The following is a 114,563-nucleotide window of genomic DNA, read 5'->3' on the forward strand; positions in this document are numbered from 1 at the left end:
GGCTTGTTCTTCGGCGCGAACATCGCGATCTTCTTCACCGCCATCACGCGCACCAGCATCGCGCATGCCGAGTTCATCACCACCCTGACACCACTCGTACTGCTGCCGGCCGGAGCGATCTTCTTCGGCGAGCGGCCGAATTGGTCCGCCTTGAAATTCGGCCTGATCTCCGTTGTCGGCATCATTCTCGTCCTTGCGTTCGGACCTGACGGCGGCGAAGCCACACTTGGCGGCGACTTGCTCATGGTCGTGGTCATCGGCACCTGGACCGGTTACATGCTGACCTCGAAGCGCGCTCGCAGTCAGGGCGTCGACGTCCTCGACTTCATGGCGTGCATGATGCCCCTGGGGCTGATCACCGCCGGGCCAATCGCCGGATCGATTGCCGGAGGCGGACTCTTCTCACTCTCCGCACGAGGCTGGTTCGTCGTTGCGCTGCTCACCTTCGTCACGGGGATGCTGGCGCACGGCCTGATCATCTTCGCTCAACGCCACCTCCCAGTGGCGACGATCAGCATCATGCAATCTGGCCAGCCGGCCCTGTCGGTCTTCTGGGGATTCCTGATCCTCGGCGAGTCAGTCCGCGCTCCGCAGATCGCGGGGATGGCGCTCGTCGTGGTCGGCCTGTCATTGTTCAGTTGGACAAGTCAGCGTCCAGTCCCGACGACTCCAGCCACGTAGCGCTTGGCGCCGCAGCGTGCGAGGATGCGCCGATGCGAATTCTCGTGACGAATGATGACGGCATCGACGCCCCCGGGCTCCATGCCCTGGCAAATGCAATGTGTGACCTCAACGGGGGACACGAGATCGTCGTTGCAGCCCCCGACACCGAGTACTCCGGAGCCGGAGCAGCGCTCGGCGCACTCCATCTGATCACCCCGGTCATTCGCCGGGTCGATCTCCCGAACGTCGGCACCGATGACACCTGGTCGGTCAGCGGCGCACCGGCACTCTGTGTGATGTTCGCTCGGCTCGGCGCCTTCGGCGGCCCGTTTGATCTGGTGATTTCCGGAGTGAACCCAGGCGCCAACGTCGGGCGGGCCGTGTACCACTCGGGCACCGTCGGCGCGGCGCTCACTGCCCGCAACGGCAAGATTTCGGGCGTCGCCTTCAGCCAGGCGGTCACCGGCTACGGCGTGGAGGGCCAGGCATGGGACGACGCCGTGCGCGGCATGTCGTTCGAGGCGTCAGCCGACGTCGCTCGCGCCTACGTCCAAGCCTTCGTCGACGACATGCCGACCGAGCCGGTTGTCGTCAACATCAACGTGCCAGATCGACCAATCGGCGAGATTCTCGGCTGGCGACACACCGTCGTCGGGGTGCTGCCACCAAGGACAGTCACCGACGCAAAGCTCGAACCCGTCGAGGGCGATGAGGGCGCATTCCGGGTCGTGATGGACTGGGGCGAGAAGGTCAACGTGTTGCCGGAGGACACCGACGGTGGCGCCGTCGAGGCCGGCTACGTGTCGGTGAGCAATCTCACTCGCCTGGTTCACGAGGACCGCACAGACGTTGCTTCTGCCGAGGCTGCACTCTCGGCGCTGCTCCCGCACGCGCCGAGCTGACACCGTCACATTGGATCGCTGATCGTCGCCATGTACGTTGCGAGCCGTGAGTTCGGCAATCGCGGCGGTCAGCGAGTACCTCGGGGCGTTCACTCGCAACGACCCGGATGCGATCGCGGCCTACGTCTCCGACGGCTTTCGCAACGAGCACCTCAGCGAGTTGGGTTCAAGCTGTGTCGGCCGGGTCGAATATCGCCGGCGCCTCCCCCACTTCCTCGCCGCATTCGCCGATCGCCGCTACTCAATCGTCGATGTGATCGAGCAGCGCCGTGATTCGTGCACCGAGGTGGCGGTTCGGTACCGCTTCGAGGCGAAGTACGAAGACAAGCAGATCGAGATTCCCGGCGTCATGTGGTTCAGCGTCCGCGATGACCTGATCACCAAACGGATCGACACGTGGGACTCGCTCACCTTCTTGAAGCAGACCGGCCAACACGACTGAGCGCTGGCCCAGGGTCAGGGATCAGGGATCAGGGGACGAACAGCTCGGTGTCCGGATGGAACTGGGACCAGGCGAACCAGAACGCTTCGTGGGCCGCACGCTCGTCCCCGGTGACTACATCGACAGCACGGAGCCCGTCCCCAACTGATTCCAGGCGCACGCCGCCGAGTTTGACGACACCGCCGGCGGCGATAATCGCGCTGGCCTGGCCCGACGGAAACGCAATAGGCGTGCCATCGTCGGCGATAACGCCGACAACGAGTTCTTGCACGTCAAGCCGAGCATCAGCATCGCCGATCGCGAAGATCGGACCGTTGTCGTCGCGACCACCGAGCGGGTCGAGTTCGTACGACCGGCCAATGCCCCCATCCTCGGCGATGATCCGCGTGTTGGGGTGCGCTGTCTTCCACTCGCCCCAGGTCGAGCGGACGACCGTCGATTCTTCGAGCACGATCCCGGCGTCCTGAAGCGGACCCGACACGGCGGCACCCGTAAACGTGTCGAAGACCGACTGCGTCACGAGGTCGTACATCACTTTGTTGGAACGACTCAAGAGCCCTGTCGTGCGGAGTACAGGCTGCTCGGCGGCGCCGGAGTTGTCGGTGTAGTACGCCTGGGCCGAGCCGCACAGGGTGCAGTACGGCAGCCCGAAGCGCCTGCCGCCGAGGGTGAAGTTGAACATCTCGTGGATCTCGGCGATGTTCTTCGGGAACGCCAATGCTTCGTCACCCTCAACCAGCCCAAACACAATTCGGTCGTCCGGATACCAGGTGCCACCAGCTGCATCGGTGGTGACCGGATCGTCAAGGGACGGGATGCATCCACGAGGACGACAACGCTCAGGGTCACCAAGTTCACGGTCGTCGATGTAGACGCCACCCCAGCTCACGTGCCGCCAGTCGAGGTCAGCGTCCTCATCACTGAAGAACGGTTCCCACGCCGGTTCAAGCAGTGTGAACAGCTCACTCTTGTCCTGCTGATACTCCGGATAATCAGGCGTGTCCCATGCAATCAGGTGATTCCTGAGACTCCGGAATGGACTCGACTCACTTTCCGGATCATCCGCAATCGAGACACCACTGAGCTGTTCGAAGGCATCGACGATGACGACACCGTCGTCACCGGGGAAAAAATACAGCACGTCCGACAGGTACCAGCCGTAACGGATATCTCCGGTGTCACCGAGCGCCCGAACCGCCGCAATATCGAGTTCAGCCGCGCCGAGCCACAGCTTGACCGTCGCGACGGCATCGAGGGCGTCCGTCGCACTCTGCGCCTCCGCATCGAGGGCTGATGGTGCCGGCGGGTAACGGAACCGCGGTCGCGGGGTGGCTGGTTCGCTGTCATCGACGGCCACGGCGGTGGACGGCGAGGACGCTGTCCCACTGCCGTCTGCGGAGTTGCACGCTGCGAGCAGCAGCGCGCCAGCCACCACCGTTGCAAGCCGAGACCGAATCAAGCACGAAGCCATGACCTGAGGGTAGGAACATCAGCCTTGACGAAGGCGAACATCCACCGGAACAAGTCCGAAACTCGTCGCCCGACATCGACAATGCGGCTGGGACTTGGCAGGCTGTGTCCATGGCTGAGAACACCGAGACACCCGAACTCCCCGACATGCTGCCGACCGAAGCCGAGCTGCGCGAACGCCTCACCGCCGAACAGTTCCAGGTCACCCAGCATGCGGGCACTGAGCGTCCGTTCACCGGCAAGTACTGGGAGACGACTCGCGACGGCGTGTACCACTGCGTCGTGTGCGATGTGGCGCTGTTCTCCTCCGACACCAAGTTCGACGCCGGCTGCGGTTGGCCCAGCTTCTACGCCCCGCTCGAAGGTGAGAACATCGAGAACCGCGTCGACAACTCACACGGGATGACGCGGACCGAGACCGTGTGCGCCCGCTGCGGTGCCCACCTTGGCCACGTGTTCCCCGACGGCCCTGCGCCGACTGGCGATCGATTCTGCATGAACTCCGCGTCGCTCAACCTCAAGACCACCGACGACTGATTTCGTGGGGCGCAGCGCAGTTCGATTCGAGACACAGCGATCGGCTGACTAGCGTCGGCCCCGTGATCATCGACTGGGGCGAAGGCGAACGACGATTGACCGACACGGTGAGCGTGCTGGTCGGAGAAGCCAACGGTGCGTATCCATCAGGTAACACTCTGCTGGTGCGTGGCGCGGGCGAGTCCGTGGTCATCGATCCGTCGGTCACCGTGGTCGAACGCGGTGGCGCACCGGTCGAGGTCGATGCCGTCATCAACTCCCACAGCCACGAGGACCACATGGCCGGCAACGGTCTGTTCGCCGACGCTGCGCTGCACATTCACGATGCCGACATCATCGGCGCACAGAGCATCGACGGGCTGATGGAGGTCTACGGACTCACGGGCGAACCGCGTGCCGCGTTCGAGCAGACAATCCTCGACGAATTCCACTACACGGCGCGGCCCGACGCCCAAGGTTTCGCCGATGGCCACGTGTTCGATCTCGGTGGCGGCGTCACCGTGGACGCAGTGCACCTGCCCGGACACACCCGCGGCCACAGCGGTTTCCGGATGGACGGGGTGTTCTTCCTCTCCGACATCGACCTCACTGGATTCGGTCCGTACTACGGCGACGTGTGGAGCGACCTTGAAGACTTCGAGGCCAGTCTGACCAAGGTCCGCGACGAGGAAGCCGACTACTACGTGACGTTTCACCACAAGGGCATCATCGAAGGTCGCGACACCTTCGTCGAGATGATCGACGCGTTCACTGCGGTGATCGGACGTCGCCATCAAGCGATGCTCGACTTCCTCGCTGAGCCGAGGTCCATCGACGACATGCGCGCACACCGGTTCATCTACCGACCACACGTGGAACATTCCTTCGCCGACTCAGTCGAGGAGCGCAGCGCCACGATGCACGTCGACCGCATGCTGCACCGCGGCGAAGCCGTCGAAGTCGAGCCCGGCCGATACCAAGCGAGCTGAGCAATGCACGAATTCACAACACTGACCGCCGAGGTCACGGACCGCATCGGCCGGTTGACCCTGACCCAGCCCGACAAGCTCAACCCGCTGGGAACGGTGCCCCTCGCAGAGATCGCTCAGGCCGCCGCATGGTTCGACACCACCGACGCCGTCGTGGTCGTCGTCACCGGGCAGGGCCGCGCGTTCTCGTCGGGGTTCGATCTCCGTGAGTTCGCTGGGTCTGGCCCCGACGGTGTCTCAGCACGAGAGCAGGCCGATCTCGGTCGGCTCATGGCCGAGGCCATGGATCGCATGTCGGCCCTGAGCATCGCCGCGATCAAAGGTCCGTGCATCGGCGGCGGAGTTGTGCTCGCCGGCGTCTGCGACCTGCGCATCGCGGCCGACGATACGCACTTCGCGATTCCCGAAGTCGATCTCGGGATCCCACTGGCGTGGGGCGGCATCCCGCGCCTCGTCCGGGAGATCGGCCCAGCGATGACCCGCGAACTCGTGCTGACGTGCCGACCCTTCGACGCCGAGGAAGCACGGTCGATCGGCTTCGTCAATCGGGTGGTTCCTCGCGCCGACTTAGACACTGCCGTCAATGAACTCGCCACGTCGATCGCCAACAAGGCACCGTCAGTCGTCCGCGCGACCAAACGGCAGGTCAACGTCGCATTGGAAAACGTCGCGACCACGGTGGGGGCTTGGAGCGACGCTGACCTCCTCGGAGCAGCCATGGCCGACCCCGAGGCACGCGAGGCCGCCCGCCGCTATCTCTCCAGCAAGTCGCGGGCCACGTGATCCCACAGCCGTGTGGTCAGTGCCAGGGATTCAACGTCGATGCGTTCGTTGTTGCCGTGGAAGCGTGACCCGAACTCACTGGCATCGAGTGTTGGACTGAAGAGGCCAGCACCGTAGGACACCGCTCCGAGCTCTCGGTAGATCCGCGAGTCGGTGAAACCGACGACCAGCTGCGGCGTGAGGCGCGCGGTCGGAAACGGAATGTTGACCGCGCGCTGCAAAGAATCCCAGAGCGGCGTGTCAGTTCTGCTGATCGACGCTGCATCGTTCATCAGCGGCTCGACCTCGACATGGTCGGCGAGGTCGCCCAATGCGGAGCGGAGATGGGCTGCAACGTCTGCCTCGTCCTCACCGGGAAGCGTGCGGATGTCAACCTCGACCACCACCGTGTCCGGCACGGTGTTGGTTTTCATCACACCACCATCGACCAGGTTCGGCGAAAACGTGGTGTGAGTACAGGCATGCAGGTACGACGCGACGGCGGGCCCCGGCATCTCGTCGAGGAATTCGTCAATCGCTGCCTCATCGAGCAGGGATCGTTCCCAGTCCGGAGGCAGGTTCAGGGTCGAAACCCGCTCACGCCACAACTCGGTGAACTTCGGCTTGGCCCGATAGTCGGCCAACCGCTGCACCACACCAGCAGCCTTGACCAGGGCGTTGTCACCGCGAAATGGGCGCGATCCATGACCGGGTGTCCCGCGGACGGTCAACCGTCGCCAGGCAACTCCCTTTTCTGCGACGTTGATGCCGACGTGCGGAGCATCAGCCGGACCAGAGTGGATGCCACCGTTCTCGGTCAGTACGTAGTCGGCGTACATCGCATCGCGCTGATGATCAGCCATCCACCTGGCACCGTGGACACTCCCTGCTTCTTCGTCTGCGACACCGAAGTAGATGAGGTCGCCCTTCGGCTTGAAACGCCCTGCGGCCGCATCGCGCGCGAGACGGCGGAAAGCGACCGCCATCGACGATGTCAGGTTCAGCATGTCAACCGCACCGCGACCCCACACTTCACCATCGATCAACTCGCCACCGAACGGGTCGCGATCCCACCCGTCGGCGTTGACCGGAACGACGTCAGTGTGGCCCATCAAACAGAGGCTCTTGGCTCCAGGATCTGAGCCTTGGATCCGCCCGACGATCGAGACACGGCCTGGCGTCGGCTCGAAGCGCTCGACCTCGACGCCAGCACCCTCGATCAGCGTCTGCAGCACGTCGGCATTGCGGACTTCTTCGCCTGATTCCGGCGTGCCGTCGTTGACGCAGGCATTGCGGATCAGTGTCTGCAACAGGTCCACGGTCTCGCCGGTCAGGTCATCCAGTTCGCGTTCGTCCATGACCGAGTGTCGCAGGTCGAGTCACCCGCCGAGGCCGTCGAGGGACCGCGCGAGCTTCGTCGGACTCGGCTGGCCTTTCGCGCCAAGCGGCTGCGCGAACACGCTCACGCGGAGCTCTTCGAGCTGCCACGCCACAGCCGCCACTTCCGAGGTCACCTCACTTGCCGGCAAACGATCGAGCAACGCCGCGTAGCGCGCCTCGAGCGGAGCGACCTCGGCGATCCGACGACGGTCGCGTTCAACACCGCCGGCGAGGTTGTCGAGCCGGTGATCGATCGAGCGGACATACCGCTCGATCTCAGGGAGTTGGCGGAGCCCGGTGTGGAAGACGAAGCCGGGGCGGACGAGCCGGCCGAGGTGCAGGTTGGCATCGTCAACCGATGGTTGCAGCGCTGCGGCCCGCAACGACGCGAGCTTGGCGTGCACCGAGCCGGTGGCCGCGACCGCAGCCGTGGCCTGGACGAGGGCATCTCGCGCCAATGTCGGAACGTCTCGTGCGACCTGCGCGCGCAACGCTTCGAACTCGACCTCGCTCCAGGGGAGCGTTCCCCCGCGTGCCAGATGATCTTCGAGCAGATGGTCAACAGCCGCCGCAATGCAGTCGTCGGCGAGCGCAGCGACCGACACGTCGGCCGCACCGAGCGCGAGCTTGCCCGCGTTGGTCAGCAGTCGTTCGACCACCTTGCGACTCGGCGCTGCAGTGAGCAGAAGGAGGCGGCGTACCCCACCGCGCATGGCCCGCCGCTGCACATCGGCGCTCGTGACGACCCGCAGCGCAACGCTGTCACCGATATCGAGCAACGTCGGATAGCCCACGACGTCGAGCGCACGATCGTCGGACTGAACCGTGCGTGGGAGGTCGCCGATGTCCCACGCCACTATCCCCCGACGTTCCTCGATCGGCGCCGCAGCAGCAATCGATTCGCGTGCCTCGCCGACGCGGCGTGCTTTGATCGCAGCCAAATCGGTGCCGACGTCGCGGACCTCCCCGTGCTCATCGGTGACAACGAAGTTCATTCGGAGAAAGTTGTCGAGGAACTCGGTGTTGAACATCGACGGGTCGATCCGGATCCCGGACGCCCGAGTGAGCCCGACTGCGACTGCATGAACGAGCGGCATCGACCCTGGCTCAAAGTCTGCGACTCGCTCAACGGTGGCATCGATTGTCTCAGCCATCGGCGTCAGCTCGCGACGGATGTGTTTCGGAACGGAGCGCACCAGCATTGCGATGACCTCGCGGCGGTGTCCAGCGATCTGCCAGTCGAATCCGGTCGGCTCGATCTGGTTGAGTGCGCTGAGCGGAATGTGCACGGTGACACCGTCGAGCGGTTCGCCTGGTGCGTACCGGTAGGTCAGCGGCAGCTCGATGTCGCCTTGCCGCCACACCTCGGGAAAGTCGGCAAGCCGGATTCCTACACCGTGTTCGCGATCGGCAAGGAGCTCTTCGGTGAGATCGAGGAGTCGACCGTTGCGCTGGCGCTCCTCCTTCCACCATCGATCGAACCGACGGGTGTCAGTGACGTCGGCATCGAGACGTTCGTCGAAGAAAGCGAAGAGCATTGCGTCGTCGACAAGTTCTGTTCGGCGGACGCGAGCCGCCATGGCGCCGATGCCTTCGAGGAATTCCTGGTTCCGGGTGACGAACTTCTGCTGCGTGTGCCATTCCCCCTCGACCAGTGCCTTGGTGATGAACCAGGCCCGCGCTGCATCGATGTCGATCTTGTCGTAGCCCACCTTGCGATCAGACACGATGGGCAGACCGAACAGGGTGACCTGCTCGGTGATGACCGCCCGCCCCGCCTTGGCATCCCAGCGCGGGTCGCTGTGCGATTTCTTCACCAGGTGCGCAGCGGCTTGCTCGATCCATTCAGGTTCGATCGCGGCAACGCGCCGTGCATACAGGCGGTTGGTCTCCACGAGCTCCGCTGCCATCACCCAGTCGGGCTGCTTGCGACCGATGACCGACCCGCGGGCGATGACAAACCGGGCGTCTCGTGCACCGCGGTAGTCACGCGTCTCACGCTCGCGCATGCCCACCTGCGACAGGAGGCCAGCGAGCAGTGAGCGGTGCACGTGGTCGGGGTGGGTCTTGTCCACTTCAGGGGTCCGGTGGGGACGAATCTTCAACTCGCCAGCGACGCGCCGGAGTTGGCTGTACAGGTCCATCCATTCGCGAACGCGCAAGTAGTTGAGGTACTCCTTGCGGCACATGCGGCGGAACTGGTTGCCGGAGAGCTCGCGCTGCTGGTTCCTCAGGTAATCCCACAGTTCAACGAGGGAGAGCAGATCAGACCCGTCCACCTTGAATCGGTTGTGGAACTCATTGGCCTGCTCAATCTTCTCCTGCGGACGCTCGCGCGGGTCTTGAATCGAGAGCGCGGATGCGATCACCAGCACCTCTCGGACGCATCCGAACTCGTCCGCTTCAAGCACCATTCGACCGAGCCGAGGGTCGACTGGCAGCTTGGCGAGGTCGCGGCCGATGCGGGTGAGGTGCCGCTCGGGGTCGTCGCGATCCGCCGGTTCGATTGCCGCCAACTCGTCGAGCAGGGCATAGCCGTCGCGAATCATCGACCGTTCGGGTGGCTCGACGAACGGGAACATCCCCACATCGCCCAGCCCAATGGCGGTCATCTGCAAAATCACCGACGCCAAGTTCGTACGAAGAATCTCGGGATCGGTGAACTCCGGCCGTTCGACAAACTCATCCTCTGCGTACAACCGGATGGCGACACCGGGGGCCACACGTCCGCAACGACCCGACCGCTGGTTGGCCGAGGCCTGCGACACCGGTTCAATCGGCAGGCGTTGGACCTTGAGTCGCTTGCTGTATCGCGAGATACGCGCCGTGCCGGCGTCGACGACGTAGCGCACACCCGGCACGGTGAGCGACGTCTCGGCGACATTTGTCGACAGCACGATGCGACGACGCTTCGACGTCTTGAACACTCGTTGCTGCTCCACCGAGGACAGTCGGGCGTAGAGCGGAAGTATGTCGGTGGCTCGCCATGCGGCGGTGTCAATCTGGCGCATGGCCCCGGCGATGTCATGAATCTCGCGTTCTCCTGACAGGAACACGAGCACGTCGCCGTCGCCCAGCACGCTCAACTCGTCGACGGCGTCGATCACTGCCTGCACTTGGTCGCGCCGGTCGTCGGGATCGTCTTCGTTGTCCGGCCCGTACGGCCGATAGCGCACTTCAACCGGGAAGGTTCGACCTGTCACCGCGACGATTGGCGCCGGTACCGGGTCACCATTCGGGTCGTCCGCTGGTGGTGCGGAGAAATGCGCTGCGAACCGTTCGGTGTCGATCGTGGCGGAGGTGACGATCACGTGGAGGTCCGGGCGCTTCGGCAGGAGTTGCTTGAGGTAGCCCAGGATGAAGTCGATGTTGAGGCTGCGTTCGTGGGCCTCGTCGATGATCAGCGTGTCGTAGCGCCGCAGCATGCGATCACGCTGGATCTCGGCGAGCAGAATTCCATCGGTCATCACCTTGACCAGCGTGCGATTGCTCACCTTGTCGGTGAAGCGAACCGTGTACCCGACATCGTCACCGAGCGATGACCCGAGTTCCTCGGCGACCCGCTCAGCAATCGAGCGAGCAGCCACACGGCGCGGCTGGGTGTGACCGATCAGTCCGCTGACGCCACGACCGGCCTCCAGACACAATTTGGGAATCTGTGTGCTCTTGCCCGACCCGGTTTCGCCGGCGACGATCATCACCTGGTTGGAACGAATCAAGTCGAGGAGTTCGTCGTGTCGTTCGGTGATCGGCAATGAGTCCGGGTATGTCAGGCGCCCTTCGGCGAGCAGCGCAGCAGACGCCTCGGCGCGCGCGCCCGCATCGGGTCTCGATCGCTTGGAGCGAGGGGACGCGTTCGAACCGGCCATGGCCACCAGAGCTTGGCAGCGGGACGCACTGATTCCTGTCCCCCGACCTCAAACCCGAGCACACATTGTCGGCCTCTCTCTCGAACACACCCAGCTCCTAGGGTGCCAGCGGTGATGTATCGGACGCGAGTGATGGCGGTGTACGTCCTCGCCGTGTTCATGACCGTCATGGACGGCACGATGGTCAACGTTGCTCTCCCGACGCTCGCCGATGAGTTCGGTGTCGCATCAACGGACATCGAGTGGGTCGCCGTTGGCTATCTCCTCAGCCTTGCAGCTGTGATCCCCGTCGCCGGTTGGCTCGGCGACCGTTTCGGATCGAAACGGGTCTTTGTCACGGCGTTGATCGTGTTCGTGCTGGTGTCGATGGCCTGCGGCGCCGCGCAGACACTCGACCAGCTCGTGGTCCTTCGTGTCTTGCAAGGCATGGGTGGTGGTCTCTTGACTCCAGTGGGAAGTGCGATGTTGTTCCGTGCGTACCCGATGGCCGATCGGGCCAAAGCGGCCATCGGTGTGCTGAGTGTGGTGGTCATTGCCCCTGCCGTCGGTCCAGTCATCGGCGGCGTGCTGGTCGACCAGACGTCATGGAGGTGGATTTTCTTCATCAACGGTCCGATGGGTGCGGTGGCCATCGTGTTGGCGCTGTGGTGGCTCCGCGCGGATGACGGGCCAGAAACCAACGAGGCAGGACGGTTCGATGCGCCGGGCTTCGTCCTGTCAGCAGTGGCGGTGAGCGTTCTCATTTACACCCTGACGATCGGCCCCGAGCAGGGGTGGACTTCGCCCCGTGTGATCGGGTTCGCCATCGTCGGCATCTCTGCTGCCGTCGCCTTGGTCATCGTGGAGCTCAGGCGACGCGATCCCATGCTCAAGCTCCGGCTGCTTCGCGATCGGCACTTCCGCACCATCAACATCGCCGCACCGTTCGTCTACGCAGGGTTCTTCGGGTGGATCATCGTGCTGCCGCTCTACATGCAGACGCTGCGGGGCTTCTCTGCGACGACCAGTGGGCTCGTCCAAGCACCCCAAGCTGTCGGCGTCTTTCTCGTCTCGAATCTGCTCGGCAGGCGGCTCTACCGGGTGATCGGGCCGCGCCGCTTGATGATCGTCGGCTCACTCGTCCATGCCGGATTCACTGCCTCTTTCGCGCTGGCGACGTTGACAACACCGGTTGCGATGCTCGGTGCACTGTCCTTCGGCCGCGGCGCATCGGTCGGCATGGTCTTCGTATCGATCCAGACAGCGGTCTATGCGACAACGTCACTCGCCGACACCGGCCGCGCCACGTCGGTGTTCAACACCGTCCGCCAGATCGCGTATACGAGTGGCGTGGCGGTTGCCGTCACGGTGATCGCTGCCCGTCTGACCACGGTGGGCGGCGACAACGCGCCAGCAGTTGACCGGCTGAGCGCCTACCAGTGGGGATTCCTGACCTGCGGTCTCCTGATCGTGCCCGCGGCGATCGGCAGCTGGTTCGTGCGTGATGACGATGTCGCCGCGACTCGCGGCCTCGAACCATCTAGTTGATGTCGGCCCACGCTGGCGCGAAGGGTGCCTCGCCGGTGTCGACGTAGCGCGTGTGCCCGACGATCGCCGAGCCGTCGACGCGGAAGATCCGGTACCCGATCGGATCGCGAATGATCTGCACCGGACCCTCGGGAGCCAGTTCAAGGGCAACGTGCACGGCCGTTGAAATGCCGACCTCAGCCGACACACCAGCGACCATCGAACTCATGGGGCGGTGCATGTGGCCGCACAGGATGCGGTCGACGGGAGCCTCCGCGATGACGGCGAGGAATCGATCGAGACCGACGAAACCTGAGGCATCCATCCACTCGATTCCGGTGACGAACGGCGGGTGATGCATCGCAAGCAGCGTTGGACCCGCGTGCGATATCGACAGCGCAGCGCGCAGCCACGCCTCGCGGTCCGGGTCGAACGCTGCGCCGGGCGCTCCCGGCACGGTCGTGTCGAGACCGATGATTCGGACACCGTCAAGCTCAACGACCCAGCTCAAGTGATCGCCTTCCTGCTGCGCAGCAGGCCACGGATGATCGGGAAAGCAACGCCGAAGCCCTGCTCGTGTGTCGTGGTTTCCCGGGATTGGCAGGATCGGCACGTTCAGCGGCGCCAGCACCTCGGCAAGCTTGTCGTACTCTGCATCAGTCCCCCACTGGGTGAGGTCGCCGGTGGCGAGGACCGCGGCAACTGACGGTGCCTCCTGGCCAATCGCAGCGACAGCAATCGCAGCTCGAGCGTTGTTGTCGACGTACAACACTTCGTCGGTGCCATCGGCAACGACGTGCGTGTCCGAGAGTTGCGCGAGGAGGACCGGCATGTGGCCGGTCAACATAGTCCATGGCCAATACGATCGGTGGATGGACCCGGCGCTTCCACCACTGATCTCCTCTCGGTTGCTGGCCGACCAGCTGAAAATCGGTGCCGCTGACGCGCCGGTCATTGTCCATGTCGGAACGACGATGGTCGGCACCGACCCCCACGCGAGCTACCTCGATCGGCGCCTGCCCTCAGCCAGGTTCGCGTCGCTGGACGACGACCTCGCCGACCCACCAGCACCCGGTGTCGGCCGCCATCCGTTGCCGTCAGCAGCAGCGTTTTCGGCAGTGCTCGGTCGCCTCGGCATTGCACTGGGGACGCCAGTCGTCGCTTACGACGACCGCAACGGGGCCTTTGCCGCTCGACTGGTGTGGATGCTGCGGATTATCGGTCAACCGGCCGCGCTCCTCGATGGCGGTCTCGACATCTGGTCCGGCCCGTTCGAGTCCGGCCCCGTCGAGCCGCACGAACCTGTGCATGACCGACCCGCAGTGCCATGGCCCGCCGAAGCCATCGCTGACGCTGATGATGTCGCGGTCCACATCGAGCACGGCGGTGTGGTCATCGACTCGCGCGAACCCCTGCGATATGCAGGCAAAGTCGAACCGATCGATGCTGTCGCTGGACACATTCCCGGCGCGATCAACATGCCGTTCACGGACAACCTTGCAGACGGGCAGTGGCTGGGTGCACCCCAATTGGCCGAGCGATTCGCCCGCCTCGACATGGATCCGCAGGCAATCGTCTACTGCGGCTCGGGCGTCACGGCCTGCCACAACGCACTGGCGGTCGAGTCCGCAGGCCGACCGCTCCCGCGCGTCTTCGTCGGCTCCTGGTCGGGCTGGTCAAGCGACCCCCGACGACCAGTAGCCACCGGCGTGACATCGGGCTGACAGCAGAGCTCCTCAAGAAATTTCTCGCCCCAGGGCTACAAATTCCTCAAGCTCGGACGGAATCGCGCCGATAGGCCGCTTATGGCTCTGCTTCGCCCACCGCTCCACGAGTTCGACCGGCTCGCGCAACCACTCAACGCATCGGAATCGGCGACCGCACGGGCCCTGGCACAACTTGACGACGACTGGACTGTGTACGTCCAGCCCAAGCTGGAGCTCGACCAACCCGATTTCATCGCCGTGCATGAGCTCCTCGGTGTCTGCATCATCGAAGTGTGCGATTGGAGCCCCGAGAGCCGTCAGCCCCAACACGACGACTCACGATTCATCGCTGCTCGCACGCGATCGGTGGTATTCGACCAGTTCGTTGCCCAACCGGGTGTTGCGACCCCGGAGACCGGTGTCGTCCGCGCTGTCGTCGTTCTCCCTCGTTGCACGCAGGAGCAAGCAGTTCAAAGGCTCGGCGCATCCACAGCACACGGCGATGAACGAAGCGTCGAGGTCTGGGGTGCTGACGGCCTGCGCGATCAACTCAACCGACTTGTACGCGGCACCGGCTGCGCTCACCCTGACCCCCAGTCCATCGAACGTCTGCATGCACAGGTCGTCGTCAACCAGCAAGGCGGTGTCGTCTCCAGTGTCCGCAGCGCTGCGGACACTGGCGCATCCTGTGCGATCGCCGCTCACGCCGCACATCTCGCAGCACAGGGCAACAGGGTGCTGGTGCTGTCGCTCGACGGCCCCGTCGCCAACCGTCTCCGATCGCTCATTGTCGATCGCTGTGCCGAGCACGACACCAACCCGATCCACGTCACGTGCGCCAGCTTTCATTCATTGACCACCCGCCTCGCCCAGAACGCCGAGCGTCTCGGCAGCGAGCCCCCCGTGTCAAACCAAGCGCTCGAGGAGAGCACCGAGAGTATGTCCAGCGCCTGGACATTGGAGCGCTATGACGCCGTACTCGTCGACGAAGGGCAGAACATCGAAGCAGGGTGGTGGGATCTCCTGCGCGACCATCTGCTCACTCCAGACGGCGAAATGTTCCTGGTCGCTGACCCCACTCCGAACCCCGATCACCACACAGGCGCCGCATCACCAGGATCGCTGCGGATGTCGCAGACCGTCGGGCGCGCCAGCGACCACAGCCAGGCCCAAGCGACCGGTCACCTGGTCAACAGCACGTCGACAACAGCAACCGACACGATGCAGGCGCCTTCCGTACGGGCTGTCGAGATGGAACCCGGCGATACCTCCGAGCTGCCCGGTGCCATCGCTCTCCCCCTGTCGCCTTCGACGCCGCTGATTGCACCGACTCCCCACGTACCGATGACGTCGATTGCCCCACCTCCGGTCGACTGAACGCTGCGCTTCCGGCGAGACTGCACAGATGTCCCACAAAGTTGGAATCATCGGCCTCGGCACCGTTGGGGCGCGATTCGTCGAACAGTTCAATCACCACGCCGATTTCGAACTCGTCGCTGCCTGGGACCCTGACGCTGCGGCCTGTGCCGCGCACGCTGCCGATGTCACGATCGTCGCCGACGCGGCTGGCGTGATCAGCGCTGCCGACGCCGTCTATATCGCCGTACCGCCGCTCTTTCACGGTGCCTATGTCGAGCAGTGCGTCGCTGCACGTGTCGCGATCTTCTGTGAGAAGCCCCTTGGCATCGACGTCCAAGAGAGCCGTCGGCTGGTTGACCTGGTCGAGTCGAGCGGGCTCCCAGCAGGGGTCAACTTTGTGTTCAGCGCCGCACCATCGGCGGTCGAACTGCAACGTCGAGTTGCGGGCGGCGAGATCGGTCAGATCGTGCGAGGTGACCTTCGACTGCACTTCGCTGAGTGGCCGCGTGCCTGGCACGCCAAGGCGCAGTGGCTGCGCCTGCGCGATCAGGGCGGCTGGATCCGCGAGGTCGCATCACACTTCGTCTTTGTCGCCCAACGCGTGCTCGGCCCGCTGTCCATCGACGCGGCAATGGTGACTCATCCGGACGGCCCAACCGGGACGTTGTGTGAGACGGATGCACTGGCGCGCATGTCCGGTTCCGATGCTCCGCTCGTCATGATCGGCACCAGCGAGGGCATTGGCCCTGACGTGAACGACCTCACCGTCCGTGGCACGGCTGGATCCCTCCGGATCTGGGACTGGTATCGCCTGCAACACACCACGGGAGGCGAGTGGACCGACGTCGTCGGCACAGATCGCGCCCAGCTCGGTGCCGATGCGTACGCGGCACAGCTCGATGAGCTGTCGAAGTTGCTTGACGGCACACCCTCAAGCATCGCCACGTTTGCCGAGTCGTTGGCAGTCCAAGAGCTGGTAGAGGCAATGCTGAGCGGCGTGAGCTGAGTTCCTTTGGGGTCGGGACCAGGTGGAACTGAGGACAGCAACGTTGGCCGGATCGACCTAGCCTCGGCTCCATGACTGACCTGTTGTCTGCGCCGCTGCTCGACACATCGCCCATCGCTGAGCGGCTGACGGCAGCACTCCCGACGGATGTCGACTACGCCTCCGCGCGATTGTTTGACGAACGCTCGGAGCATCTCACTGTCCGCCAGAACAACCTTGAGCCGATCTTCAACGCGTTCGACACCGGGGTGATGATCTCGATCTGGAACGGGGGCGGTCTCGGCTACGCGGCGACCGCTGACCTGTCCGCAACAGGCCTCGATCGGGCGGTCGAACGAGCACGATATTGGGCCGGCGTCACCGCCGGGCACTTGGTCGCCAACCGCGATGAGGAGACCGGAGCCATCGCCCCGCCGCCACATCATCCGATCGGCTCCTACGAATCGCCCGTCGACGTGAGCTGGGACTCGATGCCGCTTGAAGACCGGCTCGAACTCTTGCATCAGCAATCGCGCTTGCTCGGTATCGACGACCGCATCGTCGACTGGTCAGCACGACTCACGCGACGAAGCGTCGACACGCTGCTGGTCACTTCGAGCAGCGACGGCCAACGGGGCGAAGTCGAGCAGCGGTTTCAGTTCGTGTATCCCGGCATGCGCGCCACAGCCAATGAGGGCATCAACACCCAGACCCGCACCTTTGGCGCCAACGCGTTCTGCGGCCAAGGTGGTGCTGAGGTGCTCGGCCGGTTCGGCTTCGGCGATGGCGCTTCGCGGGTGGCCAACGAGGCCCTCGAGCTCCTCACGGCTCCCAATTGCCCCTCGGGAGTCATGGACGTCCTCCTTGCTCCCGATCAGATGATCTTGCAGATTCACGAGTCGATCGGCCACCCGCTGGAACTCGACCGGATCCTCGGCGACGAGCGCAACTACGCCGGCACCAGCTTCGTCACGCCGGACATGTTCGGCAGCTTCCGCTACGGCTCGGACCTCCTCAACGTCACTTTCGACCCAACTGTGCCGGGTCAGCTCGCCAGCTACGGCTTTGACGACGACGGCTCCCCGGCGACCAAGCAATTCCTGATCAAGGACGGCATTCTGCAGCGCGGGCTCGGCGGCGCGGTGAGTCAGCAGCGCAGTGGACTCGAGGGCGTGTCGAACTCTCGAGCCGCCAGTTGGAACCGCCCACCGATTGACCGCATGGCCAACCTCAACGTCGAGCCCGGTGATGCGACGGTCGACGAGCTCATCGCCTCGGTCGAAGACGGCGTGTACATGCACACCAACAACTCGTGGTCGATCGATGACAGCCGCAACAAGTTCCAGTTCAACTGCGAGTACGGACAGAAGATCGAGAACGGCGAAATCGTCGGCACCGTTCGCAACCCCGGCTACCGGGGCATCAGCCGGAACTTCTGGACCAACCTCTCCGGCGTGGCCGACAGCAACAGCTTCACCGTGATGGGTACGCCGAACTGCGGCAAGGGCGAGCTGAACCAGATGATCGGCACCGGCCACGCATCTCCCACCTGCAAGTTCTCCAACATCGAGGTCTTCGGAGGTGAGTCATGAGCAGTAGCCCCGAACGCCAGGCGTACTTTGACGAGCTCATCACATCAGCGACCTCCACGCTGCACAGCGATGAGGTACTCCTCGCCAACCTCGCTGGCGAAGCCACCGACTTCATCCGGCTCAACAACAACGAGGTCCGGCAGGCCGGTTCGGTCGATCAGCAGAAGCTCAGTGTCGATCTCATTGCAGGCCAACGCCACGTCGGCGGCACGATCAACCTCACCGGCGACACAGCGATGGATAACGCCAGAGTTGGCGCGCTCCTCGGCCAACTCCGCGCACAACGTCGTCTCGTCCCTGACGATCCGTACCTGCTGTACAACACCGATCCGACGTCGACCGACAACGTCAAGACTGGCGAGATCCCCAGCCCGGAGACGGCGCTCGCTGACATCCGCGCTGCGGGACAGGGCAAGGATCTTGTCGGCATCTACGCCTCGGGCGACACATTCCACGGTTTTGCCAACTCGCTTGGCCAGCGCAACTGGTTCCAGTCATCGACGTTCAATCTCGACTGGTGCTTCTACCTGCAAGCCGACAAAGCCGCCAAGAACCTGTACGCCGGCTTCGATTGGAACGACAATGCGTTTGCCCGCAAGGTCGACTGGTCCAGTCAGCAGCTGACAGCGCTCGCGCGCGAACCCAAAGTGCTCGGCCCCGGCGATTACCGCACCTACCTCGCACCGCGAGCGATGGAAGAGGTGATGTCGCTGCTGTCGTACTACGGCGCGTTCGGCCGTCGAGCACACGAGACCAAGCAGACGCCATTCCTCCGGATGCTGGCTGGTGACGCGCACCTGTCGCCGCAGATCACCATCAGCGAGAACACCGCTGGCGGCGTGGCACCAAACTTTCAATCATCTGGTTTCATTCGTCCCGACGAAGTGCCGTTGATCGTCGACGGCAAGCTCACCGACACGCTCGTCTCACCGCGGTCAGCCCAGGAGTACGGAGTGCCGACCAACGGAGCCCACGGCGGGGAGTATCCCGAGTCGATGGCGATCGCGCCGGGTTCCATCCCAGCTGACGGCGTCGCCGAAGCACTCGACACCGGCCTCTTCGTCGGCAACCTCTGGTACACCAACTTCAGTGACATGTCGGCGTGCCGCACGACCGGCATGACCCGGTTCGCCACGTTCTGGATGGACAGCGGCGAGATCGTCGCTCCGGTCAGCGTGCTGCGCTTCGACGATACGGCCTTCAACATGCTCGGTGATCACCTCGAAGGCCTCACCGACGACGCGGAAGTACTGCTCGACCCAAGCACGTACCTCGAACGGAGCACCGCCAGCGCCCGGCTTCCAGGCGCCCTGCTCCGCGAGATGCGCTTCGTGCTCTGACCGTGGCGTCAGTCCCCGGGCGATGAGCTGCCCGGAACGGGCGGCGGGTCGTTGACCACAGCAGCCGGATCGGGCGGCGGCATCTTTCCCCCGGCCTCATCCAATCGGACCTGGGCCTTGCTGAGTAGGCCGTTGGCGGAGCTGACGAGCCCGGCCATTGCCCTGGCCGCCTTGGCCTGCGTTTCGGCACGCCGCGCTTCGGCCTCTTCCTGTGACATCTCGGGCGCCGCGTCGGGATGGGCCCCGTGATGCGTCGCGCTGCTGCCCGCTGAATATTTACGCGCCGCTTCCTCGGCCTTCTTCGACATGTTCGCAGTCTTGCCACCGGACGCCTTATCAACCTGCTCAGTGGCCTTGCCCACCATGTCGCCAACCTTGTGCCGGTTCTTCTCAAGCAGTTCTTTGGCCATCCGCAAGTTGCGTCCGCTGAAGAGTCCCATGAACCTGAGATTAGCGAGCCGTGCTATCAACGCGAGATGAAAAACATCGCTGACGAGACCCAATGGCTCGACGCCACGGCACAAGCCGCTCTGGTAGCAGCTGGAGAGTTGTCATCGCGCGAGTTGGTCGACGCCGCAATCGAGCGCATCGATCGTACTGACGGGGCCATCAACGCGGTTGTGTTGCACTGGTACGACCGGGCACGCGAGCAAGCCGACGCGATCGATGCCACGGGCGCTGGGACTGCTCCCGCCGGCCGTGGCAGCGGAGACCGGCCACCGTTCCTCGGTGTGCCATTCCTGTTGAAAGATCTCTGGGCTCCCGAAGCCGGGATGCCGATGACCAACGGCAACGCAGCGCTTGCCGCGAATCCACCACGTGCAGTACACGACATGACCTTGGTCAAACGGTTCCGCGACGCGGGCCTGATCAACCTTGGCCGGACCAACAGCCCCGAACTCGGCAGCCTGCCGGTCACCGAACCGATTGCGCACGGCCCGACGCGCAACCCGTGGGACACCGATCGCACGCCCGGAGGATCGAGCGGAGGCGCGGCCGCTGCGGTGGCGGCGGGCATGGTGCCGATGGCCCATGCCAGCGACGGGGGCGGATCGATCAGGATCCCCGCGTCGTGCAGCGGCTTGGTCGGGCTCAAGCCATCGCAGGGCCGCATCACACTGGAGCCAGACCGCGACGAATCTGGCCTCAGCGTCAACCTCGTCGTCAGTCGCTCGGTGCGCGACACTGCCCGCATTCTCGATGCGGTCCACGGTCCCGGAGTGGGCGACACCGTCATCGCCGCTCCCCCAGCCCGGCCGTACGAAGATGAGCTTGGCCATGACCCCGGGCGCCTCCGCATCGGGATGCTTGACCGAGACCCGCAGGGCAATGCGCTCCACAACGACTGCGTACTTGCGGTCCGCTCTGCGGCAACGATGCTCGAAGGCCTCGGCCATGACGTTGCACCCGGTCACCCTGAGGTACTCGAAGACCAGTCCTTCACGCCCCGCTTCATGGCGATGTGGGCGACCAACATGGCGCTGGGCATCAAGAAGATGGAGTCGTGGATCGGCCGCGAGATGACCGCCGACGATGTCGAACCCGTCAACTGGGCTCAGGCTGAGTGGGCGAAGAGCGTCTCTGGTGTCGAGTACGGCGAGGCGTTGGGAGCCGTCGTCGAATACCGCAGGGCGATGCAGTCGTGGTGGACGCGAGGTTGGGACCTGCTGCTGACACCGACGCTCAGCGAGCCGCCAGTCAGGATCGGCGAACACGACGCTCTCGAAGGCGATCCGATGGCAGGGATGAAACGCGCTGCCCGATTCGTCGGCTTCACGCCGCCATTCAATGCCAGCGGGCAGCCCGCGATCAGCCTGCCGCTGCACTGGAACGACACTGGCCTACCGATCGGGGTTCAACTCGTCGCCGCCTACGGTCGCGAGGATCTGCTGCTTGCAGTTGCGAGCCAACTCGAAGCAGCACACCCGTGGGCGCAGCGACGCCCAGTCCTGGCCTGATCAGCCGTGGGGCGCAGCCTTGGCGGCTGTGCCGACGATCTGATGCCGGACCCACAGCGCGCCCCGCCCGCGGTCGACAGCATCAACCTCAACGGCGTCGAACGGCCCACCACGAATAGAGGCCTCGGTGTCACGAGTGATCTCACAGCCATTGAACATCCACCGGTGCGGCCGAAAGAGCACCCGTTGCACGCGTCGGTTCGCGGTTCGAGCAGGCGACGCAACATGCTCAATGAAGAAGTAGACCCCGCCGGGTTTGAGAATCCGATGCGCCTCGCGCAGGACCTGTGCCGGATCATCGACGCCGCACAGCAGCAGTGTGCCGACGACTCCGTCAGCCGACTCATCGGCGAGGTCGAGTGCGGCACCGTCCAGCTGCCGGATCTCCAGATCGACGTCGTACTCAGCTGCTGCAGACTGCAGCGGAGCGTGCATCACCGGGTTCGGCTCGATGGCGATGACCTTCGTGCCGGCTGCGTAGTAGCGCATGTTGACGCCGGTGCCGGGGCCCAACTCGACAACGGTGCCCTGCATCGCTCCGATGACGGCGGACTTACGCTCACCCCACGCCGCGTGGCTGTCGTCGGCGCCGGCTTCGAGCAATCGCGCCTCGAACCGTGATCGCCGCTTCTGTTTCGTCAGGTCCGGCACACGACGCACCGTATCGAACAGGCAGGTCTGCTCAGGTCAGTAGAGGGCGGCCACGACGGCGCCGGACGGCGTTGCGCAGCGGCGTGCGCACCGACTCCAGCCCGAGATAGAAGGCCGGGAAGCACAGGAGCACGAACACCGTCGAGCTGACGAGGCCGCCCATCAAAGTGAAGCCGAGTGACTCCCAGAACGGATCGCTCAATGCGAGCGGCAGCAGACCGACAACTGTCGTGATCGTCGTGGTGATCAACGGTCGGAAGCGAGAGGTGACGGCGTGCTGAATCGCCTCGCCGGCCGATGCACCAGCGCGTCGTTGCTGATTCGCGGAATCGACCAACAGGATCGTGTTGTTGACCGCCACGCCAATCAGCGCGATGAACCCCACCCCGGAGAGAAACGATTGCGGATTGTCGGTGAGCTTCAGGGCGCCGAACACTCCGAGGAAGCTGAGGGGGATCGCCATGAAGATCAGCAGCGCCTGCGCGACCGATCGGAACTGGATCGCGATCAGCAGGAGCATCAGTCCGAGGGCAATAATGCCGGCGACGATCAGTCCAGCGAAGTCGTCCTGATTGTCCGACTCCAACCCGAAGTCGAACGTCACGGCCTCGGCCGAGAGACCTCTCGATTCGATCTCGGCTGGGGGGAAGTCCTCCTCGACGAGCAACTGCGTGTCGTTCAAGATGCCGGAAATGCCCTGGTCTTCGTCGTACTGCGCGCGGACCTCGATGATCTGTTGCCCGTCGACCCGAGCGATTTCTCCATCGGTCGACACGATCGCATCGGTCACCGTGACCGTGCCGCCGCCAGACTCAAACTGCCGCCCCTGCAGACTGTCGCGGATGTCCTCGGCGAGTTGTTGCCCCGCGGCGATCGATGCGGCATCGCTCACCTCGATTTGGGTCGCGAACGGATACTCCAGCAGTGGCGGCCCGTTCTCAGTCTGTCCGGCTGTGAGGCGGAGACCGGGATAGGCCGAAACGATCGTCTCGAAGTCGGCCTCGATCCGATCCACGAACGTTGGCGCCTTGGTCGACCGCGAACCGATCGGCGTCAGGTCGATGAAGGTCTCCGTCACGCGCTCGTTCCCGCGAACATATTGCGAACGAGCGAGCTCCTCACCGAGGACCGAGAGGATGACCACGTCGACCTCGTCAGAAATGTCTTGTGCCTCTTCGATGGTCGTTCCCGAAGGGAACTCCGCTGAGATCGCCAACCCGGAGGCGTCCTTGCCGGCCGGGAAGATTGAAAACGGCAGCGAACCCGCAATCATTCCGCCGGCCATGATGGCGACGAGCGCAACGCTGGCCATGCCCAAGCCAGTGAATCGACCCTTCCAACCGTTCCTCCAGGGATATGCAGCGAGTCGACCAGCAGCACGCGCCACAGCCTTTTCGCCACGCACAATCGGGTTGTTACTCGGGCCGCCCTTGAGCAGGAACACTCGGGCGACCGCGGGGATGAACACGATCGAAAAGATGAACGACAAGATCAGCGTGATGATCACGGTTGCCGGGATGGAGCGGATGAACTCGCCAAGAATTCCGCCGACAAAGAGCATCGGCGAGAACACGACAACGGTGGTGAGCGTGCCGGCCAACGACGCCGACCCGACCCGTTCGAGCGCCGTGCGCACGACGCCGAGCCGGCGACCATCTTCCTGTGGACTCGGGTCGTCGCGGCTGGAGTCGATCGATTCGGAGATGACAATCGCGTCATCAACCAGGAGCCCAAGGGTCAAGATGAGACCGAACAGGGTGATCGTGTTGAGGGAGTAACCGAACACCCAGAGTCCGATCAATGCCCCCATCATCACGAGGGCCATGAAGCCGGTGGTCATCACGGCGACCCGCCAGCCGATGAGCAACAGGCTCACGAGGGCAACGGCGAACAGGCCGGTCAGCAGGTTGGTTGTGAGTGACGACAACTGCTGACGGACGCTGGTGGCGAAGTCGGCAGTGATTGCCGCCGAGAATCCATCGTCGAGCGGCGACTCGGCGCTGGCCAGCCGGCTCTCGATCAGATCAGAAAATTCGAGGACGTCGAGGTCCGAGGACTCGCTCCGGATCAGGCCGATCGCGATGGCGTCGTCGTAGCCCGAGCTGTCGAGTGCGACGCGCGTGAATCGGGTGAGGCGGGTTTCGGTTGCACCCGAGACCGGATCGATCGATTCCGTTTCGAGTTCGCGCACTGCAGCGACGCCAACATCGCCCTCCGCAACGAGGTAGACGCTGAGCTGCTCGGCCTGTTCCTGCAACTCCGCCGGGGTCGCGTTCGGCGGACCGACGATCGACACCAAGCTGTCGTATTGGCCGACCAACTTGGCGGCATTGATCGGGTTGTACAGGATCTCGGCGCCGTCGGGCACCTCAAGACCGAGCGCAACGAGGCGCGCCGTGCCAACGTCAGAGCTGATGTCAGACTCGAACTCGACGACCACGGAGTAGGTGCTGGGCAATGCAATCGACTCGGTCGAGACGACTCCTTCGACCTCGCTGAACGCAGCTTCGAGGGGAACGATGACCTCCTGGTCAACCACTTCGGCGTCATCGACGAAGTACGTGCCGCTGACGACGGAGATCGGCGTGTTGATCGGCGGGAAACCTTCTCGATCAAGGCCGAACCCAAACGCAGAAACACCAGCGATCAGCACAACGATCATCACCGCAAAAGTCGCTTGCCATCGGCGAGCGGCACCAGCAGCGATGGAGGCAATCACCGACCGGCGAGGCGCCGAGCGCTCGCCAGCGTCGGTTGATTCATCGGTGGTTGCCTCAGCGCGCATCCCCCGATTGTCAACGGCTGTTCAGCCAACCACAACGAGCCTCCAGTCACACACCAGCGAAAGAGACCGGCAGCGTGCGTCAGGTGCAGTCAGCAGGTCAGAGGGTGACGGGCAGATATTCGAGACCACGCAAGTTGATGCGACCGTTCCACTCGACGTCCCCTGACACTGCAGCGTCGGGGAAGCGCCGTAAGAACGTGCCGATCGCAATCGATGCTTCGAGCTTCGCCAGCGACGCACCCAGGCAATAGTGGGCACCGCTGCCAAATGACAGGTGCTGACCGGCACCATCGCGGCGCACATCAAGTTCTTCCGCGGTGGGGCCCCACTTCTTCGGGTCGTGATTGGACGACGCCAATCCGGCAAGGACGAACATGCCCTTGGGGATGGTCGTGCCCTGGAAGTCGATGTCGTCGAGGGTGATACGACGCGAGAACTGCACCGGGCTGACGAATCGCAGCATCTCGTCGACCGCTGTTGCGTCGAGTTCAGGATCGCCACGCCAGATTGCGGCCTGCTCAGGATGACGGAGCAGTTCATAGATGCCGGTGCCAATGAGGTTCACGGTGGTTTCGTGGCCGGCGATGAACAGCAGGTTGACCTGATCGCGCAGCTCGGCCGGCGTCAGGCGGTCACCGCCTTCCTCAGCAGCGATCAATGCAGTGAGCAGGTCGTCGCCTGGGTTTTCGCGCTTCCAGCGAATCACCTCGTCGATGTGTGCGTTCATCGCATCGGAGGCGGCCCTGATCTCGGCGTACGAATCGAGGGCCAACATTGGATCGAGCGACTTGACGATGGTCCCCGACCAGGCGGCAATCTGGTCCTTGTCGCTCTCGGGCATCCCCAACATCTCCGAGATCACATCGAACGGCAACGGGAATGCCAGCTGCTTGACGATGTCACCGGTGCCCGCAGCTGCCAGCTCGTTGAGCGCGGCGTCGACCAGTTCCTGAATGCGGGGCCGCAGTGCTTGGATCGCCGCCGGAGTGAACGCCTTGCTCACCAAGCGGCGAAGCCGGGTGTGATCGGGCGGATCGGTGTTGAGCATCGATGAATCTTGTTCGAGTTCCCCTCCTGCCGCTTCGAGGATCTCGGCATATCGCTCCTCGTCACGGACTTCGATCTTGGCGTCCATGACACTCATCGATGGGTCTCGCAGCAGGCGAAAGACGTCGTCGTGATCGAACAGCACCCACACATCCATCATCGACAAGTGGACGGGTTGACCATCTCGCATCTCCGCGAAGTGCGGATACGGATTCTCCATGTATCCCGCCTCGAGCGGGTTGAACATCGGAGTCTCAGTGAGTGGCGTCATATGACGACCCTAAACGAGTCCTGAGCGGTTTTTACATAGCTGCCATTGCGTACGCCACGCCGTCTCGACCACGACAATTTGCGAACTCTGTGGCTGCGGCAGTGCAGGATGGGACACATGCACGACCCGATGCTTGAGGCGCTCCGCTCGCTGACCGGCCGACCCGACGCCGACTTCCGCCCCGATCAGCGGGCCGCGATCGAGGCGCTTGTCGAACGACGCGATCGGGTGCTGGTGGTACAGCGGACGGGCTGGGGCAAGAGTGCGGTCTATTTCCTCGCCACCCACCTGCTTCGGCAGCAGCAGTTCGGACCCACCTTGCTGATCTCACCGTTGCTCGCGCTGATGCGCAACCAGATTGATGCCGCCGAGCGCCTCGGATTGCGCTGCATGACGGTGAACTCGTCCTCGGCAACCACGGTCGACGAGCTCAGCGCCCGACTCGAAGCAGATGACGTCGACCTCGTGCTGGTCTCGCCGGAACGTCTTGCGAACCCGGACTTCGCCGGCAAGGCGATGCCGATCCTCGGTCGCCGTCCGGGCCTCGTGGTCATCGATGAAGTGCACTGCATCTCCGACTGGGGCCATGACTTCCGGCCCGATTACCGCCGCATCGGCCGACTGATCGCGAACTTCGGCGACGGCAACGTGCCGGTCCTCGGCTGCACTGCCACCGCAAACAGTCGAGTCGTCGAAGACGTCGCCCAACAGCTCGGCGCGTCAATCACCACGTATCGCGGCCAGCTTGGCCGCGATGGCCTCGCACTCAGCGCTGTGCGCCTCCCGCGTCAAGCCGAGCGACTTGCTTGGCTCGCAGAGCACCTCGCTGAGCTCCCCGGCTCCGGGATCATCTACTGCCTCACGATCCGCGACGTCGAGAACGTAACGAGCTGGCTCAGGCGACAAGGCCACGACGTGGCGGGTTACACCGGCGCCACGATCAGCGACGACCGCGAGGAAATGGAGCGCCGGCTGCAGGCCAACGACCTCAAGGCGTTGGTCGCCACGTCGGCACTCGGGATGGGGTACGACAAGCCAGACCTCGGCTTCGTCGTGCATTTCCAGATGCCCGGTTCGCCAGTCGCGTACTACCAACAAGTTGGACGGGCAGGCCGTGCGCTTGAGCACAGCCAGGCGCTGCTGCTCTGCGGCAAAGAGGACGTCAACATCCAGGACTACTTCATCGACGCAGCCTTCCCCGACCCCCAAGACGTCGATGCGGTGCTCGCCATCCTCGACGAAGCAGCGGGCCCGGTGTCTCTTCGCGACATCGCGACGAATGTCGACGTGAAGTGGACACAAATCGAGCTCGTCCTGAAACAGCTCGACGTCGAAGGTGTTGTGCGCCGCGTGAAGGGCCAGTCCTACGAACGAACGCTCACACCCTGGATCTATCCCCACGAACGCGTTGCCGGCGTCACCGACGCTCGCCGATGGGAACAGCAGTTGATGTTCGACTACGCCGACACCTCGGGTTGCCGTATGCGTTTCCTCACCGACCTGCTCGACGATGACATGGCAGGCGGCTGCGGCATCTGCGACAACTGTCGTGGCGAGATGCTGCAGCCAAGTACCTCCTCGACGCTGATCGCCGACGCCGAGGCCTTCTTGCGCAACCGTCCGCTGATGATCGAGCCGCGCAAGCAGAGCATCCCCATCAGCGAGCGCAACCAGCAGGGTCGGACCCTGGCGCACTGGGGCGACAGCGGCTGGGGGCCGATGGTGCAGCAAGGTCGACGCGATGGGCACTTCGCCGACGAGTTAGTCGACGCGATGGCCGAGATGATCACCGAGTGGGCGCCGTCCCCGGCGCCCGAGTGGGTGGCAGCTGTGCCGTCAGATCGGACCACGTCGCTGGTCCCGGGCTTCGCCGCGCGTGTCGCTGCCCGGCTCGGGCTCGTCTTTGTTCCACTGCTTGAGCGCGCCGCGGAGCGCCCGCCGCAGGTTGAGATGCAGAACAGTCCCCATCAGTCGGCAAATGTGGTCGGCGCCTTCACGCTCGGCGAACCGCCGATGCCCGGCCCAGTGCTCTTGATCGACGATCTCGTCGACTCCGGTTGGACACTCACCGAAACAGGGCGGCTGCTGTCTCGCAGCGGCAGCGGTCCGGTCTACCCTCTGGTCCTGGCGATCAGCACCGGCCGCCGCACCTGATCAATCCGCTCCGATGACTGCTTCCAACGCCGAACAGACCGATACCGCTCGTGCGGCGTTACTCCTGAGCAACCGGCTCACGCGTCTCGACGTTGCGCCACTCAAGGCACGGGAGTTCTGGTCGCTGGTCGATCGAACCGATGGGCTCGGCATCGACCTCGGCAAGCTGCTCAGCGAACCATCGCTGTGCGACTCAGTCGCTACCGACGATGTTCCGGCTGACCGGCTCCGCTCGCTGCTCGACGCCATGCGGGCATTCGCGTTCGAAGTCGAGCGCCTCGACGAGGCAGGTGTGCACTTACTCGCCGCGCTCGACACCAGGTTCCCACCGATGCTGCGCGACCGCATGGGCCACGGTTGTCCGCCGCATCTGTTCGCGGCGGGTGCCGTCGATGGGCTTGGGTTGCCTGCTCTCTCGATCGTCGGTCACGCTGATGGCGGCGACTGGGCACATGACGTGGCGCGGCGCGCCGTTGCTGCCGCGGTCGTTGCCGGTTGGTCGATCGCCACTCCCGACTCCAGCGATGCCTCGGATCTCGCTGCAACGACCATTGACGAGGCGCTGGCGTGCGACGCGGCCCTGGTCGCCCTCGCTGCGGCGGGCATCAACCAGGTCGCGCGCGAGCCCGCCCTTCGCAGGCTGGTCCAGAGCAATGCGATGTGTCTTGCGAGCCCGTTTGCACCCGACGCATCGGCAAGCGGAGCGACGGTTCGAGCACGAAACTCGATGTTGCACGCACTCGGCTCGTTGACGCTCGTCGTGTCGTGCGCGGATGGCACGGGCCCGACGTGGGCAGCCGCCCGTGAGGCAGTCGAACGCGAGCCTGGGTCAGTCGTCACCGTGGTCGATGCCCAGGCGCCAGCGGGAAATATGGCACTGGCCGACTTGGGTGCTCAACGGCTTGACACCATCGACGACCTGCACGGGTTGCTGGTCTGAGCCGAGACAGCATCGGGGTCAGACCATCAGGGCTTCGATGCCGCCATCTTCGCCCGAGCGTTGGCGGTGACGAGCAGGTAGACGCCGGCGACGACGAGTACGCCGCCGACCAGCTCGGCCGTTCCGAGCCGCTCGTCGCGTATCAACCATCCGAAGAACACTCCTGAGATCGGGATGAGGTATGCGGTTGCGGCAGCCTGTGTTGCCGCAGCACGCTTCACGATCGTGGCCATCAGCGCGAACGTGACCGCGTTCGCGGGAATGGCGGCATAGGCCAGCGGCACGAAGAGCCCCATCGACCAGTCGGTGTCATCGACCCCTTCGACGATCAAGGCAATTGGGATCAGCACCGCCGCCGACATCGGCAGTTGCACCGCAACGATCATCACCGGCGAGACGTCACTGAAGTCCCGCCACTGCATAAACACCGTTCCGAACGCCCAGGCCAGCGCTGACACCGCAAGTGCAACAATGCCGACCGCAGTGGTCTCTCCACTGAGTGACGGCCAGGCGAGAACCGCCGTCCCAAAGAACCCCACGACCAAACCAAGCCCTCCAAGGCGCGTCGGTCGCGTCCCCATCAACAGCAGTACCAGCAGCGCCGTGAACAACGGCATCGTGCTGCTGAGCAGCGACGCCACCCCGGCTGACACACGACTCACACCGAAGACAAGCAGACCACTCGAGATCGTCGTGATGGCCAAGCTGACGACGAAAATCTTGCCGAGCATCGCTCGGTCGGTCGGGATCCGTTCGCCACGAACCAACGTGACGAAACCCAGCAGGAATGTCCCGCCCACAACCGTGCGCAAGCCAGCGAGGAGGAGCGGCGTCGTGTGGTCGAGCGCAAATTTCAGGGCCGTAAAGTTCGCACCGATCAGCAGTGCGACGAGGACGACCAACGCAAGCGTGACCCGCGGGTTGGGTGTTGGTGCGGTCAACGACTGCCTCCTTTCTCGCAACACATGACCGCCCCGAGGATCAGGCAGCCATGACCTTCGAAGCGAAGCCAGCCATTTTGTCCGCGGCCTCACCGGGAGCACCGATGAACATGAAGGCGGGGATCACGAGTCGATGGATCCCCCACGCCGCGGCTTCCTCGACGGCTGCAGCCGGGTCCTCGCCAAAGATGCCGGGGTGCACACCGGTCATGTCGAGCGCCTCGGGGTCACGGCCAGAGTCGGCAGCAGCCTGTCGAGCAATGTCCATCAGCTCGGCCATGTTGCCCTTCGCAGGGAAGAAGCCATCCCCCATTCGGCCGGCACGCTTGGCCGCAGCCTCGCTGTGACCTCCGATGTGAATCGGGACCGAGCCGTTTGGCGGCTTGGGATTCGATGACAGATTCTCGAAGTTGATGAACTCACCGTCGTAGGAGGCCCCATCGGTCTTCCAGAGTTCGCGCATGACGTCCGCGTACTCCTCGGTACGACGAGTGCGGCCTTCCCACGGAATGTCGAGCGCCTCGAACTCTTCACGCAACCATCCGATGCCGATGCCGAGCATCAGACGTCCACCCGACATCGAGTCGAGAGTCGCGACTTCCTTGGCGTACATCACCGGGTGCCGCTCGGGGAGGAGCGAGATGCCCGTCGCCAGCTTCAGCGTCGTCGTGTGGGCAGCGGCGTAGGCCAGCCAGATCAGCGGGTCCGGAATCGGACTGTCGCCCGAGCCAGGCATCTTGCCATTCGGCGCATAGGGATACGTCGACTCGTACCCCTCGGGGTAGACGATGTGCTCGACGGTCCAGAGGGATTCAAATCCCGCGCCCTCAGCCGCTTTCGCGAGCTCGATCGCGCCAGCACCCGAGGTGAACGTCATGGTGTTGGCAAAGGCAATTCCGAACTTCATCCTCGCATCTTGCTCGACAATGTCGTCGCCACGTGCATCGGCACGACTCAACTTCAGGTCAGCCAGCGGCGAGAGCGCTGTCGAGACGCGCGAGCAACACATCGACCTCGTTGAGACCGTCGGTCAGCTGTGCGTGCACTCTCCCGAGCGCCACTCTGATGTCATCGAGGTCGTCGGGAGCGATCGGTTGGTCACCGTGCCCGATGATCAGCCACGAGAGGCTGACTCCCAGGATGCCGGCCAACGCTGTCAACCGATTGCTGCGCGGCGACGCGACGCCGCGCTCCCATTTCTCCATTGTCGACACCTTGACGCCCAACTGGTTCGCGATGTCGGTCTGTGTGCGGCCCGCTGCGGTCCGAGCGTCAGCGATTCGCGCTCCGAGGTCGCTCGCGGAGTCTTCGATTCCTCGAGGCTGTGCTTCGGGATCGCCATCGAGGAAGCGATGGAGCGAGTTGGTTGTGTGCTGATCAGTCATTCGTACGTCCAGTTGGTGCGGGCTGTCGACCATACGCAGCGATCCACACGCTGACAACAGAGAACGGACCTGGACCGCCAGCCCGCCTCCTCGTGTTTGGTGTCATCATCGGCGCTCAGCCTGTCGGTACGCCCGATCATCTCTGTGACCGTGCGCGTTCATGATGTCCTTCAGATCAATCGAAGGAGATCGACATGTTGGTGCTGGTGGCAACAAACGAACTGCAAGGAACCGTCGACGGTGACTATGCGTGCACCGTCGAGGGCGAATTGGTGACGCCAGTCGTTGCGGAGTGCGCATCACCCGCTCGATGCGGTTGCAACATGGGCTTTCCCGGCCTCGCGAGCTCACGGGCCGTCACCACCGCCCAGGTGGTCGACCTCCCCCACATTTCCGAAGAGCAGATGCGCGAGGTCGTCGAGGATTCGCTCGAGCGTGACGGCTGGTTTGATCTCGCTGGCGAAGCCTGCCAGCGCGAGCTCGTCGACGAGCACCTCGAGTGCATTGCGGCCGTCTGTGCAGCATTTCCCATCGGGACCGTCGTCGGTCGAAATGGCACTGAGGTGTTCAGTCGTTCACCTGGCCTGCCCGATCTCCGGGCGGCGTGAGTCGCAGTCACGAGTTGTCCGGCCTGGCTGACACACTGCCTCCGTGGACGGCTACCAACTGACGATCGTGCTCGTTGCAGTGGTGATCGGCTCCGTGTCGAAGGCGGTGACGGGCATGGGACTTCCTGTCATCGTCATTCCCGTCGCAGCGCTGTTCGTCGACATCGAAGACGCCGTCGTGATCATCGCGCTCCCCAACCTGCTGGCGAACGGCGTGCTCGCCATTCGGGAACGGGCCCATTTGCCCGACACTCGCAATCTGGGCGCGCTCGCCATCAGTGGTGTCATCGGCGCCGTGTTCGGCACGCTGCTGTTCGTCAACGTGCCGGACGAACCAATCGTGGTCGCGTTGATCGTCGCCATCGCCGTCTACATCACGATGTTCTTTCTCAAACCCGACCTGCGGACGTCGATGGAGCAGTCGCATCGTTGGTCGCCAGCCGTTGGTGCCCTCGCCGGGACGTTCCAAGGGGCGATCGGAATCAGCGGACCCATCGTCGGGTCCTGGATTCACAGCTTTCGACTCTCGCGCGGCGCACACATTTTGTCCGTCACGACGTTGTTCTTCTTCTCGGGGTTCGCGCAGTTCGGCGTCCTTGCGGCCAACGGCGAACTGTCGGGTCGAGTCGTTGCCACGCTGCTCGCGTGCATCCCCGTCTTGGCCACGATCCCAGTTGGCACCCGGCTACGCGATCGGGTCTCAGGCCGCGGCTTCGATCTCGCCATCATCGCGATGCTCGCAATGTCGTCGATTGCGCTGTGTGTTCGGACGTTCCTTTAGCTACTGTTGGGAGGACACAAACGGGGAGCTCACGGATCGGTGGGCTGAGAGGGTGACACGCTGTCATCGACCCGAGAACCTGATCCGGGTAATGCCGGCGGAGGAATCGAGTGCACGAACACATCGTTGTCATCAGTGGGTCGGCACCGCTCGCACCCCATGTCATCAACACACTCCCTGACGAGGCCATCATCCTGGCCGTCGACGGCGGACTTGACCATGCGCTTGCTGCCGGACTCGCGCCGTCGAGTCTGATCGGAGACCTCGACTCGGTGAGCCCTGCTGGACTGGCATGGGCTGAAGCGAACGCGACGATTTCGCGCCACTCGGCGGACAAGGACCAGACCGACACTGAACTGGCGCTCGCCTCTGCAGCCGAGATGCATCCCGCACGGATCACGCTCGTCGGCGGGGGGAATCGCCTTGATCACAGCATCACAGCGATTGGCGCCCTCGGACATCGCGGGCTGATGCCGATTCCACGAGTCGACGGATGGTGGAACGGCGAACATCTTGACGTGCTCCACGGCCCCGGCGAACTCCAGCTCACCCTCCCCCCTGTCTCGACGTTGTCGCTCGTTGCGCTCCATGGTCCCTGCGCGGGTGTCTCGGTCAGCGGCACGAGGTGGGCACTCGACAGTGTCGACCTTGCCCCGCTGGTCGGCTGGGGTGTGAGCAACGAGGTCGGCTCAGGTGGCGTCGTTTCCATTCACATCTCCGCCGGCGTCCTGACGATCTTCAACGCCCCGACTCCAACTCCTCCAACTCCCCCCGCCGAACCCCCGTACCCAACGGAGAACCACTCATGACCATGAAAACGCCAGCGTGTGCCATCTTCGCCGTGGGGTTGCTTGCAACCGCCTGTTCCAGCGATGACGCCCCGACGGCTGAACCCGCCGCGATCACGTTGGTCACGTATGACTCATTTCCAGATGCCGAGACGTCGATGAACGAGGCACTCGAAGCGTTCAGCACCGAGACGGGCATCGCCGTCGAGATTCTCGTCGCCGGCGATACCGGCACGATGCTGTCCAAGGCGGCGCTCACCGTCGGCAATCCGGAGGGAGACGTGATGTGGGGAATCGACAACACCTTCCTGTCGCGGGCACTGAACGAGGGCATCTTCGAACCTGCAGCGACGCCGGTCGGAGCCAAGCTCCCTGCCGCGTTCACCCAACTCTCGCCTGATGGACTGGCCGTACCTGTCGACTTCGGCGATGTGTGCATCAACTACGACCTGGCCTGGTTCGCGGACGCCGGCATCGAACCGCCGACGTCGCTGACCGATTTGATCGACCCGACGTACTCCGACCTGCTCGCCGTGCAGAATCCGGCGACGTCTTCCCCTGGCCTCGCCTTCCTGCTCGCCACCATCGACGAGTTCGGTGACGACGGCTGGCAGGGCTATTGGACTGCGCTGCGCGAGAACGGCGTGCAGGTACTCGATGGCTGGACGGAGTCGTACTACGGCAGCTTCACCGGCGCAGGAGGCAGCGATCGACCCCTCGTTGTCTCGTACGGATCGAGCCCGCCGGCCGAAGTGATCTTCGCCGAGCCCGCTCGCAATGACGCACCTACCGCCGTGGTCGAGTCGACATGTTTCCGTCAGATCGAGTTCGCTGGCGTGCTCGCTGGCACAGAACATCCTGACGAAGCCGCACAACTGCTCGACTTCCTGGTTGGAGACACGTTCCAAGCCGAGCTCGCTCTCAACCTGTTCGTGTACCCGAGCAACCCGGCAGTCGAGCTCCCCCAGGAGTTCATCGACTTCGCTGTTGTCCCCGAATCGTCCCGTTCGGTCGAGTCCGAGCGCATCGACGCGAACCGCAGCGACTGGATCGACACCTGGACCAGCCTCGTGCTGGGCTGATCGCAATCCATGACCGTGCTGCCGCGTCGGGTGATCGCGGCCCTGGCCATTCCGCCAGCGGTCGGGTTGGCCGTGTTCTATGTCTGGCCCTTGCTGGCCTTGTTGTCGCGAGCCATCGATGCTGGCGCGGTCCGCGCGACCCTGGGACGGTCGGCCACGTGGGAAGTTGCGTGGTTCACGCTGTGGCAGGCAGTCATCTCGACGCTGATCACCATCGTTGTCGGCCTCGCTCCGGCGTACATCGTGGCCCGATTCGACTTTCGCGGCCGGCAACTCTTGCTCGGATTGCTCACGGCGCTCTTCGTCCTGCCCACCGTGGTCATGGGAGCTGCATTCCTGGCGCTCCTTCCCGATGGCATCAATCGGAGTGTTACGGCGGTCATCGCTGCCCACGTCGTGTTCAACCTCGCCGTCGTTGTGCGCACCGTTGGCCCGTTCTGGGAGCAACTGCCCACGGACATGGAAGGAGCCGCCGCGTCCCTGGGCGCGTCGCCCTGGCGCGTGTTCACCATGATCACGCTGCCGCTGATCCGACCAGCGCTCGTCGCTGCTGCGTCGATCGTGTTCGTCTTTACGTTTACCTCGTTCGGAGTGGTACGAGTGATCGGAGCCGCCGGAACCCGCACGCTTGAAGTCGAGGTGTGGCGACAGGCAATCCAGCTGGGCGATATCGGAACCGCAGCGGTGTTGTCCGTCCTCCAACTGGTGGTGCTCGCCGCGGTGATGGTGTGGGCGTCACGGGCCCAGCGACGTCATTCCCGACCGCTCGGCCTGGAACCGAATGCCCGGCGAATTCCGCGGCGTGGGAGTGAGCGGCGTCGAGTTGCACTGATCGGCATCACGTCGTTCGCTGTGTGCGGGGCACCCTTGGTCGCACTCGCTGCCCAGTCGTTCTCAACGCCGTCGGGTTGGTCGACCGCGGCGTGGACACAGCTCGGTCGCACCGAGGTGCGGCCCGGCATCCGTCTCGGGATCGACCCGCTCGATGCCGTGCGCAATTCGGTGGAGAACGCGCTGTGGGCGACGCTGTTCGCGGTCGTCATTGGCGCACTCGCCAGCTTGGCGATCGCCGCAGCTCGCAATGCCGGCCGCATTCTCGACGTGGGAATGATGCTTCCGGTCGGCACATCTGCGGTCACGATCGGATTCGGCATGTTGATCACGTTCGATCAGGCGCCCTATGACTGGCGCGCTGAATGGTGGCTCGTCCCGGTCGGCCATGCGCTCGTCGCTGTGCCGTTTGTCGTTCGCACGACCGTCGGCGTGCTGCGATCAGTCGACCCTGAATTACGTGCTGCCGCAGCAACACTTGGAGCCTCCCCGACACGTGCCTGGCGAGCCGTGGTGGTGCCGTTCCTGTGGCGCCCGCTGAAGGTCAGTGCCGCACTGGCTGCTGCGATCTCGTTGGGCGAGTTCGGTGCCACCAGTTTCCTGTCGAGGTCAGGCGGCGAGACCGTACCGATCGCCATCGAACAACTGCTCGGGCGAACTGGTTCACTGCTCCAAGCCCAAGGATATGCGCTGGCCACAATCTTGGCGACCGTGACCATCGCCCTCGTCGTTGTGGTCGACCGCAGCCATGAACTGCGCACCCTCGTACGCCCCACCGCCAATCGACCAGACTGAGTGGTGATGGCTCATCTCTCCGTTGACAACGTCGACCTCTCATTCGACAAGGTGCCGGTCCTGACCCGGGCCACGATGGCCGTCGATCAGGGCGAGGTGGTGGCCGTGCTCGGCCCATCAGGGAGCGGCAAGAGCACCCTTCTGCGGGTCATCGCTGGGGTCGCGGCGCCCGACGCCGGAACCGTGACCCTCAGCGGCCACGACATCACCCATGTGCCCACTCACCAGCGCGGTGTCGGCATGGTCTTTCAGGACAATCAGTTGTTCCCCCACCTGACCGTGGGCGAGAACGTCGCGTTCGGACTCAAGATGGCCGGAACACCTTCAGTCGTTCGCCGCTCGACTGCAGACGACTGGCTCGCACGCGTCGGTCTTGCCGGGTTTGGCTCGCGCGACGTCAGCGCACTGTCGGGCGGCGAGGCGAAGCGAGTTGCGCTGGCGCGGACACTTGCGGTCGAACCCAGCGTCGTGCTCCTCGATGAACCCTTGACCGGGCTCGATCGCGAACTCCACGACCGGCTCGCCCACGACGTCGCAGCTCTTCTCGCCGATCTGGCAATCACCGCAATCCTCGTCACCCACGATCCCGATGAAGCGGCGACCATCGCCGTCCGCTCGCTCCACATGGATGACATCAATGGATGACGCGACCCTGATCGAACTGTCAGCTCAGGAGACTCACGATCTTCGTCGACGTGTACTCCGAGCCGGCACACCTTCGACGGTCGTCGAATGGCAGGGCGACGACCTCGACACCACCGCCCACCTCGGCGTGTTGGAAACGAAGACGGTCGTCGCAATCTCGACGTGGCTGACATCGCCATCACCGGATCTCGATCGACACCATGCCGGCATCCAATTACGCGGCATGGCGACCGACCCGGCCGCACGGGGGCACGGCTACGGCTCACTGCTCCTCCTCGCCGGTATTGACCGGGCTCGCAGGTCAGGTGCAGACCACGTCTGGGCCAATGCTCGGACTGCAGTACTCGACTTCTACGTCGCCCACGGATTCGAGGTCAGAGGCGGCGAATTCGAAAACGTTGAAACAGCGATCCCCCATCGGCGCATTCTGCTGTGTCTTCCACCGGCAGCCGACACCAACCCACTGGAGGGATGACGGCGCTCGAACGACGGTGCGCCCAACACGGGAGGCGCCATGTCACATCACTCTGCGCACGCGTTGCGGCAACGCGCGCGCCACCTCCGCCAGCTGGCCACCGAGATCGAACGCTCACCCGTGCTGTCACTCCATCTGCATGCTGGCGAAGCGACCTGGCGGGGCACCCATCCGCAGTTCTGCCTCAACCTTCTGCGGACACGGCAGGCACGGCTCCGCAACGACGTCGATGATCTGCGATGGCATGCCGATCTGCTCGAGCAGCGCGCCGCCGAAGCGGAACACCTCGCGGTGCTCCACGCAGGTCACGTGCGTTGACGGTCCCCGTCGGCTATCGCCTTGACCGCATCGAGGCACTCGATTGGCAGACGCGTCACACCATCGCTGACCTCCGCCGTCTGCGGGCCAGCGACCCCGCGGCGGCCAGCGCGATGCAGTCGATCTTTTCCACCGTGCGGGCCCTCGAGGACCACTGGATGCCCCTCATCGCTGCCATCCGAGCGACTGACATTATGGTCACTTGGACTCGTTCGGCGCTCGATACATCCGAATGGCGCACCTGCTCTGTGCGCTCGGACCGTTTCGTTCTGATGAGCGACGATGAGCTCATCGTCGAGCTCTTCGCGTTTGAGCAGCGCTGGGCAGCTACCACCGGCTGGTACGACGAGGCCGACGTTGGATACGGCGAACTCGTCACGTATGCCCCACTGATGCACGCGGTCGAGGCGCGAGTGGCCGACAACGCAGACTTCCGAGCGACGCTCCTCGCCACGGCAGGCGACACCGACGCACTGCTGCTCTTCCTGGCTCGTGGAGTGTTCCCGACTGGCCTGGTCGCCAAAGTCGCACGGGCTGTCGTCGGCCGGCCCGACATCGTGGGCCCAGCGGGCCTGCGCCGAGCGGTGCTCACTGATGCACTGCTTCGGCGCGTTGCCGACGATCCAGATGCTTCGCTCGACATGCTTCTCGATGTCGACGTGGCGCGCCAGATCCTTGCGTTCGACAACGGTCTCGACATCTGGGTCAATCGACCGGCGACACCCGGAGTTGCCGCACTCGTCCACGCCGGGTTAACGGAACCCCATCGCCGTTCCGACGGGTTCACGGCGTTCAGCTGGTTCATTGAGCAGGCCAACAATGCACCCATCGACCGCAGTGGGTTCGCACCCGGTGTCGCGAGCGGACTGGCGGTTGCCATGCAGCACTACGTCCCCATGTTCATCCACTCGATCGACGGCTCCGACAGCGAGGAACTGTTGACCAAATCGGGCATCCACGCCGATCGGAACGGAGATGGGGTCGACGACGCGCTCGCCAGCTACGAAGCAATGACCGACCTCTTCGGCGCACTGCTGCACAATGCTGAGGCTGTCTCGCTGCTCGGCATCTTGCTGGCTGCCACTGCCGACGACGTCGCCGCCGAACGCGCGACCTTGTCCGAGGCGTCGCATCTCGCCGGCCTCTTGCGCGACGCTGGGCACAACGAGGACCTGGAGGCTGCTCTCGTTGCCGCAGCACGCACTGCGCGGCAAGGTCAGATCATCGGCGTCCTGGCGTCGGCGACCAAGGTGGCGACCGGTGTCGGTGGAGCCGCCAGGGCAGTGTTCGACGTCTCGACCAAGTACGTCGCCGATCTGCTGAATGCGACGGACGGCAGTGGCGAACGAGCGGACGCAACATTCGACCCGGGGTCGGTCACGCGCCATCTGGTCCAGATGGCGTTGATCCGACGGCTGGCGAAAGACAGCAGCCATCGCCGAAACCGCGGGATTACCTCGCCAGCCGACGCGTGGAGCGACGTGTCCAGACGGCTCGACGAACTCGACCGACTCACCGTCAGCGGTGCGCACTCCACTGAACTGCAAACCGCGCGACAACGCATCTTCAACCGCGTCCGTCAGCTGGGTGGCGGTTCGGTCATCGACTCACTCGACGAGCACGGCACACTCGCCGGCCTTCCCAACCGCGACGTGCGGGGCGACTGAGCTGAACAGGCTGTGAAGTCGGGGACAACATGGTTCCGTTCGGCATCTTCCGTGGCAACCTGTCGACCATGAGCGACACGAACAACGAGCAACTCGGCATGGTCGGGTTGGGCCGAATGGGTGCCAACATGGTGCGCCGATTGATGGGCGACGGACACCACTGTGTCGTCTACGACCTCAACGAGGCACCGATTGCCGAACTTGAAGGCGAGGGCGCGGTCGGTGCCCGGTCGCTCCAGGAACTCGTCGATGGTCTTGAGACCCCGCGCAAGATCTGGATCATGGTGCCTGCAGCCTTCGTCGGTGACACGCTCGAACAGTTGATGCCACTGCTCGACGCCGACGACACCGTGATCGACGGCGGCAACTCCTGGTATCGGCTCGACGTCGACCGTGAGAAGCAGTACTCCGCGCTGGGTATCCACTACGTGGACGTCGGGACCAGCGGTGGCGTGCATGGTCTCGAACGCGGCTACTGCCTGATGATCGGCGGTGATGACACCGCTGTCGCCCGATTGGAACCGATCTTCAATTCACTTGCGCCTGGTCTCGGCAGCATCGACCGCACACCTGGACGCACGGGCGACCCCGCACCCGAAGAGCGCGGCTGGCTGCACTGCGGTCCGTGCGGCGCGGGCCACTTCGTCAAGATGGTCCACAACGGCATTGAGTACGGGATGATGGCCGCGTACGGCGAAGGGCTCAACGTGCTCGCCAACGCCAACATCGGCAGCGAAGATCACGCACAAGACGCCGAGACCGCTCCGCTCGACGCGGCCGAGTACTACCAGTACGACATCGACCTGGCGAAGGTCACTGAGGTCTGGCGGCGCGGTTCGGTCGTGACCTCCTGGCTGCTCGACCTCACCGCCGAGGCATACGCACGCGACCCGCAACTCGACGGGTACAGCGGCCACGTCAGCGATTCCGGCGAAGGCCGGTGGACCATCAATGCCGCCATCGACGAGGGCGTCCCGGTGCCGGTCCTGTCAGCGTCGCTGTTCCAAAGATTCTCGTCGCGAGGCCGCGACAGCATGGCCAACAAGGTGCTCTCAGCAATGCGGGCCGGATTCGGCGGGCACAAAGAACAGCAGGACTCAAGCCGATGACCGACACACCCGGATTCACACACGTCGACACCGCACAGATCAACGCGAATCAACCGACCGCCGATGCGCTGGTGCTCTTCGGAGCCACCGGCGATCTCGCAAAGCGCAAGCTCTTCCCCTCGCTGTATCGACTGGAGGCATCGGGCAGTCTGAATGTGCCCGTCATCGGCGTTGCGCGGAGCAACTGGAGCGACAGCGACTTCCGGTCCCATGCCCGCGATTCGATCGAGCAGCACATCGACAACCCTGTCCCGGGCGTGATCGACTCGCTGTGCGCACGCCTCGACCTCGTCCAGGGCGACTACGCCGATGAGTCCACATGGAACGATCTGACCTCAACCCTGGACAAGCACGATTCGTGTGTCGCCGTCTATTACATGGCAATTCCGCCGTCGTTGTTTCCGATGGTTGCTGAGAAGCTGGCATCAGTCGACCTGCATCATCGCGGGCGCATCGTCGTCGAAAAACCGTTCGGCCGCGACTACGACTCGGCCGTCGAACTCAACGCGACGCTGCACTCGATCTTTCCCGAAGACCGAATCTTCCGCATCGACCACTACCTGGGCAAAGAGGCCGTCGAAGATCTCCTCGTGTTCCGCTTCGCCAACACGCTGCTCGAGCCGATCTGGAACCGGCACTACGTGCGCAGCGTGCAGGTCACGATGTCGGAAGAGATCGACATCGAGGGGCGGGGCGCGTTCTACGACTCGGTGGGCGCGATCCGCGACGTCCTCCAGAACCACCTGCTGCAGGTCATCGCTCTCCTGGCGATGGAACCGCCGGCGGGTGCCGACGCGGGCTTCCTCCAGGATGAAAAGGCCAAGGTCATCGCGGCGATGAGACCCATGGACACCTCCGCGATGGTCCGGGGCCAATACGTCGGCTACCGCGACGAGCCCGGCGTCGCCGAGGGATCCGAGGTTGAGACATTCATCGCTGCGCGCCTCGAGATCGACTCGTGGCGTTGGGCAGGCGTGCCCTGGTATGTCCGCGTCGGCAAAGCACTCGAACAGTCCGCCACTGAAGCAGTCATCGAATTGCACTCGCCGCCTCGGATGCTCTTCGACGAGTCCGGCGGCCCGCCGCCCGGTCGCAATCTGATTCGGCTCCGGCTCGGCAAGCGTGACGGCGTCACCTTTGCGCTCCAAGCCAAGACGCCCGGACCGGACATGGACAGCGAAGAAATCGATGTCGACGTCGACTTTGCAGCTGCGCTCGGCGAGCGACAGGACGCCTACGAGCGATTGATCGGCGATGCACTGCACGGATCGCTGCGCCGTTTCGCCCGACAGGACGTCGTCGAGGGCACGTGGCGCGTCGTGCAACCGGCCCTGGATGACGGCGGCCCGATCCAGCCGTATTTCCGCGGCTCGTGGGGCCCGACCGAAGCCGGCTCCATCCTCGTCAACAACGACACCTGGTACCCCGTCTCGCCTGCCTGACTCCCGCCGGATGGACGAGCAGGGTCGACATGTCGGTACTCTCATGACATCAGGTGAGAAATGAGATGTGGATCCCGATCACCTTGGCGGCCGCCACGTTCCAAATCTTGCGCACGTCACGCCAGCACCGGTTGCGATCGATCCTGTCAGTCAATGCTGCCGGTTTCGTTCGCTATGCCTACGGCTTCCCGTTGGCGATGCTCGCGACGGTCGTCACGTTCGGCGCCTTCCGCGCCGACTTTCCGACAATTCCCGCACGATTCTGGCTGATCATCGCTGGCGGAGGCATCGCCCAGATCATCGGCACGATTGCGCTGCTCCGATCATTCGACTTGCGCGATTTCGCGATCGGCACGGTTTATTCGAAGACTGAGATCGTCATCGTGGCGGTGGCCTCGGCAGTACTTCTTGGCGAGTCGCTCCGACCTGCCGGATGGATCGCTGCCTTCGTGTGCATGGTGGGCGTGGCCTGGCTGGCAGCACGAGGTGACCTCCGCTCCGCCTTGCACAGTTCGCTCGATCCCGCCGCGTGGATGGGTATTGCTGCCGCCGCTGGGTTCGCGCTCGCCGCGATCGGCATTCGCGCTGCGTCGACGTCGCTGGGCGACGCCACAGCATGGAGCAGGGCCATCCTCACACTCACGGTGATGCTCGGCATCCAGACCGTGCTCAACGGGGCACAGCTCGCGGTGATCGACAAGCCCGCGATGGTGGCTGTCGCACACCATTGGCGCGCCGCACTCCCTGTGGGCATCCTCAGCATCTGCGGATCAACCGGCTGGGCGGTCGCCGTCACGCTCACCTCCGCAACCAAGGTGCGGACGTTCGGGCAGGTCGAACTCCTGATGGCGTTTGCGATTTCTGCGCTGTGGCTGCACGAACGTCACAAACCCAAGGAGTACGCCGCGAGCGCGTTGGTGCTGATCGGCGTGGTCGGCGTCGTTGCGCTGGGCTGACAGCCTCGCCGGCACGCGATGGATGCTGAGGTTCATGTCGAGGTTGAATGTTGCCTCTGCCACGGAATCCGCACCGGGAACTGCCAGAATGCGCTCGTGAGCCGATCGAAGACCACATCGATCAAACGTCCGGTCCTGCCCTCTTCCAAGGAAGGGTCATCGCGCCTGGGCGACATCACTCGATCGATTCCGGTTGACAAACGTCTCTCGCGCCGACCCAAGGTCGCGCTCTTCGCTGGCATCGCTGCGCTCGCCGTCATCGGCACGATGGCCGCTGCCGTCTTCGTCTTGCCGATCAGCACGTGGCGCGAACAAGACGACGATCTCGAGCAGCGCCAGACGCAGCTCGATGCACTTGTCAGTGTCAACGGCCAGCTCGCAGCCGAGGTCGATCGCCTGCAAACCGACGACGGCATCCGCGAGGCTGCCCGCGAGGAAATCGGCTACATGCAGACCGGCGAGCAGCGCCGCTCGGTACTCCCCACACCACCGCTCCCCGCTGATCTCCCCGACGGCTGGCCCTACAACGTGGTCACCGAGATCTTTGCTGCGCGCACGGCTGGGCCCGCACCCGCCGTCACCGACTAGGTTCAGTGCATTAGGACATCCACATCGGAGGTCCGCAATCCACGACAGGGGTATCACGTGGCTGGTGGCAGCATTCTTGGTAATCGCGTTCAGCGCAAAGAAGATCCGAAGTTCCTCACAGCGGGCGGTGAATACGCCGACGACCTGAAGGACCCTCGCCTCGACGGAGCCGCCCAGGTGGTGTACGTCCGCTCAGCGGTTGCGCACGGCACGATCGAGGCAATCGACATCGCCGGCGCACTCGACATGCCCGGCGTCATTGCGGTGCACACCGCCGAATCACTCGGCCTCGAGCCGATCGCGTCGCCCTTCAACCCTGCCGCAGCACGCACACTGCTTGCCAGCGACAAAGTGCGGTACGTGGGCGAGCCAGTCGCCGCCGTCGTGGCCGAGACCTGGCAGCAAGCCGCCGACGCAGCCGAGATGGTGTTCGTCGACGTCGAGTTCCTGCCGACGCACATCGACCTCGAAGCCGCGCTCGCTTCGGACTCGTTGATCTACGAAGCCGCTGGAAGCAACGCCGTCTTCGACACGACGGCGCTCGGCATGCCCGAGAACACCGATGCGGACGAGTACTTCGCCGATTGCGAGGTCACGGTCACCGGCCGTTTCATGAACCAGCGGGTTGCACCGTGCCCACTCGAAGTTCGTGCCTCTGCTGCCATGTGGGACGAGGGTCGTCTCGTCCAGTGGATCTCGAGCCAGGGTGCACAGGGCGCCAAGGCCGCCTTCATCGCAGCCAACGGCGGAGATGCCGATGCCGTTCACCTGATCACCCCTGACGTCGGTGGCGGCTTCGGCGCGAAGATCGACTCCTATCCCGAAGAACTTCTCCTCGGGCCCATCGCCAAGCTGCTCGGCCGACCAGTGCGCTGGCGTGAAACACGCAGCGAGTCGATGATGAATCTCGGCCACGGTCGCGGTCAACTGCAGTACATCACGATCGGCGGCACCCGAGAGGGCAAAGTCACCCACTACCAACTCCGTGCGATTCAAGACGCAGGCGCCTTCGTTGGTATGGGCACGATCCTCGCGCCGTTCTTCACCCGACCCATGGCGTCTGGCGTGTACGACATCCCCAACATCGAATGCCGCACCACGTCGGTCGTCACGAACACCACACCGACCACCGCATACCGCGGCGCTGGTCGCCCTGAGGCAACAGCGGCGATCGAGCGAGCGATGGACATGTTCGCCCTCGAGATCGGCAAAGATCCAGCCGAGGTTCGCCGCATGAACCTGATCGCAAAGTTCATGGAGCCGCACACCACCTCCATTGGACAGACCTACGACGTCGGCGACTTCGAAGGGGCCCTCGACAAGGCCCTCGACACCGCCGGGTACGCGGATCTGCGGGCAGAACAGCAGGCCCGCCGCGAGTCAGGCGATGCCAAGCAACTCGGTATCGGCGTCAGCGTGTACGTCGAGATCACGGGCGGTGTTGATCCCAAGCAGGAGGCAGCCAAGCTCGAAGTTCACGACGACGGAACCGCCACGGTCTACACGGGCACCTCTCCCCACGGTCAGGGCCACGAAACGGTGTGGGCGATGCTCGCCCACGACGAAACCGGGATCCCGATGGACAAGATCACCCTCGTCTGGGGCGACACCGACCTCGTCCCCAGCGGTGGCGGCACCATGGGCTCGCGTTCGCTGCAACAGGGCGGTGCGGCCGTCCACCAGGGCGCCATCGAACTGGTCGAGAAGGCCCAGGAACTCGCGGCCCAACTCCTCGAGGCCGACGTCGCAGACATCGTGCTCGACAAAGACAACGGCGCATTCCACGTCGCGGGAACGCCAGCGGTGGCAAAGAGCTGGGCTGAGCTCGCTGTCGCATCGAGACAACAGGGCAACGAGCTCACCATCGACACGCTGTTCGTCGCAGACATGGCAACGTTCCCATTCGGGGCGCACATCGCTGTTGTCGAAGTCGACACCGACACTGGACAGGTCAAGCACCTCCGCCAGGTGGCCTGCGACGATGCCGGTCGTGTCATCAACCCGCTGCTGCTCGACGGCCAGATCCATGGCGGCATCGCTCAAGGCACGGCACAGGCACTCCTCGAAGAGGTCCGCTACGACGAAGACGGCAACCCGATCACCTCCAACCTCGCCGACTACGGCATGATCAGCTCAGCTGAGCTGCCGAGCTTCGAAGTCGTCCACATGGAGACACCGACCTTCGTGAACCCGCTGGGCGCAAAGGGCATCGGCGAGTCAGGCACCATCGGCTCGACACCCGCAGTCCAGTCCGCGGTCGTCGACGCCGTCAGCCATCTCGGCGTCAAGCACATCGACATGCCCGCCACTGCCGAGCGCGTGTGGCAAGCCATTCAGGCCGCCCACTGAGAGCCAGGAGCACACCATGACCGACACACATCAACGCGCCTCGTTCACATCGTTCGAGGAATCAACCGCAGAGGATTGGGCGATCATCGCCCCGCAGCTCAGCGTGACGCAGAGCATGGTCGCTGACCGTGTCATCGACTTGATGCGCGCGCTCGAGTTCGACCACGGCGGGTTTCCCGTCAACCGTCTTGAGCACAGCCTGCAGACAGCGACACGTGCCGAGAAGGACGGACAGGACGACGAGTACGTGCTGTGTGCGCTGATTCACGACATCGGCGACACGCTGAGCCCGTACGCCCACCCCGACATCGCGGCGGGCATCGTCAAGCCGTTCGTGTCCGAGGCCAATCACTTCATGGTCAAGCACCACGGTGAATTCCAGGGCTACTACTTCTGGCACTACCTCGGCATGGACAAAGAGGCTCGCGAGGTACACCGCGACAACCCGTTCTTCGATCACACCGAAGAGTTTTGCGCGAAGTACGACCAGAAGGCATTCGACGCCGACTACGTCAGCAACCCGCTCGAGCATTACGAGCCGCTGATCCGTGAGATCTTGCGCGGCGCCGACTCTGCCAGCTGATCTGGCTGCGGGCACTGCATAGACTTGACCCGCCGATTCGCCCGGCGACGACTCGGGCCTGGAGAGACAACGGGTGCGACGGCGTGAACGCACTACGGTCGGCGCCGTGAACTCCACCATCGTGCGGCTGCGACTGGCGTTGGGCATGGTTGCCACGGTGTTCGTGGTCGGCATGCTCGGCTACTGGTCGTTCGGCCTGTCGCCGCTCGACGCCGCCTATCAAACGATCACCACGGTCACGACGGTCGGCTTCCGCGAGCTCGCGGTGTTCGGGACCGCCGAGAAGTGGTTCACCATGGTGCTGATCGTCCTCGGCGTGTCGACCGTGCTGTACACCTTTACCCTCGCCGTGCAAGTAGTCGTCGAGGGACAACTCCGAGAATTCGTCGGGAGGCGACGCATGGATCGCGAACTGAGCAAGATCAGTGGCCACACGGTCGTCTGCGGATGGGGTCGCGTCGGCCGGGCTGTCGCCGCTGACCTCGAGCGCTCCGGCCACCCGGTGGTGGTCGTCGATATCGACATCGATCGGGTCGCAGATGTCCTCCACCCCGTTGTGGTTGGTGACGCCACCCTCGATTCCACGCTCAGAGCAGCGGGGCTCGAGCGGGCCAGTTCTCTGATTGCGGCGCTCGAAGGCGACGCCGAGAACCTGTTCGTCACGCTGTCGGGTCGTTCGATCAATCCGAACCTGTTCATCGTGGCCCGCGCACGCCAGGACGAAAGCGTGCCGAAATTGGCCAATGCCGGCGCCGATCGAGTCGTCAACCCCCAGGAGCTTGGTGCGGCGAGGATGGCCTCATTTGTCGCTCGCCCACACGTCGCTGAGTTCATCGACGTGGTCATGCATGAACGTTCACTCGAGTTCCGAATGCAGGAATTCGATGTGCCACCGGAGTCGGTGCTGGCCGGCAGGACACTGAAAGACGCCAACCTCCGCGAGGCGAGCGGGGCGCTCGTGCTCGCACTGCGTTCACCCGACGGCGTCTTCACGACCAACCCGACCGGCGACACACACATCCAGCCACATCACATCATCATCGCGGTCGGTACTGCCGATGACCTGCACCGACTCGGCGAGCTCACCCGACGCCGCAGCTCATGAGCCGCACTCACGTCCTCGTCGACTTGGACGGCACGATCTCCAACTCGCTGCCCGGCATCGCCCGATCACTGCAGTACGCGTTCGCCGAGTGCGGATACGAGCCACCCACCGACGATGCGGTCCGTTCGATCATCGGGCCCCCATTCGAGGTCTCGTTTCCCATCCTCGGTGTGCCCGTCAACGAGATGGCCCCCGTCGTCGCGAAGTACCGCGAACGGTACAACGACATCGGCCTCTTCGAGAACGCGATGTACGAGGGCGTCCCCGAGATGCTCGAAGCTCTGCTGCGTGACGGTCTCAGCCTCGCACTCGCCACGGCAAAGCCTGAAGCGGTCGCACGGCGCATCACCGCCCACTTCGACGTCGCGCGGCACTTCGTCTACGAAGCCGGCGCCAGCCCAGCCCTCAACGACAATCGCCGTTCGAAAGACCAGGTCATCACCTACTGCTTGGCCGAACTCGGCATTGCGCCCGGGGATCATGTCGTGATGCTTGGCGATCGCGATCATGACGTCGAGGGAGCGCTCGCCAACGGCATCGACTGTGTCGGCGTCACCTGGGGCTTTGGCTCGGCCGACGAACTGAGCGGTGCCGGCGCTCACCGCATCGTCGACCACCCGGCCGATGTGCTGGCCGCTGTCTCCGCCTGACGATGTGCTGACAGACCGATCAGCGAGTACCGTTCTCCGACAGTGAGCGCGACGGCAGACACCACCACCGAGGCCTCGTCGGTAGCGCCTCGCGTGCAATCCAACTCGTCGGCCGACCGCTTCATGCGACGTCTACTCCGACTCCCCGAGGGAAAGACCTCCACGGACGCCGAGGCCCGATCAGCATTCCAGAAGTCGATCGTGATCACTGCCTGCCGCTGCATCGTGATGTACCTGGTGTTGCCGTTTGTGCTGCCGATCGTCGGGGTCGCAAGCGGCGTCGGCCCAGCCATCGGTCTCGTGATCGGGGTCCTCGCGATGATTGCGATCGTCTATTCGATTCGCCGCTTCTGGCGCGCCGACCACCCCAAGCGCTGGCATTACACGGTGTTTGCGTCGGTGATCATCGGCTTCTTGATCTACCTGTCGGTCAAGGACATCATCGAGCTCACCAGCTGAGCCGCATTCTTTCGATTGCCCAAGCGCCCGGTACGGTGTTCCGTTCGACGATTGAAATGAGAACGCCCATGGCGGTCAAGAAGCCCATCCTCAGCCCCTGGTTCGACGGCAACACGCCGTTGGAGGAGCTCCCCGCCAGCGATCAGGTCGCCCACGACATCGTGCTCGAATTCGGTGACCTGAAGCCGTCCGTGATGCGCATTATGGACGCCGAACTCGACGATGACCAACGACTCAATGCCATGGTCGCGTTCCGCGATTCACTGCAGGATCCGGGCAACGCGAATCGCGACCCGCGCGTCGCCATCGCCAACGCCAGCAAGTAGCTGTCGCCCAAGGCGACGACACCGCCGTTGGTACTCCCAACGTGTTGACTCGGCCGGCGGACGCAAGAACTTGCGCACGAGGGGACTCTCCGTGACGTTCGCCACCGCCGGATGAGGCATGATGGTGGGCACACGTCCGCACACGACAAACCTGGGGGATTCTCCGTGGAAGTTTCGATCAACATCAATGGCACACAGCAGACGCACGACGTCGAGCCGCGCACGCTGCTTGTTCAGTACATCCGCGAGCACGCCGGTTTGACCGGCACCAATATCGGCTGCGACACGTCATCGTGCGGCGCCTGCTCCATCCATCTCAATGGTGAGGCTGTGAAGAGCTGCACCATCCTTGCGGTGCAGGCCGATGGCCAGGAGATCAAGACCATCGAAGGCATGGCCGACGCCGACGGCACGCTGCACCCGATGCAGCAGGCCTTCATGGAGAACCATGGCCTGCAATGCGGCTACTGCACACCCGGCATGGTCATGGCCGCCACGAGCTTGCTCGACGAGAATCCGAACCCGTCCGAAGAGGACGTCCGGCTTGGCCTGGAAGGCAACCTCTGTCGTTGCACCGGCTATCACAACATCGTCAAGTCAGTCCTCGCTGCGGCGAGCGCCTGAGTTCACGAACAATCAATTGGGGGCGGCTTTGAACTGGATGGGGGTCCAGCAATGACAGTCATCGACAATCAAACCGCCAGCGACGAATCAATCGCCGCCGGCAACGGAGTGCTCGGCCAACGAATGCTCCGCAAGGAAGACCCAGCGCTCCTCACGGGCGAAGCGGTCTATACCAACGACATGGTGGTACCGGGGGCCCTCTACATGGCCGTCCTCAGGAGCCCCCACGCGCACGCGACGATCACCTCGATCGACACGTCAGCGGCCCTGGCATTGCCCGGGGTACACAGCGTTTACACGGGTGCCGACATGGCTGACCAGTGGGCCGCACCGATGCCGTGCGCGTGGCCGGTCACCGACGACATGAAGAACCCGGCGCACTATCCGCTCGCGGTATCAAAAGTCGCCTACGTCGGCGACGGCGTCGCCTGCGTGCTGGCCGAAACCGACTCGATCGCGCATGATGCGATCGAGTTGATCGACGTCGACTACGACGTGCATCGCGCAGTGATCGATCTCGAAGCGGCGCTGTCCGACGACGTCGTTATTCACGACGAACTCGGAACGAATGCCAGCTACACCTGGCCGCTCCTCATTGAGGAGAACGACGGCGACTGCCAAAAGGCCATGGACGAGGCTGCGTATGTCGTGTCTGAACGCTACGTCCAACAGCGTCTGATCCCGATGGCGATGGAACCACGCGCCGTCGTCGCGTTGCCGCAGCCCTTCGGTGGCGACATGACGTTGTACTCCGCCACACAGGTGCCCCACATCTTGAAGGTGATGACGGCGCTGACGCTCGGAATTCCTGAGCACCAGTTACGTGTGGTGTGCCCCGCAGTCGGCGGTGGCTTCGGTTCCAAGCTCGACGTCTACGCCGAGGAACTGCTGTGTGTGCAGCTGGCCCGCACCCTCAAGGTGCCGGTCCGCTGGAACGAAGAACGCTCAGAGAATGCCCTCGCCACGGTCCATGGTCGTGCTCAGATTCAGGACATCGAACTCGCTGCGGATGCTGACGGCAAGCTCACCGGTATGCGGGTGAGGCTCACTGCCGACATGGGCGCCTACCTCCAACTCGTTACACCTGGCATCCCGCTGTTCGGCGCGTTTCTCTATGCCGGCGTGTACGAACTGCCGAAGGCATACGATTTCTCATGTACCGGCGTCTTTACCACCATGACGCCGACCGATGCGTACCGCGGCGCCGGCCGACCCGAGGCCACCTACGCAATCGAGCATGCCATGGATGCGCTCGCCCGCAAGGTTGGCATCGATCCGCTCGAATTGCGTCGCCGCAACTTCATCCCGAAAGAGTCCTACCCGTACGAGGCGTTCACCGGTCTGGTGTACGACTCAGGCGATCACGACAAGGCAGCTTCCATTGCCGAGGGTCTCCTCGACTACGCCGGAATGCGCGCCCGCCAGACTGAACAGAACACACCCGGGTCGACGAAACGACTGGGGATCGGGGTATCGACCTACTTCGAGATGTGCGGCCTTGCCCCATCACGAGTGCTCGCGTCACTGAACTACTCAGCAGGCGGTTGGGAATCAGCCACCGTCCGAGTGCTGCCAACCTCGAAGATCCAAGTGGTCACCGGCACCGCCCCGCACGGGCAAGGTCACGAAACGGCTTGGTCAATGATCGCCGCCGACAGATTTGGCGTCGATCCAGCCGACGTCGACGTGCTGCACTCCGATACGGCCATCGCTCCACTCGGGCTCGACACCTACGGCTCGCGTTCGTTGCCCGTCGGCGGTGTTGCGATCACCATGGCCTGCGACAAGGTCATTGACAAGGCCCGCAAGATCGCGGCTCATCAGATGGAGGCCAACGAGGAAGACCTCGAGTTCTCCGGAGGCACGTTCCGCGTCGCCGGTTCGCCCGACAAGGAAATGCCGCTCGCCGCCATCGCGTTCGAAGCGTTCACGGCCCACGACCTTCCCGATGGCCTCGAGCCGAACCTCGAAGCGCAGGTCACCTACGACCCGCCGAACTTCTCGTGGCCGTTTGGGACGCACATGTGTGCCGTCGAGATCGATACCGAGACCGGCGATGTTGATCTGCTGCAGTATGTCGCCGTCGACGACTGCGGCAACAAGGTCAACCCGCTCATCGTGGACGGCCAGGTGCACGGCGGCGTCGTGCAGGGCATCGCACAAGCGCTCTATGAAGAGGCTCGCTACGACGACGACGGCACCCTGCAGTCGTCGACCCTGGCGGAGTACCTCGTGCCGGCGGCCAGCGATGTTCCTCCGATCACCCTCGGTGAGAGCATCACGCCCTCGCCCAGCAACCCACTCGGCGTCAAGGGGGTCGGCGAGGCCGGCACCATTGGCGCTGCCCCGTGCGTCATGAACGCCGTGGTCGATGCCCTCTCGGGGCTCGGCGTGCAAGACATCCAGATGCCAGCGAGTCCGCTGAACGTCTGGAATGCAATTCAACAAGCCCAAGCCAACCATCAGGAGACCAACCAGTGATCCCCGCACAGTTCGACTACGTCCGCGCCGAATCTGCTGAAGAGGCAATCAGCCTCATCGGCCAGCACGGCGACGAGGCCAAGTTCATTGCGGGCGGCCACAGCCTCCTGCCATTGATGAAGCTGCGCCTGGCACAGCCGTCGGTCCTGGTCGATATCGGCCGCTTGTCCGACCTGTCCTACATCCGTGAAGACGGCGACCACATCGCGATCGGCGCGATGACACGCCACATGGATGTCGAAACTTCTGACGTGCTCAAGCAGCATGCGCCATTACTCGCGCACGCCGCAGGTCACGTCGGTGACCCGCAGGTGCGTCACCGCGGCACTATCGGTGGCTCAATTGCGCACAGCGACTCAGCGTCCGACCTGCCCGCCACCACTCTGGCGATGGGCGCCACCTATGTAGCCCAAGGCCCGAACGGCACTCGCGAAATCGCTGCAGGCGACTTCTTCGAGGGTTTCTTGACGACCGCGCTGGCACCAGATGAGATGCTCACCGAGATCCGCGTCCCCAAGATGAACGGTGCCGGCTGGAGCTTCCAGAAGTTCAACCGCCGCGCCCAGGACTGGGCAATTGTCGGCGTGGCTGCGTGGCGCAACGGAACCGAGTCGGGTGTCGGCCTCGTCAACATGGGTTCTGTGCCGATTCTTGCGACAAGCGTCAGTGCCGCCATCGCGAGCGGCGCGTCCATCGAAGACGCAGCCGCCGAGGCTGCGGCACAGGCCGACCCAACGGGCGACCTCAATGCCAGCGTCGAGTACCGCCAGCACCTCGCACGTGTCCTGACCAAGCGTGCGCTGACCATCGCCTCCACCTGAGCACCGCAGGTTCACCCAATCGGTGAATTTTCAGGTGCTGGCTGCTGACGGTTGACCAGTAGCGTTTGCGGACCATGTTGCTGGCGATTTCGAACTCAGGCCTGTGGCGGGTGCTCTGGTATTCGCTCATCGGCCTGTCAGCAATCGCGCTGTACGCGGGCGCCTTGCGCACAGCAGGCATCGAGTGGGCAAGAATTCGCTGGTCGCTCATTGGCGTGTACGTCGTCGCGTACGTGTGGTGGTTCTTTGCCAACGGCATCATCATCGATCGCGTGTCGGTGCTGTGGTCGTTCGCAATTTTCCTGACCGTCGCCAGCGTTGGCCGGCCCTGGCGCGAGTGGGTGCGCTCTGCTGGCGACCTGAGTCTCTTCGTCGCAATGTGGCTGGCATACGACGAAAGCCGTGGCATCGCCGACGGTCTCGGCATGCCGATTCAGGTCGAGTCGGTGCGCGACCTCGATCGGTTCCTCTTCTTCGGCGCCGACCCGGTGGTGGAACTGCAAGCCGCGTTTCACCGAACCGAGGTTGCCGAGCGCATCGTGAACGGCGAGGCAGTCCTGCGCACGGTGACCGACGTGCAGTGGTACGACGTCGTCGGGTCGTTCGTCTATTACTCCCATTTCATCGTTCCCCCAATCGTGATCGGTGCACTCTGGCTGATCAATCGACACCAATGGGTTCGCTACATGCGACGATTCGCCACGCTGCTGTTTGGCGCGTGCGTGATGTTCATTCTTTTGCCGACCGCTCCACCGTGGATGGCCGCGGGCGGCACAAACCGGGTCGGACTTGACCTCGAGGCGCTTCCGCCGCTCTCACGCCACACCGGTGTCGGCTGGCGCTACGTCGGATTGGGGAGCTTCGTCCAGGCCTGGGATACCGGTCGCGATTGGGCCAATCAGGTCGCGGCGATGCCGTCGCTGCACTCGGCATTTGCGTTGTTCGTCGTGGTCTTTTTCTGGCCCTGGGTCCGCAATCCATGGGCCCGAGTCGCGATGTTGGCGTACCCCCTCGCCATGGCGGTCGCCCTCGCCTACTTCGCCGAGCATTACATCGTCGACGCCATCGCCGGCTGGCTACTCGTCGGCGCTTCGTTCTGGCTCTGGAACCGCATCGAAGTCTGGCTTGCCACACGTTCCGTGCCGATCGACGATGTAATGCTCGGCGATGACGAGGCGGACAAGACCCGCGACTCGCTCGTGTCTGCCGATGCCACCACGGCCTGAGAGCTCTCAGGCAACGCTGGCGGTGACCTGCGGAGCAGGTTCGCCGTACGCGGTCATCGTGGCGTCGATCTGTGCAGACAGTGGTGTTGCTTCGAGCCCGAACGTCGCGGTCGTCTCGCTGCTATCGAGTTCGAACGGTGCGGTGAACTGATACAGCATCTCGCCGATCTCCCGGATCGGCTTCGAGAACACACCGGCCAGTGCCAAGAGGAGGCTCGGGATCGTCTTCACTGTGGCCGAGCCGTGCCCGGCGATTCGACTCACTTCGTCAGCCAGTTCCTGGGCGAACATCGGCGGTTGGGTTGGAACGTGCCAGGCCCGACCGAGCGCGAGATCGTCGGTGCCGAGGACGACCAGCATGTCGCACACGTCGCCGACGTAGCTCCAACTGTGCGGCACGTCTGAGCGGCCGATGACCGAGACTGCCTTGCCTGCGATCAGCTTGGGCATCACGCGATCGCCGAAGTGGCCGTTCTGGCCGAGGCCGGGTCCGAAGTAGTCCGACGCTCGCGCTTCGGTGACGCGGACCCGACCCGCCTCATGCGCCCCGAGCGCGTCGCGCCACATCTGAGCCCTGATGGCCCCCTTCTTCGAAGGCGGGTCAAGCGGGTCGGTCGCCCGCATCGGAGAGCTGTCTGCGGCGTACATATACAGGTTGCTCATCGTCACCAGCCGGGCACCGGTGGTCTCGGCGGCACCGAGCAGGCTCGCCGCGAGTGGCGGCCAATCGGTCGCCCAACGGTGGTATGGCGGGTTTGCACAGTTGTAAATCGTTTCCGCCCCCACAGCGATATCGGTGAGTCGTGCCTGGTCAGCGGCATCAGCCGCGACCAGTTCGATGCTCGCATGGTCGGGGCCCGACCCCGAACGGGTGACGATGACGACGCTGTGACCAGCAGCAGCAAGGCGGAGAGCTGTTCCGCTCCCGATTGGTCCGGCGCCGACGATGACGTGGGTGGTTGAGTTGTTCATTGGTGCTCCTTGTCGAGTTCGAGAATCAGAGAGCGGTGCTCTCGCTTTCAAGTATGCAGGTTCGCGTCTCGAACTGCAAGAGCGGTGCTCTCTTTTGTGACATCTGCTCTCGATTCTGGACGTGAGCCCATCGGATCCAGCAGAATGCAGGGATGCCCGACGCCGTCACCCCAGATGACCTCGACCACGCACCCATGGGGGTTCGAGCACGCGCCCGCACCCAATTGCTGGCCGACGTCTCGCGCATCGCTCGCAAACACCTCGCGGAATCAGGCGCCCCTGGACTCTCTGTCCGGGCCATCGCACGCGAGCTCGGCCTCGCCTCCTCCGCGCTGTACCGCTACTACCCCAGCCGAGATGCACTGTTGACCCAGTTGATCGTCGAGTCCTACAACGAGCTTGGCGATGCCGTCGAGATCGCCGAGGCCGCATGCGAGCGCGCTGATGTCGCCGGCCGGTTCCGCGCGTCTGCGCACGCGGTGCGCAACTGGGCCCGCTCGAATCCGAACGAGTATTCGCTGATCTACGGATCACCGGTCCCTGGATACGCCGCTCCTCAGCACACTGTCGACCCTGCGACCCGGGTCGCTGCGGTGCTCAGCAGCATCCTGGCGGACATCGACCTCGACAGCCTCTCGCTCCGGCTGTCGCGAAACCTCCCGGCCTCGCTGCAGGACCAACTCGACGCAATGTCCGGCCCGCTCGGCGGCCGCATCGATCAGAACGTGCTGCTCTTGGGCGTGACGCAGTGGGCGAAATTGTTTGGGATGGTCAGCTTCGAACTGTTCGGTACCTTCAACACGGTGTTCGATGACGCCGACGCTCTGTTCGCCGCGAGTCTCGATCTCGACCTCACCGCACTGGGCGTCATCTGAGCTCTTGCTAGAGCAAGGCCGTGTAGGCGCCACCGTCGACGTGGAGTTGCAGGCCGGTGGTGAACTTGGCGGGCTCGCCGCACAGGAACGCGACATGTGCGCCGAAGTCATCGGCGTTACCAAGACGCATCGAGTCGAGCTGGTCAACGCTGTAGAGCGCATCGAGCCGCGGGGTCCGGTGAACTCCCGGCTGCACAGTGTTGACCGTGACGCCCTCTTCTGCCACCTCGAGCGCCAGCGTCTTGAGAAAGGCGGTCGCTCCCGCCCGCGCGGTGTTCGAGAGAATGAGGTTGGCCATCGGCTGACGCACCGACAGTGACGTAATGGCGACGATTCGTCCCCAGTGCTGCTCGCGCATGGCCGGCACCGCCGCCTTGCACATTGCCACGATCGAGAGCAGGTTGAGTTCGAGCGCCGCCGGGTAGGCGTCCATGTCCGTGCTTTCGAAGTTGCCGGGAGGTGGTCCCCCGGCGTTCGGCACGAGGATGTCGACTCCGCCCAGCGCACTCCGAGCAGCGTCGACAAACCCTGACGCGCCCTCGGGCGTGGACACGTCGGCGACGATCGGTATGCAGTTGTGCCCGACCACTGCAGCGGCAGCTTTGAGCCGGTCCTCGTTACGTCCGCAGATTGCAACGTGCACACCCTCGGCAGCCAGGGCTTGTGCCGACCCGAGACCAAGCCCCGATGATCCAGCAGCCACAGCCGCACGACGTCCAGAAATTCCAAGATCCATACGTCGAGAACGTATCGCGCCCGCGCCCCGCCGATGTCCCGGATCCGATCAGTCGGTGCGGGCCTCGGCAAACTGGTCGCGGAGCTCACGCTTGAGGATCTTGCCGCTCGGGTTCCGCGGCAACTCGGTCACAAACTCGACTGCCTTTACCGCCTTAAACGGCGCCAGCTTGCCCTTGCAGAACTCGATCACCTCGTCGGCCGTCAACGACTCATCACTCAGCACAACAGCAGCGAGTGGCGATTCGCCCCACTTCTCCGACGGCACACCGATCACGCCGACATCGGCGATCTTCGGATGAGCGAGCAGCACACTCTCGATCTCGGCCGGGTACACGTTCTCGCCACCAGAGATCAGCATGTCCTTCACTCGGTCGACGATGGTGACGAAGCCATCGGCATCCATGGTGGCCACGTCACCGGTGTGCAGCCACCCGTCGACAAGAGCCTCTGCCGTCGCCTCGGCACGATTCCAGTAACCGACCATGACGTTCGGTCCCTTGATCAGGACCTCGCCTGATTCGTCGACGCCGACATCGGCACCGGCTTCGTTGATCACCCGGACCTGCGTGAAGTAGAACGACTTACCGGTCGACCCGGCTCGCTTGATCGCATCAGCAGAGCTGATGAGGCAGCCCGGGCCACCCGTCTCGGTGAGGCCATACACCTGGTGGATCTCAATACCGAGGTCGTTGTATTGCTCGATCAAGGTCTTGGCGACAGGCGCTGCGCCGCTCATCACCCAGCGCAGCGAGCTCGCATCGTGGACCTCGGGGTCCCGAACCGCCAGCATGAACTGCAACATGACTGGCACCATCAGCGTGATCGTGATCTGCTCGTCGCGGATCAGTTCCCATGACTGGAGTGGGTCGAACGCCTTGAGGATAGTGATCGAACATCCGCCATAGATGCAACACAGCACCGGATTCAGAGCGCCGACGTGGAACATCGGCAACGAGATGAGGTAGCGGTCGCCGGCTTCGAAGTCAGCGGTGGCAACAGCGGTGAGGATCGACCACAGCACCGTGTCGTGGGAATGCATCACACCCTTCGGGAGGCCGGTGGTCCCGCTTGTGTACATGATGAACATCAGGTCGTCGCCCGACCCGCTGGGAGCGGGCTCGTCGGTCGCGGCTGTCGACCTCCAGTCGTCGTAGTCGACTGCGCCGTCCATTGCATCGCCGCCGACCTGGATCCATGTGGTGATCGCGGTCTTGCCGCCGCGACCCTTCAACTCACTCACGACCTCTGCAAAGTCTGCGCTGTAGACCAGCACAGTCGCACCGGCGTCGGCGAGGATGAACTCGAGTTCATCCGCAACGAGACGCCAGTTGAGCGGGACATTGACGGCGCCGATCTTGCCAGCCGCAAAGAACGACTCGACGAATTCGACGCCGTTCATCAGGAGGAGGCCGACACGGTCGCCGTGTTGCACACCGCTCTGGCGAAGCGCGTGAGCGACCTGGTTTGAACGATCGTTCAACTCCCGGAATGAGAAACGACGATCGCTCGACGGTTCAAAGATCGCCTCGATCTCCGGTTCGCGGTATGCCCGCTTGGTGAGAAGTTGCCCGACGTTCTGCTGCACTGCCATGGCTCAGATGATCGCGCATTTCCACCCAATCTCCCGAAATGTGTGGGAAAAACGTCGGTCTCCGACGCTGACCCCACATTTTTCAGGATGGTCAGGATGGTGGGGCGGGAGCGTGGGAAGGCTGCGGACGAGTGGTGAGGACGACAATCGATCGGGCCGCGACCTCGACGCTGGCGCCGGCGGGGCCGCCGTCCTCGAGGAAGCCGACCGGGCGGCTGGTGTCAACGGCAACCTGCCACGGGCCGGGCGCCTGGACCTGAAACTCGAGCGGCTCCCACCACATGTTCGCCATCACGTAGAGACCGTCGACGTGCCACGCCAGCGAACGCGAGTGCGATGCCACGTCAGGCGGCCCGTCGGCGCCGAACCACTCGACGTCGCTCCCCCACGACTCGGCCTGCCACAACACCGGGTGCTGGGCCCGCAGCAGAATCAGCCGACGGACGAAGTCCTCGTGGTCGACAAATTCATTGCGTCGCTCCCAGTCGACCCACGATGTTTTGTTGTCCTGGTTGTAGGGGTTGTTGTTGCCGCCCTGGGTACGCCCGAATTCGTCGCCGAGCACGAACATCGGTGTGCCATGACTCAGTAGCAACAACGCCATCGCATTACGCATTTGCTGCCGACGTGTCGCCATCACTTCGGCAGGGACCTCGACGTCGCCCTCCCACCCCGAGTTCCACGATCGGTTGTCGTCGGTCCCATCGGTGCCGTTCCAGCCGTTCGCATCGTTGTGTTTGCGGTCGTACGCAACCAGGTCGTACAGCGTGAATCCGTCGTGCGCGGTCAGGAAGTTGACCGAGTTGAGCGGAGCGTCGAAGAGGTCGGGACTGCCCTGCACTCGCTGTATCAGCGCCGGAACCAGACCATCCTCGCCGCGCAGGAAGCCCCGCATGTCGTCCCGGAACTTGCCGTTCCACTGTCCCCACCGATCGTCGGGAAACTCGCGACCGAGGAGATACCGATGGAGATCCCACGGCTCAGCGATCAGCCGCACATTGCGTCGTTCCGCCCAGTCGCCGATGTCGCGAATGAAGTTGGGATCGCGCGCCAAAACAGCAGCCAGGTCGAAGCGAAACCCGTCGATACCGAGGTCTGCGAGTCGATCGAGACCCGACATCACAAGACGGCGCGCAGCCGGCGAGGTTGCGTCGATGATGTTGCCGCAACCAGCGTCGTTGAGGTAGGCGCCGTCCGAACCGCGGGCGTAATAGTCGGCGTCGGCAAGACCTCGGAGGCTGAGCGTCGGACCGTGCTCGTCCTCTTCGGTGGTGTGGTTGACGACAACGTCGACCCAGATCTCGATGTCGTGGTCGTGTGCAGTCGCCACGAGGGCCGCCATGTCCGCTGCGGTGCCGTACTGTCCGTGCACCGCCCCAAACACAAGCGGCATGTATCCCCAGTAATTGCCTTCCGCCGGATCGAACTGGTGCATCGGCAGGAGCTCGAGCACCGAGATGCCAAGCTCGGCCAGACGGGGAAAGTCGGTCGCCACAGTGGCGAGCGCGCCGGCATCGTCACGATTGAGACCCATCGTCATACCGCGCGCGTGTGCCTCGGCAACGACGATGGGTCGAGTCGTCCGACGCTGGGGTTGGGGTGGCGGCCACGCTGCCGCCACGGCCCAGGCATCCGGCACGTACCGTTCGTGATGTTCGCTGAACCAGACCTGTGTCGCCATCGGGTCAACGAGCCCGGCGCCACCATCGACGAGAAGCTGATATCGACTCAGCGGCGGAACGACGCCGACCCACTCGTCGCCCTCGCGCCGAAGGTGCATCCGGTCGCCGTCGGCCACCTGGACCTCAACCGTTTCGGCAAGCGGCGCCCAGACCCGCACGTCGAACATGCCGCAGTCTGGCCGCTGCGCCCCAAAACGTGACCGGTTTTTGGTGCGAATCTGGATGGTCCACGATCTGATCTACTGGGGTATCGTCGGGATGGTGACCCCAGTTGATGTCAGTACCGCGTTGTCGGCGCAGGGGTACCTGCCCGATGAGGGCATCTCAACCGCAGTGTTCCTGGCGATGACGCTCCGGCGGCCGCTGCTCCTCGAAGGCGAAGCAGGTGTCGGTAAGACCGAGCTGGCCAAGAGCCTGGCTGCGGCGACCGGAGGCGAGCTGATCCGTCTGCAATGCTACGAGGGCATCGACGCCGCCCAGGCGGTGTACGACTGGGACTACGCGAAGCAACTCCTGCACCTGCGCGCAGCGGAGGCCACCGGCGAATCGCAGCAGATGACCGCTGATGCACTCGAGTCTGAGCTCTACGGTGAGCGATTTCTCATCAAGCGCGCTCTGCTTCGAGCGATCGAACCGACCGAGGGCCCGCCGCCCGTCCTGCTCATCGACGAGGTCGACCGGGCCGACGACGAGTTCGAAGCATATTTGCTCGAGATCCTGAGCGACTTCCAGGTCACCGTCCCCGAAGTGGGCGTGTTCTCGACCGATCGTCCCCCGCTCGTGGTACTGACGTCCAACCGCACACGCGACGTGCACGACGCTCTCAAGCGGCGCTGCCTGTACCACTGGGTCGAGCACCCGGGGTTTGACCGCGAGGTCGCGATCGTCAAACTGCGCGTCCCGGGCATTGAAGACGGCCTGGCCAAGCAAGTCGCTGCGGCAGTCGAAGGCCTCCGCGAGCTCAACCTCTACAAGCCGCCTGGCGTCGCCGAGACCATCGACTGGGCCACAGCACTTGGTCGACTGGGCGCGAAGGAACTCGACAACACGATGGTCGCCAACACGCTGGGTGCCGTCCTCAAGTACCGCGAGGATCACCAGCGAGTCGAGCAGCATGGCATCGGAGAAGTCGTCAAGCAGGCGATCGAAAAGGGCCTGCTCCACGCCTGATGGCCGAGCTACTCCCACCCGGTCGGGCCGATCTGATGCGGTCGAACATCCCGGGCGCCACGATCGAGTTGTCGACCGGCCCTGCCGAAATTGCTGTCGCGTTCAGCCGAGTGCTGCGCGGCGCCGGCCTCCGGGTCCCGACGAGCTGTACGCACACATTCGCCGATGCACTCTGTGCGGTCGGCCTCGACGACCGCGACGCGGCCTACTGGTCCGGGCGCTCCACCCTGATCCGTCGTCCCGAAGACATCGCGCTCTATGACCGAGCCTTCGCCGTGTTCTTCGAGCACCGGCGCAGCAACGTCATCGACGACGAGCCAGAGGATCCGGCGACAATCACGATCGCAATCGACAGCGATGATGACGACGGCGCCGACGACGGGCCGGACGCCGCTGAGGGCGACGACGACGAGACCATTGAGTTGCGATTCTCGACCACCGAGATTCTGCGCAACAAGGACTTCGCTGACTACTCCCCCGACGAACTCGTTCTCGCTCAGGAGATGATGTCGAGCCTGCGACTCGTTGGCTCGCCGAGACGCTCGCTGCGACTCGGACCGGCGAAACGAGCGACGAGCCGTCCCGACATCCGGCGCACGGTTCGGGCGTCGATCAAGGCCGGAGGCGAGCCAATCGAGCGTCACTTCAAAGCGCCAACCGAGCGACTGCGCCGCCTCGTCCTCGTCCTCGATGTCAGCGGCTCGATGGAACCGTACGCGCGAGCGCTGCTGCGATTTGTGCACGCCGCTGTCGCCGGCCGCCAGAAAGTCGAAGCGTTCGCCCTCGGGACTCGCCTCACTCGGATCACGCGGGAGTTGAACAGCCGTGACCCAGATGTCGCGCTGCACGACGCTGGCCAGCGAGTACTCGATTGGAGTGGCGGGACGAAGCTCGGGGTCGGGCTCCGCCAGTTCAACGATGAATGGGGAGTGCGCGGGCTCGCCCGAAATTCGATCGTCGTCGTCCTATCCGATGGCTGGGACCGAGGCGATCCCGACGAGCTTGCGACCCAAATGCAGCGGCTGCAGCGGGTGACGCATCGGCTGGTGTGGGTCAACCCGCTCAAGGTCACGCCAGGGTACGCCCCACTCGCTCGGGGAATGGCCGCAGCCCTGCCGTATGTTGACGACTTCGTGGAAGGACATTCCATCCACGCCATGCAGGAACTCGCCCACGTGATCAGCAGATGAGGGAACCGTTGTGAAAGATCTCCTGGAAGACATCAATCGCTGGCGTGCAGCCGGCGAGCGCATCGCCGTTGCGCGAGTCGTCGACATCGAGGGCTCAGGTCCTCGCGATCCGGGCGCCGCAATGGCCGTCACCGAGTCGGGCGAGGTCGCTGGCAGCGTGAGTGGCGGTTGTGTCGAAGGCGCTGTCGTCGGTCAGGCACTTGCGATTCTTGACGGCACCGAGTCGGCAGGCATCACAACGTTCGGTTACTCAGATGACGAGGCGTTTGCCGTCGGTCTCACGTGCGGCGGCACCATTCATCTCTTCATCGAGGAACTCAACTGGTGACCGAGCCGTCGATCTTCGAGCAATACGAGGCGCTGCTGCGCTCCGAGTCACCGGTTGCGCTTGCCACGGTGATCGAGGGACCACACGTTGGCGCGAAGCTGCTCGTGCAACCCACCACAGCGCCCATCGGCTCGCTCGGTCATTCAGAACTCGATCGCGTCGTCGCACGAGATGCCGTCGCGGAACTCGAGGCCGCACGGTCCGGCGTTCGGAGTTACGGCCCGGAAGGCCAGATCACTCCAGAGGATCTCATTGACCAACCGACCGTGCGAGTCTTTATCGAGTCCCATGCACCACCTCCCCAGATGTGGATCTTCGGCGCGGTCGATTTCACCGCTGCGCTCGCGCGCGTGGCGAAAGTGCTGGGATACCGCGTCACCGTGTGCGATGCCCGCGAAGTCTTCGCGACGCGACGCCGCTTCCCGATGGCCGACGAGGTCAAGGTCACCTGGCCGTCGCCAGTCTTCGAGGAACTGGGGAGCGAGCTCGGTCCGCGCGATGCGGTCTGCATCCTCACGCACGACCCAAAGTTCGACGTTCCCGCCGTCCAAGGCGCGCTGGCCACTCGAGTCGGCTATATCGGCGTGATGGGTAGCCGTACGACCCATGCGAAACGGATGGAGCGTCTCACTGCCGTCGGCGTCACCTCTGGCGACGCAGAACGCCTGATGTCACCGATTGGTCTCGACCTCGGCGCACGAACACCAGAGGAGACCGCTGTCAGCATTTGCGCCGAGATCATCGCGCGCCGCACTGGGCGCCATGTGCCGAGCTTGCGAGACAGCTCCGGCGATATTCACTGACGGATCGCACCGACCAGCACCCCGGCCCCGTGCGGTGCAGAAGGTCAGTCGATTGGGTTGCCGAAGGTGACCCGGCTGACACGAGTCTTGGAGATCGTGTCGATCTCGACCGTTCGACCAGTGTTCACCGAGTGCACCACAGCATCACCGACACCGAGGTACATCATGACGTGACCGGGGTAGTGCACGAGGTCGCCAGCTGACGCTTCGTCGCGGTCGACTCTTGTTGCTGCGCGAATCTGGTCACCACTGATGCGATTCAGCTCAACGCCGGATGCTTGCCAGGCGTACGAAGTGAGACCGGAGCAGTCGAAGCCCTCGTCCTCGACGCTCGCATGGGAGCGATACGGAACACCAATCTGGGTCATCGCCGCGAGCACCGCACGTTGGTGATCGAGGCTGGCATCAGACCATGCATCGATCATGAGGAATTCGTCGTAGCCAAGCTGGCGGGCCGCCAGCCGGGCAGTGGCGATGCGATGCTTGGCGTACATCACGTAGTCCACCAGGCCTTCGGACTCGATGTAGACGTCGTAGGCCTCGACAGCGAGGTCGGCTTCGGTCGTGATCTCAGCGGCGAGGGCGTTGACCGCCAGCTCGGGCTGCTGCGCCGATGCAGTTCCGGCGAAGGCGACGACTGCAATAACTGCAGCGGTACTGGTGCCAAGCGCGCGCAAGAAGGTGTGAGGGGAGAAGAAAGTCATAGGCGAAAGAGGTCGTGTGGAACGTCGACTCGTCGTGACGAATCAGTAACATATCGTCATCAAACCGACACACTCAACCCCTTTTGACAAAATCTTGTCATCGAACCGACATGAAGAACACCGGGATCAATCGTGCGACACTGGGGTCGTGAGTGAAGAAAGTGCGGTGTCACCAGGCGCGACAACCGGCAATGTTGTCGTGGTCTTGCTGGCCGCCGGTGCGGGAAATCGGTTCAAAGAAATCGAGCACAAGTTGCTTGCCCGACTCACAGCAACCGGCCCGACCATCCTCGAACAGGCACTGACCCGGGCACTCGACGCCAGCCTCGGCCCCGTGTTGATCATCATCGGAGCGCTCGATGAAGCGGCGTTGCGGGCTGATCCCGCCCTTGCCCGACTCCTTGATGACGACAGAGTCACGGTGCGCCACAACCCTGACTGGGCCGCCGGCCAAGCCACCTCGGTGCAGGTGGCGGTCACCAGCGCCGCTGCGCTCGGTGCCGACGCCATCGTCGTCGGGCTGGCCGATCAGCCGTTCATCGACGTCATTGCCTGGCAACAAGTTGCCCAGGGGTTAGGGCCCATCACGGTCGCAACGTACGATGGCCGACGCAGCAACCCGGTCAAGCTCCACGCATCTGTGTGGGGACTTCTCTCGGCGAGCGGCGACGAAGGCGCTCGAGTTCTGATGCGTCAGCGTCCCGACCTCGTTGTTGAAGTACCCTGCCCGGGTTCACCAGCCGACATCGACACCGTGGAGGATCTGCACCGATGGCAGAACAACTGATCAACGAGTTCACCGTCAATCGACCCATCGACGAAGCATGGCCGATCATCACCGACGTCGAGCGCATCGCCCCGTGCCTACCCGGCGCGCAGCTGACCGAGATTCGCCAGACCGATGACGGCGAGGTCTACACGGGCAACGTCAAGGTCAAACTCGGCGCCATCGCAACCGAGTTCAAGGGCGACGCCTATTTCGTCGAGCGCGACGACGAGAACTACACGTGCAAACTCAACGGCAAGGGCCGCGACACCAAGGGCCGAGGCAATGCCTCGGCCGACATCTCCGCTGCTGCGGAGAGCCTGTCGCCGACCAGCACCAAGGTCGTGGTCACCACCGACCTCCACATCACCGGAAAGATCGCTCAGTTCGGGCGCGGCATCCTCGGTGACGTCAGCACCAAGCTGATCGATCAGTTCGCCCAGAACCTCAACGAGATGATCGACGCCGACGGCATCGACGACACCGCCAACGCCGCCCCCGAGCCTGAAGAGACCGCGCCAGCGGAGACCGCGGTCAGCGAGGGTGCGACGACCGAGAGCACCGAACCCACCGTCCGCAAGATCGACGGACCCGCTGCAGAAGCCATCGACCTGATGGAGATGGGTGGCTCGTCCATCGCCAAACGTGCCGCACCAGCGATTGCGGCGTTGTTGATCATTCTGTTCTTCCTTCGTCGCCGACGGAGCTGATGGACGATCGCAGTCGTGTCGAGGAACTGATCGGCCGACCACCGCAGAGCGCCTTCGACGTCGTCGTCCGTGATGGGTCCGGCGACCCCGTCGTGCTCCGCAACGCGCCCTTCCTCGACGATGGCACGCCGATGCCGACTCGCTATTACCTCGTCGGACCCGATTTGGTGCGAGCGGTCAGTCGCATCGAGGCGGCTGGCGGCGTGCGTTCAGCCGAGCGCGAGATCGACCCTGCAGACATCACGATGACGCATCACGCCTACGGCGCGGAACGCGACGCTGCGATCCCAGCCAACCATGTCGGCCCGCGCCCGTCCGGCGGCGTGGGCGGAACCCGCCAGGGCGTCAAGTGCCTCCACGCCCATGTCGCGCACCTCCTCGCAGGTGGCGATGACGCTGTCGGCCGGTGGACGCTTGCGCACCTGGGCGATGATCACAACGTCCTTGATGGGTTAGTTCCACCCGCACCGGTCGTCGCTCTCATCGACGAGGGGACCGCGTGAGTGCCGTAGCCGCCGAGAACCCGGACCTCGGTGGGCTGACCGTCGCCATTGCTGACCATCGCGTCGACATCGCGATGACGGGCGGCGGCATGTGGGAGATTCCGCTCGGACCGGTCACCTTGTGCGACAACGAGCTCCAGCGTGACCCACCACGCCCTGCCGAGCTCACCAACGCGCTCGGCTTCGTGCACGACTACTTCGACGACATCATCGTTGCGGCACCGACGGTGCTGGCAACACCGTCGGTCATGGCGATCGGGCACCACGCTGAGGCTCTGGCCCACGTGGAGATCGGCCACACGAACGTGCCAGCCGGCTACACCATGCAGCGAGCCGACGCCGACGAGGTTTTTCGGACACTGGTCGCCGAGCCGAGGCACGCGCGGCTCGCCAACCCCGGCCTCGAAGCTGAACATGTCGACACGCTCATCGGCGTGTTGTGCATCGTGCTGGCGATCATGCGACGATTAGATCTTGGCGAGATTGCCATCAACGCGGGCTGACTGTGAACGACTCATCAACACTCCACCATGACGTCGGGCACGACCATGGTCAACTCCTGAGGAGCGTGAGTCCGTGGCGCTGAGGCACCCGTCGCGATCGAATTCACCAATTCGGCTTGCCGGCAAACGCATCACCATGCGCCCATTGGCCGCGTCCGACTTCCGGGCGTGGAGCGAAGTGCGGGCCCGCAACGCGGACTGGCTCACGGTCTGGGAACCGCGTCGCCAACCCACGCTCCCTGACCCCACCACCGATCGGTCAGCATTCACCTCGCGCTGCGTCCAACGCGATCGCGATCGGGTCAACGGTGTTGCCTACCAGTTCGGCCTCTTCATCGATCAGCGCGTCGCCGGCGAGGTCAATCTGAACAACGTCGTCCGTGGCGCCATGCAGTCAGGGACCATCGGCTACTGGATCGACCGGCATCACGCCGGGCAGGCCTACGTTGCTGAAGGTGTCGGACTCCTGATGCAGTTCGCTTTCGAACAGTTGGGCCTCCATCGCGTGGAAATCTGCATCGTGCCGCGCAACACGAACAGTCGCCGCGTGATGGAGAAACTCGACATCCGCGACGAAGGGGTTGCCCTTCGCTATCTCGAAATCAACGGTGTGTGGGAAGACCACATCCGGTACGCCATGACCATCGAGGAATGGACGATCCGGCGCGAGGAAATCGCGGCCGCCTGGCTCTAAGAGCCAAGGGACCGCAACTTCGTCGAAATCAGTAGGTGACGAGGCCGGAGTTCTCGCGCGCTGCCCGCAGGGCCGCAGTTCGGTCGAGACGCAACTGCGTTCGCCGCTTCCACATCTTCGTCTTCCAGTGCCGCTTGGTCGCGGACCGTTTGGCCTGCTTGCTCTTGGCCACCTCGGCATCGTGGTGGTGCATCGGCTTCCACGCCTCACCGGGCTCGTGCACGTCGGCGGGGTCGATCCCGCCGGAGATGTCCTTCGCAGCTGACTGCAATTCCACGTGAATTCGATGCCGCTCAGAATGAGCGTGCGCTCGAACCTCCTGCTTCACTTGCATCGGAACATCACGATCCCGGTTGCGTTGGCTCATTGGCTACCTCCTGCTTTGCGGACTCTGCCGCGATGGTTTCGGTTGCTTGCACTCTTCACGGTAGCCGAACTCATGAACCGCTGAACAGGGAATCCGTGTAACGATTCTGCGCGAATTGGCTTGACGTGCGCCTGAGCCGGGGCGGCGCTCTCAGCGACGGGAGATCTTCGATTGCAGGGCCGCCAGGCGTTCGGCGAACCAGGGCTGCTTGGTGCTCCACAACTGCGGCCGCAGCTCACGCGCCACCGCATCAGGATGATTGTCGACGTCTGCCATGTCGAGGATGGTCTGCTTCGCCTCGATGGAGAGCTGCCGTGGCGCCATCGCAGCCTTCGCCGCAAACTCGTGGGCCACCTCAAGGAGATCGTCGGCCGGCACCGACTTGTAGGCCAGGCCCACACGCTCAGCCTCCTTGCCGTCGAGCACCTGACCAAAGATCACCGCAGCCATCGCTGCCTGCGGGCCGGCAATACGTCGGAACATCCAGGTGTGGCCGCCGCCCGGGTGAATGCCGAGCTGCAGGAAGCGGGTGTCAAGCTTGGCGCGGTCGCTCATGATTCGAACGTCGCAGCCGAGCGCGAGGTTCATTCCCGCTCCGACCGCTGCACCGTTCACAGCAGCGAGTGTCGGCAGTGGCGAGCGAGCGATCCGCAGAAACCCTTCGTAGATCACTCCGAGGCTTTCGCCCGTTGCCTCAGCAAGATTTCCCAAGTTGGCACCCGCGCAGAAGGCAGGCGGGGTACCCGTCACCACAACGGCCCCCACATTCTCGTCAGCTTCGAAACGATCCATGGCCGCAATGATCTGCTCGACCATCGGGTGGGTCATCGTGTTGCGTTCATCAGGGTTGTTGAGCGTCAACGTGGCGACGCCATCGGCAATATCGGTGAGTACGAGGGACATCGTGCGATCATGCCATTCCGGCGTCGCGCCCGCGGGTATCGAGAGCCGAGACCAATCGTCGTCTCGGCTCCCTGGCTCGACGCCGTAGCCTCGGGCGCATGCTTGACCACGTCTTCACCGATGCGATCAGCGCGCTCCGCGATGCCTTCGAGTCGGCCTTTCTGGAGCGGCAAGCGTTCGAAGAGCATTTTCAGTCCGACGTGCTCTCCGGGGATCTGACCTGGGAGACGAGCTACGGCCTGCCCGGCGAAGGTGAGCCACCGCGGGTCGTCGCCCACATCACGTTCGAGTGGCCCGCGTGGAGCCAAGCGGCCTACCGCCACTGGTACCTCGAAGAGGTACTCGAACGTCGCCCGGCGATCGAGATCGAGATCGTGTTACGGGTACAGCAGCTGACGGACCCGGCAGATCCGGCAGTGATCTACAGCACTGTTCCCGAGATGAGCCCGCTCATCGGCGACGACCGACTCGAACGCGCCGGGATGACCGCGGAAGTCGCCCATCCGGATCCGGCCGACGACCCGCCGAACATTGGCGAGGCAAGGTCCGAACATGCCATCGAGATCACCTACGAAGGACTGTACGAACTTGCCGAAGCGACCGTGGCCGACGGCACCAACTCGCTCCTCGATGAGCACTTCGGTGCGCTCGGCGGATGGATTGCCTCGACGCTCGTGAAGCTCGGCGACCTCAGTCTCGACTTTCTTCCCGACCCCGACTGACCCGGCTCGGCGCCAATGGTGCGACACTGCAGGGATGGCCGACGACACTGTGCTCTACGACGTGACGGAGCGGATCGCAACAGTCACACTGAACCGCCCTGAGGCGCGCAACGCCCTGTCGAGCGACGTGCTGCGCCGGCTGCCTGCACTCATCGCCCAGGCAGAAAGCGATGACAACGTTGACGTGATCATCCTGACCGGTGCCGACCCAGCATTCTGCGCCGGCCTTGACCTGAAAGAGTTGGGGTCCACGGGTGGAAATTTGGGCTCATCATCAAGCAGCGAGCGCGGACCGTTTCCTCGCCTCAGCAAGCCGTTGATCGGTGCGATCAACGGCGTGGCGATCACTGGTGGCTTCGAGCTCGCCTTGAACTGCGACTTCCTCATCGCCAGTGAGCACGCGAAGTTCGGCGATACACACTCCCGAGTCGGCGTGATGCCCGGCTGGGGGCTGACCGTGTTGCTCCCGCAGGCGATCGGCGTGCGCCGCGCCCGCGAGATGAGCTTCACCGGCAACTTCATGCTCGCCGAGGAAGCTCTGGCGTTCGGTCTCGTTAACCATGTCGTGCCGCATGCCGAGCTGCTGCCGTTTACCCGATCGATTGCTCTGGACATCTGTGGGAACGAACAAGACGGCGTCCGCCAGATCCGGTCAACCTACGACGCCATCGCAACCGACGACGACGCCTGGGAATCTGAAGCACGAGATGGACGGGCATGGTCCCGCGTCCAATTCACTCCCGAAAAAGTCGCAGCGCGCAGAGAAAAAATCCAGCAGCGCGGGAAACAGCAATAGCGGCTAGATGCTTGCACCGCGGGCGCGGAGGTCATCACGGATGGCCTGGGCAATGTCAAGGGCGAGGATCTCGGCGCCGTTGACATTGAGATGGAAGCCATCATCGGCGCGCACGTCTTTGCCTTCGCCATCGCGTGGGTCGATGACGAACTCGGCCCAGTTGCCGTCGCGTCCGGAGAAACGAGCCCAGGTGTCGATGAAGATCACATCGGGTCGGGCCTCGGCAGCCGCTTTGGCCGCGCGATCCTGAATCGCAAGTTTGGCGGTGACGTCTGGATTGTCATCATTGGGAATACCGACCCAGATCACGGTCCGGCCCTCTTCGAGTAAAAGGTCCATCACGTCACCCGCCCGCTTGGTGTATTCCTCGATCCACTCCACTTCATTGTCGAGCGGATCACCAACGACGAACTGCAACTCATCCTGGAAGGCCGACAAGCCTTGAGAGTCGTTGCCACCAAACGTCGCAACGACGATGTCTGGATCAACCTCCGGGATCGCCTGTGCGAGCTCCTCCGGCCAGTTGTAAAAGTCCGGCCGCGCGAGCCCTGACGACACCTTGTAGTTCAGCGCCGTCTCGGCGACCTCAGTGCCATCGACGAGTTGTTGGAGGTACGGACCGAACGTGCCGGCATCACTGTCCCCAACGATGTAGACCTTGGCCTTGTTGTCCGGAGACGGCGGGCCAGTGTTCTCGACCACATCTTCTGGCGCATCAATGATCAGCGTCGAGATCTCGACCGGATCATTAGCTGGAGCAACATCGGCGGGCGTCGGCGCAGTTGTGGACACATCGGTAGTAGATGAGGATTCACCCGCACCCTGCCCGGTGCTAGCCACGACATCGTCGTCACCACCGAAATATTCGGCCATTGCCTTCACCCCGCTGTACCCGACGACGAGAAGAACGACAAGCACCATCACCCGCCGAAGCAGCAGCTGAGGACTCAGCGCGGGCTGGTTGGCGGACTGACTCATGACGAACGCAAGGATAGGGGCAGCAACGCAAACGACCAGGGCAGCCCTCGCGCCCCGCTCTTGGCGATCTGCCAAAGGCGTGCCCCAGTGGCATTGATGTGACCCAGGTCGGCTTCCAACCTCAGTCTCCCGGCTATCCTCAGTGGCCACGTGAACACCTGACGGTCACGACGTCAAACAACTTCAAGGGGAGAACATGATCAAGTGTAAAAAACTGCTCGCTGTAGCCACAGTGGGAGCCCTCGGGCTCGCCGCCTGTGGTAGCGACGACGACGCCAGCACCGACACCGCGGCTCCTGCCGAAACCGAGGCTCCTGCCGAAACCGAGGCTCCTGCCGAGGATGACGGCGGTTCCATTTGCGAAGTCACCGACGTCGGCGGAGTCGACGACAAGGGCTTCAACCAGATCGCCTTCGAAGGTGCCGAGCGCGCCGCCGCAGAGTTCGGCCTGACGGCTGAAGTGCTCGAGTCGGCCTCCGATGCCGACTACGAAACGAACATCCAGAGCTTCATCGAGAAAGACTGCTCGCTCATCGTCACGGTCGGCTTCCTGCTCGGCGACGCCACGGCGGCCGCTGCTGCAGCCAATCCGGACCAGCAGTTCGCGATCATCGATGTCGGCTACGAAGAGGCCATCCCGAACGTTCTGACGCTCAACTTCAGCACTGCTGAGCCGTCCTTCCTCGCTGGGTACCTCGCTGCCGGCATGACCGCCACGGGCAAGGTCGCCACATACGGCGGCATCAACATCCCGCCGGTCACCATCTTCATGGATGGCTTCGCCAACGGCGTGACGTACTACAACGAGCAGAAGGGCGCCGAAGTCGAAGTGCTCGGTTGGGACGTCGAGGCGCAAGACGGCTCGTTCGCCGGCAACTTCGAGAACCTCGACGATGGCAAGGCGCTCGCGTCGAGCTTCGCCGACGAAGGTGCGGACATCATCTTCCCGGTCGCCGGACCGGTCGGCCTGGGCTCGTCGGCATACGCCACTGAGAACGAGGGCATCCGCATCATCGGCGTCGACAACGACCTCACCGTCAGCAACCCGAACGAGGCAGCTGTGTACCTCACATCGGTCCTAAAGAAGATTGACGAAGCAGTCTTCGCTGCAACCGAGCAAGTCGTTGTCAACGGCGAAGGCGGCGGCGCGTACGTCGGCACGCTCGAGAACGACGGTGTTGGCCTGGCCCCGTACCACGAGCAGGAAGACGACATTCCGCAGGAGTTGAAGGACGAGATCGAGGCACTCAAGGTCGAGATCATCGCCGGCAACATTGCGGTCGTCTGATCAAACCAATACTGATTGTCAGCTTGATGAGCTGAACAACTGAATGAAGCGGGGAGCCTTTCGGGGCTCCCCGCTTTTCGTTTTCCAGCAGCCGCCAATCACGACTACAGTCACCGCCAATGGAGTTGGAACTGCGAGGCATCACCAAACGGTTCCCTGGCGTCATCGCCAACGACGACGTCAACCTCACGATCAAGACCGGTGAGGTGCACGCCCTCGTCGGAGAAAACGGGGCCGGCAAGTCAACGTTGATGAACATCATGTACGGCCTGCACCACGCCGACGAAGGCCAAATCTTCATCGACGGCAATCCCGTCACGTTCGAGACGTCCGGCGATGCGATCGCAGCAGGCATCGGCATGGTCCATCAGCACTTCATGCTCGTTCCGGTCTTCACCGTTGCAGAGAACGTCGTTCTCGGCGTTGAGCCGACGACTGGGCCGTTCGGCAAACTCAACACAGCGAAGGCGAATGCCCAAGTCGAGGAAATCTCCGCCAAGTACGGCCTCCACCTCGATCCGGAGGCGCTGATCGAATCACTGCCCGTCGGAATTCAGCAGCGCGTCGAGATCTTGAAGGTGTTGTTCCGCGACGCCGAAATCGTGGTGTTCGACGAACCAACGGCAGTCCTCACGCCACAGGAAATCGAAGAGTTTTTCAACATCGTCGAGTCGCTGAAGGCATCCGGTCGGGGCATTGTGTTCATCACACACAAACTCACCGAGGCCCTGAAAGTCGCTGACCGCATCAGCGTGCTGCGTCGCGGAAAGACCGTCGGCGAGGCCGATCCGGCCGAGATCGACGAAGTCGGCCTCGCCGAATTGATGGTCGGCCGTCCAGTCCAGTTGGTGGTCGACAAGGCTCCACCCCAGCCGGGCGAAGCGATCTTGTCCGTCGACCAGATGCACGTGGTCGATCCCACCGGGCGCACGCTCGTCGACCACGTCAGCTTCGACGTTCACGCCGGAGAGATTGTGGGCGTTGCCGGCGTCCAGGGCAACGGGCAAACCGAACTCGTCGAAGCGCTCACCGGCCTCCGCGACGTCATCACCGGCTCAATCCACCTCGGCGGCGACGACATCACCCATGCGACCCCACGGGAAGTACACAGCGCCGGAGTCGCGCATATTCCCGAAGATCGCCAGCGCGCCGGACTGGTCGGCGATTTCAGTGTTGCCGAGAACATGGTGCTGACCCGCTACCACGACGACGAATTCAGCACGGGCATCAAGATGGACTGGCCCAAGGCCCGCACCGTTGCTGCTGACCTGGTCGAGCAATACGACGTTCGGACTCCGTCGATCCAGACGCCGGCGGGCACCCTCTCTGGCGGCAACCAGCAAAAGGTGATCGTTGCTCGCGAACTGAGCCGAGACCTCCAACTCGTCATTGCATCACAACCCACACGGGGCGTCGACGTCGGTTCGATCGAGTACATCCATGCCCAAGTCGTCAAAGCCCGTGACGAGGGGGCTGCGGTCCTCGTCGTCTCGACCGAGTTGGATGAGGTCATGGCGCTCTCCGACCGCATCATCGTGATGTTCCGCGGCCGCATCGTCGCCAATCTGCGGCGTGACGAGACCGAGCACAACGACATCGGCCTGTACATGGCCGGAGCGAAGGAACAGCCAGTCAAGACCGAGACGGAGAAGATGGCATGACCGATACTGCGATCGATTCTTCCAACGGCAGCGACCATGACGAGTCAGAGGGCGTGATTCGTCGAGTCTTGGCCCGTATCGATACCACCAACGCCGTGGTGCTCCCGCTCCTCGCCTTCTTCAGCGCACTGGTGATCGGCGTGTTCGTCATCGCTCTGTCCGACATCGACAAGCTCCGCGAGGGTGACGTCGGCGGCATCTTGACCACGATCAAGGATGCGTACCTCGCATTGCCAAACGGCGCCTTCAACGGGTGGCGCCCGATCAACGAAACCATCGTGGCCACGACGCCGCTCCTCCTCGCCGGTCTCGCTGTCGCCATTACCTTCCGCGCCGGACTCTTCAACATCGGTGGTACCGGTCAAATGTTGATGGGCGGCATGGGCGCCGTCTACGTCGGGTTCTCGATGGACGGTCCCGGTTTCATCCAGATCCCACTCGGCGTCCTGGCCGGCATGGTCATGGGCATGGCCTGGGGGATCATCCCCGGCCTCCTCAAGGCCCGGGCGGGCGTCCACGAGGTGATCGCCACGATCATGCTCAACTTCATCGCGGGTTCGCTCGTGCTCTGGCTGCTGAAGACCGACATGTTCGGCCGCGAAGGTCGCAACGACCCGATCTCCAAGCTGGTGACACCCGAAGGTCAGCTGCCTCGACTCTTCGGATTCCTCGATCGACCCGAGTTGCGCGCACACATCGGCTTCCTCATCGCCCTCTCTGCCGCCGCATTCTTCTGGTGGCTGCTTGAGCGAACCACCCTCGGTTTCGAGATCCGGGCGCAAGGCGCCAACTCCCATGCGGCTCGATACGCAGGCATGAAACCGGGCATGTTGATCATCACCTCGTTCGCGATCGCCGGTGGCTTCGCCGGATTGGCTGGCGCAAGCGAGGTCTTGGGAACCCAAGGCCGAGCAACACAAGGCTTTGCTGGTGACATTGGATTCGACGCCATCGCCGTGGCCTTGTTGGGCCGGTCGACACCGACCGGCACCGTGCTTGCAGCATTCCTCTTCGGAGCGCTGCAAGCAGGTGGTCAGAAAATGCAGGTCGACACCGGCGTACCGATTGACCTGGTGCTGATTCTTCGAGCCCTCATCGTGTTATTCATCGCTGCTCCATTACTCATGAAGGCAATCTTCCGTTTCAGTGCCGAGGCCGCCGACTCTGGCCCGAGCTTCGGGGGGTGGGGCGCATGAGCGTGACCGATTCCCCGACACCCGGCAACGACGCCTACCTGGGGATGCTCGAGTCGTTGAGCCGCACGCCCGAGCAGAAGAAGCGTGCCCGGAATCTGGGTATTGGCTACTTCGTTGCAGCCGGTATTGCGCTCGCCATTTTCGTCCGCGGTGATGGCGGCACCTCCACGTTCACACTCGGCGGCGACTCGTCGATCGGCCTGCCCGGCATCCCGCTCGCTTGGATCTGCGCCGTTGTCTTGGCCGCGCTCGGTGGCGTGCAGATCTCCCGCGGCACCGCCAAGCTGCAGAACGCACTCCTCGCAGCGGCCACGATCCTTTTCATTGTCACGCTGATGGCCTGGGCAGCTGCAGGCCGCCAATTTTCACTCACCGGCACGCTCCACGATGCTCTCAAGGCAGCGACGCCGCTCGTGCTCGGTGCGCTCGCCGGCATCCTCTGCGAACGTTCCGGCATCATCAACATTGCGATCGAAGGGCTGCTGCTTGCTGGCGCCTTCACGTCCGCACTCGTCGGATCAGCGACCAACATTTGGATCGGCATCCTGGCTGCAATGGCAGTCAGCGCCGTGCTCGCATTGGTGCTCGCTTGGCTCGCCATCCGCTTCCATGTCGATCAGGTGATCGTCGGGTTCGCAATCAACTTCTTCGTGTTGGGGCTGACATCGTTCCTCGATTCTCGGGTGCTCACGAGGAATCCCCAGCTCAACGGCACGGGCACGATTGCCGAATGGGAGATCCCGGGGCTGAGCAGTATTCCAATCATCGGACCGATCCTGTTCGAGCAGACCTTCTACGTCTACGCCGCTCTTGCGCTGGTGGCCATCACCACGTGGATGCTGTTCAAGACGAAGTGGGGCCTGCGCACGCGGGCGGTCGGTGAGCATCCGAAGGCTGCAGGCACGCTCGGCGTCAACGTGCTGCGACGGCGCTACATCAACGTCACCATCGCCGGAGCGGTCGCTGGCTTCGGTGGATCATGGTGGACCGCCGACGTCGGGCGATTCAACGAAAACATCACCAATGGTCGCGGGTTCATCGCCCTTGCCGTGGTGCTTGTCGGCCGGCACCACCCCGTCGGCGCACTCATGGCCGCGTTGGTGTTCGGTTTCGCCGATGCGCTGGCACTGAAGTTTGCTTTCCTCAACACCGGCATTCCGAGTGAATTCCTCGAGATGGCACCGTTCTTGGTCACGCTGCTTGTGGTTGCCAGCGTCGGCCGGGGCGCTCACGTGCCGGCCGCACTTGGCCAACCGTACGAAGAGCAGTAGCTCCCTCAGGCAGTCAGTTCGCTGACTGCCTTGACCTCAATGCCACCACGGGGCCGCTGAGTCAGCGTCACCGTGACCCGCTCCGGCTTGGCCGTCAACATGATCTCACCCGCGATCTCGGCAGCGAGGGCCTCGGCAAAGACCGCACGATCACGGAACCCCCAGAGATAGAGCTTGAGACTCTTTGATTCGACGCACCACTCACCGGGCACGTAATCGATCACCACCGTCGAGAGGTCGGGCTGCTCGGTGACCGGGCACATCGAGTTCAGTTCATCGTTCGTGAACGTGACCGTCGAAATGTTCTCGGGTGCCGGGAAGACCTCGACATGATCGATTGCGTGACGCACAGTGTTGCCCAACACGGTCAGTTCCATGTCGTGAGGATACTGTCGCACAGCAAATCAGCGGATGGCTGAAGGGGACCCATGAAGCGACAACGAACCGCCGCGACTTTCGCGGTCATTGCAATCGGGATCGCGGCCTGCTCGTCAGGCGCGGACAACATTGCGGCGCCGAACTCCGAGGCCGCCACCACTGCCGAGCCACCAGACACCGAGCCACCAGACACCGAGCCACTGAACACCGGGCCCGCTGTCACTGCGCCGGCAGCAACCACGACGACCGTTGACCCTGTTGAGGCAGCGACGATCGCTCAGGTCAACGACTACATCGCTCAGGCCGCAGCGTTCGACCAGGCCGGAGCCGACGTGCAGTTCCCGACTGGCCTCACGTTCCAGGCGGGGGGCGCACCGGGATACTCGCGTTACGTGTTCCGAGAACATTCAGAGGGTGTTGTGCCGACACTGGTCGAAGGCCCCCTTGTCGGCACGGTCCGCTGTCAGGACGAAGCTCTGCCCTGTTCGTTCCGCGAGCTCCGCGAGCTCGACGAGTCGGGCGAACCCATTCCTCCGGGATTGGCGATGTCGGCTGACGAATTGGCCGAGCTCGTCGCTCAGCTGACTGCACTCAATGAGTTCGCCGAAGCACACCGCGACGTCAATTCGGCATGCGCTGCCGGCTTTGTCAGCGACCGCATCCAAACGGCCAATATGGGCTCGCACTTCTACAACATCAGTTGGATCGCCGACGGTTTCGATCCGGCCCGCCCAGAGATCCTGCTCTATGCCAAGGCTGATGGCACGATCGCCGACGGGGCACTCGACCAGTGTGAAGGCGGCGAGTGGACCGGCGATCCGATGAGCCTCGTCGGCACTGCCTTCATCATTCCGCCGCAGGTGATTGGCAATGATCACCCGGAGACGTTTGCCGGCCCACTCGACAACTGGCACATCCACTACAACCTGTGCCGCGGTAACGCTCAGGGACGCGACACGTTCCTGCCGAGGACCGAATGCGAGGCCCAGGGTGGCAACTTCTCCGCGGCGTTGGGCTGGATGCTGCACGCCTGGGTGGCCGACGATTTCGATAACCAGCTCGGCGTGTTCGGCATGTGGAATGCGTCAATCGCTCCCGTCGCCGATGCAGCTGCGATTCGTGACAGCCGCGAGGTTCAGGGGTCCGACTTTCCTGAGGGCGCCCAGCAGTCGTTGATCGCCGACTTTCTGTACAGCGGTGAGTTGTCGGTGAGGCCAGGTCAGCCATTGTTCTTCAACAATGTGGACGCCGTACCGCACACGGTCACCGCCGGTACTCCCGATTCGCCCGCATTCTCCGACTTCGACTCCGGCCTCCTCACTCCGGGCAGCAACTACGAGATCAGCTTCGACGAACCCGGCAGCTACAGCCTGTTCTGCACGCTGCACCCCGACATGGTCGCCCAGGTCACCGTTTCCGACTGAGACGAGTTGGTGAGACGAGTTGGTGCCAGGCACCAAGTCGTCTGCGTATCGTTCGTCAGGGGGGTGGCGCGATCTCGAAATCGATGTCGTCGGGCATCATCGGGTCAAAGTTGCTTGCCTTCGGCACCGCACCCCTGCCGCCAGCCCCATGATGGTATGCCTCGGTCAGCCACACTCGAAATTCGTCGTCGAGCAGCTCCGGGTCATCCACATTGATCACGTGGTAGAACCTGTCGCCGTAACCAGCGGTCCGGCGCGACAGGCGATCCGTCTCAAGTGACCGGCGCAGCGAGAACCCAATGGCGACCCACTTCCGTTTCACGTCGACAATGCAGAACGTCGGGCCGTTTTTGAAAAGCACTTTGCCCGGAAGAGGGTCGACGATCAGCTCACCACCGTCCTTGCCATCGACCGATTGGAGGTGGTCATTCACGGCGCGGAAGATCGGAGAGACGAAGGTCGGAGCGTCGACGAGAAACTGCTGAACGGTCAGCCCAGGGCTGCACATATGGCTGCGGCCGACCGCACCGAAGGACCGTTTGCAGTCGGGGCAGGTCCACGTCGCCATTCGGCAACAGTACGACGCCAGCTACCTTGGCAGATGTGCTGACCCCAGATCAGATTGCCCGGTACGACGCAGATGGCTTCCTGGTGCTGCCCAACTTTGTGTCACTCGATGACTGTGCTCGGCTGCGTGCACGAGCGAATGAGATCGTCGAGGGATGGGAGCCAAGTGAGGAACGATCCGTCTTCACGACCAATCAACAGGAACGGGTGTCCAATGGTGAATTTCTGGCCAGCGGAGCGTCGACGTGGTGCTTCTTCGAGGAGGAAGCGTTCGACCCCGATGGAGTACTGGCCCAGGCCAAGGAGCTGTCGATCAACAAGATCGGTCACGCCCAGCACGACACCGATGACGAGTTCGAACGATTCGCCTACAACCCGGCCCTCGGCGAAGTGGCGCGAGACGTCGGAATGCTTGACCCGCTCGCTCTGCAGTCGATGTACATCTTCAAACAACCGCGGATCGGTGGCGAAGTTGGCGTCCACCAGGACGCAACGTTCTTGTACACCGAGCCGATCACTGTCACCGGCTTCTGGTTTGCCATCGAGGACGCCACCATCGACAACGGCTGCCTCTGGGCCGTACCCGGAACGCATCGCGGTCCGTTGTACGAGTTGTTCAAGCGCAACCGCCTCGACGACCCCGCTGCAGCTGACGGCACGACGATGGAGACCCTCAGCACGGAACCACCGCCAGGCCCCGACTCGCCTGGGGCCGTGCCGCTCGAAGTAGCAGCAGGCACAATGATCGTCCTCAACGGAGTGCTCCCCCACTGGTCCGGTGTCAACCGTTCAGGCATCAGTCGCCACGCCTACAGCCTTCATTGCATCGACAGCGCCGCCGAATACCCCGAGTGGAACTGGCTCCAACGCCCCGCCGACTTCCCCCTCCGCCAGCTGCACTGAAACGACTCGGGACGACTTGGTGCCAGGCACCACGTCGTCCTACGCGACGAGATCGAGGGTCCGCTTGACGATTCGGCCAAGGACTGGCTGCGTTGCGAGCCGATGTTTGGCCCGTGTCTGCGCCTGCTGCAAGGACTTCGGGGTAGCAAACCCCAGCCGCTCTCGCAGGGCTTGACCGCTGTGTTGAGGAAGTTCGTCGGCGACCAGCAGCAACAGCGACCGATGGGCTCGCGAGCCGTGAACCTCACCGATCTCGTCGGCGATGATCTGGACGAGTGGCGCAATCCTGTCGAGAGCGACATCGCCCTTCCAAGTACTCGGCCCCGCTGTTGTCTCGCTCGTGACAAACGCATCGAATGCGCGACGACTGTCGAACTGGTTCAACACCGGAGCAGTACTGAGAAACGGTGGCTGAGCGCGGTGGCCGAGATAGGTGCGATGGCTGCTCCATCTGTAGCTCTCGACGCTGTCGATTCCGGGGAGATCCAGCGCGTTTCGGTGCACGTATCGAACGGTGCAGAGCAATTGGTCGTCGTCGACAACAGGCACCGCGTGAAATCGTCCGCGAAACAGCGGCCCATCGCGACCGATCCGCTCGTTGGTGTGTCGCGTGTAGACCGAGCCCAGAAGGTGCATCGCATCGGACAGCCCGCCGTCGGGGCAGTACAGAACCAGGTGATAGTGGTTACTCATCAGGCAGTACGCGATGACTTGAACACCGAAACGCTCGAAAATCTGCTCAAGAAGACGGCCGAACTCGACTCGATCAGGATCGGCGAAGAAGACCGTGCCACGATTCACTCCCCTGTTCATCACATGATGGATCCCGTCCTCGATGTCCACTCGGTGAGCTCTCCCCATCTGCCGATCATGCTCCCGCTCAGTCACCAAGTTCGACGAGGACGACTTGGTGCCTGGCACCAACTCGTCCTACGTGGGGGTCGGTAGCGTGGGGGGATGTCGACGGCTGATCTGATTGCCCGGGCCCCGAAGGTGCTGTTGCACGACCACCTTGATGGCGGGTTGCGTCCGTCGACGGTGATCGAGCTGGCGGAGGAATACGGCTACGACGGGTTGCCGACCACTGACGTTGCCGAGCTCGGCGAATGGTTCAACAAGGGCGCCAAGCGCAACGACTTGGTGCTCTACCTCGAGACGTTCGCTCACACCGGCGCCGTGATGCAGCAGCGCGACGCCATCGAGCGCGTTGCCTTCGAGTGCGCTCAAGACCTCGCCGCCGACAACGTCGTGTATGCCGAGGTCCGTTTCGCTCCTGAGCTGCATCTCGAACAGGGCCTGACACTTGACGAAGTGGTCGATGCAGTACTCGCCGGATTCGAGCGCGGTTCGGCAGGCACCGATCTGACGATCTATGCACTTCTCGATGCCATGCGCCAGGCTGCCCGCAGCAGTGAGATCGCCGAGCTCGCCATCCGTCATCGCGATGACGGCGTCGTCGGATTCGACATCGCTGGCCCGGAAGCCGGATTCCCACCCACACGCCACCTGGACGCGTTCCATCTGATCAACCGCGAAAACTTCCACTCGACCATCCACGCCGGCGAAGCCTTCGGGCTCCCTTCAATCTGGGAGGCGGTGCAGTTTTGTGGAGCCGAGCGGCTCGGCCACGGTGTGCGGCTCGTCGACGACATTGAGGTCGACGCGGAGGGCAACGCCACGCTTGGTCGCCTCGCGAGTTACATCCGCGACCGCCGGATCTGCCTTGAGGTGTGCCCGACCTCCAACGTCAACACCGGTGTCGCTCCGACGATTGCCGAGCACCCGATCGGCATGCTGCGCCGCCTGCAGTTCCGGGTCACGGTCAACACCGATAACCGGTTGATGAGTAACACGACGATGACCAACGAGATGCTTGAGCTGCACAAGGCGTTCGGCTGGGGCCTCGACGACTTCCAATGGCTCACCGTCAATGCAATGAAGTCCGCCTTTGCACCGTTCCCGGAACGATTGAAGCTGATCAACGGCATCATCAAGCCGCGGTACTCGGTGCTCAAGTCCGAGTCCGATCTCGGAAGCTGAGGAGCCACTCATGACTGTCGAAACCGTTGTCGTCGACCATCCACTTGTCCTCGACTCACTCGCCCGTATCCGCGACGTCGAGACACCCAACGCCCTGTTCCGCCAGAACCTGGAACGCATCGGCACACTCCTCATCGCCGAGGCCACGCAGACACTGCCGACAGTGTCGGGCGTGGTCACGACGCCGCTCACCGACGCCGCGGCAGAGCGGATCGCCGTGCAGCCGGTCATCGTGCCGATTCTGCGCGCCGGCCTCGGCTTCCTCCGTCCGGCGCAAGAGCTGCTGCCGGACGCCGACATCGGCTTCATCGGCATCGCCCGCAACGAAGAAACCCACGAGCCCGAGCCGTACGTCAACAAGCTGCCGGAGAACATCGGCGAACGTCCGGTCATCGTCGTCGATCCGATGCTCGCGACCGGCGGCTCGTTGATCCATACCTTGCAGCTCCTCGTCGCGCGCGGCGCCCAGCAACCGATGACCGTGATCGTTGCACTGGCTGCGCCCGAAGGCATCGCAGCTGTCGAAGCATCGGGCATCGACGTCACGCTGTTCACTGCCGTGATCGACGACCGATTGAACGACGACGCCTACATCGTCCCCGGTTTGGGTGACGCTGGGGACCGCCAGTTCGGCGCACCCGCCTAACCGCTACGAGGCGAGGGCCTGAAGAAGACGGTCAAGTTCGGCCGGGTCAAGATCAACTGCTTCACCGTAGAGCTTGACCTTCGGTTCGGTGCCGCTCGGCCGGATCTGGAGCCGGGTGCCCCCGGTGAGCATCAGGCGAACCAGGTTGGCCTCGGGATATGACGTGACCGACTCAACGGCGATGCCACCGACCTGCGACGGCGGAGCTGCTTCGATCGACTGGACCCATTTGGCACCGTCGGCGGGCGGCATTCGCACCGACAGCTCACTCGTCACGTATCGGCCGAATTGGTCTGCGATTGCGTCGAGGCGGCCCTGGACCGTGACGCCGTCGTACTCTGCAAGAGCAGCGATCTCTGCCATCAAGACTGCGGCGGTGATGCCGTCCTTGTCGAGCGGCCGGGCAGCGACGAGGTACCCCAGCGCCTGTTCGTAGCCGAAGACAAAGCGCTGGCCTGCTGCAGCCCGCTCGGAGGCAATGCGCCCGATCCACTTGAATCCAGTGAAGGTCTCTTCACTGTGCACACCGTGTGCTTCGGCCATCCGGGCGAGCAGCGACGACGACACCAGCGTGGTCACGACCAGACGATCCGAGCCGTTGGTGTGACGCAGAATGTGGTCGGCGAACAGCCACCCGATTTCATCACCACTGAGCTTGCGCCACGACGATCCCATGGCGCCGTCTCGAGTGTCAGGAATTGCCGCACCGAGTCGATCGGCGTCGGGGTCGTTCGCCAAAGCGACCGCGGCACCGCTGGCCTGAGCGACCGCGAGCAGCAGGTCCATGGCACCGGGCTCTTCAGGGTTGGGGAACGAAACCGTCGGGAAGGTGCCGTCGGGTTCCTGTTGCTCAGCGACGACGGTCGGAGGATCGAAACCAGCTGCCGTGAATGCTGCAGCGATCGTGTCGCCACCGACACCGTGCATCGCGGTGTAGGCAATCTGAACGCCAGGAACTTCTGGCCGGAGTCGGACCCGGGGGGCGTCTGCGACGTACGCCTCACTCCATGAGGTGTCGAGCCACGAGATGAGGTGATCGTCTTCGGCGGCGATTGGGATGTCGAGCGGATTGAAGTCCCCGATGCGCTCAGCGATCTCCGTGTCGATCGGAGTGACGATCTGCGATCCAGTCTCGAGGAACACCTTGTACCCGTTGTCGGCGGGCGGGTTGTGCGATGCCGTCACGACGACGCCCGCTGCGGCATTCAGGCCAGTGATCGACCAGGCGAGGACCGGCGTGGGCTGTGCCCCGGGATGCAGCATCGACTTGATGCCCATTGCAGCCAACACGCGTGCGGTGTCGATCGCGAACACGTCGCTCTTGCGTCGAGCGTCGCGGGCGATGACCACTCCCCTGTCGGCAGCGTCATCGACGCTGTCGAGTAGCCATCGACCGAGGCCGGCGGCGGCCTGGCGAACCACGAGGCGATTCATTCGCATTGGACCAGCGGCGACCGCTGCACGCAGCCCGGCGGTGCCGAATTGCAGGCGTCCGGCAAAGCGTTCGGCGAGTTCGTCTGTGTGGCCGCGCTCGGCAGCGGCGATCAGCTGAGCGAGCTCAGCGCGAATGTCATCGTCGGGCTCGGCTGCGAGCCAGCTACGGGCGGTGTCGAGCAACGATGTGTCAAGTACGTCAGCCATCGGGCAACAGGGTACGCAAGTCGACCAGTGGCCGTGGACCGACGTGCGAAATCACCTCAGCAGCTGCAATCGAGCCGATTTCACCACACTCGGCGAGCGGCAATCCCGATGTAAGACCAAAGAGAAAGCCGGCGGCGAACAGGTCGCCGGCACCGGTGGTGTCGAGCACGCGCTCGACGGGTTGAGCAGGCACCGTGATCTGTTCGTCGCCGGTCACGATGACACAGCCATCCGCACCGGTCGTGATCGCCGCCAGGCCACACTCGCGGCTGACCATCTTGAGCGCGACGTCGAGGTCATCGACTTCGTACAGCGACCGAATCTCGTCGGCGTTGCCGAACAGAATGTCGACGCTGTCCTGCACCAATGATCGAAAGTCGACCCGATGTCGGTCCACGCAGAACGAGTCGGACAGTGTGAGTGAGACCTGTCGCCCGTTGGCGTGCGCAATCGTTGCGGCATGCCGGAACGCAGCCTTTGCGTCGTCGCGGTCGAAGAGATATCCCTCCATGTACAGCACGGCGCCCGCAGCGATGGCGTCGACGTCGAGATCGCCGACGTCGAGCGAGCTCGACACGCCGAGGTACGTGTTCATCGTGCGCTCCGCATCAGGAGTGACAACGATGATGCACCGTCCGGTCGGGGTGCCGTGATCGACACCCCCGCCGTGGAAGGGCACGCCGACGGCTCGCATGTCGTGGCCGAACACATCACCGAGGTCATCGTGGTTGACCTTGCCGATGTAGCACGCCGTTCCGCCCAGGCTGGCGACTCCGACCATTGTGTTGGCCGCCGATCCCCCACTCATCTCAACGGCAGTTCCGAGCGCGGCGTAGAGCTCAACAGCACGTTCGGTTTCGACCAGGGTCATGGAACCCTTGTTGAGGTCGTGAGAGTCGAGAAACTCCTCGGACGCATGGGCAATGACATCGACGAGCGCATTTCCGATACCGACGACAGCGAACTTCGGTGCAGCGGTATTGGGAGCGCCGTCGGCGGCGGAGGGCAGAGTCGTTGCGGACACGATCGATCACGCTAGCGCCGGTACCATCCCGGCATGGCAGCCTCTCCCTCGTCACCAGGCGGCGAACTCGATCCGTACCGTCTTCCCGCCGGTGTTTCGCCGTCGCGGTACGACGTCCGACTCACACCCATGCTCGATGAGGCGACGTTCAGCGGCGCCGTGACGGTGCAACTCGACGTCGAGGTTCCAACGACCACGCTCGTGTTAAATGCTGCCGAGCTGGAGATCAGCTTGTGCCTGGTCAACGGTGCGCAAGCCGACTTCACCATCGACGCAGAGACCGACCGATTGTTCGTGCACACGGCGACCGAGTTGCCGACAGGTACGGCCACGCTCGCCGTCGAGTTCACCGGCATCCTCAACGACAAGCTGCGCGGGTTCTACCGCAGCACGTACACCGATGCCGATGGCACCGAACAGGTCATCGCCACGACCCAGATGCAGTCGACTGATTGTCGTCGGGCATTCCCCTGCTGGGACGAGCCCGAATACAAGGCCGTGTTTGGTCTCACCCTCAACATCGCGGATGGACTCCAAGCCATCTCCAACGGACCGGAGGTCGGCCGCACAGCCAGCGACGGGCGCACCGCGATTCGTTTCGCCGACACCATGATCATGAGCACGTACTTGGTGGCTTTTGTCGTCGGCCGTCTCGAGATGAGCGACAGCGTTGACGTCAACGGGTCCCCCATGCGGCTCGTGCACGTCCCTGGCAAGGGCCATCTGACCGACTTCGGCATGGACGTCGGGGCGTTCTGCCTCCGCTGGTTCGAGGAGTACTACGGGATCCCCTACCCCAGCGACAAGGTGGACCTGGCCGCCCTCCCTGACTTCGCTGCGGGAGCCATGGAGAACCTGGGATGCATCACGTTCCGCGAGAGCTTGCTGCTCGTTGACCCGGCCACGAGCACGCAGAACGAGCAGCAGCTGGTCGCTGACGTGGTTGCACACGAACTCGCCCACATGTGGTTTGGCGACCTCGTCACGATGCGTTGGTGGAACGGCATCTGGTTGAACGAAGCATTCGCCACATTCATGGAGATTGCGGCATGTGATGCCTATCGACCCGACTGGGAGCGATGGACCAGCTTCGGTCTGGAACGCAGTGTTGCGTTCGATGTCGATGCGCTTGAGAACACTCGCTCGGTCGAATACGAGGTGCGTTCGCCTGCCGACTGCGAGGGCATGTTCGACGTGCTGACGTATCAAAAGGGTGGCGCATTGCTGCGTATGCTCGAGCAGTACCTCGGCGAGGATCGCTTCCGTGAGGGAGTCAGCCACTACTTGCGCGTGCATTCGTACAAGAACACCGAAACGAATGACCTGTGGGACGCCATCGAAGCCACCTCCGGCGAGCCCGTGCGACGGATCATGGACTCCTGGATCTGGCAGCCCGGGTTCCCGCTGATCAACGCGACGCTCACTGCGGACGGCTCCGGCGTTGAACTGACCCAACAGCGATTCCGTCTCGGTGAACTGCCCGACGACGCAGCAGACCAGATGTGGGTCGTGCCGGTCCACGTGCGCAACGGCACCACCACCACCACGGTCCTGCTCGACAGTGTGAGCATCGTCGTGCCGCTCGCCGATCCTGCTGCATCGGTTGTCATCAATGCAGGCGGACACGGATTCTTCCGCGTGAGCTACGACCACACCTTGCGCGGCCGCCTCACGGCAGATCTCGGCGAGATGAGCACCCTCGAGCGCTACAGCCTCGTCGACGATGCATGGGCTGCAACTGTTGCCGGATCGATCACTGCGCCGGACCTTCTGCAATTCCTCGAAGGCTTCTCCGCGGAACGTGAGCATGCGGTTTGGCAAGCGGTGGTCATTGCTCTCAACGGTCTCGGCCGGTTGGTGGGCGATGAGGCACGGCCGGCGTTCGAGTCGAAGGTTCGCGATCTCGTCCAGCCTGCCCTCGCCGAACTCGGTGAGCCCCAAGCCGATCAGAGCGACCTCACTGCCAAGTTGCGGGGGCTGCTCCTGAACACCGCCGGCGTGCTCGGCAACGACGAGTTCGTCATCGGTCTGTGTCGAGACTTGCTGGCACAGCCCGTGGACCAGGTCGACCCTGAGCTGGTTGCTGCAGCAACATCGGTGGTTGCTGCGCACGGCGGTGCTGAGGACTTCGAACGACTGCAGAACGGATTCCTCACGGCGTCCACTCCTCAGGAGCAACTGCGTCAGTTGTACGCACTTGCCGATTTCGACGACGAAGTTCTCATCCTGCGTGCCTGCGAGTTCGCCCTCGGCGGGAAGGTAAAGACACAGAACGCACCGTTCTTGCTGCGTCTGGCCATGGCAAACCGCCGACACGGCCCCGCCGCTTGGAAGTTCGTCAAAGAACACTGGGATCAAGCCAACGCCGAATTCCCGACCAATACCATCGTGCGAATGGTCGATTCGATCAAGCAGCTCGCTGCCCCTGAGTTGGTCGCCGACGCTGCAGCGTTCTTCGCTGAGCATCCGATTCCACAGGCAACGAAGACGCTCGATCAGATCCTCGAACGGCAACGGATCAACGCTGCGTTCCTCGCCCGGGATGGCGTTGTCTTGGGTCGGTCTCTGACATCCTGACGCCGACGCCCGCTCGCGGGCGCAGAAAGGCAAGAAATGGATCGCCGAGGATTCCTCGCAGCAACAGCCGCAGCGGCAGCGCTCGCGGCGTGCGGAGATGACGGCCAATCCGAGTCGGACCAGCCCAGAACCCAACCCGACGAAACCGTGGGGGCCGCAGGCGCTGTATCGGCCGCCCTGGTCACCAGATGGCGTCAGGACCCTTTCGCCTTCGGGAGCTACAGCTACCTCGCGCCTGGTTCCTCACCGGCCGATCGCGAAGCACTCGCTGCATCTGTGCGCGACAAACTGTACTTCGCCGGTGAAGCGGCGTCGGTCGACTTCGCGGCGACGGTGCATGGCGCATTGCTGTCGGGCCGCGCCGCAGCCGAAGAGATCCTCGTCACCTTCGAGCCAGCTGCCTCCATCTTCATTGTTGGCGCCGGTGCTGCCGGACTTGGCGCTGCTCGGGCCTTGACCGATGCAGGATTCGCCGTCACCATCGTCGAGGGGCGCGACCGCATCGGCGGACGTGTGCACACCGACACCAGTCTTGGGGTGCCGCTCGAACTCGGCGCCGGTTGGATTCACGGCGCCGACGGCAACCCCTTGACCGAGTTGGCCGAGGAGTTCGGCGTCGAGCGACTCGTCACAGATCCTGATGAGATCGTCGTGTACGACGTTGATGGCACCGAGGCCGACGAGGGCACGCTCCAGGCCCTCGAGGACGGACTGCAAGAACTGGACTTTGACGAGGCGCCGACCGTCGGCGAAACCATCGAGGCGGCGCTCTCACAGCTCGCTCCCGATGAGGCCCGGCTCGGCCGCTACCTCGCAACCGCCATCATCGAACATGAAGAAGCCGCCGATATCGACTCGCTTTCTCCCGAGACCTTCCTGGCAGGGGAGGAATTCGACGGCGACGAGAACGTGATGCCCGACGGCTACATCGGCCTCCTGGCACCGCTCGCCGACGGAATCGAAGTGCAGCTTGGCCGCACGGTCACCTCCATCCGTGACGACACCGATGGCGTCAAGATTGGCTTCACGGACGGGACCAACGCGACGGCCGATGCCGTGCTGGTCACCGTGCCGCTTGGGGTCCTGAAGGCCGGCGTGATCGAGTTCGACCCGGTGCTCCCTGACGACAAACTGGCGGCGATCGAGCGGCTCGGCATGGGCGTCCTCAACCGTGTCATCCTCGAATACGACGAACGGTTCTGGGATGACGACGTCGAAGTGATCGGGTTCGTCGGCGAGGAACCCGGACTCTTCGTCGAGTGGTACGACTGGACACGAGTCGTCGGCAAGCCAGTCATCGTCGGATTCAACGCAGGTTCTGTCGCCGAGCGACTCGAGTCGCTCGATGATGACGCCATCATCGCGTTGGCAACGTCGGCGCTCGACACGATGTACACCTGACCGCCGGCGATTGCCAGCGACGCAATCGGCGAGAACCATCCTGTCTTCTGCTCCTGCGAGCAGTTCTCCACGGCTGGCGCGGATGAACCTGACGGATGTTTCATCGAGGAGTAGTCCCCCGCTGTGCAAAATTTTTCGGGAGTTCTCTCATCCGCAGACCGCCGGGGCTCCGAAGAGCAGGCAGATTCGGGATCGGCCCGGATCGTTGTCGAATCAGTCGACCAAAAGGCACAGTCCCATGAAGAAACTTCTCGCAGGAGCCGCAGCGCTCGCAGCGGTCCTCATCGCCGTCCCGGCGGGTACCAACGCCCAATCTGATGCAGAGATCATGCTGCTCCATGGAATTCCCGGCGTCACTGTCGATGTGGCCGTCGACGGCGCCATCGTCATCCCGGGCTTCGAGCCCGGCATGATGCAGGATCTCAGCGCCTTCGCCGGCGAGACCCTTGAGAACCTCGAGGTCCGCGTTGCCGGAACCGAAGACATCGCAATCGGCCCAGTCGCAGAGTTCGCCGTGCCGAGCTCCGGTAGCTACACCGTCGTTGCACACCTCGACGCTGAGGGCACGCCCACACTCACCCCGTTCGAGAACGACACCTCCGAAGTCGCTGATGGCTTCGGCCGCCTCACCATCCGCCACACCGCTGCGGCTCCAGCAGTCGACATCGTCCTTGGTGACGCCCGCCCCGTCGAGAACGCATCGAACGGCGACAGTGCAGGCCTCGACCTCCCCGCTGGCGAGATCGCCGGCGCACAGATCGCACCGACCGGTGGCGATCCGATCGCTGACGTTCCGACGGTGACGCTCGAAGCTGGCACAAACCTGATCGTGTACGCCGTCGGCTCGCTCGCTGACGACACGTTCACCTTCTACACACAGGAACGTGACCTCATGTCGGCCGCTGCAGACACCAGCGATGGCACGCCGGCCCCGACCGCAGTCAATACGGGCGACGAGCTCGGTTCGAGCTCGAACAGCCTCGTGTTGTTCGCCGCTGCCGCAGGCATGTTTACCCTCGCCGGTGGTGCCTTCGCCCTCCGTCGCCAGACGGTCGGCAGCTGACGACCGCTCGGACGGCAAGCACTCGCTGACTCCACGACAATGACGGCGGAATCGGATCTCCTGGCCCATGCCAGCCGATTCCCCGTCGTCGTGTCAGCACACTGTGCTCGCCATCCAGCACCTCTGACCGCCACGCTCACCACCGCTCCGACGACATGAGACCCACTCCCCGCACCCGTCGTGGTCGAGCGCTCACCGTGATGACGGCCGTTGCTCTGCTGGCCGGAGGTGGCCTGGCCTATGCCGGCGCCACTGGCCAGGACAGCGGCGAGGTCGTTCTCGATGTTGCGAACCAAGAGGCACCCGTTCCTTCGACCGTCGCTCCGCTCGTCACCGCACCCCCAACGACCGTGGCGCCTGCGCCCGAAAGGACCGTGCCCACCACGACCGACGTGGCACTCAGTCCCTTTGCAGATCTGCTCGGCGAGCAGTATTCCGCCGTCCCCGACGAAGTTGAGCCTCGTCCACGTCCCGTTGGCGTAGAGATCGATGCCTTCGATGTCAGTCAGTTTCCGGTCCGGCCTGTCGGACTGGAGGCCGATGGGCAACTCGAGGTTCCTGACGAGACCGAGATTGGCTGGTATCAGTACGGCGCCACGTCGGGTCGCCCGGGAGCCACCGTGCTCGCTGCCCACGTGTCGTGGAACGGCACCGTCGGCCCCTTTGGCCAGCTTGGCAACCTCGAACCCGGCAACCGCGTCAGCGTCACTCTCAACGATGGCACCGTGCGTGAGTACGAAGTGTTCGAGCGGGCGATCTACGGCAAGCTGGAACTGCCCCGCGAACGAATCTGGCGGAATACCGGCCCCGAGACGCTGGTGCTGATCACCTGTGGCGGCGACTTCAACCCCGAGATCCGTCGATACCGCCAGAACATCGTCGTCTATGCCGCTCCTGTGGGCTGAGACTCACTCGCACTCTTCACTTCCGCAAGAACCAGACCTGTTCGCTGGGAAAGTCTCTTGACCAATCCGCAGGGATCCAGAACCTTGTCCCCTCGACCAGCTCGGGGGCCTGGACCTCGATGTAATTCTCAACGGCGAAGCCGATGTCGGAGAAGAGCGCAAACCACTCGCCAACGGGCATGTTGAACTCGATGCCGCCCGGATCTTCGAGTGCGTCGGTCCAATCGAGGTGGTGCAACCCGAAATACGGGCGCTCGAGCCGTCGGCCGACCGGGCCATCACCGGCTGGCGCGGAGCACACCATGGCAAACGGGTGATGACCGAGGAAGACCAGTTGGCCACCGGGCCGCAGCAGGCGGAAGGCCTCGGTCAGCCACGCTCTCGGCTCGCACCAGATCGCGGCGCCGTACTCACTGAGCGCGAAATCGAAGGACTCGTCGGGCTGCGGCACGGCCTCGGCGTCGCCGTGCACCCACTCGATGTCGTTGACCTCGTACATATCAGCGAGCCGTTGTGCCGTCACCAACTGCTCCGCGGAGTTGTCGATGGCGTACACCGATGCGTTGCGCCGCCGCATCCACGCGCTGCAGTAGCCGGTCCCACATCCAAGTTCGATGACGCGCTGTCCTTCAAGTGACTTCGGAAGGAGTGGGAGATCGTCGTTGGAGATGCCCCAGATTCCCCAGGTCGGCGTGCTCTGCGCCCATGCTCGTTCGCCGGATGCAACCCACCGATCAGCGGTTGTGTCCCAGTGGCGCCGGTTCTCAGCGACGTGGTGAGGGAGATCGATCATGGTGCGGACCGTATCGAACGCTCAGACTGAGCGGAAGCGTCCCAATCGGCGCAGTCGGTGCCGAGATGTGCGTATCTGTCGTCCTGGTTTGCTACCGAATTACTACTCAAGGCTCATCGACCAGCGACCCACGCATGCTGAAATATTGATGTGAGTCTTTCCGCGCAGGGTCACCACGTCACCGTTGACGATTCAATGCTGCTTCCAGCTAGAGGAACCGCGTCCACGCCTGACGTGTTCTCGCTGGCTGTGCGACTCGCAGCCCGCACGTACGAGCTGTCTGGATTCGGCCAGCTCGCTGGCGAGCAGTTGGCCGGAGCCGAGGACCATGCGCGTCGGGAGTGGGTTGTCGATGCCAGGCGTTGGCGGCAACGTGGCGCAACGCGCGGTGCAGTCATCTCTGCACTCGCTGACCGCATCACCGGCGAACTGACAGTCGCACAGGCCTCCTAGGGGCTCGGCGTCAGCCGTTGACGGCGACGGCGACAGGGCTGGCACGGAACGCAACCGTGCCGTGCTGCTCGACCACTACGTTGGCGAACATGACGTCTGATGGAGCCGCAGTCACCACACGAGTCGTCGAGCATGTCGGCTGGATCAAGTTCGACCGGTCGCCGGTGAATGCGTTTGATTGGTCGATGGTGCGCGAAGTCACCGCGGCGATCGGCACCATGGTGGAGGACCCCGACGTCCGGGTCCTGGTCCTTGGTAGCGCCAACCCTGGATACTTCAGTGCCGGAGCCGACCTCGAGACGTTCCGCACCATCGACAAGACCGGGATGAGCGAGTGGTGCGAGCTGGTGCACGGCATCGTGCACCGCCTGCGGAGCTCACCAAAGCCGACGCTCGCCGCAATCGACGGTGTCGCCGTCGGCGGTGGACTCGAGATGGCGTTGCACTGTGACGTGCGCTTCGCAACGCATGACGCCCGTCTCGGGCAGCCCGAGGTCAATATCAACTTCATCCCCCCGGTGGGAGCGACCCAAGCGCTCGCCCGCCTGCTCGGCCGTCCGGCCGCGCTGCGGTTCCTCTACGACGGGGGACTCATCAACGCCGAACAAGCGCTGACGATCGGGCTGGTTGATGAACTGGTGAGTGGCGAAGAGCTCGAGGCAACCGTGCAGCGGTATGGCGAATCGCTGTGCGCCAAGCCACCGGAAGCGCTCGCTGCGATCCGCCAGGCAATCACTGTTGGTGGTGCCATGGCGTTCGATGACGGGCTTGCAATGGAGGCCGCACTTGCGATTGAGCTCGCGGGCACAGCGAACTTCGCAGAGGGAGTCGCTGCATTCCTTGCCAAGCGCTCACCCGAATGGCGCCGCTGACGGCGACGGGCGCTCGCCGAGAGTCGTCCGTCTCCGAATGCGACCACCACAGGGTGCGTATCGTGGAGCTAAGGGGAATCGAACCCCTGACCTCGTCATTGCGAACGACGCGCTCTACCAACTGAGCTATAGCCCCAAAACTAACGGAGGCGAGTGTATCGCTCCGGGTGACCGATTAACCGGGCGGACCCGGCTGCGCTCAGCGGTGCTCGAGCCAGCCGTCGTTCCAGCCGACCTGCTCGCGCTCGCGCAACTGGGCGAGCACGTATACATAGCCGCAGGTCGCGACGAACGAGAGGCCGAAGACCCACAGCATCGCGACCGAATCGGTCGTCGCGGCAAGGAACATCGAGCAGGCCGACGTCACGACGAGGACGAAAAGCACGTTGGTCCGACGGCGGCGCGCCAATACCACAGGGTCGAGCGACTGTGCCGGCTCCGGGCGGCGCTGTGCGCCGGCGCGGGCCGTTTGCCGGCGCGGCGACTGCGATCCGGTCCGTTCTTGCGGGACACCGCGATCTTGGGGTTCCGACGCGCGGCGACGAGCACGCGGCTGCTCCGGACGACGCTGGCCACCGGACGGATCACCATGCGAGCGATCGCGGGTGGTCTCACTCGTGCGATCGCGGACTGCCGTTCCACCATTGCGAAGCGACGCCTGGCGGACCGGTGCCCGGCGGGCGGCTGCTGGCTGGCTCGGGCGGCCGGCGGCGACTTGGCGCTGCAGGGGCGACGACGACTGGGTCAGCGGACGGCCCATCGCACCACGGACCGAGCCACGCGGCGGTGTGGCCGTGTTCTGCAGACGGTTCAACTGACGACGGAAGTCCGTGACCGATGAGTTCGGTCGGTTGTCGACCCGCGAACGAAGCATCGGAGGAATGAGCACAGCGGCCCATGCAGCAGCGACGACGAGGAGTACGAGTTTTGCCATGGTGAAGAAAAGATTCCTTTTCAGTCAGCGGGTGACGGAATGCATCCGACACTCCCCGATGAGTATGACGATTCTACGACATTTGTAACGGTCCGGACAACAACGGGCGTGTTGCCCGTCACACAATCGTCGCACATCAGCGGCCCCGAGAGGTGGACAATCAGGCTCAAATCTGCCTCGTTGTCACGATTCCGAGGCTCGCCGATACGTACCCGAACGGCCACCGGTCTTCTCCCACAGCGCCAGATCGGTGATCGTCATGCCTCGATCTGCGGACTTGCACATGTCATAGATCGTCAGCGCAGCGACGCTGCAGGCGTGCAGGGCTTCCATCTCGACGCCTGTCCGCTCAACGCAGTCCACGTGGGCCTCAATGGCGACATGATCGTCACCGACCTCGAAGCTGATCGACACACTTGCGATCATCAGTGGGTGACACAGCGGAATCGTGTCGGACGTGCGTTTGGCCGCCATGATCCCGGCAACCCGTGCAACCGACAGGACATCGCCCTTCTTCACCTCGCGGTTAACGATTGCCGAAGTGGTCTCGGGCTGCATCATCACCTTGCATCTGGCGACTGCGCGCCGATGGGTTGGTTCCTTTGTTGTGACGTCGACCATCCGGGCATGGCCCGATGCGTCGAGATGGGTGAATTCGAGGTCGCTCATCGACCTCTGACCGTACTCGCATCCCGATCCGACCCTCACACCGTTGCGTCTCAGGCAACCGTCTGCTTCCGGCGCTGCTCGGTACCGTGTTGTTTATGACGACCCCGGCGCCGCCCTCCTACGACGCCATCGAGCACATCCGCCTCGACGGCACCGAATTCATCCGGCTCGTCAGCGACGCTGACCCAACGCTTTCCGTGCCGACGTGTCCTGGCTGGAGCCTTGGCGATCTCACGTTCCACGTTGCTCGCGGGTGGAACTACTGGGCCGGCGTTCTGTCAACTGGCATCACGAGCCGCAACGATGTTCGTGAGATTCCCGAGATCGAGCGTCCACCAGAGCATGCTGGCCTGATCGATGTACTTTTCGATGCTCACGTTCGGCTGTGCGACGCCCTGCACACAGCGGATGCCTCAATGAAGGTATGGACCTGGACCGGCTCGACGCAACCGGTGGCGTGGGTCGCCCGCCGCATGACACACGAAACGATGGTTCACCTGTGGGATGCAGGCCAGGCAATCGGCCTCGACTTCGAGTTCGCCCCCGAGGTTTCTGCCGACGGCATCGACGAATGGCTGACCTGGTTTGCGGCAGGAGAACGCGCCGAAGGCGAGATGAAGGTCGGCGGCACCGTCCATCTGCACTGCACGGACTCCGAACTCCCGGACGGCGCCGGCGAGTGGTTCGTCTCAGCAATGAAAGAACCCAAGGCCACCTTCACCCGCGAACACCGCAAGGGCGACGCGGCCATTCGTGGCCAGGCTCAAGACATTCTGATGTGGCTGTGGCGACGCGGGAGCGACGTCGAAGTCGTCGGCGACAAAGTGGTCGCACGGAGATTTCAAGCCTTCACCGACCTCACGTAACGAGGGTTGCCCCGAGCGTGACCGAGTCCGGCCAGCAGGCCGGAGACTTCCAACTCAACGACGCAGTCGGCGATGCAGCTCAACTGCGGGTGGCGTCAGCCACCCAGTTGGGACATCGATTTCGAGGGCCGGGTGAAGTTGACCTGGTTGATTTGGTGGCCGGCCCACTTCGTTGCGACGGCTGCTTCGATCCGGTCAGCAATCTGGTCGTCACTTTCTCCTGATCGCAATGCCGTGAGGAGATCAAATTCCTTGGTCGCGAACAGGCAGGTCCGGAAGTCACCTTCGGCGGTGAGGCGTACTCGGTCGCAGTCACCGCAGAACGGCTTCGTGATGGTCGGAATCACACCGATCATGCTCCCCGGGCTCCCCTCACCGTGGAGCCCGCCGTCGAGGAATCGGAACCGATCGGCCGGTGCCGCGCCGCGGGCAGGGAGTACCTCTACCGGGTACACCGCGTTGATTTTCTCAACGATTTCTTCCTGGCCAACGACTTTGCCGTTCATCCAGTGACCCTCAGCATCGAGCGGCATGAACTCGATGAAGCGCACTTCGACGTTCTGTTCACGTCCGAAGGTGGCGAGGTCGATGAGTTCGTCGTCGTTCGTGCCGCGCTCGATGACCGCATTGATCTTGACCGGATCGAAGCCCACTTCTTGCGCGGCACGAATGCCGTCGAGCACATTGTTGAGTTCATCGCGGCGCGTCATCTGATGGAACTTCGTGCGGTCGAGCGTGTCGAGGCTGATGTTGACGCGCTTCAGACCAGCCTGCTTCAACGAGTCGGCCACCAGCCGCATTGTTGCGCCGTTGGTCGTCATCGCCAAGTTGACTGGCCCGTCCGGACCAACGAGCTTCGAAAGTTTCGAGACCAGCACCGGCAGGTGGGCGCGAACGGTGGGCTCGCCGCCGGTCAACCGGATGCCCTTGACGCCGTAGCGCTCAACGAAGATGCGGGCGAGTCGTTCGATCTCCTCGAACGACATGACATCGCTCCGCTTGAGCCATTGCATGCCCTCTTCGGGCATGCAGTAGGTGCAGCGGAAGTTGCAGCGGTCGGTGACGGAGATTCTGAGATCTTCGATGTGGCGACCGAATGGATCGATCAGCTGTTCGAATGTCGCCGCCATTGGAGCAGTCTACGACTGCAGGAGAAGCACAGCGACTTCTGAGCCGGCATTGATGCCGTCACCATCGGGCACGACCGCCATCGCGTCGGCACTTGCCGTGGCGGCGAGTTGGTGGCTGCCCTGCGCGTTGACCGGCGCGACGTGATATCGCCCGTCCTCGGCAAAGCCGCCATTGACCCGCATGAAGTGCAACTTGCCGTCAGCATTGCGGCGGAGGTCATGGTCAACGATTGCGACCACGCTGGTCCGTGCAAGTTGCGTGTGCCCCATCATGCGGCGCAACGCCGGTCGAGCCATCAGTTCGAAGCTGACCATCGAGCTGACCGGATTGCCGGGGAGTCCGAACACGGGCACGCCGTCAAGCTTGCCGAACGCAAACGGCTTGGCCGGCTTGATTGCCATCTGCATCCAGGTCATGTCGGCGATCCTTCCGAGCACCGCCTTCACAACGTCGTAGTCGCCCATCGAGACGCCACCGCTCGACACGATCGCGTCACATTCGACAGCTGCGTCGCGGAGGACTCGTTCGAGCTCGACCTCGTCATCGCGAACCACACCGAGGTCGACCACTTGACACCCAGCCTCGGCAAGCATTCCGGCCAGCATGATCTTGTTGCTCTCGCGGATCTGACCCGGCGCGAGCGGCGAGCCGTCGGTGATCAATTCATCACCGGTCGAGAGCACAGCGACCTTCAGGCGCGGATACACCCTGACCTCTTGGGCGTTGATACTGGCAAGGACCCCTTCGATTGCCGGAGTGATCTGCGTTCCTTCGAAGAAGAGTTCCTCGCCCACCACGACGTCGTCGCCTGCTCCCCGGACCGCCGTCCCTGCTGCGACCGACTCGCTCAGCCGGACTCGTTCGTTGCCGGCATCATCCTCACCAAGCCGCTCGGAGTACTCAACCATCACCACAGCATCAGCTCCCGGCGGCATCGGTGCGCCGGTCATGATCCGGATCGTCTCGCCAGGACCGACGTTGCCATCCGGCGCCGCACCGGCTGCGATTTCTCCGACAACCGTGAGTTCAACGGGAACGGTGGCGACGTCGACGGACCGCACGGCATATCCATCGACAGCGGTGTTGTTGAACGGCGGCACGATCTCGGTCGACACGACCACGTCAGCGAGCACCAGCCCGCCCGCCTGCTCGCGCGGCATCGTGACCGGCTCACGCGGCGGGCACGATTCGAGGACGAAGGCCTGGGCATCTTCCAAGGGCGTCATGGCCTCAATCGTACGGACTTCAACGTTTGCGCACCCACTACGTGTCGCCGGCGACACCTGATGGGCGCGCAAACGATCGGCCGTAGGCTCGGTGTGGTGACGACCGCACTGACTGCGTTCCCTGCCGATGGATTTACCGCCCGATGGAATCGGGTCGACGGCGATGGTTCCGAGCAGGTCGACCTCCGGTGGGAGAACGAAGGCTGGACGATCACCAGCGAAGTCGGCGGCCCGAACATCTCCTACGTGCTGCGCCTCTCGGCGACCTGGGCAGTCCGGCAATTCCTGTTGTTCCGTGACCTCGACGATCCTGATCTCTGGCTGGGCACCGATGGGAGCGGTCGATGGGGGGAGATCAACGGAGCACACCGTCCGGACCTCGACGGCTGCCACGACATCGACCTGCCGATCACGCCGTTCACCCACACCCTGCCGATCCGGCGACTTGCGCTTGATGTCGGCGATGCTGCCGATCTCAGAGTGGCGGTGCTTGATGTGGAGACGCTCGGGGTCGTGCCCGTCCGGCAGCGATACCACCGGATTGGTCTGCATCGTTTCGCGCGCACCAACCTCGATACTGGGTTTGAGGTTGAGTTCGACATCGACCCGTACGGTCTCGTCCAGGACTACCCCGAGCTCTTCACCCGGTCGTAACGGTCAGACCTGCAAGTTCGCGAGGAACGTCCGAAGATCGTCACGCAGCTCTGGGTTGGTGAGACCGAGCTCAATTGACGCAGTCAGGAAACCGAGCGGGTTGCCGGTGTCGTGGCGGCTCACATCGGACACCACGGCGTGAAACGGTGACCGGGCAGCTTGCGCCTTGAGCGCATCGGTCAGCTGGAGTTCGCCACCGCGTCCCGGCTGCAAGGCATCGATCTCAGCCCACGCATCAGCCGTGAGGACATAACGACCCGTGATGATGAAGTTGCTTGGGGCGTCCTCGACGGACGGCTTTTCAACGAGATCTCGGACCGGGATGACCCCGTCCGCCGACAGTTCACCCGCCGGATCGATGACGCCGTAGGAGCTCACCAGTTCGCGCGGCACGTTTGCTACGGCAACCACGCTGCCCTCGGTTGACGAGCACACGCCGTTCATCTGTGCGAGCAGGGCAGATGAACCCATCAGCTCGTCGGGCAGCATGACGGCGAACGGCTCCTCGCCGATTGCCTCACGGGCACAGCCCACGGCGTGGCCCAAACCCTTGGGATTGTCCTGATAAACGATGCTGACACGCCAGTCACGCCCGATCGAGCGCAATCGCTCAGCAAGAGCGGTCTTGCCCGAGTCGTCGAGCTTGTTAAGGAGCGCCTCGTTTGGCTCGAAATACTGCGCGACCGCTGGTTTGTCTCGGCTACTGACGACCACAATGTGATCGATACCGGCACCAAGTGCTTCATCGATGACGATCTGCAACGCGGGCTGATCTCCAATCGGGAACAGCTCCTTGGGCACGGCCTTCGTGGCTGGGAGGAATCGGGTTCCCATTCCAGCCGCGGGGATCACGGCACTGCGCACCTGCATGAGCGCCACCATAACCAGCACTCACCGAGCGCAACCGGGACCCTCCTTGCGGGGTCCTCGCCGAGCAGAACTTCAGGCCGAACGTTGTGGGTTCGAACGTGGCAGCGAGCCTCACCCTCGGTAATCTGGCTCCTGCTATGCCCACCTATGTCTACAAATTCACCGACACCGGCGAGACCATTGAGGTCCAGCAGTCGTTCCAGGACGAATCGTTGACCGAGCACACACACCCTGCCACTGGCGATGTGATGGCCGTCAAGAAGGTTTTCCAGCCCGTCGGCGTCACGTTCAAGGGCAGCGGATTCTTCAAGAACGACAATCGCGGCAAGACCTCGACGACGACACCCGCCGGCTCGACCAGCGACTCTTCGAGCAGCGGTTCATCCGACTCCAGCAGCTCCAAGGACTCATCCGACTCGAGTTCGAGCTCGTCGACCGCAACGAAAACCGACTCGTCGTCGTCAACGTCGACGGCTGCCCCCAGCTCGTCGAGCACGTCGTCCAGCACCGCCGACTGAACTGCCGCCGTCGATGCTGATCTCGCTCGACGACCGAGCGTCCGAACTCGGCGCCGAGGTCGGTGTCTTCGGCGGATCCGGCTTCTACGAATTTCTGGACGACGCAACCGACGTCGAGATCACCACTCCGTACGGCCCCCCTGCCGCACCCATCGCGATCGGCACCCTCGGTGGCCGACGGATTGCCTTCCTCGCCCGACACGGGCGCCGCCACGACTACGCGGCCCACCGCGTCCCGTTCCAAGCCAACATGTGGGCAATGGCGTCGCTCGGCGTCCGATCGATCGTCGCTCCGTGCTCCGTCGGCTCGCTGCAGCCCGAGATTCATCCCGGAGAGCTCGTTGTCATCGATCAACTGGTCGACCGCACCAACGGTCGGCACGACACGTTCCACGATGTTGGTGCAGATGACGGCATGCCAGGTTCTGACACCGCTGTTCATCATCAGACGTTTGCCGAGCCATACGATCGCGGGCTGCGCAACGCGCTGACCGCCGCCGGAGCGACGCTCGACGACGTGACGGTCCGTCCCTCCGGGACGATGGTCGTCATCAACGGCCCGCGCTTTTCGACCAAAGCAGAGAGCGTCTGGTTCCGGCAAATGGGTTGGCACGTCGTCAACATGACCGGCTATCCCGAGGCAGTGCTCGCAGCCGAGGCGGGCATCCCGTACGCCTCGATCGCGCTGGTCACTGACTACGACGCCGGAGTCGACGGCCATGAACCCGTCACCATGAACGCCGTGTTCGCAATGGTGCAGCAGAACGTCGACAACGTGCGACGACTCATCACCGCAGCGCTTCCACACCTGCCGGCTTGAAGCCACGGCGGTAGCATCGCGTTGACCGGCTCCCCCTCCAGATCAACACTGTCGAGGGAGAATTCCATGCACTTCATCGTGCGAGTCCGCATCTTTCTGGCGCGACACGGCTGGGCCAGATGGGCCATCGTGCTCGTGCTGACCGCCGGAGTCGCCTGGACCAGCCACCAGCAGGCCAGCGCCGTGGAACGCGAGCGCAAGGCGTGGGGAACCACCGTCGATGTCGTCGTTGCGAGCGCTGACCTCGAACCCGGCGATCCGATCGAGGCGGACGTCGTCCCGCTCCCGTCAGCGATGCTGCCAAGCGAGGCACTGACCTCGCTGCCCTCGAGCGGACGCGTTCGCCAGCGCGTCGTCAGCGGCGCAGTGATCACGACAGCGGATGTCTCGACGGCGGTCGGCCCCGCTGCGTTCGCTGAGCCGGGCACGGCCGTGGTCGGCGTGATTGACCCACTCGCCTCGGACCCCTCGATCGGTCTCCCTGTGGCGGTCACGTCGGAAGGCATCGTGCTCGTTGCGGCGGCGACCGTCGTGGGTGCTGACGACGACGTGATCTTGATTGCCGTTCCGACATCCGAAGCGCCCATGGTGGCAGCAGCCGCGCCGCTCGGGACGGTGTCGCTGTTGTTTCTGCCGTGACAGCAGTGCAGTCAGACAGCGATGTTGTCGCGCCAGCCGAGGGCGAGGATGATCAACATCAGCACGCCAACGGTGACGCGATAGATGACGAACGGCATCAGGCTGTGGGTGCTGACCAGCTTGATCGTGCCCCACACGGCGATCAGCCCGGCAATGAATGACGTGACAATGCCCACCGCCATCGGAATGAGGAGATCCTCGTAACCGCCGTCGCTGACCATGGACAGCATCTTGAACACAACCGCTCCGAAGATCACCGGCAACGACATGATGAAGCTGATTCGTACCGCCGCATCACGGTCAAATCCGACCCAGCGCGCGGCAGTCATCGTGATACCTGAGCGACTCGTTCCGGGGTTGAGTGCGAGTGCCTGCGCGACGCCAACCTTGAGCGCGTCGGGGGCGTGGAAGTCCTCGAGCTTGCGGCGACCGGTCTTGCGGTCGGCCCACCCGAGCAACAGACCGAATCCAATCAGTGACAGCGCGATGATGAACGGCGTGCCCAACACCGTGTCGATCTTGTCCTCGAACAGTGCGCCGACTGCCGCGGCGGGCACCGTGGCGAGCACGAAGAGCCATGCCAGCCGGCCATCGGTGTTCGTCGGCTTGGTGCGGGTGAAGATCAGCTTGGTGCCCTCAACCACATAGACCTTGACGTCGTGGCGGAAGTAACCGAGCACGGCAAAGAAGGTGCCGAGGTGCAGTGCCACGTCGAACGACTTTTTCAGCGACTCGCCGTTGGGGCCGCTGAAGTCGTCCCATCCGAACAGCCACGGCACCAGCAGCAGGTGGCCACTGGACGAGATCGGCAGGAACTCAGAGAAGCCCTGCACGATTCCGAGAACGATGGCGTGGATGATCGGCACCCCGATGTTCTATCCGCGCCGCCCCCACTCCGGCAGCGACCCCGGCACGCAAGTGACGTTTGGTCAGGTGCCCGAGAGCGTGATGTCGCGGATTACGAGCGACATGCCGCTCGAGCGCATCGGGAGCCAGTCGAGGTCTCCACCGATCTCGACGATGTCCAGCAGCATGCGCTGCAGTGTCGACGCGATCGTGAACTCGCGGACCGGTGCACCCACCTCACCGTTGGCGATGAGCAGGCCCGCAGCTCCAGTCGAAAAGTCGCCGCTGATTGGATTGACACCCGAGTGCAGACCCTGCACAGACTGCACCAGCAGGCCGTCGTCAACGTCAGAAATCAACTCAGCCTGCGAGCGCGTGCCCGGCACCAGCGACATCGCAAGGCAGCCCACACCGGGTGTGCCGGCAAATCCCCCACGAGTTGCGTTGCCCGTCGAAACCGTTCCGGCGCGACGAGCGCTATATGAATTGTGCACGAACTGCTTGAGCACGCCATCTTGAATCAGCACGTTGCGGCGCGCGGCGAGACCCTCGCCGTCAACATCGGTCGCGCTGTATGCCTTGGGGTTGGTCGGGTCGTCGATAAACGTCACGAACGGCGCCGCCACTTCGTCGCCGAGGCGTTCGGCGAACAGCGATCGGCCTTTGACAACGGCTTCGCCATTCAATGTCGAGGAGATGACACCGAGAAACTGCGCCGTGACCATCGGGTCGAGCACGACCGTTGTGCGCTTGCTCGCCGGCTTCGTCGCACCGAGGAGACGGGTCGCCCGTTCGGACGCTTCACGGGCGGCCTTGTCGAGGTCGAACTCGTGCGGGCTCCGGCCGACGGAGAAGCCGAATCCGGTCTGTGTCTCGGCGTCATCACCCTCGCCGTCGTCAGCAAGTGTCGACACGGACACGTAGCACCCGTTCTCACGGCCCGACATGCGAATACCGGTCGTCGATGCAACCGCGGACTCCCCGTGTGCATCGGCGTAATTCGAGTCGTCGACGCGGACACGGGGGTCGCGTCCTGACGCCAGCTTCTCGAGCTGCTTGGCGAGATCGATCTTGTCGTCGGTTGGGTAGTCCGCGAGTTCGTCGTTCCACAACGACTGCTCGGTGATCGCAACTCCATCTGGCTCGGCCAGCGCGGCGTACTCGTCGGGTTCGCCGAACTGGACGTTGTCGCGAGCTTCGGCGAGCACCTCGGCGATCGCCGACTCGTCGAGCGTTCCGGCGTACGCGAAGCCGGTTCGGCCACCGGAGATCACTCGAATGCCAACGCCTTCACTCTGGGCGGACACGAAGTGCTCAACGGCGCCTTGATAGATCCGCACGTCGGTGTCGCCACCGCGCGTCACGAACGCTTCGACTTCCTCACCCGGCTGTGCCTGCGCAACGACCCGGTCAGCGACTACCTGCAGCTCAGATTCGAAGGCGCTCATGCTGCGGTGCCACCGATGGTGAGTTCTTTCACACGCAGGGTCGGCTGGCCGTCGCCGACCGGAACGCCCTGGCCGTCCTTGCCGCAGGTACCGGGGTTCCCCATGGCAAAGTCATTGGCGAGCATGTCGATGTCTTGCAGCACCTTGGGGCCGTTGCCGATGAGGTTGCCTTCACGCAGCGGCTCGGTGATCTTGCCGTCCTCGATGAGGTACGCCTCGGTCATGCCGAACACGAAATCACCCGTCGCGGTGTTGACGCTGCCGCCGCCGAGTTTGGCGACGTAGACCCCGTTTGGGGTGGACGCGATGATGTCATCGGGCGTATCGGGTCCGTCGAGCACGAACGTGTTGGTCATGCGCACCATCGGGAGGTGCTGATAGCTCTGACGACGCCCGTTCCCCGATCCGGCGCGACCCTCCTTGCGGGCCCGCAGGTAGTCCCACATGTAGTCGGTGAGAATCCCATCCTCGATCAGCGTGTTGCGTTGCGTGATATGGCCTTCATCGTCGTAGCCGAGCGTGCCCCACTCGCCCACCATGGTGCCGTCGTCAACGAGTGTGACGAGCGGGTTGGCAACAAGTTCGCCAACCTTGCCGGCATAGACGCTCGATTCCTTGGCGACGAGGTCAGCCTCGAGGCCATGCCCGCATGCTTCGTGGAAGAGCACCCCACCCGAGCCGTTCTTGATGACGACTGGCATTGCACCCGACGGCGCAGGCCGGGCCTGCAGCTTGGTAATCGCCTGGCGCGCCGCATCGCGGGCAAGTTCTTCGACGTCAACGGTGTCGAAGATTTCAAACCCAACAGTGTGTCCCATCGACTGATAGCCGGTCTGCATGCCGGTGTCACCGTCGGCAACCGCGCTGATGCGAAGCAGGGTGCGAACAATTTCATCGTCAGCGAGCACACCATCGGTGTTTGCAATCAATGTGCGCTTCGAACTGTCGCCGTAGCCGGCGGAAACCTGCACGATCTCCGGACCATAGGTTCGGGCGGCGTCGTTCATGCGCTGCAGAAGTTCGACCTTGCGCGCCTTCGCGATGCTGTCGGGCTGATGCACGATCGTGTTCGGCCGGTGGCTTGGCGACTGCGTGAGCGACACGGTGCGAATGCCACCTCCACCATGCGCTGCGGCCGCTGCAGCCGCAGCAGCAGCCGTTGCCAGCCCGGCCTCACTCAGATCCGACGTGTGGGCGAACCCTGTGGTGTCGCCGGCAATGACGCGGATACCCGCACCGCGATCGCGTCCACTGGTGACTTGTTCGATCCGGCCATCATCAAGACCTGCAGAGGTCGAAGATTTGTCTTCGGCATACACCTCCGCGAATTCGGCGCCAGTGCGTACCGCTCCGGCGAGGACTCGTTCGAGGACATCAGCGTCGATCACCCCGCCCAGGATACGACCCGTTCAGAAACATGACAGTTTTGTCAGATCGTGTCGCGGCGGCAGGTGCCGCGTTAGCGTTTCGTCCGTGGAATTCGAGACCGGCCTGCGCGGCGACGCCAAATTGATGGTCGCTGAGAGCGACACTGCGACGGCGCTCGGTTCAGGCACCGTCGATGTGCTCGGCTCACCCCGTCTCATCGCACTGTGCGAAGAGGCCTGCCAGAATGCAATGACCGGCCATCTTGAGCCTGGCACGACAACGGTCGGCATGCGTGTGCAGTTCGACCATCTCCAACCGACACCTGTTGGCGCCGAAGTGTCTGCCGAAGCGGTCTTGAAGAAGATCGACGGACGACGCCTTCGGTTCGAGGTCTCGGCCACCGACGCCGGCGGCCTCGTTGCTGCTGGCAAGTTCACCCGCGTCGTCGTCGGGATCGACGATTTCATGGGCAAATGCTGCTCGCCGAGCAGCTGAATCTCTCTGCCACAGGCAACCCTCCAGACCATTTCATCCGGTCGCCGAACGAATCACCTGTCACCAGAACGTAACGTTGCCCTACGATGAATTCGATGGATGGCGCCGAGCCAAACGTTGCGCCGGGTCAGGCGTCGCCAGCCGCTGAGCAGCCCGCGTGGACACCCGAGCGGCAACACCGCCTGCTCTGGTGGAAAGAAGCGCTCATCGTCGCTGCCTTCTACGCCGTCTACTCCTGGACTCGCAACCTCTTCGGATCGAACAAGATCGCCGCTGACGGCATCCCCGATCAGGCCTTCACAAACGCCGAACGAGTGATCCAGTTCGAGCGCTGGCTCGGATTATTCCACGAAGAGACAGTGCAGGACTGGTTCCTGCCGTACCGCACGTTCATCCAGTTCTGGAACATCTACTACGGGGTGCTGCACTTCGCCGTCACACTCGGGGTGTTCATCCTGCTCTACGTCAAACGCGCCGACGTGTTCCCACAATGGCGCAACACGCTCGCTGCGATGACCTCTCTGGCCATTGTCGGTTTCGCATGGTTTCCACTGATGCCACCGCGCTTGCTCGACAAACCCTGCCCTGCAGTCGACCCATCGCAGTACGGCGGCGCGTGCATTCCCAGTCGATTTCGGGGCACCGGTGGATTCGGTTTCGTCGACACGCTCGCTGAATACGGCGGGCCGTGGTCGTTCGACTCCGACGCGATGGCGTCAATCTCGAATCAGTACGCGGCGATGCCGAGCCTGCACATCGGGTGGTCAACATGGTGCGCCATTGCAGTCTGGCCGCTTCTGAGCCGGCGCCGGACCAAAGCGGTCCTGCTGCTCTACCCGGCGGCCACGTTGTTCTGCATTGTCGTCACCGCCAATCACTACTGGCTCGACGGGGTCGGCGGACTCTTGGCGTTTGGTATCGGCTCGTTGCTCGGGTGGGGTTTGCACCGCTGGAACCAAGGTCGGCTCGACCGCCAGTACGCCGAGGCCCTCACCTCAGCATCGGCCTGATTCGATCAGGTGACGACATCGCAACCGCAGTGTCACCTTCCACGCCGAAATCGGTCGTAGCATGGACCAACGATGAGCCAGATGCGTCTGAATCCTCTCAATGGGCGGTGGGTGACGATCGTCGCCGAGCGAGCCAAGCGACCGAGCGACTTCGCGCCACGCGATGACCTCGGCGATCCCGACGAAGGGCGCGCCTGCCCGTTCTGTCCGGGCAACGAGGAAGAGACGCCGCCGGCGCTCGAAACTGTCGAGGCCGACGGCAGTTGGTCGATGCGGGTGATCCCCAACAAGTACCCGGCGTTCGACGGCGACGAAGGTTTCGCGGTGCATAACCTCGGTCCCGTCTTCGTGCAAGCCGAGGCCAGCGGTATCCACGAGGTATTCGTGTACACGCCCGACCACGACAGTGGTCTGCACCAGCTGGACGACCAGCATGCAGCCGACATGATGTTCGCTCTGAAGCGCCGACTCAGCGAACACGCCGACGTCGACCAGGTCCGGTACACCCAGGCGATCGTCAACCACGGCCGCGAGGCCGGAGCTTCCATTGCTCACCCCCACGGACAGATTCTCGGTCTACCCTTCGTCCCCGGCGAAGTCCTCGACGAAGAGCGTGCGTTTGCTCGCTTTGCCGGCGGCTGCCTGCTGTGCACCACCGTCGAAGCCGAGATCGCTGCTGACGCTCGAATCGTCCTCGCCACCGACGAAGTTGTTGTGATCACCCCATTCTGGAGTGGCTCGCCGTATGAGCTGCTCATCGTCCCGCGCCGACACGAGGCGCACCTCCAAGATGCCGACGACGACAGCCTCGCAGCGGTCGGCGTCGCACTGCGCGACGCTCTCGGACAACTCAATGCCGTGCTCGGCGATGTGGCCTTCAACCTTGGCTTCCACACCGCTCCTCATCAGCACACGGGCCAGTACCACTGGCACGCACACGTGTGGCCGAATCTGATCACGCAGGCCGGCTTTGAGCGCGGCACCGGCGTCATGATCAACGTGCTGCCCCCAGAAGACGCGTGCGCCACCTTGAAGTCCGTCGCAGCGAACGCCTGACCAGCGCGGTCCCCAAAGTCACAGCGGCGGACTCGCCCATCGGCCAATTTTCACGACATGATCGTGAAATGAGCGATGTCACCGTTTCCATCGATCTCAATGCCACACCGGCGGAGGTCTGGGCAATCGTTGAACCAGTTGAACGCCATGTCGACTGGATGGCTGATGCGGTCGCCATCCGTTTCGAAACCGAGCAGACACGTGGCGTCGGCACCAGGTTTCTCTGCGACACCAAAGTGGGCCCGATCAAGCTGGTTGACCAGATGGAGATCACCGAGTGGGCGGCGGCCAGCGCCACCCAGGATGGCAAGATGGGCGTCAAGCACACCGGGATCGTCACCGGAAGCGGCGTTTTCACACTCGAGCCACTGGCAGGCGGTCAACGGACGAAGTTCACGTGGTCGGAGAACCTTGACTTTCCTTGGTACCTCGGCGGACGTCTCGGTGAGATCATCGGCGGCCGGTTCGTGCTCGGCTTCATCTGGATGCGGAACCTCAAGGCACTCGAGCAACTCGTCGACGCTCGCTGAGTCACGAAATTCGGGGCCTGACGCGGAGGGTGATCACGCGTGGGCGTCAAGACCGGCCAGGGCGGCGACTGCACTGGGGACCGGTGGAGCGCTGCGCAGGTCCGCGGCGTTTGTTGGCGTACCCCAGGTCGTTGTGAGCGGAACGACTCCGGCCCAGTGCGGCCCATCGAGATCGATGTCTTCGTCGACCGGGTCGCCAGATCGGACCTTCGCCGACGCTTCGGTGAGCGGAAGGGCCAAGACGAGGGTCCGGTTCAGGTCACTCTCGCTCGGTGGGCGCGCCGTGTCCCAGATCGGCGCGATGTGATCGTTGATGATCTGCAGCGCAGCGACCTTGTCGTCGGCGTCGGTGATCGCTGTTGCGGTGCCGCGTACGACAACTGACCGATAGTTCATTGAGTTGTGGAACGGTGTCCGCGCCACGACCAACCCGTCGACGATTGTCACGGTCACACACACATCAAGATCCCGGCCGGCGCGCAGCATCGCGTTCGCGACCGAACCGTGAATGAGCACCTCGTCGCCGGTCTCACTCGTGCTCACGCCGTATGCCATCGGCAGCACGATCGGGCCGTTGTCGGTTTCCACACCGACGTGCGCAATGTGGCCCGCCTCAAGAATCGCGTGAACCTCCGCCGGGTCGTAGACCGCGCGATCGGCACCGCGTTTCACGGAGACGCGTGAGGAAGCCGGCCGGTACTGATCAGTCATGGTCGTGAAGCTAGTCAGTGACGGCTGCTCCCGACCGCGACGTCACTCAGCCAGGGCTACGGGCGGCGAGCCAGAGGGTGGACAACGGTCCAACGTCGATGATCGCCGAGCTCGTCTGGCCTTGCCATGCCTCGTCGAGGCCCGCCACGATGTCGACGGGTTGCTCTCCGGCAGCAATCGAGTTGGTGTCGATGCCGCGATGACCGCTCCCCCACCACTGCGGTGAGTCTGTGTCGAGCACCACTTGCCAGTCGCCACCCCACGGCAGTCCAACTCGATAGCCGGGCCGTGGTACCGGGGTGAAGTTCGCGATGCACACCAACGCGGTCGCCCCGTCGAGGCCCCAGCGCGTGTACGCGTACATCGAATGATCGGCGTCGTTGGCGTCGAGCCATTGAAACCCGGCCGGTTCGGTGTCGCGTTCCCACAGCGCCGGCCAATCGTCGGCGATGCCGTTCATCGACTGAATGAGATCGTGGACACCACGGTGGGGTGGGTGGTCCGCGAGGTGCCACGGGAGTTCTGCTGCATCGTTCCACTCCTGCCACGGGGCCAACTCGGCACCCATGAACAGCAGCGGCACACCGGGCATCGACCATTGCCACGCCAGCAGGTTGCGCAGATCCGCGAATCGTTGCCAGTCGTCACCGCTCATCTTGCCAAGCAAGCTGCCCTTGCCGTGCACGACCTCGTCGTGACTGAGCGGCAGTACGAAGCGCTCGTTGTAGGCATACAGCTGCGAGAAGGTCATCTCGTTGTGATGGTGCTGCCGGTGGATTGGTTCGTGGGCGAGGTAACCGAGCGAGTCGTGCATCCAACCAAGATTCCACTTGTGGCTGAAGCCCAGGCCGCCTTGCTCAATCGGGTGGGTGACTCCAGGCCATGCCGTCGACTCCTCCGCAATCATCAGCACGTCGGGAAACTCTTCGGTGACGACACGGTTGGTCTCACGCAGGAAGTCGATCGCCTCGAGATGTTCATTGCCGCCGTGGATGTTCGGCGACCAGCCGCCGTCGCCACGCGAGTAATCGAGGTAGAGCATCGATGCAACGGCGTCGACTCGCAGCCCATCGATGTGGAATTCGTCGAACCAGTACAGGGCGTTGGCGACGAGGAAGTTACGCACTTCGTTGCGACCGAAGTCGAAGACGTAGGTCCCCCAGTCGGGGTGCTCGCCACGTTGTGGATCAGGGTGCTCGTAGAGCGCAGTCCCGTCGAAGCGACCGAGGCTCCACTCGTCCTTCGGAAAGTGTGCTGGCACCCAATCCACGATGACCCCGATATTTCGAGCGTGCAGCGTGTCGACGAATCGGCGGAGGCCGTCAGGATCACCGAACCGGGCGGTCGGGGCGAAGTAGCCCGACACCTGATAGCCCCAGGATCCACCGAACGGATGCTCTGCGATCGGCAGCAACTCGACGTGGGTGAAGCCGAGGGAGGCAACGTGGTCGACGACCTCAGTGGCCAGTTCATCCCATGTGTCGACGCCGCGACGCCAGGATGCGAGGTGCAGTTCGTAGATCCGCATCGGCGCGGTACCGGCGAGCACGTCGCTGCGGCGGGACATCCATGCATCGTCAGCCCATTCGTGTGTCTGCGGCATCGGAATCACGCTGGCATCACTGGGGGGCTCTTCGGTCTGGCGCGCCATCGGGTCTGCTTTGCGCAGCGTCTGCCCTGCAGCGGTGACAATTTCGAACTTGTAGCAGTGCCCGGCACGGGCCGCTGGACACACCGCCGACCAGATGCCCGTTGGACCGTCGGCGTCGATCATCGACAGGGGCTCGGGTTGCCAGTCGTTCCAATCGCCAACAACCGACACGTTGCTGGCATTGGGCGCCCAGAGCGCGAACTGCACCGCGCTGACACCGGCCGGCCCGGGCCCGACGACTTGCGGGCCGAGGACCTCCCAGAGCCGACGGTGATGCCCTTCGCCCAGCAGATGCAGGTCGAGTTCGCCAATGGGGCCGGACGGCGGCGCAGGCGAGGGTGCGCCAGGTTTGGGGGGAGGGACGTCGGACGATGACATTGTCCCTCAGAGTAGGGTGCGCGGCAGTGCGCGTGTTGATGTTGTCATGGGACTTTCCCCCGCGGGAGACCGGCGGAAGTGCGGCGCACGTCGCCGGACTCAGCCAAGCGCTGGCACTCGCCGGCCATGACGTCGTCGTCCTCACCACGGCTCACCCCCGCGCCGACCGCGAGGCAGAACGTGTCGGACCGGTTCGGGTCGTGCGCGGAGTGGTCGACCTCCCGTGGCTCCCGAAGACCGAGCCCGTGTCGAGAACGGCGTCAGCGAACCACGCGATGGTCAAACTGGGCGCCCACTTGCCCGACACGCTCGACGGTTGGCGACCCGATGTCGTGCACGGGCATGACTGGCGAATGGGCTGGGCTGCCGACACCCTGTCGTCAATCTTCAACGTGCCGTTCATCCTCACCATGCACGGCACCGAACGGGTCCGGCACGGGGGGCAGCTGCCGACGGGCACGCCATCAGATGTCAACTCCATCGAGTGGTGGCTTGCCTTCCAGGCGGACCGCTTGATCGCGCCGACCAAGTTCATGGTCGACCAATTGGTGACCGGTTTCGAGCTCCCGCCAGAACTCGTCGCACGGATTCCCAACGGCATCGACCCTGACCGGTGGAAGCCGAGCCCCGACGTGGTCGGGGCCGACACGCCCGTCAAGCGTGAACAACTCGTCCTCTCGTGGGGCCGCGTTCAGTTCGAGAAGGGTTTCCAAGTGCTCGCGCGCTCAATGGCCACGGTTCGGATGCGCGTGCCCGGGGTCGAGTGCACGATTGCGGGCCGCGGGAGCTACCAACCGGAACTCCAGGCGCAGATCGACGTCGAGGGCGTGAGCGACATCGTCCACATCGCCGGGTTCGTCAACGACAGCGAACTTCGACTGCTCACTCAGCGCGCTGGGTGCGTCGTCATCCCGTCGCTCTACGAGCCCTTCGGATTGGTCGCGTTGGAGGCGCTTGCTGCAGGGGCTCCACTCGTCGTTGCCAGGACAGGTGGGCTGGCCGAATTGATCGAGGGAACCGATGCAGGACTGACCTTCGAACCGGGTCGGCCAGACGACCTTGCCAACTGCATTGAGCGCGTCTTGACCGATCAGTTCCTCGCCGACGAGCTCACGCGGAACGCCCGCGATCTCATCGAGCGGAAGTACTCATGGAAAGCCATCGCCGGCGCCACTGCTCGCGTCTACGCCACCTCGATTGCGGCCCATCAGGGCTGACGCCGGTCTCTGGACGAGGTCTGTACGCTCCCGCGGGTGCGTCCGATCCACGAGTTCACCGTTGTCAGCCAGATTCCCGAATCGCTCACCGCGCTGTCGGACCTCGCCGCCAATCTGCACTGGGCATGGGATCGCCAGCTCGCGGCGGTGTTCGACCGGCTCGACGGTTCGCCCGGCGGACGTTCGTGGCGCACGACGGGACAGCACCCCGTGGACCTCGTCCGCCGAACGTCGCCAGGGTGTTGGGCCGAACTCGCAGCTGACGCCGACTTCGTGGCAGCCGTCGGGGCAGCGCAAGAACGTCTTGCTGCGGTTCTCGATGGTTCACCGTGGTTCGTGGAGCGTGCTGGGGAGTCGCCGTTGCAGTCGGTGGCCTACTTCTCCCCCGAGTTCGGGATCACCGAGGCGCTGCCGCAGTACTCAGGCGGCCTGGGCGTCCTCGCCGGCGATCATTTGAAGGCGTCGTCTGACCTGGGCGTTCCGCTGATCGGCGTTGGCTTGCTGTATGCCGAGGGATACTTCCATCAGCAACTCAACAGCGACGGCTGGCAAGAGGAGCGCAACGAGCGGATTGATCCAGCATCACTCGGGGTTCGTAACACCGGCGTACGAATCGAGGTCGACCTGGCGGGCGTCACTGCCCAGGTTGCGGTCTGGCGCGTCGATGTCGGACGCATTGCGCTGTACCTCCTCGACACCAACCTGCCGGAGAATCCTCCGGAGATCGTGGCAATCACCAACCGGCTGTACGGCGGCGACGAGCAACACCGCCTCCGCCAAGAGATCGTCCTCGGTATCGGCGGCGTCCGTGCGCTCAGAGCGCTCGGCCTTCACCCACAGGTGTTCCACACCAACGAAGGCCATGCCGGTTTTCTCGGCTTGGAACGAGTCCGCGAATGGATCGACCGTGGCCTGAGCTTCGACGAGGCCGTCGAAGCCGTGCGCGGTGGCGGCGTGTTCACCACGCACACACCCGTCCCTGCCGGTATCGACCGGTTTCCTCGCCAGCTGTTCGAGCCGTACTTCGCCGACTTCGCCACGGCATGCGGCGTCACATTCGATGAGCTGTTTGCGCTCGGGCGGCGAGCGGACGAGCTGGACGGCAAGTTCAACATGGCCGTGATGGGCCTTCGGCTTGCCGCTCGCGCCAACGGTGTCGCCAAGCTCCACGGCGAGGTGTCGCGGCAGATGTTCGGTGGAATGTGGCCCAGCCTCCCGAATAACGAGACGCCGATCGGTCACATCACCAATGGTGTCCACGCCCGAACATGGGTCAGTGACCGCACCGATCAACTGCTCACCGATGCGATCGGCGACAGCTGGCATATGGCGGGCGCCAATGACTGGGAACGAGTCCGCCAGATCGACCATGGCGACATCTGGAACACCAGGAACACCGGTCGCCAGGAGTTGGTCGACATGGTGCGCGACAAGCTCGGACATGACCTGCTCGACCCCAACGTGCTGACCATCGGCTTCGCCCGACGATTCGCCACCTACAAGCGGGCAAACCTGCTGCTCGGTCAGCTCGACCGGCTGCGCCGACTGCTCCTTGATGCAGACCGGCCCGTGCAGTTCGTGTTTGCGGGCAAGGCACACCCTGCCGACCATCCGGGCAAGGGCCTGATCCAACAGATTGCCAAGCTCGCCGCCGACGCCGACGTGCGCCACCGGTTCGTCTTCATCCCCGACTATGACATCGGTATCGCTCGCACGATGTATCACGGCTGCGACGTGTGGCTCAACACGCCGCGACGGCCGAACGAGGCGTGCGGCACGAGCGGCGAAAAGGCCGCACTGAACGGCGTGCTGAACTGCTCGATCCTCGACGGCTGGTGGGCTGAGATGTCCACGGGCGACAACGGCTTCGATATCCCCTCGTTTGACGACGACCACGACACCGCACGTCGCGACCATCGCGAGGCGTCCGCTACGTTCGACGTGATCGAAAACGAGATCGTCCCGCTGTTCTATGCCGCTGACGATGCTGGCGTGCCACACGGCTGGGTTGACCGGATCATCACGAACTGGGCGACGCTCGGTTGGAACGTCGTTGCTGCGCGGATGGTGCGCGACTACGTCACTGCGCTCTATGAGCCTGCGGCA

The 114,563-nt window shown here is 63.7% G+C and carries 110 protein-coding genes, 1 tRNA gene and 1 riboswitch (2 of these 112 running past the window's edge); of the genes, 74 read left to right on the forward strand and 37 right to left on the reverse strand.

Annotation, left to right across the window (positions count from 1 at the left end; translation table 11 throughout):
* The 3 genes in view from ACH2DW_RS00290 to ACH2DW_RS00300 are tightly spaced (at most 46 nt apart) and all read left to right on the forward strand, a layout consistent with a single transcriptional unit that may run on beyond the window.
* Positions 1-681, forward strand: the 3' portion of a protein-coding gene (locus tag ACH2DW_RS00290; protein ID WP_394927702.1) for a DMT family transporter. It extends 237 nt beyond the left edge of the window; the window shows 681 of its 918 coding nt (coding positions 238-918); its start codon lies beyond the left edge, outside the window; the stop codon is at positions 679-681.
* 32 nt (positions 682-713) lie between these two features.
* On the forward strand, positions 714-1,565 hold the full coding sequence (gene surE / locus ACH2DW_RS00295) for a 5'/3'-nucleotidase SurE (RefSeq protein WP_394927703.1): 852 nt from the start codon (positions 714-716) through the stop codon (positions 1,563-1,565).
* Positions 1,566-1,611: 46 nt separating this feature from the next.
* Positions 1,612-2,007: a nuclear transport factor 2 family protein gene (locus ACH2DW_RS00300; RefSeq protein WP_394927704.1), complete on the forward strand. Its 396-nt coding sequence runs from the start codon at positions 1,612-1,614 to the stop codon at positions 2,005-2,007.
* A gap of 28 nt (positions 2,008-2,035) precedes the next feature.
* Here ACH2DW_RS00300 and ACH2DW_RS00305 read toward each other — a convergent pair whose 3' ends face one another.
* Positions 2,036-3,478, reverse strand: coding sequence for a DUF3179 domain-containing (seleno)protein (locus tag ACH2DW_RS00305; RefSeq protein ID WP_394927705.1), 1,443 nt, complete (start codon positions 3,476-3,478; stop codon positions 2,036-2,038).
* A gap of 110 nt (positions 3,479-3,588) precedes the next feature.
* Between ACH2DW_RS00305 and msrB the strand changes: the two genes are divergently transcribed.
* From msrB to ACH2DW_RS00320, 3 genes are all read left to right on the forward strand, one after another.
* Positions 3,589-4,014: a peptide-methionine (R)-S-oxide reductase MsrB gene (gene msrB / locus ACH2DW_RS00310; protein ID WP_394927706.1), complete on the forward strand. Its 426-nt coding sequence runs from the start codon at positions 3,589-3,591 to the stop codon at positions 4,012-4,014.
* A gap of 62 nt (positions 4,015-4,076) precedes the next feature.
* Complete coding sequence (locus ACH2DW_RS00315; protein WP_394927707.1) at positions 4,077-4,982, forward strand: MBL fold metallo-hydrolase; 906 nt, start codon at positions 4,077-4,079, stop codon at positions 4,980-4,982.
* 3 nt (positions 4,983-4,985) lie between these two features.
* Entirely contained in the window at positions 4,986-5,765 is a 780-nt protein-coding gene (locus tag ACH2DW_RS00320) for an enoyl-CoA hydratase/isomerase family protein (RefSeq protein WP_394927708.1), read from the forward strand.
* Here the strand turns inward: ACH2DW_RS00320 and ACH2DW_RS00325 are convergent.
* Positions 5,735-7,102: a M20/M25/M40 family metallo-hydrolase gene (locus ACH2DW_RS00325; RefSeq protein WP_394927709.1), complete on the reverse strand. Its 1,368-nt coding sequence runs from the start codon at positions 7,100-7,102 to the stop codon at positions 5,735-5,737. The genes ACH2DW_RS00320 and ACH2DW_RS00325 overlap by 31 nt on opposite strands.
* 21 nt (positions 7,103-7,123) lie before the next feature.
* Positions 7,124-10,993: an ATP-dependent RNA helicase HrpA gene (gene hrpA / locus ACH2DW_RS00330; protein ID WP_394927710.1), complete on the reverse strand. Its 3,870-nt coding sequence runs from the start codon at positions 10,991-10,993 to the stop codon at positions 7,124-7,126.
* Positions 10,994-11,107: 114 nt separating this feature from the next.
* Between hrpA and ACH2DW_RS00335 the strand changes: the two genes are divergently transcribed.
* Positions 11,108-12,520 carry an MDR family MFS transporter gene (locus ACH2DW_RS00335; RefSeq protein WP_394927819.1) on the forward strand — a complete coding sequence of 471 codons (1,413 nt, stop codon included), beginning with the start codon at positions 11,108-11,110 and terminating at the stop codon, positions 12,518-12,520.
* Here the strand turns inward: ACH2DW_RS00335 and ACH2DW_RS00340 are convergent.
* Complete coding sequence (locus ACH2DW_RS00340) at positions 12,513-13,331, reverse strand: phosphodiesterase (protein WP_394927711.1); 819 nt, start codon at positions 13,329-13,331, stop codon at positions 12,513-12,515. The genes ACH2DW_RS00335 and ACH2DW_RS00340 overlap by 8 nt on opposite strands.
* A gap of 40 nt (positions 13,332-13,371) precedes the next feature.
* Here ACH2DW_RS00340 and ACH2DW_RS00345 point away from each other — a divergent pair, with 40 nt between their 5' ends.
* The 5 genes from ACH2DW_RS00345 (at position 13,372) to ACH2DW_RS00365 (ending at position 19,481) form a co-directional block, all read left to right on the forward strand.
* On the forward strand, positions 13,372-14,223 hold the full coding sequence (locus tag ACH2DW_RS00345; protein WP_394927712.1) for a sulfurtransferase: 852 nt from the start codon (positions 13,372-13,374) through the stop codon (positions 14,221-14,223).
* A gap of 81 nt (positions 14,224-14,304) precedes the next feature.
* Positions 14,305-15,582, forward strand: coding sequence for a hypothetical protein (locus ACH2DW_RS00350; protein WP_394927713.1), 1,278 nt, complete (start codon positions 14,305-14,307; stop codon positions 15,580-15,582).
* 28 nt (positions 15,583-15,610) lie between these two features.
* The gene (locus tag ACH2DW_RS00355; RefSeq protein WP_394927714.1) at positions 15,611-16,570 is read left to right on the forward strand and encodes a Gfo/Idh/MocA family protein; all 960 of its coding nucleotides are present in this window, start codon (positions 15,611-15,613) and stop codon (positions 16,568-16,570) included.
* A 71-nt stretch (positions 16,571-16,641) separates the two neighbouring features.
* On the forward strand, positions 16,642-18,141 hold the full coding sequence (locus ACH2DW_RS00360; protein ID WP_394927715.1) for a TldD/PmbA family protein: 1,500 nt from the start codon (positions 16,642-16,644) through the stop codon (positions 18,139-18,141).
* On the forward strand, positions 18,138-19,481 hold the full coding sequence (locus tag ACH2DW_RS00365; protein WP_394927716.1) for a metallopeptidase TldD-related protein: 1,344 nt from the start codon (positions 18,138-18,140) through the stop codon (positions 19,479-19,481). The genes ACH2DW_RS00360 and ACH2DW_RS00365 overlap by 4 nt, the downstream gene beginning before the upstream one ends.
* Before the next feature lie 8 nt (positions 19,482-19,489).
* Here ACH2DW_RS00365 and ACH2DW_RS00370 read toward each other — a convergent pair whose 3' ends face one another.
* Positions 19,490-19,921, reverse strand: a complete 432-nt coding sequence (locus ACH2DW_RS00370) for an antitoxin (protein ID WP_394927717.1) — start codon at positions 19,919-19,921, stop codon at positions 19,490-19,492.
* Positions 19,922-19,957: 36 nt separating this feature from the next.
* Between ACH2DW_RS00370 and ACH2DW_RS00375 the strand changes: the two genes are divergently transcribed.
* On the forward strand, positions 19,958-21,439 hold the full coding sequence (locus ACH2DW_RS00375) for an amidase (protein ID WP_394927718.1): 1,482 nt from the start codon (positions 19,958-19,960) through the stop codon (positions 21,437-21,439).
* On the opposite strand, the gene ACH2DW_RS00380 is transcribed toward ACH2DW_RS00375, so the two are convergent.
* From ACH2DW_RS00380 to ACH2DW_RS00390, 3 genes are all read right to left on the reverse strand, one after another.
* Positions 21,440-22,090 (reverse strand): class I SAM-dependent methyltransferase, encoded by a 651-nt coding sequence (locus tag ACH2DW_RS00380; RefSeq protein ID WP_394927719.1) that lies wholly within the window; start codon positions 22,088-22,090, stop codon positions 21,440-21,442.
* 31 nt (positions 22,091-22,121) lie between these two features.
* Positions 22,122-24,875 carry an efflux RND transporter permease subunit gene (locus tag ACH2DW_RS00385; RefSeq protein WP_394927720.1) on the reverse strand — a complete coding sequence of 918 codons (2,754 nt, stop codon included), beginning with the start codon at positions 24,873-24,875 and terminating at the stop codon, positions 22,122-22,124.
* A gap of 97 nt (positions 24,876-24,972) precedes the next feature.
* Positions 24,973-26,193 carry a cytochrome P450 gene (locus ACH2DW_RS00390; RefSeq protein ID WP_394927721.1) on the reverse strand — a complete coding sequence of 407 codons (1,221 nt, stop codon included), beginning with the start codon at positions 26,191-26,193 and terminating at the stop codon, positions 24,973-24,975.
* A gap of 117 nt (positions 26,194-26,310) precedes the next feature.
* Between ACH2DW_RS00390 and ACH2DW_RS00395 the strand changes: the two genes are divergently transcribed.
* Both ACH2DW_RS00395 and ACH2DW_RS00400 read left to right on the forward strand, forming a co-directional pair.
* A complete protein-coding gene (locus tag ACH2DW_RS00395; RefSeq protein ID WP_394927722.1) occupies positions 26,311-28,347 on the forward strand; it encodes a RecQ family ATP-dependent DNA helicase in 2,037 nt (678 codons plus the stop codon).
* Between the two features lie 13 nt (positions 28,348-28,360).
* Positions 28,361-29,287 carry a DNA-processing protein DprA gene (locus tag ACH2DW_RS00400; RefSeq protein ID WP_394927723.1) on the forward strand — a complete coding sequence of 309 codons (927 nt, stop codon included), beginning with the start codon at positions 28,361-28,363 and terminating at the stop codon, positions 29,285-29,287.
* Between the two features lie 26 nt (positions 29,288-29,313).
* Here ACH2DW_RS00400 and ACH2DW_RS00405 read toward each other — a convergent pair whose 3' ends face one another.
* Genes ACH2DW_RS00405 through ACH2DW_RS00415 form a run of 3 tightly spaced genes read right to left on the reverse strand, consistent with a single transcriptional unit; the run spans position 29,314 to position 31,613 of the window.
* Positions 29,314-30,228, reverse strand: coding sequence for a DMT family transporter (locus ACH2DW_RS00405; protein ID WP_394927724.1), 915 nt, complete (start codon positions 30,226-30,228; stop codon positions 29,314-29,316).
* Between the two features lie 40 nt (positions 30,229-30,268).
* On the reverse strand, positions 30,269-31,135 hold the full coding sequence (locus tag ACH2DW_RS00410; RefSeq protein WP_394927725.1) for an LLM class F420-dependent oxidoreductase: 867 nt from the start codon (positions 31,133-31,135) through the stop codon (positions 30,269-30,271).
* A gap of 58 nt (positions 31,136-31,193) precedes the next feature.
* Positions 31,194-31,613, reverse strand: coding sequence for a multiprotein-bridging factor 1 family protein (locus ACH2DW_RS00415; RefSeq protein WP_394927726.1), 420 nt, complete (start codon positions 31,611-31,613; stop codon positions 31,194-31,196).
* A 194-nt stretch (positions 31,614-31,807) separates the two neighbouring features.
* Here ACH2DW_RS00415 and ACH2DW_RS00420 point away from each other — a divergent pair, with 194 nt between their 5' ends.
* From ACH2DW_RS00420 to ACH2DW_RS00530, 23 genes are all read left to right on the forward strand, one after another.
* On the forward strand, positions 31,808-32,221 hold the full coding sequence (locus ACH2DW_RS00420) for a hypothetical protein (protein WP_394927727.1): 414 nt from the start codon (positions 31,808-31,810) through the stop codon (positions 32,219-32,221).
* 43 nt (positions 32,222-32,264) lie between these two features.
* A complete protein-coding gene (locus ACH2DW_RS00425) occupies positions 32,265-33,002 on the forward strand; it encodes a sulfite exporter TauE/SafE family protein (RefSeq protein WP_394927728.1) in 738 nt (245 codons plus the stop codon).
* A gap of 11 nt (positions 33,003-33,013) precedes the next feature.
* Positions 33,014-33,126: riboswitch (TPP riboswitch) on the forward strand.
* Entirely contained in the window at positions 33,113-33,811 is a 699-nt protein-coding gene (locus ACH2DW_RS00430) for a thiamine diphosphokinase (protein ID WP_394927729.1), read from the forward strand. (Overlaps the previous riboswitch by 14 nt.)
* Positions 33,808-34,872 carry a thiamine ABC transporter substrate binding subunit gene (locus ACH2DW_RS00435; protein ID WP_394927730.1) on the forward strand — a complete coding sequence of 355 codons (1,065 nt, stop codon included), beginning with the start codon at positions 33,808-33,810 and terminating at the stop codon, positions 34,870-34,872. The genes ACH2DW_RS00430 and ACH2DW_RS00435 overlap by 4 nt, the downstream gene beginning before the upstream one ends.
* Positions 34,873-34,881: 9 nt before the next feature.
* Positions 34,882-36,498: an ABC transporter permease gene (locus ACH2DW_RS00440; RefSeq protein ID WP_394927731.1), complete on the forward strand. Its 1,617-nt coding sequence runs from the start codon at positions 34,882-34,884 to the stop codon at positions 36,496-36,498.
* A gap of 6 nt (positions 36,499-36,504) precedes the next feature.
* Entirely contained in the window at positions 36,505-37,143 is a 639-nt protein-coding gene (locus ACH2DW_RS00445; protein WP_394927732.1) for an ABC transporter ATP-binding protein, read from the forward strand.
* Positions 37,136-37,618: a GNAT family N-acetyltransferase gene (locus ACH2DW_RS00450; protein ID WP_394927733.1), complete on the forward strand. Its 483-nt coding sequence runs from the start codon at positions 37,136-37,138 to the stop codon at positions 37,616-37,618. The genes ACH2DW_RS00445 and ACH2DW_RS00450 overlap by 8 nt, the downstream gene beginning before the upstream one ends.
* Before the next feature lie 39 nt (positions 37,619-37,657).
* Positions 37,658-37,936: a hypothetical protein gene (locus tag ACH2DW_RS00455; RefSeq protein ID WP_394927734.1), complete on the forward strand. Its 279-nt coding sequence runs from the start codon at positions 37,658-37,660 to the stop codon at positions 37,934-37,936.
* Positions 37,933-39,603: a hypothetical protein gene (locus ACH2DW_RS00460; protein ID WP_394927735.1), complete on the forward strand. Its 1,671-nt coding sequence runs from the start codon at positions 37,933-37,935 to the stop codon at positions 39,601-39,603. The genes ACH2DW_RS00455 and ACH2DW_RS00460 overlap by 4 nt, the downstream gene beginning before the upstream one ends.
* Before the next feature lie 68 nt (positions 39,604-39,671).
* Positions 39,672-40,712 carry a phosphogluconate dehydrogenase (NAD(+)-dependent, decarboxylating) gene (gnd, locus tag ACH2DW_RS00465; protein WP_394927736.1) on the forward strand — a complete coding sequence of 347 codons (1,041 nt, stop codon included), beginning with the start codon at positions 39,672-39,674 and terminating at the stop codon, positions 40,710-40,712.
* On the forward strand, positions 40,709-42,154 hold the full coding sequence (zwf, locus tag ACH2DW_RS00470; RefSeq protein ID WP_394927737.1) for a glucose-6-phosphate dehydrogenase: 1,446 nt from the start codon (positions 40,709-40,711) through the stop codon (positions 42,152-42,154). The genes gnd and zwf overlap by 4 nt, the downstream gene beginning before the upstream one ends.
* 65 nt (positions 42,155-42,219) lie before the next feature.
* Entirely contained in the window at positions 42,220-43,110 is an 891-nt protein-coding gene (locus tag ACH2DW_RS00475) for an EamA family transporter (protein WP_394927738.1), read from the forward strand.
* Between the two features lie 96 nt (positions 43,111-43,206).
* On the forward strand, positions 43,207-43,698 hold the full coding sequence (locus tag ACH2DW_RS00480) for a septum formation initiator family protein (RefSeq protein WP_394927739.1): 492 nt from the start codon (positions 43,207-43,209) through the stop codon (positions 43,696-43,698).
* A 57-nt stretch (positions 43,699-43,755) separates the two neighbouring features.
* Positions 43,756-46,047 carry a xanthine dehydrogenase family protein molybdopterin-binding subunit gene (locus ACH2DW_RS00485; protein ID WP_394927740.1) on the forward strand — a complete coding sequence of 764 codons (2,292 nt, stop codon included), beginning with the start codon at positions 43,756-43,758 and terminating at the stop codon, positions 46,045-46,047.
* Positions 46,048-46,063: 16 nt separating this feature from the next.
* Complete coding sequence (locus ACH2DW_RS00490; protein WP_394927741.1) at positions 46,064-46,630, forward strand: HD domain-containing protein; 567 nt, start codon at positions 46,064-46,066, stop codon at positions 46,628-46,630.
* Positions 46,631-46,736: 106 nt separating this feature from the next.
* The gene (locus ACH2DW_RS00495) at positions 46,737-47,735 is read left to right on the forward strand and encodes a potassium channel family protein (RefSeq protein ID WP_394927742.1); all 999 of its coding nucleotides are present in this window, start codon (positions 46,737-46,739) and stop codon (positions 47,733-47,735) included.
* On the forward strand, positions 47,732-48,385 hold the full coding sequence (locus ACH2DW_RS00500; RefSeq protein ID WP_394927743.1) for an HAD hydrolase-like protein: 654 nt from the start codon (positions 47,732-47,734) through the stop codon (positions 48,383-48,385). The genes ACH2DW_RS00495 and ACH2DW_RS00500 overlap by 4 nt, the downstream gene beginning before the upstream one ends.
* 42 nt (positions 48,386-48,427) lie before the next feature.
* Positions 48,428-48,844 (forward strand): hypothetical protein, encoded by a 417-nt coding sequence (locus ACH2DW_RS00505; protein WP_394927744.1) that lies wholly within the window; start codon positions 48,428-48,430, stop codon positions 48,842-48,844.
* A gap of 68 nt (positions 48,845-48,912) precedes the next feature.
* A complete protein-coding gene (locus ACH2DW_RS00510) occupies positions 48,913-49,170 on the forward strand; it encodes a hypothetical protein (RefSeq protein ID WP_394927745.1) in 258 nt (85 codons plus the stop codon).
* A gap of 165 nt (positions 49,171-49,335) precedes the next feature.
* Positions 49,336-49,794: a (2Fe-2S)-binding protein gene (locus ACH2DW_RS00515; protein WP_394927746.1), complete on the forward strand. Its 459-nt coding sequence runs from the start codon at positions 49,336-49,338 to the stop codon at positions 49,792-49,794.
* Positions 49,795-49,845: 51 nt separating this feature from the next.
* A complete protein-coding gene (locus ACH2DW_RS00520) occupies positions 49,846-52,275 on the forward strand; it encodes a xanthine dehydrogenase family protein molybdopterin-binding subunit (RefSeq protein ID WP_394927747.1) in 2,430 nt (809 codons plus the stop codon).
* Entirely contained in the window at positions 52,272-53,096 is an 825-nt protein-coding gene (locus ACH2DW_RS00525) for an FAD binding domain-containing protein (protein WP_394927748.1), read from the forward strand. Before ACH2DW_RS00520 ends, ACH2DW_RS00525 begins: the two co-directional genes overlap by 4 nt.
* Positions 53,097-53,170: 74 nt before the next feature.
* Entirely contained in the window at positions 53,171-54,322 is a 1,152-nt protein-coding gene (locus ACH2DW_RS00530) for a phosphatase PAP2 family protein (protein ID WP_394927749.1), read from the forward strand.
* A 6-nt stretch (positions 54,323-54,328) separates the two neighbouring features.
* Here the strand turns inward: ACH2DW_RS00530 and ACH2DW_RS00535 are convergent, their stop codons facing one another.
* Positions 54,329-55,294, reverse strand: coding sequence for an NAD-dependent epimerase/dehydratase family protein (locus ACH2DW_RS00535; protein WP_394927750.1), 966 nt, complete (start codon positions 55,292-55,294; stop codon positions 54,329-54,331).
* Positions 55,295-55,446: 152 nt separating this feature from the next.
* Here ACH2DW_RS00535 and ACH2DW_RS00540 point away from each other — a divergent pair, with 152 nt between their 5' ends.
* On the forward strand, positions 55,447-56,169 hold the full coding sequence (locus tag ACH2DW_RS00540; RefSeq protein ID WP_394927751.1) for a TetR/AcrR family transcriptional regulator: 723 nt from the start codon (positions 55,447-55,449) through the stop codon (positions 56,167-56,169).
* A gap of 7 nt (positions 56,170-56,176) precedes the next feature.
* Here the strand turns inward: ACH2DW_RS00540 and ACH2DW_RS00545 are convergent, their stop codons facing one another.
* From ACH2DW_RS00545 to ACH2DW_RS00555, 3 genes are all read right to left on the reverse strand, one after another.
* Complete coding sequence (locus ACH2DW_RS00545; protein WP_394927752.1) at positions 56,177-56,905, reverse strand: SDR family oxidoreductase; 729 nt, start codon at positions 56,903-56,905, stop codon at positions 56,177-56,179.
* Positions 56,906-56,953: 48 nt separating this feature from the next.
* A complete protein-coding gene (locus tag ACH2DW_RS00550) occupies positions 56,954-58,498 on the reverse strand; it encodes a long-chain-fatty-acid--CoA ligase (RefSeq protein WP_394927753.1) in 1,545 nt (514 codons plus the stop codon).
* Between the two features lie 91 nt (positions 58,499-58,589).
* Positions 58,590-60,347, reverse strand: coding sequence for an alpha-amylase family glycosyl hydrolase (locus tag ACH2DW_RS00555; protein WP_394927754.1), 1,758 nt, complete (start codon positions 60,345-60,347; stop codon positions 58,590-58,592).
* A gap of 91 nt (positions 60,348-60,438) precedes the next feature.
* Between ACH2DW_RS00555 and ACH2DW_RS00560 the strand changes: the two genes are divergently transcribed.
* The 4 genes from ACH2DW_RS00560 to ACH2DW_RS00575 are packed head-to-tail and all read left to right on the forward strand — an operon-like array spanning position 60,439 to position 63,671.
* Positions 60,439-61,350: an AAA family ATPase gene (locus ACH2DW_RS00560; protein ID WP_394927820.1), complete on the forward strand. Its 912-nt coding sequence runs from the start codon at positions 60,439-60,441 to the stop codon at positions 61,348-61,350.
* Positions 61,350-62,540: a VWA domain-containing protein gene (locus ACH2DW_RS00565; RefSeq protein WP_394927755.1), complete on the forward strand. Its 1,191-nt coding sequence runs from the start codon at positions 61,350-61,352 to the stop codon at positions 62,538-62,540. The genes ACH2DW_RS00560 and ACH2DW_RS00565 overlap by 1 nt, the downstream gene beginning before the upstream one ends.
* Positions 62,541-62,550: 10 nt before the next feature.
* On the forward strand, positions 62,551-62,868 hold the full coding sequence (locus ACH2DW_RS00570; protein WP_394927756.1) for an XdhC family protein: 318 nt from the start codon (positions 62,551-62,553) through the stop codon (positions 62,866-62,868).
* A complete protein-coding gene (locus ACH2DW_RS00575) occupies positions 62,865-63,671 on the forward strand; it encodes an XdhC family protein (RefSeq protein ID WP_394927757.1) in 807 nt (268 codons plus the stop codon). The genes ACH2DW_RS00570 and ACH2DW_RS00575 overlap by 4 nt, the downstream gene beginning before the upstream one ends.
* 44 nt (positions 63,672-63,715) lie before the next feature.
* Here ACH2DW_RS00575 and ACH2DW_RS00580 read toward each other — a convergent pair whose 3' ends face one another.
* Complete coding sequence (locus ACH2DW_RS00580; protein ID WP_394927758.1) at positions 63,716-64,375, reverse strand: C40 family peptidase; 660 nt, start codon at positions 64,373-64,375, stop codon at positions 63,716-63,718.
* 148 nt (positions 64,376-64,523) lie between these two features.
* Between ACH2DW_RS00580 and ACH2DW_RS00585 the strand changes: the two genes are divergently transcribed.
* The 5 genes from ACH2DW_RS00585 to ACH2DW_RS00605 all read left to right on the forward strand — a co-directional run bounded on the left by ACH2DW_RS00585 (position 64,524) and on the right by ACH2DW_RS00605 (position 67,551).
* Positions 64,524-65,162, forward strand: a complete 639-nt coding sequence (locus ACH2DW_RS00585; protein ID WP_394927759.1) for an NTP transferase domain-containing protein — start codon at positions 64,524-64,526, stop codon at positions 65,160-65,162.
* Positions 65,147-65,851 carry an SRPBCC family protein gene (locus ACH2DW_RS00590; RefSeq protein ID WP_394927760.1) on the forward strand — a complete coding sequence of 235 codons (705 nt, stop codon included), beginning with the start codon at positions 65,147-65,149 and terminating at the stop codon, positions 65,849-65,851. The genes ACH2DW_RS00585 and ACH2DW_RS00590 overlap by 16 nt, the downstream gene beginning before the upstream one ends.
* Entirely contained in the window at positions 65,851-66,354 is a 504-nt protein-coding gene (locus ACH2DW_RS00595; RefSeq protein ID WP_394927761.1) for a DUF501 domain-containing protein, read from the forward strand. The genes ACH2DW_RS00590 and ACH2DW_RS00595 overlap by 1 nt, the downstream gene beginning before the upstream one ends.
* The gene (locus tag ACH2DW_RS00600) at positions 66,351-66,857 is read left to right on the forward strand and encodes a hypothetical protein (protein ID WP_394927762.1); all 507 of its coding nucleotides are present in this window, start codon (positions 66,351-66,353) and stop codon (positions 66,855-66,857) included. The genes ACH2DW_RS00595 and ACH2DW_RS00600 overlap by 4 nt, the downstream gene beginning before the upstream one ends.
* 73 nt (positions 66,858-66,930) lie before the next feature.
* Positions 66,931-67,551 carry a GNAT family N-acetyltransferase gene (locus ACH2DW_RS00605; protein WP_394927763.1) on the forward strand — a complete coding sequence of 207 codons (621 nt, stop codon included), beginning with the start codon at positions 66,931-66,933 and terminating at the stop codon, positions 67,549-67,551.
* Positions 67,552-67,579: 28 nt separating this feature from the next.
* Here the strand turns inward: ACH2DW_RS00605 and ACH2DW_RS00610 are convergent, their stop codons facing one another.
* Together ACH2DW_RS00610 and ACH2DW_RS00615 are read right to left on the reverse strand one after the other, a co-directional pair.
* Entirely contained in the window at positions 67,580-67,828 is a 249-nt protein-coding gene (locus ACH2DW_RS00610) for a hypothetical protein (RefSeq protein ID WP_394927764.1), read from the reverse strand.
* Between the two features lie 240 nt (positions 67,829-68,068).
* Complete coding sequence (locus tag ACH2DW_RS00615) at positions 68,069-68,821, reverse strand: enoyl-CoA hydratase (RefSeq protein ID WP_394927765.1); 753 nt, start codon at positions 68,819-68,821, stop codon at positions 68,069-68,071.
* Positions 68,822-68,919: 98 nt separating this feature from the next.
* On the opposite strand from ACH2DW_RS00615, the gene ACH2DW_RS00620 reads away from it, so the two are divergent.
* Both ACH2DW_RS00620 and ACH2DW_RS00625 read left to right on the forward strand, forming a co-directional pair.
* A complete protein-coding gene (locus ACH2DW_RS00620) occupies positions 68,920-69,543 on the forward strand; it encodes a hypothetical protein (protein WP_394927766.1) in 624 nt (207 codons plus the stop codon).
* 34 nt (positions 69,544-69,577) lie between these two features.
* The gene (locus ACH2DW_RS00625) at positions 69,578-70,339 is read left to right on the forward strand and encodes an enoyl-CoA hydratase (protein ID WP_394927767.1); all 762 of its coding nucleotides are present in this window, start codon (positions 69,578-69,580) and stop codon (positions 70,337-70,339) included.
* Positions 70,340-70,342: 3 nt separating this feature from the next.
* Here ACH2DW_RS00625 and ACH2DW_RS00630 read toward each other — a convergent pair whose 3' ends face one another.
* Complete coding sequence (locus ACH2DW_RS00630; protein ID WP_394927768.1) at positions 70,343-71,317, reverse strand: DUF459 domain-containing protein; 975 nt, start codon at positions 71,315-71,317, stop codon at positions 70,343-70,345.
* A gap of 196 nt (positions 71,318-71,513) precedes the next feature.
* Here ACH2DW_RS00630 and ACH2DW_RS00635 point away from each other — a divergent pair, with 196 nt between their 5' ends.
* From ACH2DW_RS00635 to ACH2DW_RS00650, 4 genes are all read left to right on the forward strand, one after another.
* Positions 71,514-72,605 (forward strand): BMP family protein, encoded by a 1,092-nt coding sequence (locus ACH2DW_RS00635; RefSeq protein WP_394927769.1) that lies wholly within the window; start codon positions 71,514-71,516, stop codon positions 72,603-72,605.
* A gap of 119 nt (positions 72,606-72,724) precedes the next feature.
* Positions 72,725-74,266, forward strand: a complete 1,542-nt coding sequence (locus ACH2DW_RS00640) for an ABC transporter ATP-binding protein (RefSeq protein ID WP_394927770.1) — start codon at positions 72,725-72,727, stop codon at positions 74,264-74,266.
* Positions 74,263-75,462 carry an ABC transporter permease gene (locus tag ACH2DW_RS00645; RefSeq protein WP_394927771.1) on the forward strand — a complete coding sequence of 400 codons (1,200 nt, stop codon included), beginning with the start codon at positions 74,263-74,265 and terminating at the stop codon, positions 75,460-75,462. Before ACH2DW_RS00640 ends, ACH2DW_RS00645 begins: the two co-directional genes overlap by 4 nt.
* Positions 75,459-76,733, forward strand: a complete 1,275-nt coding sequence (locus tag ACH2DW_RS00650) for an ABC transporter permease (RefSeq protein WP_394927772.1) — start codon at positions 75,459-75,461, stop codon at positions 76,731-76,733. Before ACH2DW_RS00645 ends, ACH2DW_RS00650 begins: the two co-directional genes overlap by 4 nt.
* Before the next feature lie 5 nt (positions 76,734-76,738).
* Here the strand turns inward: ACH2DW_RS00650 and queF are convergent, their stop codons facing one another.
* Positions 76,739-77,110, reverse strand: a complete 372-nt coding sequence (gene queF / locus ACH2DW_RS00655) for a preQ(1) synthase (protein WP_394927773.1) — start codon at positions 77,108-77,110, stop codon at positions 76,739-76,741.
* Between the two features lie 51 nt (positions 77,111-77,161).
* On the opposite strand from queF, the gene ACH2DW_RS00660 reads away from it, so the two are divergent.
* A complete protein-coding gene (locus tag ACH2DW_RS00660; RefSeq protein WP_394927774.1) occupies positions 77,162-78,535 on the forward strand; it encodes a plastocyanin/azurin family copper-binding protein in 1,374 nt (457 codons plus the stop codon).
* Between the two features lie 55 nt (positions 78,536-78,590).
* Here ACH2DW_RS00660 and ACH2DW_RS00665 read toward each other — a convergent pair whose 3' ends face one another.
* Positions 78,591-79,103 (reverse strand): DUF5655 domain-containing protein, encoded by a 513-nt coding sequence (locus ACH2DW_RS00665; RefSeq protein ID WP_394927775.1) that lies wholly within the window; start codon positions 79,101-79,103, stop codon positions 78,591-78,593.
* Positions 79,104-79,138: 35 nt separating this feature from the next.
* Between ACH2DW_RS00665 and ACH2DW_RS00670 the strand changes: the two genes are divergently transcribed.
* The gene (locus ACH2DW_RS00670; RefSeq protein WP_394927776.1) at positions 79,139-80,005 is read left to right on the forward strand and encodes a phytanoyl-CoA dioxygenase family protein; all 867 of its coding nucleotides are present in this window, start codon (positions 79,139-79,141) and stop codon (positions 80,003-80,005) included.
* A gap of 39 nt (positions 80,006-80,044) precedes the next feature.
* Here ACH2DW_RS00670 and ACH2DW_RS00675 read toward each other — a convergent pair whose 3' ends face one another.
* The gene (locus ACH2DW_RS00675; RefSeq protein WP_394927777.1) at positions 80,045-80,818 is read right to left on the reverse strand and encodes a transposase; all 774 of its coding nucleotides are present in this window, start codon (positions 80,816-80,818) and stop codon (positions 80,045-80,047) included.
* A gap of 144 nt (positions 80,819-80,962) precedes the next feature.
* On the opposite strand from ACH2DW_RS00675, the gene ACH2DW_RS00680 reads away from it, so the two are divergent.
* Both ACH2DW_RS00680 and upp read left to right on the forward strand, forming a co-directional pair.
* Entirely contained in the window at positions 80,963-82,045 is a 1,083-nt protein-coding gene (locus tag ACH2DW_RS00680) for an adenosine deaminase (RefSeq protein WP_394927778.1), read from the forward strand.
* Between the two features lie 10 nt (positions 82,046-82,055).
* Positions 82,056-82,691, forward strand: a complete 636-nt coding sequence (gene upp / locus ACH2DW_RS00685; protein ID WP_394927779.1) for a uracil phosphoribosyltransferase — start codon at positions 82,056-82,058, stop codon at positions 82,689-82,691.
* Between the two features lie 3 nt (positions 82,692-82,694).
* Here the strand turns inward: upp and ACH2DW_RS00690 are convergent, their stop codons facing one another.
* Together ACH2DW_RS00690 and ACH2DW_RS00695 are read right to left on the reverse strand one after the other, a co-directional pair.
* The gene (locus tag ACH2DW_RS00690; protein ID WP_394927780.1) at positions 82,695-84,332 is read right to left on the reverse strand and encodes a phospho-sugar mutase; all 1,638 of its coding nucleotides are present in this window, start codon (positions 84,330-84,332) and stop codon (positions 82,695-82,697) included.
* Positions 84,325-85,356 carry an adenosine kinase gene (locus tag ACH2DW_RS00695; protein ID WP_394927781.1) on the reverse strand — a complete coding sequence of 344 codons (1,032 nt, stop codon included), beginning with the start codon at positions 85,354-85,356 and terminating at the stop codon, positions 84,325-84,327. The genes ACH2DW_RS00690 and ACH2DW_RS00695 overlap by 8 nt, the downstream gene beginning before the upstream one ends.
* Before the next feature lie 33 nt (positions 85,357-85,389).
* Here ACH2DW_RS00695 and ACH2DW_RS00700 point away from each other — a divergent pair, with 33 nt between their 5' ends.
* The 4 genes from ACH2DW_RS00700 (at position 85,390) to ACH2DW_RS00715 (ending at position 91,302) form a co-directional block, all read left to right on the forward strand.
* Positions 85,390-87,933 (forward strand): M1 family metallopeptidase, encoded by a 2,544-nt coding sequence (locus ACH2DW_RS00700; protein WP_394927782.1) that lies wholly within the window; start codon positions 85,390-85,392, stop codon positions 87,931-87,933.
* A 36-nt stretch (positions 87,934-87,969) separates the two neighbouring features.
* The gene (locus tag ACH2DW_RS00705) at positions 87,970-89,334 is read left to right on the forward strand and encodes an FAD-dependent oxidoreductase (protein WP_394927783.1); all 1,365 of its coding nucleotides are present in this window, start codon (positions 87,970-87,972) and stop codon (positions 89,332-89,334) included.
* A gap of 238 nt (positions 89,335-89,572) precedes the next feature.
* Positions 89,573-90,397: a DUF4397 domain-containing protein gene (locus ACH2DW_RS00710; protein WP_394927784.1), complete on the forward strand. Its 825-nt coding sequence runs from the start codon at positions 89,573-89,575 to the stop codon at positions 90,395-90,397.
* A 155-nt stretch (positions 90,398-90,552) separates the two neighbouring features.
* Positions 90,553-91,302: a class F sortase gene (locus tag ACH2DW_RS00715; protein WP_394927785.1), complete on the forward strand. Its 750-nt coding sequence runs from the start codon at positions 90,553-90,555 to the stop codon at positions 91,300-91,302.
* A 16-nt stretch (positions 91,303-91,318) separates the two neighbouring features.
* On the opposite strand, the gene ACH2DW_RS00720 is transcribed toward ACH2DW_RS00715, so the two are convergent.
* The gene (locus ACH2DW_RS00720; RefSeq protein ID WP_394927786.1) at positions 91,319-92,095 is read right to left on the reverse strand and encodes a class I SAM-dependent methyltransferase; all 777 of its coding nucleotides are present in this window, start codon (positions 92,093-92,095) and stop codon (positions 91,319-91,321) included.
* A gap of 150 nt (positions 92,096-92,245) precedes the next feature.
* Here ACH2DW_RS00720 and ACH2DW_RS00725 point away from each other — a divergent pair, with 150 nt between their 5' ends.
* Positions 92,246-92,548: a hypothetical protein gene (locus ACH2DW_RS00725; protein ID WP_394927787.1), complete on the forward strand. Its 303-nt coding sequence runs from the start codon at positions 92,246-92,248 to the stop codon at positions 92,546-92,548.
* A gap of 89 nt (positions 92,549-92,637) precedes the next feature.
* On the forward strand, positions 92,638-93,420 hold the full coding sequence (locus tag ACH2DW_RS00730) for an enoyl-CoA hydratase/isomerase family protein (protein ID WP_394927788.1): 783 nt from the start codon (positions 92,638-92,640) through the stop codon (positions 93,418-93,420).
* A 63-nt stretch (positions 93,421-93,483) separates the two neighbouring features.
* Here ACH2DW_RS00730 and ACH2DW_RS00735 read toward each other — a convergent pair.
* The 3 genes from ACH2DW_RS00735 to moaC form a co-directional block, all read right to left on the reverse strand.
* Positions 93,484-93,556, reverse strand: a tRNA-Ala gene (locus ACH2DW_RS00735).
* Positions 93,557-93,619: 63 nt separating this feature from the next.
* A complete protein-coding gene (locus tag ACH2DW_RS00740) occupies positions 93,620-94,354 on the reverse strand; it encodes a hypothetical protein (protein WP_394927789.1) in 735 nt (244 codons plus the stop codon).
* A gap of 183 nt (positions 94,355-94,537) precedes the next feature.
* Entirely contained in the window at positions 94,538-95,023 is a 486-nt protein-coding gene (gene moaC, locus ACH2DW_RS00745) for a cyclic pyranopterin monophosphate synthase MoaC (RefSeq protein WP_394927790.1), read from the reverse strand.
* A 95-nt stretch (positions 95,024-95,118) separates the two neighbouring features.
* On the opposite strand from moaC, the gene ACH2DW_RS00750 reads away from it, so the two are divergent.
* A complete protein-coding gene (locus ACH2DW_RS00750; protein WP_394927791.1) occupies positions 95,119-95,889 on the forward strand; it encodes a maleylpyruvate isomerase family mycothiol-dependent enzyme in 771 nt (256 codons plus the stop codon).
* Between the two features lie 95 nt (positions 95,890-95,984).
* Here the strand turns inward: ACH2DW_RS00750 and moaA are convergent, their stop codons facing one another.
* Together moaA and glp are read right to left on the reverse strand one after the other, a co-directional pair.
* Positions 95,985-97,019, reverse strand: a complete 1,035-nt coding sequence (moaA, locus tag ACH2DW_RS00755; RefSeq protein ID WP_394927792.1) for a GTP 3',8-cyclase MoaA — start codon at positions 97,017-97,019, stop codon at positions 95,985-95,987.
* A gap of 9 nt (positions 97,020-97,028) precedes the next feature.
* On the reverse strand, positions 97,029-98,246 hold the full coding sequence (gene glp / locus ACH2DW_RS00760; protein ID WP_394927793.1) for a gephyrin-like molybdotransferase Glp: 1,218 nt from the start codon (positions 98,244-98,246) through the stop codon (positions 97,029-97,031).
* A 96-nt stretch (positions 98,247-98,342) separates the two neighbouring features.
* Between glp and ACH2DW_RS00765 the strand changes: the two genes are divergently transcribed.
* Positions 98,343-98,900, forward strand: coding sequence for a putative glycolipid-binding domain-containing protein (locus ACH2DW_RS00765; RefSeq protein ID WP_394927794.1), 558 nt, complete (start codon positions 98,343-98,345; stop codon positions 98,898-98,900).
* Positions 98,901-98,903: 3 nt separating this feature from the next.
* On the opposite strand, the gene ACH2DW_RS00770 is transcribed toward ACH2DW_RS00765, so the two are convergent.
* Positions 98,904-99,770 (reverse strand): UTP--glucose-1-phosphate uridylyltransferase, encoded by an 867-nt coding sequence (locus tag ACH2DW_RS00770; RefSeq protein WP_394927795.1) that lies wholly within the window; start codon positions 99,768-99,770, stop codon positions 98,904-98,906.
* 151 nt (positions 99,771-99,921) lie between these two features.
* The gene (locus ACH2DW_RS00775) at positions 99,922-100,266 is read right to left on the reverse strand and encodes a hypothetical protein (protein ID WP_394927796.1); all 345 of its coding nucleotides are present in this window, start codon (positions 100,264-100,266) and stop codon (positions 99,922-99,924) included.
* A gap of 35 nt (positions 100,267-100,301) precedes the next feature.
* On the opposite strand from ACH2DW_RS00775, the gene ACH2DW_RS00780 reads away from it, so the two are divergent.
* Positions 100,302-101,108 carry an S-methyl-5'-thioadenosine phosphorylase gene (locus tag ACH2DW_RS00780; RefSeq protein WP_394927797.1) on the forward strand — a complete coding sequence of 269 codons (807 nt, stop codon included), beginning with the start codon at positions 100,302-100,304 and terminating at the stop codon, positions 101,106-101,108.
* Positions 101,109-101,174: 66 nt separating this feature from the next.
* Positions 101,175-101,747, forward strand: a complete 573-nt coding sequence (locus tag ACH2DW_RS00785) for a hypothetical protein (protein WP_394927798.1) — start codon at positions 101,175-101,177, stop codon at positions 101,745-101,747.
* An 11-nt stretch (positions 101,748-101,758) separates the two neighbouring features.
* Here ACH2DW_RS00785 and ACH2DW_RS00790 read toward each other — a convergent pair whose 3' ends face one another.
* The 3 genes from ACH2DW_RS00790 to ACH2DW_RS00800 form a co-directional block, all read right to left on the reverse strand.
* Positions 101,759-102,613 carry an undecaprenyl-diphosphate phosphatase gene (locus ACH2DW_RS00790; RefSeq protein WP_394927799.1) on the reverse strand — a complete coding sequence of 285 codons (855 nt, stop codon included), beginning with the start codon at positions 102,611-102,613 and terminating at the stop codon, positions 101,759-101,761.
* 63 nt (positions 102,614-102,676) lie between these two features.
* Entirely contained in the window at positions 102,677-104,041 is a 1,365-nt protein-coding gene (locus ACH2DW_RS00795) for a TldD/PmbA family protein (protein WP_394927800.1), read from the reverse strand.
* On the reverse strand, positions 104,038-105,429 hold the full coding sequence (locus tag ACH2DW_RS00800; protein WP_394927801.1) for a TldD/PmbA family protein: 1,392 nt from the start codon (positions 105,427-105,429) through the stop codon (positions 104,038-104,040). Before ACH2DW_RS00800 ends, ACH2DW_RS00795 begins: the two co-directional genes overlap by 4 nt.
* Positions 105,430-105,553: 124 nt before the next feature.
* Between ACH2DW_RS00800 and ACH2DW_RS00805 the strand changes: the two genes are divergently transcribed.
* From ACH2DW_RS00805 to ACH2DW_RS00820, 4 genes are all read left to right on the forward strand, one after another.
* Positions 105,554-105,904: a thioesterase family protein gene (locus ACH2DW_RS00805; RefSeq protein ID WP_394927821.1), complete on the forward strand. Its 351-nt coding sequence runs from the start codon at positions 105,554-105,556 to the stop codon at positions 105,902-105,904.
* A gap of 86 nt (positions 105,905-105,990) precedes the next feature.
* Entirely contained in the window at positions 105,991-106,914 is a 924-nt protein-coding gene (locus ACH2DW_RS00810; protein ID WP_394927802.1) for a phosphatase PAP2 family protein, read from the forward strand.
* Between the two features lie 81 nt (positions 106,915-106,995).
* Entirely contained in the window at positions 106,996-107,970 is a 975-nt protein-coding gene (gene galT / locus ACH2DW_RS00815) for a galactose-1-phosphate uridylyltransferase (RefSeq protein WP_394927803.1), read from the forward strand.
* A 68-nt stretch (positions 107,971-108,038) separates the two neighbouring features.
* Entirely contained in the window at positions 108,039-108,500 is a 462-nt protein-coding gene (locus ACH2DW_RS00820) for an SRPBCC family protein (RefSeq protein ID WP_394927804.1), read from the forward strand.
* A gap of 33 nt (positions 108,501-108,533) precedes the next feature.
* Here the strand turns inward: ACH2DW_RS00820 and ACH2DW_RS00825 are convergent, their stop codons facing one another.
* The gene (locus ACH2DW_RS00825; protein WP_394927805.1) at positions 108,534-109,211 is read right to left on the reverse strand and encodes a pyridoxamine 5'-phosphate oxidase family protein; all 678 of its coding nucleotides are present in this window, start codon (positions 109,209-109,211) and stop codon (positions 108,534-108,536) included.
* A 46-nt stretch (positions 109,212-109,257) separates the two neighbouring features.
* On the reverse strand, positions 109,258-111,240 hold the full coding sequence (glgB, locus tag ACH2DW_RS00830; protein ID WP_394927806.1) for a 1,4-alpha-glucan branching protein GlgB: 1,983 nt from the start codon (positions 111,238-111,240) through the stop codon (positions 109,258-109,260).
* A gap of 26 nt (positions 111,241-111,266) precedes the next feature.
* Here glgB and ACH2DW_RS00835 point away from each other — a divergent pair, with 26 nt between their 5' ends.
* Positions 111,267-112,457, forward strand: coding sequence for a glycosyltransferase family 4 protein (locus ACH2DW_RS00835; RefSeq protein ID WP_394927807.1), 1,191 nt, complete (start codon positions 111,267-111,269; stop codon positions 112,455-112,457).
* Positions 112,458-112,493: 36 nt separating this feature from the next.
* On the forward strand, positions 112,494-114,563 hold the 5' portion of the coding sequence (glgP, locus tag ACH2DW_RS00840) for an alpha-glucan family phosphorylase (RefSeq protein ID WP_394927808.1). Its footprint extends 417 nt past the window's final position; 2,070 of the gene's 2,487 nt are visible here — the first part of the coding sequence; it begins with the start codon at positions 112,494-112,496; its stop codon lies beyond the right edge, outside the window.

It is taken from the genome of uncultured Ilumatobacter sp. (assembly GCF_963980585.1).
In the GTDB taxonomy this organism is placed as follows: Bacteria; Actinomycetota; Acidimicrobiia; order Acidimicrobiales; family Ilumatobacteraceae; genus Ilumatobacter_A.

Bases quoted from the DNA above. Each gene is read 5' to 3' on its own strand.
- surE (WP_394927703.1), top strand. From the start codon at position 714: ATGCGAATTCTCGTGACGAATGATGACGGCATCGACGCCCCCGGGCTC.
- ACH2DW_RS00305 (WP_394927705.1), bottom strand. From the start codon at position 3,478: ATGGCTTCGTGCTTGATTCGGTCTCGGCTTGCAACGGTGGTGGCTGGC.
- msrB (WP_394927706.1), top strand. From the start codon at position 3,589: ATGGCTGAGAACACCGAGACACCCGAACTCCCCGACATGCTGCCGACC.
- ACH2DW_RS00320 (WP_394927708.1), top strand. From the start codon at position 4,986: ATGCACGAATTCACAACACTGACCGCCGAGGTCACGGACCGCATCGGC.
- ACH2DW_RS00325 (WP_394927709.1), bottom strand. From the start codon at position 7,102: ATGGACGAACGCGAACTGGATGACCTGACCGGCGAGACCGTGGACCTG.
- hrpA (WP_394927710.1), bottom strand. From the start codon at position 10,993: ATGGCCGGTTCGAACGCGTCCCCTCGCTCCAAGCGATCGAGACCCGAT.
- ACH2DW_RS00335 (WP_394927819.1), top strand. From the start codon at position 11,108: ATGTATCGGACGCGAGTGATGGCGGTGTACGTCCTCGCCGTGTTCATG.
- ACH2DW_RS00340 (WP_394927711.1), bottom strand. From the start codon at position 13,331: ATGCCGGTCCTCCTCGCGCAACTCTCGGACACGCACGTCGTTGCCGAT.
- ACH2DW_RS00345 (WP_394927712.1), top strand. From the start codon at position 13,372: ATGGACCCGGCGCTTCCACCACTGATCTCCTCTCGGTTGCTGGCCGAC.
- ACH2DW_RS00350 (WP_394927713.1), top strand. From the start codon at position 14,305: ATGGCTCTGCTTCGCCCACCGCTCCACGAGTTCGACCGGCTCGCGCAA.
- ACH2DW_RS00355 (WP_394927714.1), top strand. From the start codon at position 15,611: ATGTCCCACAAAGTTGGAATCATCGGCCTCGGCACCGTTGGGGCGCGA.
- ACH2DW_RS00360 (WP_394927715.1), top strand. From the start codon at position 16,642: ATGACTGACCTGTTGTCTGCGCCGCTGCTCGACACATCGCCCATCGCT.
- ACH2DW_RS00365 (WP_394927716.1), top strand. From the start codon at position 18,138: ATGAGCAGTAGCCCCGAACGCCAGGCGTACTTTGACGAGCTCATCACA.
- ACH2DW_RS00370 (WP_394927717.1), bottom strand. From the start codon at position 19,921: ATGGGACTCTTCAGCGGACGCAACTTGCGGATGGCCAAAGAACTGCTT.
- ACH2DW_RS00375 (WP_394927718.1), top strand. From the start codon at position 19,958: ATGAAAAACATCGCTGACGAGACCCAATGGCTCGACGCCACGGCACAA.
- ACH2DW_RS00385 (WP_394927720.1), bottom strand. From the start codon at position 24,875: ATGCGCGCTGAGGCAACCACCGATGAATCAACCGACGCTGGCGAGCGC.
- ACH2DW_RS00390 (WP_394927721.1), bottom strand. From the start codon at position 26,193: ATGACGCCACTCACTGAGACTCCGATGTTCAACCCGCTCGAGGCGGGA.
- ACH2DW_RS00395 (WP_394927722.1), top strand. From the start codon at position 26,311: ATGCACGACCCGATGCTTGAGGCGCTCCGCTCGCTGACCGGCCGACCC.
- ACH2DW_RS00400 (WP_394927723.1), top strand. From the start codon at position 28,361: ATGACTGCTTCCAACGCCGAACAGACCGATACCGCTCGTGCGGCGTTA.
- ACH2DW_RS00410 (WP_394927725.1), bottom strand. From the start codon at position 31,135: ATGAAGTTCGGAATTGCCTTTGCCAACACCATGACGTTCACCTCGGGT.
- ACH2DW_RS00415 (WP_394927726.1), bottom strand. From the start codon at position 31,613: ATGACTGATCAGCACACAACCAACTCGCTCCATCGCTTCCTCGATGGC.
- ACH2DW_RS00420 (WP_394927727.1), top strand. From the start codon at position 31,808: ATGTTGGTGCTGGTGGCAACAAACGAACTGCAAGGAACCGTCGACGGT.
- ACH2DW_RS00435 (WP_394927730.1), top strand. From the start codon at position 33,808: ATGACCATGAAAACGCCAGCGTGTGCCATCTTCGCCGTGGGGTTGCTT.
- ACH2DW_RS00440 (WP_394927731.1), top strand. From the start codon at position 34,882: ATGACCGTGCTGCCGCGTCGGGTGATCGCGGCCCTGGCCATTCCGCCA.
- ACH2DW_RS00445 (WP_394927732.1), top strand. From the start codon at position 36,505: ATGGCTCATCTCTCCGTTGACAACGTCGACCTCTCATTCGACAAGGTG.
- ACH2DW_RS00450 (WP_394927733.1), top strand. From the start codon at position 37,136: ATGGATGACGCGACCCTGATCGAACTGTCAGCTCAGGAGACTCACGAT.
- ACH2DW_RS00455 (WP_394927734.1), top strand. From the start codon at position 37,658: ATGTCACATCACTCTGCGCACGCGTTGCGGCAACGCGCGCGCCACCTC.
- gnd (WP_394927736.1), top strand. From the start codon at position 39,672: ATGAGCGACACGAACAACGAGCAACTCGGCATGGTCGGGTTGGGCCGA.
- zwf (WP_394927737.1), top strand. From the start codon at position 40,709: ATGACCGACACACCCGGATTCACACACGTCGACACCGCACAGATCAAC.
- ACH2DW_RS00475 (WP_394927738.1), top strand. From the start codon at position 42,220: ATGTGGATCCCGATCACCTTGGCGGCCGCCACGTTCCAAATCTTGCGC.
- ACH2DW_RS00490 (WP_394927741.1), top strand. From the start codon at position 46,064: ATGACCGACACACATCAACGCGCCTCGTTCACATCGTTCGAGGAATCA.
- ACH2DW_RS00500 (WP_394927743.1), top strand. From the start codon at position 47,732: ATGAGCCGCACTCACGTCCTCGTCGACTTGGACGGCACGATCTCCAAC.
- ACH2DW_RS00510 (WP_394927745.1), top strand. From the start codon at position 48,913: ATGGCGGTCAAGAAGCCCATCCTCAGCCCCTGGTTCGACGGCAACACG.
- ACH2DW_RS00520 (WP_394927747.1), top strand. From the start codon at position 49,846: ATGACAGTCATCGACAATCAAACCGCCAGCGACGAATCAATCGCCGCC.
- ACH2DW_RS00530 (WP_394927749.1), top strand. From the start codon at position 53,171: ATGTTGCTGGCGATTTCGAACTCAGGCCTGTGGCGGGTGCTCTGGTAT.
- ACH2DW_RS00535 (WP_394927750.1), bottom strand. From the start codon at position 55,294: ATGAACAACTCAACCACCCACGTCATCGTCGGCGCCGGACCAATCGGG.
- ACH2DW_RS00540 (WP_394927751.1), top strand. From the start codon at position 55,447: ATGCCCGACGCCGTCACCCCAGATGACCTCGACCACGCACCCATGGGG.
- ACH2DW_RS00545 (WP_394927752.1), bottom strand. From the start codon at position 56,905: ATGGATCTTGGAATTTCTGGACGTCGTGCGGCTGTGGCTGCTGGATCA.
- ACH2DW_RS00550 (WP_394927753.1), bottom strand. From the start codon at position 58,498: ATGGCAGTGCAGCAGAACGTCGGGCAACTTCTCACCAAGCGGGCATAC.
- ACH2DW_RS00555 (WP_394927754.1), bottom strand. From the start codon at position 60,347: ATGTTCGACGTGCGGGTCTGGGCGCCGCTTGCCGAAACGGTTGAGGTC.
- ACH2DW_RS00560 (WP_394927820.1), top strand. From the start codon at position 60,439: ATGGTGACCCCAGTTGATGTCAGTACCGCGTTGTCGGCGCAGGGGTAC.
- ACH2DW_RS00565 (WP_394927755.1), top strand. From the start codon at position 61,350: ATGGCCGAGCTACTCCCACCCGGTCGGGCCGATCTGATGCGGTCGAAC.
- ACH2DW_RS00580 (WP_394927758.1), bottom strand. From the start codon at position 64,375: ATGACTTTCTTCTCCCCTCACACCTTCTTGCGCGCGCTTGGCACCAGT.
- ACH2DW_RS00590 (WP_394927760.1), top strand. From the start codon at position 65,147: ATGGCAGAACAACTGATCAACGAGTTCACCGTCAATCGACCCATCGAC.
- ACH2DW_RS00595 (WP_394927761.1), top strand. From the start codon at position 65,851: ATGGACGATCGCAGTCGTGTCGAGGAACTGATCGGCCGACCACCGCAG.
- ACH2DW_RS00615 (WP_394927765.1), bottom strand. From the start codon at position 68,821: ATGTCCCTCGTACTCACCGATATTGCCGATGGCGTCGCCACGTTGACG.
- ACH2DW_RS00620 (WP_394927766.1), top strand. From the start codon at position 68,920: ATGCTTGACCACGTCTTCACCGATGCGATCAGCGCGCTCCGCGATGCC.
- ACH2DW_RS00625 (WP_394927767.1), top strand. From the start codon at position 69,578: ATGGCCGACGACACTGTGCTCTACGACGTGACGGAGCGGATCGCAACA.
- ACH2DW_RS00630 (WP_394927768.1), bottom strand. From the start codon at position 71,317: ATGAGTCAGTCCGCCAACCAGCCCGCGCTGAGTCCTCAGCTGCTGCTT.
- ACH2DW_RS00635 (WP_394927769.1), top strand. From the start codon at position 71,514: ATGATCAAGTGTAAAAAACTGCTCGCTGTAGCCACAGTGGGAGCCCTC.
- ACH2DW_RS00640 (WP_394927770.1), top strand. From the start codon at position 72,725: ATGGAGTTGGAACTGCGAGGCATCACCAAACGGTTCCCTGGCGTCATC.
- ACH2DW_RS00645 (WP_394927771.1), top strand. From the start codon at position 74,263: ATGACCGATACTGCGATCGATTCTTCCAACGGCAGCGACCATGACGAG.
- ACH2DW_RS00650 (WP_394927772.1), top strand. From the start codon at position 75,459: ATGAGCGTGACCGATTCCCCGACACCCGGCAACGACGCCTACCTGGGG.
- queF (WP_394927773.1), bottom strand. From the start codon at position 77,110: ATGGAACTGACCGTGTTGGGCAACACTGTGCGTCACGCAATCGATCAT.
- ACH2DW_RS00660 (WP_394927774.1), top strand. From the start codon at position 77,162: ATGAAGCGACAACGAACCGCCGCGACTTTCGCGGTCATTGCAATCGGG.
- ACH2DW_RS00665 (WP_394927775.1), bottom strand. From the start codon at position 79,103: ATGGCGACGTGGACCTGCCCCGACTGCAAACGGTCCTTCGGTGCGGTC.
- ACH2DW_RS00675 (WP_394927777.1), bottom strand. From the start codon at position 80,818: ATGAACAGGGGAGTGAATCGTGGCACGGTCTTCTTCGCCGATCCTGAT.
- ACH2DW_RS00680 (WP_394927778.1), top strand. From the start codon at position 80,963: ATGTCGACGGCTGATCTGATTGCCCGGGCCCCGAAGGTGCTGTTGCAC.
- upp (WP_394927779.1), top strand. From the start codon at position 82,056: ATGACTGTCGAAACCGTTGTCGTCGACCATCCACTTGTCCTCGACTCA.
- ACH2DW_RS00690 (WP_394927780.1), bottom strand. From the start codon at position 84,332: ATGGCTGACGTACTTGACACATCGTTGCTCGACACCGCCCGTAGCTGG.
- ACH2DW_RS00700 (WP_394927782.1), top strand. From the start codon at position 85,390: ATGGCAGCCTCTCCCTCGTCACCAGGCGGCGAACTCGATCCGTACCGT.
- ACH2DW_RS00705 (WP_394927783.1), top strand. From the start codon at position 87,970: ATGGATCGCCGAGGATTCCTCGCAGCAACAGCCGCAGCGGCAGCGCTC.
- ACH2DW_RS00710 (WP_394927784.1), top strand. From the start codon at position 89,573: ATGAAGAAACTTCTCGCAGGAGCCGCAGCGCTCGCAGCGGTCCTCATC.
- ACH2DW_RS00715 (WP_394927785.1), top strand. From the start codon at position 90,553: ATGAGACCCACTCCCCGCACCCGTCGTGGTCGAGCGCTCACCGTGATG.
- ACH2DW_RS00720 (WP_394927786.1), bottom strand. From the start codon at position 92,095: ATGATCGATCTCCCTCACCACGTCGCTGAGAACCGGCGCCACTGGGAC.
- ACH2DW_RS00730 (WP_394927788.1), top strand. From the start codon at position 92,638: ATGACGTCTGATGGAGCCGCAGTCACCACACGAGTCGTCGAGCATGTC.
- ACH2DW_RS00740 (WP_394927789.1), bottom strand. From the start codon at position 94,354: ATGGCAAAACTCGTACTCCTCGTCGTCGCTGCTGCATGGGCCGCTGTG.
- moaC (WP_394927790.1), bottom strand. From the start codon at position 95,023: ATGAGCGACCTCGAATTCACCCATCTCGACGCATCGGGCCATGCCCGG.
- ACH2DW_RS00750 (WP_394927791.1), top strand. From the start codon at position 95,119: ATGACGACCCCGGCGCCGCCCTCCTACGACGCCATCGAGCACATCCGC.
- moaA (WP_394927792.1), bottom strand. From the start codon at position 97,019: ATGGCGGCGACATTCGAACAGCTGATCGATCCATTCGGTCGCCACATC.
- glp (WP_394927793.1), bottom strand. From the start codon at position 98,246: ATGACGCCCTTGGAAGATGCCCAGGCCTTCGTCCTCGAATCGTGCCCG.
- ACH2DW_RS00770 (WP_394927795.1), bottom strand. From the start codon at position 99,770: ATGCAGGTGCGCAGTGCCGTGATCCCCGCGGCTGGAATGGGAACCCGA.
- ACH2DW_RS00780 (WP_394927797.1), top strand. From the start codon at position 100,302: ATGCTGATCTCGCTCGACGACCGAGCGTCCGAACTCGGCGCCGAGGTC.
- ACH2DW_RS00785 (WP_394927798.1), top strand. From the start codon at position 101,175: ATGCACTTCATCGTGCGAGTCCGCATCTTTCTGGCGCGACACGGCTGG.
- ACH2DW_RS00795 (WP_394927800.1), bottom strand. From the start codon at position 104,041: ATGAGCGCCTTCGAATCTGAGCTGCAGGTAGTCGCTGACCGGGTCGTT.
- ACH2DW_RS00805 (WP_394927821.1), top strand. From the start codon at position 105,554: ATGGTCGCTGAGAGCGACACTGCGACGGCGCTCGGTTCAGGCACCGTC.
- ACH2DW_RS00810 (WP_394927802.1), top strand. From the start codon at position 105,991: ATGAATTCGATGGATGGCGCCGAGCCAAACGTTGCGCCGGGTCAGGCG.
- galT (WP_394927803.1), top strand. From the start codon at position 106,996: ATGCGTCTGAATCCTCTCAATGGGCGGTGGGTGACGATCGTCGCCGAG.
- ACH2DW_RS00820 (WP_394927804.1), top strand. From the start codon at position 108,039: ATGAGCGATGTCACCGTTTCCATCGATCTCAATGCCACACCGGCGGAG.
- ACH2DW_RS00825 (WP_394927805.1), bottom strand. From the start codon at position 109,211: ATGACTGATCAGTACCGGCCGGCTTCCTCACGCGTCTCCGTGAAACGC.
- glgB (WP_394927806.1), bottom strand. From the start codon at position 111,240: ATGTCATCGTCCGACGTCCCTCCCCCCAAACCTGGCGCACCCTCGCCT.